Genomic DNA, 101,483 nt, shown 5'->3' with positions numbered 1-101,483 from the left:
GCCGATGGTAGTGTGGGGTTTCCCCATGTGAGAGTAGGTCATCGTCAAGATTAAATTCCGAAACCCCTATCTGCTGACGCAGGTAGGGGTTTTGTTTTTGTGCTGAAAAACCTCATACCAAAAAAAGGATGACCTGAAGAGGCCATCCTTTTTGCCATCCAGACGGTTAAGCCTCTGGAACTGGGCAGCTCAGATCCCCTTCCTTGCACTTGAGGTAGGTCTTGAATGCTTCGATCCGGGCCTTGGTCTGGTCAGTGATGCAGTTGCTGTAGATCAGCGGATAGACGCTACCGCCTTCAACCCCGGAGGCAGAAAAGTTGCATTCGGCGTCACGGAAGCCAATCCAGGCTCGTTGTGCCTTGACCAACATTTGCTTGGCCTCGGGGTTGCCCTTCAGACGTGCGGTGATTTGCTTATACAGGCTGTTCAGTTCGTTGTCGGCGGCCTTGTTCTCTTTGGCCGCGCACTGGTTCATCTCACCCTGAGTGGTGGCATTGGCGCAGTCATCGGCTTGGGCAGCGGTGATGAAAAACAACGGCGCTAGGGCCAGAAGCAAGCGTGGAGGCATGGTCGATCTCTCCTTGAGGGGGGACAAATGCCGCAGGAGTGTACCCAAACGATGGACTGATACAACTTTCCGGTTGGCCTTGTGGTCTTACAAGCCTACTGTTGAACACAGGAGGTGACCCATGCATTCATCCGACCGCATTGAAAGAAAGATCCTGCTCAAAGCCCCGCGCTCTCAAGTCTGGCGCGCCCTGGCCAATGCCGAAGCCTTTGGCCAATGGTTCGGCGTCGCCCTTGAGGGCAAGCGATTTGTGGCGGGTGAGCGTACCCAGGGGCAGATCACCTATCCAGGTTACGAACACCTTATCTGGGACGTAGCGGTGGACCGGGTGGAGCCCGAGCGGGTGTTCTCGTTTCGCTGGCATCCTTACGCCGTTGAACCAGAGGTGGATTATTCTCAAGAGTCCGAAACACGAGTGCTGTTCGAACTTGAAGACATGGACGGCGGTACCCTGCTCAAAGTGGTTGAATCGGGGTTTAACAACATTCCTGAAGCTCGCCGGCTTAAGGCCTTTCGCATGGATAGCCGGGGCTGGGATGAGCAGATGTCCAATATTGAAGCGTTCTTGGGCAAGTCTTGATTTTCTCTTCCGTTGACGCAGATGTCGCCGATACCCGGCGGTCGTCAGGGGTTACGGAAGAGTAGGTATAGCGAATGTCTTACACGCCATGGTAGCTATGTCGTCTATTGCACTTTGGATCCGCAGCGTAATCTGGACCTATCCACTGAAGCACAGGAAGTGCTCAGGATCAGGGAAGATCGACCTTGCAAGGATGCTATCGACAGGGAGTCGTAATGGTCTTGGAAAAACCCGCTTAGGCGGGTTTTTTTTCGTCTGTCATAAAGTCGCGGGGGGCTGTATAGCGAAACGCTTACACGCTGTTGCTGCTTTCTCGCCTTTTGCCAAGGCATCGACGGGCCTAATCTATGTTCATCCACTGAGTACAGGGAGTGCTTAGGGTCATGGATGATGGGACCAGGCATGGAATGCCGGACAGGGAGTCAAATTGGTCCTCAAAAAACCCGCTTCGGCGGGTTTTTTTTCGTCTGCAAAAAAGTGGTCCAACCACAACCATGCCAGACGCTTATCCAAACCGACTTGTAGGATCAGGCACTACTAGCCTGTAGCGCCTGGGCGCGCAAACGAGCGATGTCCTTGCTCGGCGAGGCGCCAAATAGACGGCTGTATTCGCGACTGAACTGCGAAGGGCTTTCATACCCCATCTTGTAGCCGATTGACGAAACGTCGCTGTTCTCCGCCAACAACAGCCGTCGGGCTTCCTGCAGGCGAAGCTGTTTCTGGTATTGCAGCGGGCTCATGGCGGTTACGGCTTTGAAGCGGTGATGCAGTGCCGAAGGGCTGAGATTGATCATTTGTGCCAGGCTGTCGATGCTCAGCGGTTCGGCGTAATGGGTATTGAGCCACTCGATGGCCCGGCTGATGCGGTGGGTCTGGGTGTCGGGAATGGCGATTTCGTGCAAGCGCTGGCCTTGGGCGCCACGCAGCAGTCGGTAGAAAATCTCCTGTTGAGCCAACGGCGCGAGGGTGGCGATATCGTCCGGGCTGTCCAACAGCCGCAGCAGGCGCAACACCGCATCGAGCAATGGTGCATCGATGCGATCCAGGAACAGACCGCGCTCGGTTCGCTGGGCTGGCACACCGATAGGGCTGGCGTTGGCGATCAGGCGGCAGATCTGCGCCGGGTCGATATCAAGACGAATGCACAGGTAAGGGCGCTCAGGGCTGGCTTCAATCACTTGGCCGGCCATCGGCAGCGTCACCGAGACCACCAGGTAATTGAGCGGGTCATACACGTAGCATTCGTCCGCCAGCCGTACTTCCTTGCGCCCCTCGATAATCACGCACAAACCAGGCTTGTGCACGGTGTGCAGGGCTTCGGTCGGCTGGTCGCTACGGATCAGGTGCAAGGCCTTGATAGCCGTAGGGTGGACACCGTATTCCGGCGCAAAGCGCTTCATCAGGCTCGCCAGTTCGGCGCGACGCTGGCTGACGCCGTCGTCTGGCGCGATGTGGATGGACGTGGATACCGACATGCCAATCAATCTCCCTGGCCAAATGAGTGACCGCGCTAGTAAAGCCGATTGCGCGACTGTCGGCCAGAGCCGGTTTTATCGCTACAGGATCGTGCAAGTGCGCAGGAGGATCCGGCTAACCCCGGTTTCAGTCGGTTCCCTAATCTGGACCTGTCAAAACGCTCCCACCGGGGGCCAGCACATCCAGACGAGGGATCCATCATGTCCGATATTCAAAAAAAAGTAGTGGTCATCACCGGCGCCAGCAGCGGGATTGGTGAAGCAGCGGCGCGGTTGCTCGCGGCTCGCGGTGCTCGTGTCGTGCTTGGCGCCCGACGCATCGATCGTTTGCAAGCACTGGTGCAAGAGCTCAAAGCCGTCGGCCAGCAGGCGGTCTGCAAAGCCGTGGACGTAACTCGTCGCGATGATGTCCAGAACCTGATCGATTTTGCTGTCGAGCGGTTCGGCCGGGTCGATGTGATCATCAATAACGCCGGGGTCATGCCGCTCTCCAAGCTCGAGGCACTGAAAGTCGAGGAGTGGGACCGCATGATCGACGTCAACATCCGTGGCGTGCTTCACGGGATTGCCGCCGGCTTGCCGCTGATGCAACGCCAGCGCAGCGGCCAGTTCATCAACATCGCGTCCATCGGTGCCTACACCGTCAGCCCGACCGCCGCCGTGTATTGCGCCACCAAATTTGCCGTGCGGGCGATTTCCGAGGGCTTGCGCCAGGAAGTCGGTGGCGATGTGCGCGTGACGGTGATTTCCCCCGGCGTGACCGAATCTGAACTGGCCGAGAGCATTTCCGATGAAGGTGGACGTGCCGAAATGCGCGAGTTCCGCAGGATTGCCATTCCTGCTGAAGCCATCGCCCGGGCAATTGCCTACGCCATCGAGCAACCAGCGGAGGTGGACGTCAGCGAGCTGATCGTGCGGCCAACCGCCAGCCCCTTCTGAACCGAATCGATCCGATAGGAGATGAACCATGAGAAAGGCCTTTGGAGACCAGGACAAATTCGTCGGCCTATGGGTGACGGCTGATGGCGTGATCCGCCATCGGCTGTTGCCGGGCGGACGCTACGATGAAGCGCGGGGATTGCGTGAGAGTGCGTACCAGGGCGACTACTGGCTGCAGGACGACCATATCGAATACCACGACGACACTGGCTTCACCGCTGATGGGGATTTTCGCGACGGTGTGCTGTACCACGCGGGGATGGTGTTGTATTGCCAGGAGGAGTGTTGAATCCACGGCTGGCTGTGTGGGAGCAAGCTTTGCTCCCACAGAACCGTTCAGCAATGTCCGGCTGAGGACTTAGCGTTACGCCAGTCCCAACCGCGCCGCAGCGCGTTGGGTGATCTGCGAACGCACCCGGAACGACTCCACCGTACGCCGCTGGGCTTCTTCCAGTACTTGCGTGGGGGCGGTGTCCGGGCTGCCGGCGTTGAACGGTGGGGCAGGGGCGTATTCGAGTTGCAGCTGGACCAGTTCGGCGGTGTCCTGGTCGAACAGTTCGGCCGCCAGGGTCAAGGCAAAATCGATCCCGGCGGTGATGCCGCCGCCAGTGAGCAGGTTGCCGTCGCGGACCACGCGGTCCTTGACCGGCGTCGCGCCCAAGGTTTGCAGCAGGCTGTGATAGGCCCAATGGGTGGTGGCTCGCTTGCCCTGCAGCAGGCCCGCCGCACCGAGCACCAGCGAACCGGTGCACACCGAGGTGATGTATTTCGCCTCGGCGGCTTGCCGCTTGATGAAGGCCAGCGTCTGCTCGTCTTCCATCAGGGCGCCGACGCCGGTGCCGCCGGGGACGCAGATCACGTCGAGCTTCGGGCAGTCCTCGAACGTGGTGGTGGGCAGCAACACCAGACCGGTGCTGGCGGTGACCGGGGCCAGGTCCTTCCAGATCAGGTGGACCTTCACGTCTGGCAACGAGGCCAGTACGTCGTAAGGGCCGGTCAGGTCCAACTGTTGGACCTGGGGGAATAACAGCAAACCGATCTGCAGCGTCATGTCACGTTCTCCTGTGGATGATTGCCCGAGGGGTGGACGGATTTACTTTAGATCCGTAGGCTCTGGCGTATACGCCAATAAACCCACGAATCACGCCAATATGCCCACACCACCGAAAACCGTTCATGTGCTGGCCTTCGCCAACGTGCAAGTGCTGGATGTCACCGGGCCTTTGCAGGTGTTTGCCTCGGCCAACGACCTGGCCCGCCAGCAAGGCCTGCCGTTGCCATACACGCCGACGGTGATTGCTGCCGGTGGCGGCGCGGTCATGTCTTCGGCGGGATTGGCGCTGCTGGCCGAGCCGCTGCCGATTGAAGACAGCGACACTTTGCTCATTGCTGGCGGCTGGGGTGTGTATGAGGCGGCGAAGGACCCGGCGCTGGTGGCCTGGGTCAAGGATCACGGCCTGCGTTCGCGGCGGGTGGCGTCGGTGTGTACCGGGGCGTTTTTGCTGGCCGCCAGCGGCTGGCTGGACGGACGGCGTGTGGTCACCCATTGGACCCGCTGCGAACAACTGGCCGAGCAACATCCGCAACTGCGGGTCGAACCCAACCCGATTTTCATCAACGACGGCCCGGTGTGGACCTCGGCGGGGGTCACGGCTGGCATCGACCTGGCCCTGGCGCTGGTCGAGGAGGACTTGGGGCGTGCCGTTGCCCTGGAAGTCGCCCGGCATCTGGTGGTGTTCCTCAAGCGCCCTGGTGGTCAATCGCAGTTCAGCGTGACGTTGTCGCTACAAAAACAGGGCAGTCGGTTCGATGACCTGCATGCCTGGATCGCCGAAAACCTCACCCGTGACCTGGGCCTTTCGAGCCTGGCCGCCGAGGTGGGCATGAGCGAACGCAGCTTTGTGCGGCACTACCGCGCCGACACCGGCCAGACCCCGGCGCGGGCGGTGGAGTTGATTCGCGTGGAAACCGCTCGGCGTCTGTTGTCTGACACCGCCGTGTCGATCAAACGAGTGGCGGTGCAATGCGGCTTCGGCAGCGAAGAAACCCTGCGCCGCAGTTTCCTGCGGGCCATGGGGGTGACGCCCCAGGCCTATCGCGAGCGGTTCGCCGTCAGCCCTCAAGCAGATCCAGCAATGCCTTGAGTGTGGCTTCGGGGGCTTCCTGGGGAATGTTGTGGCCAACACCGGTCAATACCCGGCGCTCATAGAAACCTGTGAAATGCTCGGCGTCTTCGTCGTGTTCCGGTGCGGGCCCCACGCCGTCGTCGGCGCCGCACAGGGAGATGCTCGGCACGCTGATGGCCGGTTGTGCCGCCAGCCGTTCCTCCATCCACTCCAGTGTCGGGTCGCCCGGTGCGTACATGAAACGATGACGGTAGGAGTGGATCACCACGTCGACGAAGTCCGGGTTGTCGAACGACACTGCGCTGAGAGGGTACAGTTCGGCGCCACGTTTCCAGGTCGGTGACCACAGGCGCCAGAGCAACTCACACAGTTCACGTCGGTTCCGGGTCAGGCCCTCGACACCCCGCGCCGTGTGGAAATAGTACTGGTACCACAGGCGATGTTCGGTTTCCGGATCCAGCGGCTGTTTGGAACGTGGGATATTCTGCAGGTTGTAGCCGTCGCCGGTCACCAGGCAGCGCACGCGCTCGGGCCACAGCGCCGCGACGATACACGCCGCCCGACCGCCCCAGTCGTAGCCGCACAGCGCCGCTTGGGGGATGGAGAGTGCGTGCATCAAGTCCAACAGGTCCTGGGCCAGGGCCGCTTGCTGGCCGGAGCGCAGGATGGTCGGGTTGTTGAAGCGGGTCAGGCCGTAGCCGCGCAGGTAGGGCACGATGACCCGGTAGCCACGCTGGGCCAAGGCCGGCGCGACTTCATCGAACGCCCTGGGGTCGTACGGAAAACCGTGCAGCAGGATGATGGGTTCGCCGCTGGCGGGGCCGTGTTCTTCGTAGGCGATGCGCAGCAACGGCGTGACGACGAAGTCGATCCCAGGCTCAAGGTTCATGTCGGCCTCCGGCAGTGTGCGGTTGCGTTCAGGCAGGTTCCTGGTTGACGTATTTGGCCCGATCCGGGGTGAACGTCACGATCATGTTCGTGCTGGAACAGGTCAGGGTGCGCTCCTGGGTCAGGTCGATGTCCAGATCCTCACCGCGCAGGCCCTGCCATTGGGCGAGGTACTTGAGGCAACCGAATTTTTCGTTTTTCTTCAGGCTGCGGCTGACGCCACCTTTCCAGCCCAGCACTGGCAATTCACCGGCCAGGCAGCGTTGCGCCAGTTCGGGAAACTTCACCGCGCGGTCGCGACCGATTTCCCAGCATTTGATCAGGCCCCGGTCCTGGCCTTCCCAGAGGTCTTCGCGGGTCAGGCCTGTTCGGGGTGGGGTGGTGATGGGGCGTTTGATATGGGTCATGTCAGATCCTTGAGTCGGGTTTTTATCGGGCAGCTCCGCTGCACCCGTGAGAGCATCGATCTTAGGAGGGGTTTGGGGGGCTGGCAACCTGTAACGGGCGTGGCGATAAATGGGGAGGGGATACTGCGATGCCCTTGTGTCAGGGAGAATTTGCGGCTGCTGCGCAGCCGAGCGGGAGCAAGCTCCCTCGCCACGGGGTTGTGTTCCTACAAAAAAATAGGTGAACCGGAATTTTCTGACGAGTCGCGGCGGTTGCCGGTTCGGAAAGGGCGGGGATAGGCTTTGCTCGTCGCTGCAAAATCAGCGACCGGGTTTGGTCACCCGTCCAATGTCAGGCGCACACGCGCCAACCTCAGCATGTCGGCGCTTTTTTGTGTGCTTGTCGGTATGCTTTGCGGTGGGCTGTGCGCGGGGCACTTTCGAGTGCGCCGGGTGCCTGACTTCCCGGTTGACCAACCTGCGTATAGCCCACCACCCTCGTTTGGTCACGAGGTGGGTGAGCTCCAACTTCAAGTCAGGAGTTTCACTATGGTCAAGATCACCCCCAACCCCCCAAAAGCTGAAAACCTTTCCGCCTACACCACCCTCGATTCAAAAAAACTCCGCGAAGCCGCCGACCGGGCGCTGAACATCCATTTGTCCCCCACACCAGCCAAACCCGACACCCAGGACGGCCAGGTCTTTTCAGTGGTCCCGGGCCTCAACACCGAATCGGTATTGACCACCCTCAGCGAAACCCTGGCCTCGGCCGATGCGCTGGTCAGTGACCTGGGGTTCGAGTTGGAAGGTTCCCGGCGGCATGTTGCGCTGGGGATCCAGCAGTTGATCGAGTTGGCCAGGTTGCTGGCCAATCGAGCGTTGGATGACATCGAACTGGCCGACTCAGCGCGGTAGTCAGCACACTGCCTCCTCTGTGGTGAAGGGATAAATTCCCTCGCCACAGTGTTCACTCGAAAGTGATGGCGACGTGGCTCACGGCTGCCAATGATTCTTCTCCCCGCTCAACTTTCGATCCAGAAAACTGGCAGCGCTGATCAACGCCAGGTGAGTCAAGGCCTGCGGCGTATTGCCCAGGTGGTAGCCATGGCTGTCGAACTCTTCGGCGTACAACCCCAGCGGGTTGGCATAGCGCAGCAGTTGTTCGAATTCCAGCTGGGCTTTTTCCACGCGGCCGGCGCGGGCGAGGCATTCGACGTACCAGAACGAGCAGGCGGCGAAGGAGCCTTCGGTGCCGCTGAGGCCGTCGATGGGGCTGTCGTCGTTGCGGTAGCGATAGACCATGCCGTCGCGCACCAGGCTTTTTTCAATGGCGTCCAGGGTCGATAGCCAGCGCGGATCGCGGGCGCTGACGAAGCGCACCAAGGGCATCAACAGCATCGAGCCGTCGAGGGCGGTGCTGCCCAGGCGCTGAATGAAATGCTGGTGTTCGTCGTTCCAGAAATTGGTCCAGATGTCCTGGTAGATGGCCTGGCGGGTCTCGTCCCAGCGGGCGAACGGGGCGGGCAGGGAGCGTTTTTCGGCGAGGCGGATGGCGCGGTCGACGGCGACCCAGCACATCAGTCGAGAATGCAGAAAGTGTTGTTTCTCACCGCGCATTTCCCAGATACCCACGTCCTTGTCCTGCCAGACCTCGCACACTTGGTCGACCACGTCGACGGTGTGTTTCCAGCCTTGATGGGAAATGGCTTCGCCGTATTTATTGACCAGGTACACCGCATCCATCAATTCGCCGAAAATGTCCAACTGCACCTGTTGGTAGGCGAGGTTGCCGATGCGCACCGGCTGTGCACCGCCAAAACCGCTCAAGTGCGGCAGCTCGGTTTCCGGCAGTTCCAGCCTGCCGTCCAGGCCGTACAGGATGTTGAGTTTGGTCGGTTGATCACAGCAATCGCTGACCCGCCCGCGCAGCCAACGCATGTAGGCGTTCGCCTCTTCGACGAAACCCAGGCGCATGAACGCGTAGACCGTGAACGAGGCGTCGCGGATCCAGGTATAGCGGTAGTCCCAGTTGCGCTCGCCGCTGCGGGTTTCCGGCAGGCCGAAGGTGGCGGCTGCGAGGATCGCGCCGTGCTTGCGCGAGGTCAGCAGTTTCAGCGCCAGGGCGGAGCGGTTGACGATTTCCCGCCAACGCCCCCGATAGGTGGATTGGCCGATCCAGCCGCGCCAGAACGCCAGGGTCCGCTCCAGGCATATCGTGCTGACGTCATCCTGAAGGCGCGGGTCGTCGATGCCGCCGAGCAGGAACTCGGCACTCTGGCCCTGTTCCAGGGTGAACTCGGCCACCGCCGCGTTGCCGTCCAGCCTCATGGGCTGATCGGCGCACAAGCGCAGGCTCGGTTGCCCCGGCGCCTCGAAACAGATGTGGGCACCGTCCTGGCGCGCGGTGGTGACTGCCCGGGCATAGTCGTGACGCACCGCGCAGCGCATGCGAAACGTTGTGCTGCCTACGGTCATGCGCACCCGGCGCATCAACACCGGCAGATCATCCTCGCTGTCGCCGATGGGCAGCAGGTCGGTGACCTCCACCACGGCACCGTCACTCAGCCAGCGGGTTTGCAGTACGTTGGTGTCGGGCAGGTAGATTTGCTGGCGGCGGGCGTTCGGCAGGTCTGGCGCGAGTTGGAAGATGCCTGCTTCCGGGGTGTCCAACAGCGAGCAAAAAATCGATGGGCTGTCGAATTCCGGCCAGCAGAAAAAATCGACACTGCCGCGGTCATTGACCAGCGCAGCAGTGCGCATGTCGCCGATGATGCCGTGGTTCTCGATGGGGCTTTGTGGTTCGTGATCATTAGCCATTGCCGCGAAACCCCGGGTAAAGGCTCATCCCGCCATCGATGAACAACGTGGCACCCACCACATAATCGGACAAGTCCGACGCCAGCCAGACCACCGCGTTGGCGACGTCTTCCACATCGCCGACGCGTCCATAAGGAATCAGCTCCAGCAATTTCTGCTCCTGTTCGCCCTCGGTGGCTTCGCGGTTGATGGCCGTGCTGATCGCGCCGGGAGCGATGCTGTTGATGCGGATGCGTTGGTGGCTGCTCTCTTGGGCCAGGCTCTGCATCAGTTGATCGACACCGCCCTTGGACGCGGCGTAGTTGATGTGGCCGGCCCAGGGAATGCGCTGGTGCACCGAACTCATGTGAATGATCTTGCCAGCGGCCCGGGACACGCCCTGGCGAATGCCCTGACGGGTGAAAATCCGCAAGGCGGCGCGGGCGCAGAGGAATTGGCCGGTGAGGTTGGTGCCGATCACGGTGTTCCAGTCTTCCAGGCTCATGTCGACGGCGGCGGCGTCTTTTTGCAGGCCGGAATTGGCCACCAGGATGTCCAGCGAACCAAAGGCTTCGAGGGTCTGGGCGAACAGCCGTTCGACGTCCTGCTCCTTTGCTACATCGGCACCGACGGCGATGGCGCGGCCGCCGTTGTCGTTGATTTCACGGGCCAGGTCTTCGGCCGGGCCGGCGCTGGAATGGTAGTTGAGTACCACGGCGGCCCCGGCGTCCGCCAATGCCCTGGCGCAGCCGGCACCAATGCCGGAACTGGCACCGGTAACGAGGGCGACTTGTTGGGCGAGGGATATCTGCATGGTTTAGCACCTTGAACGGAGGGCCTTACCTGCTGACTGGCGTGAGGCGTGCAGAGTTCATTTAGGTGAAACAGTCTTCACCATTACCAACCCCGCCCCGAATTCACCCAGAAATTCACCGACAACGACGTGGACACCGACTCCACCTGATGAAACCAGCCTTCCGGCAGAAACAGCAAATCCCCGGCCCCCAGCGTCACCCGTATGAAAGTCACGTCGCGAGCGTTGGGGAAGCGTTGGTAGTCCGGCGCGTCCGGGTTGAAATCACAGCCGTCCAGCCCGCCCTGGGGCGCCGTGGACCAGGTGCCCAGGGCTTCGCGATGATGGGGCGCGGCGAGGGTGAAGGTTTTCTCGCCCCAGACCTGGGCGAACAGGTTGTCGGTGTCATCGCGGTGCAGCGGCGTGAGGGTGCCCTTGGGGCCGATCCAGATGCGCGGCGGGATGAACAGCGAGCGGTCGAAGTAGGGCGGGTACTCGATCTGCTCCATCAACTGCGCCGGCAGGATGTTGTTGCCCATGTAGGCCGGTGGTTCGCCGTCGGTGCCCTTGACCGCCGGGCTGTCCAGGGAGGCAATGAAATCGGCCATGGACGTGGAGCGGAAATCCCGCTCGGTGGAGAAGGTTTTCTTCACGTAGTCGCCGTGGCGGGTGATGCCTTGCAGCTCGGCAAAGTGCACCAGGGATTCTTCGCGGCTGAGCTTGAACAACGGCCAGTCCTGCAAGGCGTCGCTGATGACCAGCGGAATACCATGGGGCAAATAACGCGCTTGAAACTCCTGCACCGACAGCCCGCTGCGAGGCCGCCGCTCTACGCCGCGTTGGACCGGCAGGCTGGCGGTGAGTGCTTCGCTAAAGCGTGGCGGGGTAGGGTAGCGCTTGTTCATGTCGACCTTTTCCGCCACGCCACCGCCATGCCGGGCATGGTCGATGATCTGCGGCAGCAACGTCGCCAGGCCCATGTTACCGCCGATCTTCAGGCGCCCGCTGGCGAACAGTTCCTCGACATTGGCCATGCCGGCCATGATCCCGAGAAAGTCTTTTTCCGCCACTTCGATGGTCACATCAGGGCTGGTGTGCCGACCGGCTTGGGTGCGGCTGCTGGCCTTGACCTCGGACCAGTACGCCTGGTGCGGGCCGAACACGAATTGGAAAACGCCTTCGATACCAACGGCGCCGGCATTGGCGAACAGCTTGCCCAGGATGGTTTGCAGGTCCACGGCGGTCACTCTTGTGGGTTTTGGTCTTAGCAAGTAACGAGGGCCCGGATCAGAAATTTAGGCCCTCGTCGCTGCGTCATCGACCGTCGCCCTAACGCGTGGCGACCATGAACACCCGGGGAAACGGCAACAGCACCGTCCCATCGTCCAGGGCCGGATAAGCCTGTTCGATCGCCTGGAGATAGCGCGCCAGATACTGCTCGCGTTGGGCCTCATCCAGCGGCTCGAGAAAGGGCCGCAAGGCGCTGCCCTTGAACCATTCCATCACGCCTGCGGCACCGCCGGTCAAGGGGTGATGGTAGGTGGTGCGCCACACATCGACACGGCTGCAGTGGGGCTTGAGGATCGAGTAATACGTGCTGGGATCCTCCACCTCTGTGCGCGATTCAGCCGCCCCGGCCAGTTGGCTGGCCCAGGGACCGCTGGCGGCGATTTCCCGCATCAAGCGGTGGGAGGGCTGGTGCAGGGTGTCGGGCATCTGGATCGCCAGGCTGCCGCCGGGGGCGAGTTTGCCGATCAGCGCGGGCAGCAAGGTGGCGTGGTCGGGCAGCCATTGCAGCACGGCGTTGGCGAAGATCACGTCGAACGGCCCGGGTTCATCCCATTGGCCAATGTCCGCAGTGTCGAACGCCACGGCGGGCAAGCGTTTGCGTGCGGCGTCGATCATGTCGCTGGAGCTGTCCAGGCCGCGCACCGTGGCACCGCTGAAATGTTCCACCAACAGCTCGGTGGAGTTGCCAGGGCCGCAACCCAGGTCGATCACCGAACGGGCCTGGGTGGGGGGGATGGCGGCGAGCAGGTCCCGGGACGGACGGGTGCGTTCCTGTTCGAAGGTGACGTATTGCTTGGCGGACCAGCCCATGGCGTTCTCCTGTGCGGCGCAGTGAGTCGAGGTGCGGCCAGTATAAGGTCGGACGAAGAAGATGGAGCGAACGTAACGGTTTTGACTAATTTTGTGGGTTACGATTTCGTTATCTTTCTTACACGACCGATCGGAGAAAACCGCAGTGACCCAACTGACCCTGCTGTGCCTGCCTTATTCCGGCGCCAGCGCGATGGTGTACAGCCGCTGGCGGCGCAAGTTGCCGCAGTGGCTGCACGTGCAGCCTGTGGAGCTGCCGGGGCGCGGGGCGCGCTTCGGGGAGCCGCTGCACACCGACATGGGCGCGTTGGCGATGCAACTGGCCCGGGAACTGCTCCCGTCGCTCCAGGCCCCTTATGCCTTGTTCGGCCACAGCCTGGGCGCGCTGCTGGCCTGCGAAATCGCCCATGCCCTGCGTGAGCTCGGCTGCCCGGAACCGGTGGCGCTGTTTGCCTCGGGCACGGCGGCGCCGACGATGCGAGCCGACTACGACCGGGGTTTCGCCGAGCCGAAAACCGACGCTGAATTGATCGAACAGCTGCGTACGCTTAACGGCACCAGCGAAGAGATATTGGCCAATGAAGAACTGATGGCCTTGACCCTGCCGATCCTGCGGGCCGATTTTCTGTTGTGCGGACGCTTCCAACCGCGAATTCGACCGCCGCTCAAGTGCCCGGTGCATGTGCTCGGCGGCACCACCGACAAGGCCACCACGGAGCAACTGATCGGCTGGCGCCGCGAAACGTCGGGCAGCTTTTCGGTAGACATGCTGGCGGGCGGGCACTTCTTTATCCATGAACACGAGGCCAAGGTGTTGCGGCTGATCAAGGATCAGTTGAGCGTGCATCAGCGGCGGCATGGGTTGGCCATCAGTGCCTGATTTGATTCCCCCGGCTTATTCAAATGCCGCTCCCACATTGGCTGGGGGGGGATTCGTCCCCTGTGGGAGCGAGCTTGCTCCCACATTTAGGGTCTGCCTCCTTCTGACCCCCCCGTTCTACTTCTCTTCCTGATACAAATTCTCAAACGCTAATTTTTCCGGTCTGCATTCGTTTTAAAGGGACGACTTGCCTTTGTGCCTTGTGCCCACTGATTCCGGATACCCCAGAAATGAATGCTGAAGACGCCTTGAAACTTGCTCGCCGGTTTATCGGGTTGCCCCTGGACAAGCGCCGGATGTTCCTGGCGGCGTTGGCCAAGGAGGGCGTGGAGTTCAGCGGTTTTCCCATTCCCCAGGGCGTCGAGGCCGAGGATCGCCAGGCCTTGTCTTACGCCCAGCAGCGCATGTGGTTCCTCTGGCAACTGGAGCCCGACAGCGGCGCCTACAACCTCCCGGGAGCGGTGCGGCTCAAGGGCGCGCTGAACCTTTCGGCGCTGGAGCAAGCTTTCGCCAGCCTGGTGGCCCGGCATGAAACCCTGCGTACGGTGTTCCAGCGCCAGGCCGACGACAGCCTCTTACAGGTGCCGACCAGCGCGCCCCTGGAGATCGTCAAAACCGACTTCAGCCACTTGCCGGCTGCCGAGCGCGAGCAGGCGGTGCGCCGGGCCGCCGAGGAACAATCGCTGCGGCCCTTCGACCTGTCCAGCGGCCCCTTGCTGCGGGTTGAACTGCTCAAGCTCGATGACCAGGAGCACGTGCTGCTGCTGACCTTGCACCACATCGTCTCCGATGGCTGGTCGATGAACGTGCTGATCGACGAGTTCATCCGTTTCTACGACGCCCATGAAGCGGGCGTTGCCCCGCAGTTGGCCGATTTGCCGATCCAGTACAGCGACTATGCCCTGTGGCAGCGGCGCTGGTTGGAGGCCGGCGAGCTGCAGCGTCAACTCGATTACTGGCAAGCGCAACTGGGTGACGAGCACCCGGTGCTGGAGCTGCCAATCGACTATCCACGGCCGGTGCTGCCGAGTTATCGCGGTCGTCGCTTGGAGCATGTAGTGGAGGCCGAGCTGGTCGAGCAACTGCGCGGCGTTGCCCGGCAGCACGGGGTGACCTTGTTCATGCTGCTGCTGGGGACTTTCAATATCCTGCTGCACCGTTACACCGGACAAGACGACCTGCGGGTCGGCGTGCCGATCGCCAACCGCAACCGCCGGGAAATCGAAGGGCTGATCGGTTTCTTCGTCAACACCCAGGTGTTGCGGGTGCAACTGGACGGCCAGGCCCGCCTCGGCGATCTGCTGCGGGACATCAAGGAAACCGCCCTTGGTGCCCAGGCCCACCAGGATCTGCCCTTCGAACGGCTGGTCGAGGCGCTGAAGCTTGAGCGCAGCCTGAGCTACAACCCGTTGTTCCAGGTGATGTACAACCACCAGCCGGAAGTGGCCGATGTCACCACGCTGAAAGTCGGCAGCGGCCTGGAGTTGGGCGTCATCGAGTGGGAGTCCCGCAGCACTCAGTTCGACTTGAGCCTGGACACCTATGAAAAGGGCGGGCACTTGCACGCGGCGTTCACCTACGCCAGTGACTTGTTCAACCCCGAAACCATCGAGCGCATGGCCCGGCACTGGACGTTGCTGTTGCGCAACATCGCCGACGACCCGCAGCAGCGTGTCGGTGAACTGGCCTTGTTGGCGCCCACCGAATATCGCCAGTTGGTGACCGATTGGGCGCGCCACGACACGACCTGGCCGAGCGAGCGTCCGGTGCATGAACTGTTCGAGGCGCAAGCTGAGCGCAGCCCGGACGCCATCGCCTTGATCTGCGATGGACAACGATTGACCTATGGCCAGCTCAACGCCCGATCCAATCGTCTGGCGCGCACGTTGGTGGCGGCGGGTGTCGGTCCTGACGTGCTGGTGGGCATCGCCGTCGACCGGAGCCTGGAGCTGGTGGTCGCCATTCTTGCCGTGCTCAAGGCCGGCGGTGCGTACGTGCCGCTGGACCCCCAGTACCCGGCTGATCGCCTGCGGTTCATGATCGAGGACAGCGCCAGCCGTTTGCTCCTGAGCCAAAGCCATTGGCTTGAGCGCCTGCCTGTGCCCGCTGGCGTACGTTGCCTGTGCCTGGATCAGGCCGAGTCCTGGGAGAACGCTGAGCCCGGCAATCTGCAACGCAAGGTGTGGGCCGAGAGCCTGGCCTACGTGATGTTCACCTCCGGCTCGACCGGGCGGCCGAAAGGCGTCGGCATCAGCCACGGCGCGCTGAGCAAGCATGCGTTCGCCTCGCAGCACTATTACGGCTTGAGCAGTGCCGATTGCGTGCTGCAATTCGCCACGTTCAACTTCGATGCCTTTGGCGAGCAGTTGTTCGGCCCGCTGACCTGCGGCGCCGCGGTGCTGCTGCGTGGCAACGAGGTGTGGGACAGCGAAACCCTGTACCGTCAGATCGTCGAGCAGAGCATCACGGTCATGGACTTGACCACCGCCTACTGGAACATGATCGCCAAGGAGTTCGCCGCTGCCGGCCCGCGCGACTACGCGGCGCTGCGCCAGGTGCACAGCGGTGGTGAAGCCATGCCACCCGAAGGCGTGCAAGCCTGGCGCCGGGCCGGGCTTGAGCAGGTCAAACTGCTCAACACCTACGGCCCGACCGAAGCCACGGTCACCGCCACTACCCTTGATTGCAGCGATTACGTCTTCAATCGCCGACCACTGCCGCTGACCCTGCCCATTGGTCAACCGCTGCCAGGCCGGCACACCTATCTGCTGGATGCGCACCTTGAGCCCACCCCGGTGGGGGTGATTGGCGAGCTGTTGATTGGCGGCGAGTTGCTGGCGCGCGGTTACTTCCAACGCCCGGGCTTGACTGCCGAACGGTTCATCCCTGATCCGTTTTCCACCACCGGCGCGCGCCTGTATCGCACCGGCGACCTGGCGCGTTTCAACACCTCGGGCCAGATCGAATACGTCGGTCGCGTTGACCATCAAGTGAAGATCCGTGGTTTGCGCATCGAGCTGGGGGAAGTCGAAGCACGCCTGCTGGAGCTGGATGCGGTCAGCGAAACCGTCGTGCTGGCGGTGCAGGGCGGCAGCAGCCTGCAGTTGGTGGGTTATGTGGTGCCCAAGGACGCGTCGCTGGTGTCGGCCTCGATCGAGGAACAGAGCGCGGCGCGGGAAATCCTGAGGGTGCAACTCAAGGACAGCCTGCCGGATTACATGGTGCCAACCCAGTTGCTGTTCCTCGCGCAGTTGCCGCTGAGCCCTAACGGCAAGCTTGACCGCAAGGCCTTGCCTTCAGTCGATGCCAGCCAGTTGCAGCAGGCCTTTATCGCGCCCCGCAGCGAACTGGAGCGCGGCATCGCGGCTATTTGGCAGGACGTGCTCAAGCTGGAGCAGGTCGGCCTGACCGACAACTTTTTCGAGCTGGGCGGCGACTCGATCATCTCGATCCAGGTGGTCAGCCGCTCGCGGCAGGCCGGGATCCATTTCACCCCCCGTGACCTGTTCCAGCATCAAACCGTGCAAGGCCTGGCGAGCGTCGCGCAGCAGGGCGGCAGTGGGCGGGTCATCGATCAGGGACCGGTCATTGGCGAGCTGCCGTTGCTGCCCATCCAGCAGGTGTTTTTCGAGGATGCCATTGCCCAGCGTCACCACTGGAACCAGGCGGTCTTGTTGCGCAGCCATCTGCCGTTGCAGGCACCAGCGTTGCTACAGGCCCTCAACGCACTGCTGGCGCATCACGATGCCTTGCGTTCGCGCTTCATCGAAACCCCGGCGGGCTGGCGTGCCGAGGTGGCGCCGATCGCGGTCGACCCTGAGCTGCTGTGGACGGCGGACAACCTGAGCGCTGCCGAGCTGGAAGAACTCTGTGCCAAGGCCCAGCGCAGCCTCGATCTGCAAAATGGCCCACTGCTGCGGGCGGTGCTGGCGAGCATGGCCGATGGCAGCCAGCGTCTGCTGTTGGCCCTGCATCACCTGGCCGTGGACGGAGTGTCGTGGCGCATCCTGCTGGAAGATCTGCAACGGACTTATCAACAGGCCAGTGCCGGCGGCGCCATCAAGTTGCCGGCCAAGACCAGTGCCTACAAGGCCTGGGGCGAACAGCTGCAGGCCTACGCCAGCAGTGAAAACGTGCAGGCTGAACTGACGTTCTGGCAGCAGCAACTGCAAGGCGCTGTGGTCGATCTGCCGTGGGATAACCCTCAAGGCAGCCGGCAAAGCCGCTACGCTAAAGTGCTGCACAGCCGTCTCGACAAAACCCTCACCCAGCAACTGCTGCAACAGGCTCCCGCGGCGTATCGCACTCAGGTCAACGACTTGCTGCTGACCGCCCTGGCGCGGGTGATCTGCCGCTGGACCGGGCAGGCCGACACCCTGATCCAACTGGAAGGCCATGGCCGCGAAGAGTTGTTCAGCGACGTCGATATGACCCGCACGGTCGGCTGGTTCACCAGTTTGTTCCCCGTGCGCCTGACCCCGGCCGATGGCGTGGGTGCCGCCATCAAGCAGATCAAGGAACAGTTGCGGGCGATCCCGAACAAGGGCATCGGTTTCGGTGTGCTGCGCTACCTCGGCGACGACACCGCGCAGGCCCGTCTCAAGGCCTTGCCGTTGCCGTGCATCACCTTCAATTACCTCGGCCAGTTCGATGGCAGTTTCGATGCCCGGGAGGGGGCGTTGTTCAGCCCGGCGGGCGAAAGCGCTGGGCTCGAGCAGAGCCTTGATGCGCCGCTGGACAACTGGCTGGGCATCGAGGGCCAGGTCTACGACGGCGAGCTCGACTTGCGTTGGACGTTCAGCCATGAGCAATTCAACGAGGCGACCATCACCCGTCTGGCCGATGACTATGCCCGCGAACTGGGAGCGTTGATTGGCCATTGCTGCTCGGCCGATGCCATGGGCGCCACGCCGTCGGACTTCCCGCTGGCACGCATCACCCAGGCGCAGCTGGATGCGATCCCGGTGCCGGCTGCCGCTATCGAAGACATTTATCCCCTGTCGCCGATGCAGCAGGGCATGCTGTTTCACACCCTCTACGAGCAGGGCACCGGCACCTACATCAACCAGTTGTGCGTGGATGTCGATGGCCTGGACCCCGAGCGTTTCCGCGCCGCGTGGCAGGCAACCATGGACGCCCATGAGATCCTGCGCAGCGGTTTCATCTGGCAGGGCGAGTTGCAAGAGCAGTTGCAGATCATCCACCGCCGTCTGGCGCTGCCCTACACCTTGCTCGATTGGCGCGGCCGTCATGACGCCGCCCAGGCGCTCGAGGATTTCATTGCCGCTGACCTGGCCAAGGGCTTCGACCTGACCCAGGCCGGGCTGCTGCGGGTCACGCTGATTCAGTTGAGCGATGAGCGTCATCACCTGATCTTCACCAACCACCATATCCTGATGGACGGCTGGAGCAGCGCGCAGATGCTCGGCGAAGTCCTGCAGCGTTATGCCGGTCAACAGCCGCCGCGCCCGGTCAGCCGCTATGCCGATTACATCCAGTGGCTGCAGCGTCAGGACGCCGCCCTCAGCGAAGCGTTCTGGCTGGAGCAACTGGCCGATTTGCAGGAGCCGACCGTGCTGGCAAACGCCGCCGCGGCGAGTGCAGAAGTGCGCAGCGAAAGCGCTCATGCGCTCAAGCATTACACGCTGGACGCGCCGCGCACGGAACGGCTCAACGCGTTCGCCCGCCAGCAGAAAGTCACCGTCAACACCCTGGTGCAAGCGGCGTGGCTGTTGCTGTTGCAGCGTTACACCGGCAGCGCCTGCGTGGCGTTCGGCACCACCGTGGCCGGGCGGCCGGCGGAGCTGGTGGGCATCGAGCAGCAGGTCGGCCTGTTCATCAACACCTTGCCGGTGATCGCCGGCTCGCGTCCGGACCAGACGGTCGCGGCCTGGCTGGCCGCCGTGCAGGCGCAGAACCTGAGCCTGCGCGAGTTCGAGCACACGCCGCTGGCGAGCATCCAGCGCTGGGCCGGGCAGGGCGGTGGCGCGCTGTTCGACAGCCTGCTGGTGTTCGAGAACTTCCCGATTTCCGCGGCGTTGCAACGCGGCACCGCCCAAGGTGTGGTGTTCGGCGAAGTCGCCAACCAGGATCAGACGCACTACCCGCTGACCCTGGGCGTGACCTTGGGCGAGACGCTGGCGCTGCACATGAGTTTCGATCAGGCGCATTTCAGCGTCGCAACCATCGAGCGCTTGAGCGCGCAACTGCTGCACCTGCTGGAGCGGTTTGCCGACTCCGCCGAGCGTCGCCTCGGCGAGATCGCCCTGGCCGATGACGAGGAGCACAGGGCGCAACAGGCTGCTAACCACCCGCAGCCATACCCGACCGACATCGCCGTACACCAGCGCATCGCCCATTTGGCGGCGCTAAAACCGCACAGCACGGCGGTGATCTTCGACGGTCAGCGCTTCAGCTATGGCGAGATCGACCGCCGGGCCAACCAACTGGCCCACGCGCTGATTGCCCGTGGCGTGGGCCCGGAAACCCGGGTCGGCGTGGCCCTGCCGCGCAGCGAAGGGGTGATTGTCGCGCTACTGGCGGTGCTCAAGGCCGGCGCTGCCTACGTGCCGTTGGACACCAGCTACCCCCGTGAACGCCTGGCCTACCTGATCGAGGATTCGGGGCTGGCGCTGTTGCTCACCGATTCCCGGGTGTCGGCGCAACTTCCCCTGGAAGCCGCTGCCCAGGTGCTGGAGCTCGATCGCCTGGACCTGAGCCTGCAACCGGCGGATGCACCGTCGATCACCGTCGATCCGCAGAACCTCGCCTACGTGATCTACACCTCCGGCTCCACCGGCAACCCCAAAGGCGTGAGCGTGGCCCATGGTCCGCTGGCGATGCACTGCCAGGCCATCGGCGAACGTTATGAAATGCAGAGCAGCGATTGCGAATTCCATTTCATGTCCTTCGCCTTCGACGGTGCCCATGAGCGCTGGCTCACCAGCCTGACCCACGGTGCTTCGCTGCTGATTCGCGATGACAGCCTGTGGACCCCGGAGCAGACCTACAACGCGATGCGCGAGCACGGCGTGACGGTGGTGGCGTTCCCGCCGGTGTACCTGCAACAACTGGCCGAACACGCCGAACGCGAGGGCAACCCGCCGAAAGTGCGCATCTACTGCTTCGGCGGTGATGCGGTGCCCAATGCCAGTTTCGAGCGGGTCAAGCGCGCCCTGGATCCGGACTTCATCATCAACGGCTACGGCCCGACCGAAACCGTGGTCACGCCGCTGATCTGGAAGGCCGGCCGTGACGTGGCGTGTGGCGCCGCGTATGCACCCATCGGCAGCCGAATTGGCGACCGCAGTGCCTACGTGTTGGACGCTGACCTGAACCTGCTGCCCCAAGGCATGGCCGGTGAACTGTACTTGGGCGGCAGTGGGCTGGCCCGGGGTTACCTGAACCGTCCGGGCCTGACCGCCGAGCGCTTTGTCGCGGATCCGTTCAGCGCTGCAGGCGGCTTGCTGTACCGCACCGGCGACCTGGTGCGCCAGCGCGCCGACGGCACGTTCGATTACCTCGATCGCATCGACAACCAAGTGAAGATCCGTGGCTTCCGCATCGAGCTGGGTGAAGTCGAAGCCAGCCTGCAAGCCCTCGAGGGCGTGCGCGAAGCGGTGGTGGTGGCTCAGGAAGGGGCTGCTGGTAGCGGCAAGCGCCTGGTTGCCTATGTGGTGGCCGATGCACCCGCGCCGAAGGATTTTGCCGAGCACCTGCGCGAACAGCTCAAGGCGACCTTGCCGGCGCATATGGTCCCGGCCTATCTGCTGCTGCTCGACCGCCTGCCGCTGACCCCCAACGGCAAGCTCGACCGCAAGAACCTGCCCAAGCCCGACGTCAGCCACTTGCAGCACACCTACGTAGCGCCGCGCAGCCAGCTGGAGCAGCAACTGGCGTCGATCTGGCAGGACGTGCTCAAGCTCAAGCAAGTTGGCCTGCGGGATAACTTCTTCGAACTGGGCGGCGATTCCATCGTCTCGATCCAGGTGGTCAGTCGCGCCCGGCTGGTGGGTATTCACTTCACGCCGAAGGATCTGTTTCAACACCAGACCATTGAGGCCCTGGCTGCCGTGGCGCAGACCGGCGCACCGCTGCAAGCGATCGACCAGCAACCGTTGACTGGCGAAACCGCGCTGCTGCCGATTCATCAGTGGTTCTTCGCCCAGCCGGTCCCTGGCCGTCATCACTGGAACCAATCGGTGATGCTCAAGCCGACCCAGGCGCTGGATGCCCAGGCGCTGGAGCGGGCCCTGGGCGCGCTGGTCGCGCACCACGACAGCTTGCGCCTGGACTTTATCGAGCAGGACGAAGGCTGGACCGCGCGTTATCGCGAGGTCGAGGCGCAGGTCGCCGGCACGCTGCTGTGGCAAGCCGACGTCGCCGATCTCGCCGAGCTGGAAGTGCTGGGCAATCAGGCCCAGCGCAGCCTGCAACTGGACGGCGGGTCGCTGATCCGTGGGCTGCTGGCGAACCTCGCCAACGGCACGCAGCGGTTGCTGCTGATCGTCCATCACCTGGTGGTGGACGGTGTGTCCTGGCGGATTCTGTTCGAAGACCTGCAAAGCGCCTATCGCCAGACCCTGGCGGGCACCGCGGTGCAACTGCCGGCCAAGACCAGCGCGGTCAAAGCCTGGGCTGCAGCGTTGCAGGACTACGCCGCCAGCGCGCCCTTGCAGGCCGAGCTGGGCTTTTGGCAGCAACAGTTGCAAGGCGCCGCGGCGGGGTTGCCGTGGGACAATCCCCAGGGCGGCCAGCAGCATAGCCAAGCCGTGACGATTCGCACGGCACTGAATAAAACCCTCACCCGGCAACTGTTGCAGCAAGCCCCGGCGGCCTATCGCACCCAGGTCAACGACCTGTTGCTGACCGCACTGGCGCGGGTGATGGTGCGCTGGACCGGCGCGGACAGTGTCTGGGTGCAGCTCGAAGGTCACGGTCGTGAAGATCTGTTCGCCCACGTCGACCTCAGCCGTACCGTCGGCTGGTTCACCAGCCTGTTCCCCGCGAAACTGACCCCGGCTGCCGATCTTGGCGCCTCGCTCAAGCAGATCAAGGAACAACTGCGCGCCATCCCCAACAAGGGCATTGGCTTTGGTGCCTTGGCGCACCTGGGCGATGAACATGCGCGTCAAACCCTGCAAGGCTTGGCGAAACCGCAACTGACTTTCAACTACCTCGGTCAGTTCGACGGCAGTTTCGATGGCGCCGATGATGCCTTGTTCGTGCCGACCACTGAGCGTGGCGGCGAAGAAGTGAACATGCAGGGGCCGCTGGGCAGTCCGCTGGCCCTCGACGGCCAAGTGTTCGGCGGCGAGCTGGACTTGAGCTGGACCTTCAGCGAGGACCTGTTCAACGCCGCGACCATCCAGCGCCTGGCCGATGACTACGTGCAAGAACTCACGGCGCTCATCGCCCATTGCTGCGACCACCACAGCGGTGGCGTGACGCCGTCGGATTTTCCCCTGGCGCGGCTGACCCAGGCGCAACTGGACACACTGGTCCCACACCCCCAGGCCATCGATGACCTCTACCCGCTGTCGCCGATGCAGCAGGGCATGCTCTTTCATACCTTGCTCGAACAGGGCGGCGACTACATCAACCAACTGCGCCTCGACGTCGAAGGCGTCGATCCGCAACGCTTCCGGACGGCCTGGCAAGCGGTGGTCGATGCCCATGACATCCTGCGCAGCGGCTTCTTCTGGCAGGGCGATCTGGCGCAGCCGGTGCAGATCGTCCAGCGCCGGGTCGAGGTGCCGTTCCGTGTGCTCGACTGGAGCGGGCATGCCGACCTTGATGGCGCCCTGCAAACCCTGGCTGATGAAGAACGTGCCCAAGGCGTGGACCTGACCCAGGCGCCGCTGATGCGCCTGGTGCTGGTGCGCACCGCCACGGATCGTCATCACCTGATCTACACCAACCATCACATCCTGATGGATGGTTGGAGCAGCGCGCAGCTGCTCGGCGAAGTCTTGCAGCACTACCGGGGTGACGCCGTGGCCCGTCCGTCCGGTCGTTATCGCGATTACATTGCCTGGCTGCAACGCCAGGACGCGGCCACCAGCGAAGCGTTCTGGACGCCTGCGTTGCAACGCCTGGAGACCCCGACGCGCCTGGCCGACGTCATGCCGAAGCCGGCGCAGGCCGATGGCGGTTATGGTGATCACAAGCAGGTGCTGGACGAAACGCTGACCCGCCGCCTGGAGGTCTTCGCCCGTGCCTCGAAAGTCACCGTCAACACCTTGGTGCAGGCGGCATGGCTGCTGCTGTTGCAGCGTTACACCGGCAAAGACACCGTGGCCTTCGGCGCAACGGTGGCCGGGCGCCCGGCGGATCTGCCGGGCATCGAGCAGCAGATCGGTCTGTTCATCAACACCTTGCCGGTGATCGCCAGCCCGCGGGCCGAGCAGTCCCTGGACAGTTGGTTGCAAGCGGTGCAAGGGCAGAACCTGGCGCTGCGGGAGTTCGAGCACACCGCGTTGCTGGACATCCAGCGCTGGGCCGGGCAGGGCGGTGAAGCGCTGTTCGACAGCCTGTTGGTGTTCGAGAACTACCCGATTGCCCAGGCCCTGGAGCGGGGCGCGCCGGACGGCCTGCGCTTCGGCCCGGTGGCCACCCAGGAGCAGACCAACTACCCGTTGACGCTGTTGGTGGGCCTGGATCGGCAGTTGTCAGTGCACATGAGCTACCAGCGGGCCAGTTTTGCGCCCGCCAGCGTGGCGCGCCTGGCGGCGCATCTGACCCAACTGTTGGGGCAGATGACCGCCGATGGCGAGCGCTGCCTGGGTGAGCTGTCGATGCTTGAGTTCGATGAGCATCAGCGCCTGACCCATGACTGGAACCCGGTTGACGCACCGTTCGAGCAAGCGCTGTGCATTCACCAGATGATTGCGCGTCAGGTTCAAGCCACGCCAGAGGCCCAGGCGGTGACCTTCGCCAACACGCGTCTGAGCTACCGCGAACTGGACGCTCACGCCAATCGCCTGGCCCATAAGCTCATCGAACTTGGGGTGGGCCCGGAAGTGCGAGTGGGCGTGGCAATGCCGCGCTCCGAGCAGTTGCTGATCGCCTTGCTGGCGGTGCTCAAGGCCGGTGGCGCCTACGTGCCGCTGGACCCGGACTACCCGGCCGAACGCGTGGCCTACATGCTCGACGACAGCCGTGCGCGAGTGCTGCTGACTGAACACGCGGTGGCGGCGACGCTGAGCGTTCCGGCCGAGACCGTTGTGTTGCTGCTCGATCAGCTCGACTTGACGCACTACCCGCTGAACGCCCCGCACACCCAGGTCACCCCAGACAACCTCGCCTACGTGATCTACACCTCCGGCTCCACCGGCAAGCCCAAGGGCGTGGCGATTGCCCATCGCAACGTGCTGGCGCTGATCGACTGGTCCAAATCGGTCTACAGCCGCGATGACATTCAGGGCGTGTTGGCCTCGACGTCGGTGTGCTTCGATCTGTCGGTGTGGGAGCTGTTCGTGACCCTGGCCAACGGCGGCTCGCTGATCATCGCCCGCAACGCGCTGGAGTTGCCGCAGCTGCCGGCCCGGGATCAGGTGCGCCTGATCAACAGCGTGCCCTCGGCCATCGCCGCGTTGCAGCTCAACGGTGATATTCCGGCCAGCGTGCGCATCATCAACCTGGCCGGTGAGCCCTTGAAACAAAGTTTGGTGGACGCCCTGTACTGTGGGAGCGAGCACGTCTACGACCTCTACGGCCCTTCGGAAGACACCACCTATTCCACTTGGACCCGCCGTACTGCTGGCGGTACGGCAAACATCGGCCGGCCCCTCAAGCACACCGCCAGCTACCTGCTGGACGCCGACCTGCAAGCGGTGCCCCAAGGCGTATCGGCGGAGTTGTACCTGAGCGGCGCGGGCATCACCCGGGGCTACCTTGGCCGCGCTGCGATGACCGCCGAGAAGTACGTGCCCAACCCGTTTTCCACAAATGGCGAACGCCTCTACCGCACGGGTGACCTGTGCCGTTATCGCGCCGATGGCGTGCTCGAATACCAGGGCCGCATCGACCATCAGGTGAAGATCCGCGGCTTCCGTATCGAGCTGGGGGAAATCGAAGCGCGGTTGCTGCAGCAAGCCGAGGTGCGTGAGGTGGCCGTCCTGGCCCAGGACGCAGCAGGCGGCCAGCAACTGGTGGCCTACGTGGTCGCCCCGGCGCTGAACCTGGATGCCACCGAAGCCCAACGTGCACTGCGCGATCAACTCAAGGCCGGGCTCAGGGAGCACTTGCCCGACTACATGATTCCGGCGCACCTGCTGTTCCTCGATCAGTTGCCCCTGACCCCCAACGGCAAGCTCGACCGCAAGGCGCTGCCGGGCGTGGAGACTGGCCTGTTGCAGGCCGGTTATGTCGCGCCGGCCAGTGAACTTGAACAGCAGGTCGCGGCGATCTGGGCCGAGGTGCTCACGGTGGAACGCGTGGGCTTGCACGATCACTTCTTCGAGCTGGGCGGCCATTCGCTGCTGGCGGTCAATGCCGTCTCGCGCCTGGCCCTCGAACTGGGGCTGACGCTGACCCCGCAACTGATATTCCAGCACCCCGTCCTGAAGGATTTTGTCGCGCAACTGGACACCGGGGACGGGCCAATCAATGAACAGAAACTGAACAAGCTGGAAGCCCTGCTTGATGAAATGGAGGAAGTCTGATGGATAAGAGTGTTGCTTTGAGGATTGCCAAGCGCTTTATCACTCTGCCGCTGGACAAACGCAGGCTGTACCTGGAGAAGATGCTCGAAGAGGGCGTCTCGCCGGCCAACTTGCCCATTCCCGAGGTCCGTGGCGGGTTCGAAGACGTCCCGCTTTCCTACGCCCAGGAACGCCAGTGGTTCCTGTGGCAGATGGATCCGCACAGCTCGGCTTATCACATTCCGAGTGCCCTGCGCCTCAAAGGGCAGTTGGACGTGCCGGCCCTGGAGCGCAGCTTCAACGCCCTGGTCGAGCGTCACGAGAGCTTGCGCACCACCTTCATCGAGCGCGGTGAGCAAACCGTGCAGGTCATCCATCCGCAAATGCCTTTGTCTATTGCGCTCGAGGCGTTGCCCGCCGGTTCGCCGGCCAGCCAGGACGAGAGCATCAAGGCTTTCGTCGAGCGCGAAATCGCCCGCCCGTTCGATCTGCGCCAAGGGCCGTTGCTGCGGGTTTCGTTGTTGAAAATCGCCGAGGACGATCACGTGCTGGTGCTGATCCAGCACCACATCATTGCCGATGGCTGGTCGATGCAGGTGCTGGTGGATGAGCTGGTCCGCCACTACGCCGCCGACACGGCCGGCGAGTCGTTGGTATTGCCGGAACTGACCGTGCAATACGCCGACTATGCGATCTGGCAGCGCCACTGGCTCGAGGCCGGTGAGCGTGAGCGCCAGTTGGCCTATTGGCTCCAGACTTTGGGTGGCGAACAGCCGGTGCTGGAGTTGCCGTTCGATCATCCGCGCCCGCCCGTGCAAAGTTTTCGCGGTGCGCGCCTGGACTTGAACCTGCCGCCGCAATTGGGGGCAGCGCTCAAGCAACTGGCCCAGCGCCAAGGGGCCAGCCTGTTCATGGTGCTGCTGGCCTCGTTCCAGGCGTTGTTGCACCGCTACAGCGGCCAGCCGCAGATCCGCGTCGGCGTGCCGGTGGCCAACCGCAACCGGGTCGAGACCGAGGGCCTGATCGGCTTTTTCGTCAACACCCAGGTGCTCAACGCCCATGTCGATGGGCAACTGCCGTTCGAACGCTTGCTCGATCAGGTCAAGCAGTCGGCCATGGCGGCCCAGGCGCATCAGGACTTGCCATTCGAGCAGTTGATCCAGGCCCTGCAACCGGAACGCAGCCTCAGCCACAGTCCGATCTTCCAGGTCATGTTCAACCATCAGACCTCGGGTGCTGCCCAGGTCCGGCAGATGCACTTGCCGCAGCTGGGCATCGAAGACCTGGTGTGGGAAGGGCGCACCGCCCAGTTCGATTTGACCCTGGGCACTTATGAAACCGAGCAGGGCGTCGCCGCGGAACTGACCTACGCCACCGACCTGTTCGAGCCGCAGACCATCGAACGCCTGGCCCATCACTGGCAGAACCTGCTGCAAGGTATCGTCGCTGCGCCGCAGCAACGGATCGGCGAGTTGCCGTTGCTCGACAGCGCCCAGCAGCGTCTGACGCAGCAGGACTGGCGCCGTGAGGTCGATCATGGCCCCGCGACGTGTGTGCATCAGCGCATCGCCGAACGGGCCCGCGTGACCCCGGACGCACTGGCGCTGACCATCGATGGACAAGCCCTGACCTACGGGCAACTGGACGCGCGGGCCAACCAGCTCGCCCACCGCTTGCTTGCCTTGGGTGTGACGCCGGACCAGCGCGTGGGCATCGCTGTGGAGCGCAGCGTCGAGATGATTGTCGGCCTGCTGGCGATCCTCAAGTCCGGCGGCGCCTATGTGCCGCTGGACCCGGCGTACCCCGAGGATCGCCTGGCCTACATGATTGAGGACAGCGGCATCGAACTGCTGCTGACCCAGGCCCGTTTGCAGACGGTATTACCGATTCCGCCAACCCTGCAAACCCTGTTGCTGGACCAGCCCGACGCCGCGTTGCAGGAGGCACCGCACACTTGCCCGGCGGTGCCGCTGAGCGCCGAACACCTGGCCTACGTGATCTACACCTCCGGCTCCACCGGCAGACCCAAGGGCGTGATGGTGCGCCATGGCGCGCTGAGCAATTTCGTCACCAGCATGATTGCCCAACCCGGCCTGGCGGCCAGTGATCGCATGCTGTCGCTGACGACGTTTTCCTTCGATATTTTTGGCCTGGAGATCTACGGGCCCCTGTCGGCGGGGGCCAGCGTGGTGCTGACCGGCCAGAACGTCCACCAGGATCCGCAAGCGGTGCTGGCGCTGATTGAGCGTCACGACGTGACCGTGCTGCAAGCCACGCCTTCGAGCTGGCGTATGCTGTTGGATCATGAGCACGCTGCGCTGCTGACCGGGCGCACTTTCCTGTGTGGCGGCGAGGCATTGCCCCAAGAGTTGGCGCAACGACTCCTGGCGCTGTCGCCGAAGGTCTGGAACCTCTACGGTCCGACCGAAACCACGATCTGGTCGGCGCTGCATCCTTTGAACCGCGAAAGCAGCCGTCCGTACCTCGGCAAGCCCCTGGACAACACCGCGTTGTACGTCGTCGGCAGCGACCTGACACTCAACCCGCCCGGCGCGCCGGGTGAGCTGCTGATCGGTGGCGACGGCCTGGCGCGCGGTTACTTCCAACGCCCGGCCCTGACCGCCGAACGTTTTGTGCCGGACCCGTTCTCCACCACCGGCGAGCGGCTGTACCGCACCGGCGACCTGACTCGCTATCGGGCCGAAGGCGTGGTCGAGTACATCGGCCGCATCGACCATCAGGTCAAGATTCGCGGCTTGCGCATCGAGCTGGGGGAAATCGAAGCGGCGCTGTTGGCCCAGGACAGCGTGCGGGAAACCGTGGTGGTGGCCCATGACGGCCCGACCGGTGCGCAACTGGTGGGTTACGTGGTGCCCGCGACCGGAGAAGTAGCGGACGAGTCTGCGTTACGCGCTTCGCTCAAAGCTGCGCTCAAGGCGCAACTGCCCGAGTACATGGTCCCGGCGCACCTGCTGTTCCTGGCGCAACTGCCGTTGACGCCCAACGGCAAGGTCGATCGCAAGGCGCTGCCAGTCCCTGATGCCGGCGATTTGCAACAGGAATACGTGGCACCGCGCAGTCAGCATGAGCAACAGGTGGCGGCGATTTGGCAGGAGGTGCTCAAGCTTGAGCGGGTCGGGCTGGAGGACAACTTTTTCGAATTGGGCGGGCACTCGCTGTTGGTCACCCAGGTGGTTTCGCGAATCCGCCGGGCACTGGGGATCGAGGTGCCGCTGCGCAGCCTGTTCGAGCACGGCACGTTGCGCGATTTCGTCAGTGCCTTCGACCTCGGCCAAGCTGAACAACCGTTGGCGATGGTGCCGGTGTCCCGTGACCAGCCGCTGCCGCTGTCGTTTGCCCAGGAGCGCCAGTGGTTCCTGTGGAAAATGGACCCCGACAGCGCCGCCTACAACATTCCCACCGCGCTGCGGCTGCGCGGGGCGCTGGACAAAGTCGCCCTGCGTCGCAGTTTTGAAGCGCTGGTGGCGCGTCACGAAAGCCTGCGCACCCTGTTCGTGGAGAACGATGGCGGCACCAGCCAGGTGATCCGCGCGCAAGGGCAGGTCGACTTCGTCGAACGACGCCTGGCCGGCGAGGATGAGGCCAGTGTCCAGGCCTTCATCGAGCAGCAGATGCAAGCCCCGTTCGATCTGTTGAACGATGCACTGCTGCGCGTGGCGTTGCTGGAATTGGGTGAGCAGGAGCACATTCTGGTGCTGGCCCTGCATCACATCGTGTCCGATGCCTGGTCGTTGCAGGTGATGGTCGACGACCTGATGAGCCTGTATTCAGCCTTCACGCAGGGGCAGCCCGCGCTGTTGCCCGCGCTGGCGGTGCAATACGCTGACTATGCGGTCTGGCAGCGCCAATGGATGGCGGCCGGTGAACGGGAGCGCCAACTGGCCTACTGGACCGGGCAACTGGGCGGTGAGCAGCCGCTGCTGGAACTGCCCACGGACCATCCGCGCCCGGCGCAGCAGAGCCTGCGCGGTGCGCGTTTGCCGATTGTGCTGGATCGCGCGCTGAGCGATGCCCTCAAGGCGCTGGCCCGACGGGAAAACGTCACGCTGTTTGTGCTGCTGCTCGGCTCTTTCCAAGCCTTGTTGCACCGCTACAGCGGTCAGGCCGACATCCGCGTCGGCGTGCCGATTGCCAACCGCCAGCGCCTGGAAACCGAGCGGTTGATCGGGTTCTTCGTCAATACCCAGGTGCTGCGGGCTGAGTTCCACGGCGATCTGACCGGCGCCGGTTTGCTGCAACAGCTCAAGCAGACGGCCATGGCGGCGCAGATGCATCAAGACCTGCCGTTCGAGCAATTGGTCGATGCCTTGCAGCCGCAGCGTAATCTGAGCCACAGCCCGCTGTTCCAGGCCATGTTCAACCATCGCAACGAAACCGCCTCGGCCCTGGAAAACGCCTTGCCGGGCCTGACGGTCGAACCCCTAGGCTGGGAGCAGCGCACCGCGCAATTCGACCTGAGCCTGGAGACCACCGACAGCCCACAAGGCCTGCACGCCGCGCTGATCTACGCCACGGACCTGTTCGAGCCAGCCACCATCGAGCGTATGGGGCGGCATTGGCTCAACCTGTTGCAAGGCTTGGTGCAGGATCTGCATCGTCCCGTTGCGCAGTGGACGTTACTGGACGCTGACGAGCGGCGGCACATGCTCGTCGACTGGAATGCGACGGCGGTTTCCTACCCGCTTGATCGCAGTGTCCAGGGGCTGATCGAAGATCAGGTGCGCAGGACCCCGGACGCCCCGGCGCTGGTGTTCGGCGAGCAACGCCTGAGCTACGCCGAGCTCAACGCCCGGGCCAATCGCTTGGCTCACACACTGATCGAGCAGGGCGTGGGCCCGGATGTGCTGGTGGGCATCGCCGTGGAACGTTCGGTGGAAATGGTCCTGGGGCTGTTGGCGATTCTCAAGGCCGGCGGTGCCTATGTGCCGCTGGACCCTGAGTATCCCCAGGATCGCCTGGCCTACATGTTCGACGACAGCGGCATCGGTTTGCTGCTGACCCAGCAGCATTTGCTGGAGCAATTGCCGATCCCTGACGGGCTGCGCAGCCTGGTGCTGGACCTGCCGGACGCCGGGCCGCACCCAGGCCGTGAGAGCAATCCGGACGTCGCGGTCCATGGTGAAAACCTCGCGTATGTGATCTACACCTCCGGTTCCACCGGCAAACCCAAGGGCGCAGGCAATCGCCATTCGGCCCTGGTCAACCGGCTGTGCTGGATGCAGCAGGCCTACCAGCTCGATGCCACGGACAGCGTGCTGCAAAAAACGCCGTTCAGTTTCGACGTGTCGGTGTGGGAGTTCTTCTGGCCGCTGCTGACCGGCTCGACCCTGGTGGTGGCCGCGCCGGGCGTGCATCGCGACCCGACGCAACTGATCGAGTTGATCACCGCGCAGCGCATCACCACGCTGCACTTCGTGCCGTCGATGTTGCAGGCATTTGTGCAAGACCCTCAGGTGGCCGAATGCACCAGCCTGACGCGCATCGTTTGCAGCGGCGAAGCCCTGCCGGTGGATGCCCAGCAGCAGGTGTTCGCCAAACTGCCGAATGCCGGTCTCTACAACCTCTATGGCCCGACCGAGGCGGCCATCGACGTGACCCACTGGACCTGTGTCGAAGAGGGGCGCGACAGCGTGCCGATTGGCCAGCCGATTGCCAACCTGGGCACCTACATTCTCGATGATGAGCTGACGCCGGTGCCGGTGGGGGTGATTGGTGAGTTGTATCTGGCGGGCGAGGGCCTGGCCCGTGGTTACCATCGGCGCGCGGCGCTGACAGCCGAGCGCTTCGTGACCGGTCCCTTCGGCCACGGTCAGCGGCTGTATCGCACCGGTGACCTGGCGCGCTACCGCAGCGATGGCGTGATCGAATACGCCGGGCGCATGGACCATCAGGTGAAAATCCGTGGCCTGCGCATCGAACTGGGTGAAATCGAGGCGCGCCTGGCCGAGCATGACGAGGTGCGCGAAACCGTCGTCATCGCTCAGGACGGTAGCTTGCTGGTGGCCTACGTGGTGCCGGCACGCGCTGAACTGCTGAACGCCGATGACGCCGTTCGCCAGGCGTTGCAAGGCCGCCTCAAGAAACATTTGAGCCAGTCCTTGCCCGACTACATGGTGCCGCAGCACTGGGTGTGGCTGGAAAAGCTGCCGGTCAGCCCCAACGGCAAACTGGAGCGCAAGGCGCTGCCCAAAGCCGATATCAGCGCCAATCCCAAGGCCTACATCGCACCGATCACCGCCCTCGAACAGGCACTGGCCGCTATCTGGCAAAGCGTGCTCGGCCGCGAGCAAGTGGGTGTCAGTGACAACTTTTTCGAGCTGGGGGGCGATTCGATTATCTCCATCCAGGTGGTCAGCCGGGCGCGGCAGGCCGGGATCCATTTCAGCCCCAAGGATCTGTTCGTCCACCAGACCATCCAGGGGCTCGCCAGCGTGGCGACCCTGGGTGACAGCGGCCCCGGCATTGACCAGGGCCCGGTGACGGGGAATGCGCTGTTGCTGCCGTTCCAGCAATTGTTTTTCGAACAGGACATGGCCGAGCCCCATCACTGGAACCAGTCGGTGCTGCTCAAGGGGCTGCGACCGGTCCACGCCGGGCATCTGGAGCAGGCGTTGCAGGCCGTGGTGGCTCACCACGATGCCTTGCGCCTGGCCTTCGTGCGCGAGAACGACACCTGGGCCGCCCGCCATCAAACCCTCGCAGAGCAAGAAGCGGTTTGGCAGCGCTCACCGCTGTTGTGGACCGCCGAGGTGGCCGATGCCCTGGCGCTGGAACGCTTGGCCGAACAAGCCCAGCGCAGCCTGGAACTGGAAAGCGGCGCCTTGGTGCGCGGGGTATTGGCAAGCCTGGCCGATGGCAGCCAACGGTTGTTGCTGGTGATTCATCACCTGGTGGTGGACGGTGTGTCCTGGCGCATTTTGCTGGAAGACCTGCAACAGGCTTATGAACAACTGCAAGCCGGCCAGGCCCCGAAACTGCCGGCCAAGACCAGTGCCACCCAGGCCTGGGCGCAACGCTTGGAAACCCATGCCGGCAGCGCGGCGCTACAGGCGCAGATGGCTTATTGGCAAGGGCAGCTTGAGGGCGCTCGCAACGATTTGCCCTGTGACCGGCCTGAGGGTGAGTTGCGCAGGTGTCACGAGGCGCAGGTGCAGACGCGCCTGGACAAGAACCAGACTAAACGACTCTTGCAGCAAGCGCCGGCGGCCTACCGCACCCAGGTCAACGATCTGCTGTTGACGGCCCTGGCGCGGGTGATCGGTCGCTGGACCAGCGAGGCCTCGACCTTGATTCAGCTGGAGGGTCATGGCCGTGAGGCGCTGTTCGATGGCCTGGACCTGAGCCGCAGCGTTGGCTGGTTCACCAGCCTGTTCCCGCTGCGGCTGACCCCGGCGGCGACCCTTGAGGATTCGCTCAAGGCGATCAAGGAGCAACTGCGCGCGATACCCGACAAAGGGCTCGGCTTCGGTGTGCTGCGCTACCTGGGCGATGCGCAGACACGGCGCACCCTCGCGGCGCTGCCCATGCCACGCATCACCTTCAACTACCTGGGCCAGTTCGACAGCGGATTCAGCGATGACGCCGACGGGCTGTTTATCCCGGCCAGCGAACCGGCGGGCACCCCACAGAGCCCGCTGGCGCCGCTGGACAACTGGCTGACGCTCAACGGCAGCGTCTATGCGGGCGAGTTGAGCATCGACTGGACCTTCAGCACACAAATGTTCGATGAGTCGACGATCCAGCGGCTGGCCCTGGAATACGCTCAAGAGTTGCAGGCCTTGATCGAACACTGCTGCCAGACCCGGCACCAGGGCTTCACACCGTCGGACTTCCCGCTGGCCGGGTTGAACCAGGCCCAGCTGGACGCATTGCCCCTGACGCCGCGAGACGTCGAAGACATCTACCCGTTGTCGCCGATGCAGCAGGGCATGCTGTTCCATTCGCTGTATGAGCAACAGGCCGGTCACTACATCAACCAACTGCGGGTTGACGTCGAAGGTCTGGACGTCGAGCGCTTCCGCCAGGCCTGGCAGGCGGTCGTGGATGCCCATGAAGTGCTGCGCAGCAGTTTCGTCTGGGAGGGCGATTTCAAGCGGGCGCTGCAGGTCGTTCACAAGCAGATGGAGGTTGCGTTCCTGTTCCACGATGGATGCGCCGCCGCGGATCCATCCCTGGACCTGGACGCCCTGGCGTTGGCGCAGCGCCAGCAGGGTTTCGAGCTGGATGCGGCGCCGCTGTTGCGCTTGCTGGTGGTGCGCGTGGCAGAGGAGTGCTATCACCTGATCTACACCAGCCATCACATCCTGATGGACGGCTGGAGCAACTCGCAGTTGCTCGGCGAAGTGTTGCAACGCTACAGCGGTCAGGCACCGGCTCGGACATTCGGACGCTACCGGGACTACATCGACTGGTTGTCGCTCCAGGACCCACAGGCCAGCGAGCAATTCTGGACGGCGCAACTGGCCGAACTGGACGAGCCAACCCACCTTGCCGGAGCCTTCGCCCGGGATCATCGCGGCGAGGCAAGCGCCGGCCACGGCGAACACGAGCTGGTGCTCGATAGCCATGCCACGGCGCGGCTGCATGCCTTTGCCCGTGAGCAGAAAGTGACGGTCAACACACTGGTGCAAGCGGCCTGGCAGTTGTTGCTGCAACGTTGCACCGGGCAATCGGTGGTTGCCTTTGGCGCCACGGTGGCCGGACGTCCGGCGCATATCCCCGGCGTCGAGCAACAGATCGGTCTGTTCATCAACACCTTGCCGCTGGTTGGCAGCCCGCGGGCGGAGCAGCGCATCGGCCAATGGCTGCAAGAGGTCCAGGGGCGCAACCTGAGCCTGCGCGAGCACGAACACACGCCGCTGTTCGACATCCAGCGCTGGGCCGGGCAGGGCGGTGCGGCGCTGTTCGACACGTTGCTGGTGTTCGAGAACTATCCGGTGTCCCAGGCGTTGCAGCAGGGCGCCCCGGACACGTTGCGCTTCGGCGACGTGGCCAATCACGAACAAACCAACTATCCACTGACCCTGGCGGTGAACCTGGGTGACACGCTGTCGTTGCTCTTGAGCTACAGCCACGCCAGCTTCGCCCCAGACGACATTGCCGGTATCGGCCAGTCCCTGCGTTATCTCCTGGAGCAGATGGTGCTCGGCGGCGAGCGCTCGGTGGGGCAACTGTCGTTGCTCGATGCCGGACAGCAACGGGCCCAGCAGGCTTGGAACGCCACCGCGACGCCGTACCCGCTCGATCGCAGCGTGCAGCAGTTGATTGAAGCGCAGGTGGCCAAGACGCCTGATGCGTGTGCCCTGGTATGTGCCGGGCAACGGCTGAGCTATGCGGCCCTCAATGCCCAGGCCAACCAACTGGCCCATGTGCTGATGGAGCAGGGCGTCGGGCCAGATGTACTGGTGGGCATCGCCGTGGAGCGTTCGGTGGAAATGGTCGTCGGCCTGCTGGCGATCCTCAAGGCCGGTGGCGCCTATGTGCCGCTGGACCCTGAGTATCCACAGGATCGCCTGGCTTATATGTTTGAAGACAGCGGCATTGGTTTGTTGCTGACCCAGCGCCATTTGCTTGAACAGTTGCCGCTACCGGCGGGTCTGCGCAGCCTGGTGCTGGACCAGCCGGGCGACTGGCTGGCCGGCCGCAGCGAGGCCAATCCGCTGGTCGAGCTCCATGGTGAAAACCTCGCCTATGTGATCTATACCTCCGGCTCCACCGGCAAACCCAAGGGCGCGGGCAACCGGCATTCGGCCCTGGTCAACCGTTTGTGCTGGATGCAGGACGCCTATCGGCTGGACGCGAGCGACCGTGTACTGCAAAAAACACCGTTCAGTTTCGATGTGTCGGTCTGGGAGTTTTTCTGGCCACTGCTGACCGGTTCGACCCTGGTGATGGCGCCACCGGGGGCCCACCGCGATCCGGAACAACTGATCGAGCTGATCACCATGCAGCAGATCACCACCTTGCACTTCGTGCCTTCGATGTTGCAGGTGTTCATGCGAGACCCCGCGGTCGGCGGTTGCCAGAGCCTGACGCGGATTATTTGCAGCGGTGAAGCCTTGCCGGTGGACGCCCAGTTGCAGGTGTTCGCCAAGTTGCCGGCGGCCGGCCTGTACAACCTGTACGGCCCCACCGAAGCGGCCATCGACGTAACCCATTGGACCTGCGTGGACGAGGGCCGCGACGCGGTGCCGATCGGTCAGCCGATTGCCAACCTGAGTACGTTTATCCTCGACCACAACCTGGCGCCGTTGCCGGTGGGGGTGACGGGCGAGTTATACCTGGGCGGTGAAGGCCTGGCTCGCGGTTACCATGCTCGTCCGTCGTTGACGGCCGAGCGCTTCGTCACCAGCCCGTTCGGTGACGGTGCGCGTCTGTACCGTACCGGCGACTTGGCGCGCTACCGTGCCGACGGCGTCATCGAGTACGCCGGGCGCATGGACCATCAGGTGAAAATCCGTGGCCTGCGCATCGAACTGGGTGAAATCGAGGCGCGTCTGGCCGAACATGCCGAGGTCCGCGAAACCGTGGTGATCGCTCAGGACGGCACGCTGCTGGTGGGCTATGTGGTGCCGCAATCCCCTGCGTTGTTGAGCGCCGATGGCGGTATCGACCACGAATTCGAGCAGGCATTGAAAGCCCACTTGAGCCAGCATCTGCCGGACTACATGGTCCCGCAGCATTGGGTATTGCTCGAACGCATGCCGGTGAGCCCTAACGGCAAACTGGAACGCAAGGCGCTGCCTCGCTTCGATGCCAGCCAGCCGCAGCAAGGCTTCGTGGCGCCTGAAGGGGCGCTGGAGCAACAGATCGCCGGTGTCTGGCAAGAGGTGCTGGAGCTGGAGCAGGTCGGTCGCAACGATCATTTCTTCGAACGCGGCGGCCACTCGTTGCTGGCAACCCAGGCCGTCTCACGTTTGCGCAAGCTGACGGACTATCCGCTGAGTCTGCGTGACCTGTTCAATCATCCGCAGCTCAAGGCACTGGCGACGCTGATGGCCGGGAACGTGGAGGGTCAGGTTCGCGCGGGTGATTCCCGTGGGGTTCGGCTCAAGGCCCATGGGCCGCGGCGCTCGGCACCGCTGTCGCTGGTGCAGCGACGGTTGTGGATCGCCGAACAACTGTCCGGCGGCACGTCGGCCTATGGCATGCCCATGGCGCTGCGCCTGTGCGGTGGGTTGTCGGTGGAACACCTGATGAGCAGCTTTGCCGAAGTGGTGCGCCGCCATGACGTGCTCCGTACTGCGTATGTCCAGGACGAAGAAGGCGATCCGCTGGCGTTGATTGCCGATGAGGTGCAACTGGACTTCCCGCTGATCGACCTGTCCGATCTCTCACCCGCTGCCCAGCAGGAACAGGTGGTCCGGGCGACGCTGGAGAACGCACGTACTCCTATCGACCTGGAGCAGGCACCGCTGTTGCGCGGGCGGATCCTGCGCCTGGGGCCGAGCGAACATGTGTTGTTGTACGCCATGCATCACATCATCTTCGATGGCTGGTCGATGGGGCTGTTGGTCGACGAACTGGTGCAGGTCTATGAGGCGTCCCTCACCGGCAAACCGATGCCTTTGGCGCCCCTGGAGGTTCAGTACCAGGACTTCGCGCTGTGGCAGCAGGCGCTGGAAGAACAGGGCGTCCTGGCGCGTCAGGCCGAGTACTGGAAACACCGCCTCAGCGGCTACGAGGGACGCCTGAACCTGCCGCTGGACAACCCTCGGGGCCAGACCGCGTCCTATGACGGCGATGCGCTGCAGTTCCAGCTTTCCAGTGTCTTGACTGGGGCATTGCGGCGGTTATCCAGCGAGGCCGGGGTCACGCTGTACAGCACGCTGCTGGCGTCTTTCCAGGTGTTGTTGCATCGGGTCAGCGGTGCGCAAGACATGGTGCTCGGCGCCGACGTGGCCGGTCGCGAACAACCGGAGCTGGAGCGGCTGATTGGTTTCTTCGTCAACGTGCTGCCCCTGCGTTCGCACTTGGACGCCGAGGCCACGTTCGCCAGCTTCCTGGCGCACACCCAGGACAATCTGCTCGACGCGCTGGAGCATCAGGATCTGCCATTCGACCAGATTGTCGAAGCCTCGGGCGTAGCGCGACACAAGGGCATGAACCCACTGCTCCAGGTGTTGTTCGTGATGAACAACGTGCCGGTGCGCCCTCGGTCCATGGCGGGATTGAGCATGGAGTTCCTGCCGGCGCTGGAGACCCATTCTAAATTCGACATGGCGTTGTTCGTTGACGAAGAAGAAGGGCAATTGCGCGGTAATTGGCAATTCGCCACAACCTTGTTCGGACATGAGCGCATTCAGCACCTGATTCAGGCCTGGACGGCCCTGTTGGAACAGATCGTCGCTGATCAGGACATTCAATTGGGAGCTATCAGCATGCCAGTCGACCACTTGGCGGCAGCCGTCACGCCTGCCACCGTCCCAGGGCCCAAGGCCGACAAACTGGGCAAGTTTCTCAAGCGCTCCGTGACACCGCTCGCCAAGCCTCGTGCGGCGCGGGTGCGGGAATCATTGGTGGCTGCACCGCAACGTTTTCCCTTGATGCTGGAACCGGGTGAGCCCCATCTGGATGTCATCGAGTGGATTCAGCAGAACCGGCCGTTGATCGAGCAAAAGCTCGCTGAGCATGCGGGGGTTCTGTTCCGCGGTTTCGAACTGGATGGCATCCAGGGCTTTGAAGCGTTCGCCGAAGCCATCCAGCCAGGGCTTTATGGTCAGTACGGCGACCTGCCGAAGAAGGAGGGGGGCAAGAACACCTACCGTTCCACGCCGTACCCCGAGCGCAAGATGATTCTGTTCCACAACGAAAGCTCCCATCAGGACCGCTGGCCGCGCAAGCAGATGTTCTATTGCGAGCAGGCCGCGCCTGTGGGCGGGGCGACCCCGGTGGTGGATTGCCGCTTGATGTATGAAAGGTTGCCGGCGGACCTTCGCGAGAAGTTCGAAGACAAAGGCCTGCTCTATGTGCGCACCTTCACCGACAAACTCGATGTGTCGTGGCAGCACTTCTTCAAGACCGAGGACCGTCGCGAAGTCGAGGCCCGTTGCCGGGCGGGTGGCATTCAATGGCGCTGGCTCGATAACGATGAGTTGCAGACCCGCACGCCGGGGCCGGCGATCATCACCCACCCGATCACCGGGGAGAAGTCGTTCTTCAATCAGGTGCAATTGCACCACATCTATTGGCTGGACCCGGACGTGCGGCAAGACCTGCTGTCGATGTTCGGTCTCGAGCGCATGCCCCGGCATGTGTATTACGGCGACGGCACACCGATTGAAGATGAGGTGATGGCGCGCATCGGTGAGTTGTACGAAGCCTGCGCGGTGCGTTTCGACTGGCAGAAAGGCGATGTGATCCTGCTCGACAACATGTTGGTGGCCCACGCCCGCGATCCGTTCGAGGGGCCACGCAAGATCGTGGTCGCCATGGGCGATATGTATGAACGCAGCAGCCTTGAGCGTCCGTTGGCCGCCGGGCAAACCGCCCAGGGCGCACTCAATACCGAGGAAGCCGGAGCATGAACGAGGTCACGATGGACGCGCACAACCCGGGTTTTGCCCTGACACCCGAGCAACAAAGGACGCTCGAACAACTGCCCGGCACGGCGACCTGTGGCCAGGCCTTGCGCTGGCTGGACGTGGTCATTGACGGCGATCTCGATCCGCAGCGCTTGCAGGTGGCGTTCGATACGCAACTGGCACAGCAGCCGATGTTGCTGGCGCGGCTGGCCAAGGTACCCGGTTTCCACGGTTTGCGTCAGGCCGCCGTCGGTGCCACTCGCTTCCCGCTGACGGTGCAGTCGGGCGAGCAACGGGCCGAGGAGGTCCAGGCGCAGATCCAGGAATCGATGGGCCGCGCTTTTGTGGTTGGCGAATCGGAAAGCGTCCAGGCCGTGCTCTATCGCCTGGCGCCCCGGCAATGGCGACTGGTGCTGGGCATCGCCCGCTCCAGTGCCGATGCGCAGTCGCTGAATCTGCTGCTTGAACACATCCAGCAAACCTACGCGGGGGTTCAGGCAGAGGAAGACGAAGCACCGGGTGAGTTTGCCCAGTACCTGGAATGGCGCAGTGAAGTGGTGCTGGATGAAGACGCCGCCAGCGCACGAGCTTACTGGCGGCAACACTTGCAAGGGATGCAGGCAGACATCGCCACGCCATGGCTGGCGGCGCGCAGCACCAGCGGTGAGACAGGTGCCGCCGACAGCCACGTATCGCTGAGCCTGGAGCCGGCTCAACGCGAGGCTTTGCACAATCTGGCCGAGCAGCTTGGCCAGCCGCTGGCCACTGTGCTGCAAGGCGCCTGGTGGGTGTTGCTGGGGCGTTTGAGCGGGCTTGAGCAGGCCTTGGTCGGTGTGCGCCATGACTGCCGCGACGACTATGAATACTTCGCCAATGCCGTGGGTGTGTTCGAGAAAACCCTGCCGCTGTGCGTTTCGTTGCCTGCCACCGCGTCGTTCAGCGAGTGGTTGGACGAGCTGGCGGCGCGTCTTGAAGCCCATCGCACCTGGCAGGAATACTGGGCGCCGGATCTAGCGCCTGAAGCGGCGGGTCCGGCCTACGGCTTTACGCTGGGGCAGGCGAGCGCTAGCGGGAACAGTGGCGGTCTGAACTGGGCGGCCTCGGAGTCCGTGCATGTGCCGGCAGATCCGTTCGAGTTGCTGATGCAGGTTCAATTGAACGAGCGCCACGCCACGCTCAATCTGCATTACGCCAGTTCGCGTTATTCGTCAGCCTCGGCCAACGCGGTACTGGAACAGTACGGCGTGCTGTTGGCCTCGATCCTGGCCGCGCCCCACCGAGCACTCGCGCAGCTCAGCCTGCTCAGTCGCGCCCAGGAGCAGCGCTTGCTGGCGATCAATCCGCCGATGCAGGCTTTGGCGGATGGCCGTTATCTGCCGCAGCGCATCGCCGATCTGGCAACTCATACACCAGACGCCATCGCCCTGACCGACGCTCATCTGCAATTGAGCTACGGCCAGTTGCAGGCCCGGGTCGACAGTATGGCGCTAGGGCTCAAGCACCAAGGCGTGGGCGCCGGTTCGATTGTCGCGCTGGCGTTGCCGCGCTCGGCGGAGCTGGTGATTGCAATGCTGGCGAGCTGGCGGTTGGGGGCGGCGTATCTGCCACTGGATGTGCAGTGGCCCCAGGCGCGCCAGGCGTTGATGCTGGAACAGGCCGGCGCGGCACTGTTGCTCACCGATGCGGCGCATCTGCCGGCCTGGCAGGATCAACCGTATAAAGCCCTGACGGCGGCGCAGTTGAGTCAGTCGCCGGCGCCATTGCCAGCGCTCGCCACCCAAGGCCACGACATCGCTTATGTATTGTTTACGTCGGGCTCCACCGGTGTGCCCAAAGGCGTGGTGATCGAGCATCGGCAGTTGCGCAACTACACCGCCCAGGCCAGTCAGGCACTGGGACTTGCCCAGTGCGAAAACGTCGGTTTCAGTTCCACCGTAGCGGCGGACCTGGGCAACACCACGCTGTTTGGCGGGTTGTTCAATGGCGCGACCCTGCATGTGGCCAGCGATGAGCAGATGCAGGACGGCGCGTTGTTTGCCCAGTACCTGCAACAGCAGCAGATCGACTGCCTGAAGATCGTGCCGTCGCACCTTGCGGCGCTGCTCGACAGTGAACAGGCGACATTGCCGCGTACCCTGGTGCTGGGCGGCGAGCCGATTGCGGCGCCGTTGATCGAGCGCATCGCCCGCTTGCGCAGCGATTGCCGGGTGTTCAACCACTACGGGCCGACCGAAGCCACGGTCGGGGTGATGATTCATCCGTTGTCACTGCACGGCGCTGCCGACGATTGTTCGGCGCTGACCCAGGTGCTGGGCAACAACCAGGTCTACGTGCTGGACGCCGATCTGCGTGTGGCGCCGGTGGGTGTGCTGGGCGAGGTCTACCTGGGCGGCGCGCAGTTATGTCGGGGTTATCTGAATGCCCAGGCCGATGAGCAGGCGTTCATCCAGAGTCCGTTCGATCCGGCGCAGCGTTTGTATCGCAGCGGCGACCTGGCGCGTTATCGCGTGGACGGGGCGATCCAGTTGCACGGTCGGCGCGATCAGCAGGTCAAGGTGCGCGGGTTCCGCATTGAACTGGCAGAGATCGAGGCCGAGCTTCTGCGCCTGCCCCAGGTGGCCGAAGCACTGGTGCTGCCGGCGGCATCGGCCGAGCAGGGGCTGTTGGCCTTTGTCGTGGCGCAGCAGGGGCTGTCGGCGGGCTTGCTGGACGCTGTGCGTGCTGAGCTGGGCGCACGCCTGCCCAGTGTGATGGTTCCACAGCGCCTGCAATTGATCGAACAGTTCCCGCGCCTGGCCAACGGCAAGATCGATCGCAAGGCGCTGCAACAGTGGGCGGATGTGGCGGCGGATGACCAAGACGCTGCACCGCGCGATGCGCTGGAGCAATTGCTCGCCGCACGCATGGCGCAATTGCTTGGGCTGGAACGACTGGGCATCGACCGCGATTTCTTCGCCGCCGGTGGGCATTCGTTGCTGGTGATCAAGTTGGTGGCCGGTATTCGCAAGTTGTTGCAGTGCGACATTCATCCGGGGCTGGTCTTCGATCATCCGACCGTGGCGTCGTTGGCACTGGCCTTGCGGGCAGTGGAGAGCAGCCCGGGGCAGTTGGAAAAAATCGCCCAGGTGCGCCTGCGCATGGACGCGATGAGCCCCGAGGAAAAGGCACTGCTGACCGAACAGGCTCGCCAGATGCAAGCCGCCAAGGCTGCGCAAGGCAGCTGATATGGCATGAACAAAAGGCCGCCGCCTAAACAGCGGCGGCCTTTTTTTTATTATTTTTCGTAAATGATAAATAAACTCATTCCGGTTTTTTGCAGGTGCTGCGTCTTACTTAGGTATGTGGACAAATCGGGTCGAGCAGGACGCCCAGGCACCGGGTTTGTTCAGTAAAGATTTCGCCGTCGTCCAGCCGAATGACCGCGCCCGGGGAGGGGCCGGTCGGCCACGCACCGACACATTGCCCCGAGGCAATCGACCGTGCGGGGTCTCTTGTGCTGGCGAGCGGCGGGCCCTTCGGCCCCAGGGACTTTTTACCTTTACCAATAATAGAGAGCACGATGTCATCCATTCATGAGTTGAAACCTCTGTTCAAGGCACTCGTCATGTCCCGCGGTCTGCGTTCGCGTCGGGTGTTGACCGGGCTGGGGCTGGTTTGTGTACTGCCACTCAGCGCTCAGGTGATGGCGCAAGACGTCAGTATCAACATTCCTGCGCAACCGCTGCCGCAGGCATTGCAAGCGTTCGGTCAGCAGACCAACCAGCAAGTGATCTACAACGCCGACGAGATGGCTGGCCTGAAAAGCAATCGCGTCAGCGGCAAGATGACCCCGCAGGCGGCCATCGCCGAATTGCTCAAGGGCACCGGCGTGCGCTACAGCGTCGAGGGCAACACCCTGATGCTGGTACGCGGTTCCGCCACTGAAGGCCTCGAGCTGGGCGCGACCACCATCAGTACACAGGAATTGGGCGCGACGACCGAGGGCAGCCACTCATACACCAGCAATGCTGTGACCATTGGCAAGGGCACCCACACCCTCAAGGAAATTCCCCAGTCGGTCACCGTGATGACGCGCAAGCAGATGGATGACCAGAACCTGGTCAGCCTCAAGGACGCCGTCAACCAGACCACCGGCATCGTCGGCCTGCAGGGCGTCGGCCAAGGCATGATCCTGTCGTCACGCGGTTTCCAGATCGACGATTGGCAGTACGACGGCGTGCCGATCCTGCGTAACAACTATTCGCTGGGTAACTGGGCGACCCAGGACCTGATCTTCTTCGACCGCCTGGAAATCATGCGCGGCGCCGCTGGCCTGCTGCAAGGCACTGGCAGCCCCGGTGGTGCCGTCAACCTGGTGCGCAAGCGTGGCCAGAGCGCACCGACCGTGACCCTGACCGGCAAGGCCGGCTCCTGGGATCACTACGGCCTGCAACTGGATGCTGGCGGCCCGCTGAACGACGCCGGCAATATCCGCGGCCGCGTCGTCATCGACGAAGACCAGAGCAACTCGTTTGTCGACCATGCGTGGAACAAGACCCACTCGCTGTACGGTGCGTTGGACGTCGACCTGAGCGAAGACACCACCCTGGGCTTCGCGATCAGTCAATCCAACGGTGAATCGCGCGGCAACATCCGCGGCCTGCCACGTTACGCTGACGGTTCGATGCCGGACGTGTCGCGTTCGACCTACACGGGTGCGCGCTGGAACCGTTCAGAAATCGATGTCACCACCTACTACACCGACCTGGAGCATCGCTTCAACGAGGACTGGGCGCTCAAGGTGGGGGCCGTGTACATGACAGAGGACAACCAGGCGAAAAACCAGCGAGTGCAAAGGAATGGCGGCCTCTTGGCTGATGGCAGTGGCGTGCAATATGCCGATTTCCTGACTGATTTCCAGTCCACGAAGTCTGGTCTCGACATGAACCTGAACGGCAAGTTCGAAGCCTTGTCGATGGAGCAGGAAGTCATGCTGGGCGGCAACTTCTCTCAGTTGGAGACGGATGATCGCTACGCCCGTACATTCAACAGCACCAGCGACTCTATCTTCGATCTGAACAATGACCGTCCAGACATCAGCTACGAGAGTCTGATCGCTGCGGGCGGTCAGGGCACCCTTAGTAAGTACGATATTCGCCAGAAGGGCGTGTACGGCACTTGGCGTGTCAAGCCGGTCGACGACCTGACGCTGGTGCTGGGTTCCCGGGTCAGTTGGTATGACTCCAGCTACAAGTCGAAAATCGAAAAGTCCACCGGTATCACACGCGTCGACCCAAGCATCACAACTGAAACCGGGGTGGTCACGCCCTACGGCGGTATCATCTATGACCTGAGCCGTGAGTGGGCGGTGTACGCCAGCTACACCGACATATTCCAGCCGCAAACCGAACACGATACCAGCGGTACGGTGCTCAAGCCCATCGTCGGCACCAACTACGAAGTTGGCCTCAAGGGTGAGTTGATGGACGGTCGGGTCAATACCTCCCTGGCGATCTTCCGTTACGACCACGAAAACCGTGCCATCGACGACAGCTCTAACCCGGCGTGTGTTAACTCGGACTGCTCGGCAGCCTCGGGGAAAGTGCGCAGCCAGGGTTTCGATGCCGAAATCAGTGGTGAAGTGATAGACAACCTGCAGTTGTTCGCGGGCTACACCTACAACACCACCAAGTACCTGGAGGACCCGGAAAAGGAAGGTCGTATCTACAGTACCTGGACGCCGAAACACATGCTGCGTGTGTGGGGTAACTACCAGTTCACCGGTGACTGGAGCCGTGTCAGCACCGGCTTGGGCTTCACCACCCAAAGCCACACGATGGTTTATGACTATGACCGTGAAATCCCGGGTTACACCGTATGGAATGCCCGCGTCGGCTACCAGCTGACGCCGGAAATCGCCTTGGCGGTCAATGCCAATAACCTGTTCGATAAGACGTACTTAACGTCGGCTTACAACCAGCTCAATGGCAACAACAACTTTGGTGATCCGCGTAACCTGATGTTCTCTGTGAAGTACACTCCGGAGTTCTGATTCTCGCGGGAATGAAATAGACGCTGTCTTGTGCGTACTGTTGTTTGTTTAAGGAAACGGCGCTTTTTCCGGGTAGGGGAAGCGTCGTTTTCTTTTGGGTTGGATTGGAGTGGATTGGGGGCATATCCGTTGCTGCGGTAACGGCCACTTATGGTTCCGCTCTTACAGCGGGTCACTTTCGAAAAGCGCGAAAGTAACCAAAGCGCTTCTGCCCCACCACTCGGTGCCGAGCCTAGGCGAGGCACCGAGTGGTGGGGCAAAGCGTTTTTGGTTACTTTTGGCTGGTCCGGCTCCCGGCTCTTCCAAAAGTGACCCGCTGTAAGAGCGGAACCGCCAGTGGCCGTTACCGAAGAAACGGATATACACACCAACGTTCGGGGAACACAAAACCGGCTGTCGGCGCTATTGCTCCTATGCCGTGCTGCCCAGAAAAGCCTCAACCAGCGAATCAAGCAACCCATCATCAAAGATCATACCGCGGTGACGCAACGGCGAGCGCACCGAGCATTGCAGCTCCCCGGTCAGGCTGTAACCCTTGATCAAGCCCTCGCAGAACGCCAATTCGTCCGGCGTTTTTTCCGCCTGGGTCCACCAGCAACTAGGGCGTACCCGTACCGGTTTGAAGCTGAACCCGTCAAAAGCTTCCAGCAACCGATCATGCACCGAGAACGCCTGGGCGTTCATGACTTCATCCTTGACGCTCTGCACGATTGACAGCAAGTCGCCGCGCCCCGGCTCGATCTGGCGGGTGGCCCATTCATGGAAAGCCTGGACCGTGCTGTCGGGGTGTTCTTGTCGGTAGGCCGCCGTGCGTTCGGTGAGGGTCGGGAACAGCAGGTCGAAATATTCGATGGCCTCAAGCAGATCCTGGGAGGCCGGATCGGCGGGTTCATCGTCTGGCAAATGCCGATGACGCGACAAGGTGGCCGGGTACAGGTGTTCAGGAATCGTGCTGTCCACCAGCCCGAGGAAGCTGACGGTGTGGCCCTGGCTTTCCAGCGTCGCTGCGATGTCCAGCGCAATGGTCCCGCCCAACGACCAGCCCATCAGGTAATACGGGCCTTGAGGTTGGGCCGTGACGATTTCCCGGCTGTAATCGGCAATCATCTCGCGCCAGGCATCGGGGTTCGCCTGGGGTTCGCTGAAACCACGGTGCATGACGCCGCTGACGCGCGCCCGGTGATTGAGTTTGCGTGCCAGGGGCTGGTAACAGAACACGATGCCCCCGCTGGGGTGCAGGCAAAACAACTGCGGCGCATTGGCGGGAGCGTTGTTCAAGGGGACCAGGCATTGGGTCTGCTCCCGATGATTTTGCGCAATGAACAGCGCCAGCTGCGCGACGCTCGGATTGGCCAGCAACGCTTGCAGGCGCACGCTGATGTTCAGGCGTGCCTTGAGGTTGGCAATTAGCTCGATCGCCAGGATCGAATGCCCGCCCAGTTCAAAGAAGCTGTCGTTGATGCCCACGCGCTCAACCCTGAGGGATTGTTGCCAGAGCTGCGCCAGCGCCTGTTCCAATGGCGTACGCGGCGCCACGTAATCGGCATGCCGGAGAGCGGTATCAGGTTCCGGCAAGGCCTTGCGGTCGAGCTTGCCATTGGCATTGAGCGGCCAGTGATCGATGAACAGCAGGTGACTGGGCACCATGTAGTCCGGCAACTGCGCTTTGAGGGCGGCCAACAGACCTTCGCGTAACTCGGCCGTGGACGCTTGCGCGGCAATCACGTAAGCGACCAGTTGCAGGCCGGTCGGGCCTTCATGGGTCAACACGACGCAATCCTGGACCGCAGGCAGTGTTTGCAGACGTGCCTGGATTTCCCCCAGTTCGATGCGGAAACCGCGGATCTTGACCTGATGATCCAGGCGCCCGATGTATTCGATGCTGCCGTCGCTGCGGTAGCGTGCCAGGTCGCCGGTGCGATACAGGCGGCCACCCGGCAGCGGATCGAACGGGTCGGGGATAAAGCGGCTGGCGGTCAGGTCGGCGCGCTGGTGGTAACCACGGGCCAGACCGGCTCGGCCGACATACAACTCACCGATGCAACCCTTGGGCACCGGGTTCAGGTGGGCGTCGAGCAAATACCAGGACAGGTCGACGATGGGCTGGCCGATAGGGCTCGCGGCCTCGCTGTGCAAGTCAGCGATCGACAGCGGCCGCCAGGTGACGTGGACCGTCGTTTCGGTGATGCCATACATATTGATCAAGTGAGGCGACTGGTCGCCGAAGCGTTCGAACCAGGGGCGCAAGCTCTGCACGTCAATCGCTTCGCCGCCAAAAATGACTTGGCGCAACCGGTGGGCCAGAGGTTGGTCAGGCGCGCAGGCGACCTGCAGCAACGCCTTGAACGCCGAGGGCGTCTGGTTGAGCACCGTGACGTTTTCCTGGCAAACCAGGGCGTAGAAATCCTGGGGTGAACGGCTCACGGCGTGGGGCACGATGACCAGTCGGCCGCCGTGCAGCAGCGCGCCAAAAATCTCCCACACGGAAAAGTCGAAGGCATAGGAATGGAACAGGCACCAGACGTCCTGATGATCGAAGCCGAACCAGCGGTCAGTGGCCTGGAACAATCGGCTGACATTGTGGTGAGCCAGCAAGGCGCCTTTGGGTTGGCCGGTCGAGCCTGAGGTGTAGATCACATACGCCAGGTTATCCGGGTGCATCGGCACATCCGGGTTGTGCTCGGGATAGCCGCCATCGGCCTCGGCTGGGTCGAGCAACAGGCAGTTGATGTCGGCGGGCAACGCCAGGGATTCACGCAGATGAGCCTGGGTCAGGATCTGCGTCACGCCGCTGTCCTCGATCATGTAAGCCAGGCGATCGGCGGGGTAGGCCGGGTCCAGCGGCACGTAGGCGCCACCGGCCTTGAGAATCGCCAGCAGACCAATGATCATCTGCGGCGTACGCTCGGCGGCGATGCCGACCAGCACGTCGGGTCCGACACCTTGCTCGATCAGCCGATGGGCCAGTCGATTGGCCTGGCGGTTGAGCTCGGCATAGCTCATGTGCTGCCCTTCAAAGGTCAGGGCTATGGCCTCACCGGTCGCGGCGGCATGGGTTTCGATCAACTGGTGCAAGCAGTGTTCACGGGGCAGTTGGGTCGGCTGGCGGTTCCAGTCGTGCAGGGTGTGCTGGCGTTCATCAGCACTGAGCAATTGCAGTTCGCCGAGGGCGCGTTCAGGCGTCTCGATCAGGCCCCGCATCAGGTTTTGCCAGTGGCCGGCCATGCGCTCGATGGTTTCAGTGCGGTAGAGATCACGGCTGTATTCGAACGTCGCCAGTATCTGCTGCTGTGAATAGTCGACATCCAGCGCCAAGTCGAACTTGGCCTGGCTGTCGCCCGTATCGAGAAACTCCAGGGCCAGTTCGCCTTTGGGCGAGATCGGCTGGGCCGGTGAGCCGGTGCGCCAGTTGAACAAGACCTGGAACAAGCCCTGTGCGCCGGGACGTTGCAGTTGATCGAGGATCAGCTCCAGCGGGTAGTCGGCATGTTCCAGGGCGGCGAGGGACTGGGCGCGCAAACTGCGCAGAAAATCCAACGCGCTATGGGTTGAGTCGATCCGCGTTCGATACACCTGGCTGCTGACGAAGAACCCCACCAGGTCCTGGCTTTCATGGCTGTTGCGGTTGGCGTTGGGCACGCCGACGGTGAAATCGTCCTGGTTACTGTAGCGGCCCAGCAGCAGTTGCCAGGCTCCCAGCGCCACCACGAAAGGCGTAAGCCCCTGGCGTTGGCAGAACGTGTCGAGGGCCTGGGTCTCTGCGGGGGCAAGCGTCACGTGCACGCGTCCGGTCCGGTGTTGCTGGCTTGCGGTGCGGGGGAAGTCCAGGGGCAATTCCAACGTGGGCAGGTCGTGGCCCAGGTAGTGACGCCAGTATTCGCCGCTGCGCCGGCAGGCCGTGCTTTGCAAATACTCGCCTCGCTGGTGGGTGGCGTAGTCGGCGTATTGCATGGGCAACGGCGGCAGCGGTGACGAGTCACCAAGCAAGGCCCGGGCATAGGCCTGGGTCATGTCCTGCATGAGGATCGTGTTGGACCAGGCATCGGAGACGATGTGATGCATGTTGAGCAGCAGCACATGTTCATCGCTGTCCAGCCTGAGCAGCGTTGCCCGCATCAGCGGCGCGCAGCTGAGATCGAACGGTTGCCGGGCGTGCAGCTCAATGCGCTGTGAGAGCGCCATGGCACGCGTCGGGTGGTCGAGGGCGCGGAGGTCCTCCCGGTGCAGGGTGAGGCAGGCGTGACGCTCGACCACCTGGACCGGCGCAGCGTCGATGTCATTGAACGCGGTGCGCAGGATGTCGTGTCGGTCGATGACCCGATTCAGCGCCTGTTCCAGGGCGTCGGCATTGAGCTCGCCCGTCAGGCGCAGGGCGCGTGGCAGGTTGTAGGCCGAGCGGGTTGGGTCACGCTGGTGCTCCAGCCACAGGCGTTGCTGGGCGAAAGACAAGGGCGCGCGGTCCAGCCTGCTGCTGGATCTGGTTTGCCCGTCGCGAGCGATATCCTCCAGCAGCAGCGTCAGCAGATCATCATCTAGCAGTTCGTTCATGGTGTTCTCGCGGTAAGCAGCATGGCGTCGGACGGGCTCAGGCAAACGCCGCCGGAGCTTTTTCACTGATGACCTGACCGGCCTGCATCCGCACCAGTTGATCGGCGATGTCGAAATAGCGGTCGTCGTGGGAAATGACGATGATGGTTTTGCCCAGCGCCTTCAGTTCCGGCAGCAGTTCGGTGTAGAACACGCGGCGGAACAGCGGATCCTGGTCGGCGGCCCATTCGTCGAACACCAGCACTGGGCGCTCCTCAATCCAGGCGTTGAGCAACGCCAGGCGTTTGCGCTGGCCGGTGGAGAGATCGGTGGTGCTGAAGGCGCCGTCCTGAATGCTGACCTTATGGGCGATTTCCAGACGCTCCAGGTAGCGGTTGGTGTCTTTGGGCACCTGCTGGTCGCCCTGGACCAGCTCATCGAACAGGTAGTAGTCGGCAAAAATCGTGGTGAACAATTGGCGATAATCGTCCCGCTGCGCGGCCCTTACCGGCGCGCCGTCCAGGAGGATTTCGCCGCCCTGGGGGAAGTAGAGACCCAGCAGCAATTTGATCAGCGTGGTCTTGCCGCCACCGTTCTCGCCGACGATGAACACAATGTCACCTTGGGCGATGGACAGGTTGACCGGTCCCAGGGCGAAGGGTTGGCTGCCTTCGACCACCGGGAAGGCGTAGTGCACATCACGCAGTTCAAGCTGCCGGAGCGTCGGCTTGGCAACGCTCTTGTCGTCTAGCAGCAGGTGCGGCTCCGGTGAGGAAAACTGCTCGTCAAGCTCGGCAATGCGCTGGAAGGCAATGTGTGCCCGGCTGATCACCGGCAAGGTCATCACCAGGTATTCCAGCGGGCCCTTCATGTACAGCAGCACCAGCACGAAACCGCTGAGCACGGCTTTATCCGTGCCCAGCCACAGCGATTGCAGGGCCAGGACCAGGCCAATGACCACAAAAAACAGCATCGAGCCGAAGGTCTTGGCCACCACGAAGGTGTTGACCGAACGGATGTTGGTTTCGCAGATGTAATCGGCGGTCGCTTCGATGCGCTGTCTGAACATGCGTTGGCGACGTGGGCGATGAATGCGCAGTTCCTTGGCCCCGGCGGCGATGGCGCCGTAGTGTTTTTGCAGCGCGTCTTCGGCCTCGCGGGCGGCTTCGAAACCCCTGATGCCATGGGCCCGCGCCAGGTACTGCACGACCGTGCCGATCACCAGGGCCACCAGCAGCAGCAAGAACATCGGCAGTGACAGGTAGGCCAGGTAACCCAGGCAACCGAGGGTGACCGTGAAGGCAATGGCCAGCGGGGCGAAAGAAAAGGCGAAGTCGCTGACGGTGTTGACGTCGTGGGTCAACACCGGGATGAGCCGATGGCTGCGATAGCGTTCGATCTGCTCGATGGGCGCCAGCAAGACTTTCTTGCCCAGGGATTTACGCAGCTCGGCGATGATGTTCTGCCCGACATGGTTGGTGCCGATGTCGGAAAGAATCGAGGTCAACAGCGCCGCCGCGCAAAGCCCGGCGAACGTCGCCAGCACCTGGGGTGTGGGCGCTGTGGCGGCGTTCAGGGCGTCGTTGATGGTTGCCAGCAGGGCGGTGATGCTCAGGCCGCCCAGCATGCCCAAGAGGATGGAGCCTACGACAATCAGCCGGAAGGGTTTGAGCAGGCTGAACAGTTCATTGATCACCCCGCGTGTTGGTTGGCTCATGGAGGTTTCCCTGCTTGATGAAAAGGTCGAAGGCCATCGCGGGTGGTTGCCGGGAGGGCTTTAGGGCGCAGGCGCGCTGGATTGGGTTGTGCCCATCTTTAGAACGATTGGAGGGGAGGGGAATTTATCCTGTGGGAGCAAGGCTTGCCCGCGATGAAGGCGATGCGGTTCTCTGTGGAATCGAGGTGTCTGCATCGCGAGCAAGCTTTGCTCCCACATGGGGCCGTGCTGTGTTCGGCCTACATATCCCGCGCCACCCGAAAACCGATCCAGTCGCCGCGATCACTTGGCACCAAGGCGTTGCGGTTGCCGGAGCGGGAGAACACCGGTGCCTCGCCCCAGTCGTTGCCGCGGATGCGCTTGAACTCGCACTTGCCGGTCAGCCAGGCGCTGCCGTCGCTGGGGGCGCCCACGTAGTTTTCGTTGTAGCAGTCGGCGGTCCATTCGTAGATGTTGCCGTGCATGTCGTACACGCCAAAGGCATTGGGCGCGAAGCTGCCGGCCGGTGCGGTGAAGTTGTAGCCGTCGGCCGCGCCGTAGGTGTTGGCGTGTTGGGCGATGCTGTATTCCTTGCCCTCGTCGAACGGGAAGGGGAACGGGCCGGTGCTGCCGCCGCGCGCCGCGTACTCGCGCAGGGATTCGCTGACCAACCGGTAGTGCTTGCCGGTTTTTTTCGACAACCACGCCACGTAAGCGTTGGCCTCGGCGAAATCCATGCACACCGCCGGGTGCCGGTCGGTGTATTGCTTGCGCGGGTCGCTGCCCTGATAGTCGGGGATGCCGGCCTTACAGGCGCGGCCGGGGCGCTTGTCGCCATCGGGCATCTGGTAACCGGTATCGTGCAGGTAGGCGAACCATTCGCCCTTCAAGACTTGGAAGCGGCTGATCGCCAGTGGCTTGGCGAACGTCACCGGGTGCATCGGCCCCTCGTCGGGCTCGCGGCCCACTTCGTCTTCCGGGGTGCCCATCTGGAAGGTGCCGGTGGGCAGCACGACCATTTCCGGGCAGTCCTTGCAGTCGCGAAAAACCTGGCCCGGTTGCGAGGCCTGGGCGCCGGAGGGCAGCAGGGCGGCGAGGGCCAGTGCGGGGAGTAGCGTCAAGGAAAAACTGTTCATCCATTTCTCTCGATAAAATCAGGTTCAGAGTGTCTTGCTCAGCAAGCCCATGAAGCGGTCGATCTCGGCTTCGGTGTTGAGCAACCCCGGCGCAGTGCGGATCACCGGCCCAGCGTCGCGATGCACGGCGTCGGCGATCACGCGGTTCTTCATCAGGTAGCTGGCGATCTCATCGCTGTCGCGACCCTTGACCCGGAAGAAGGTGAAACCTGCTGACAGGTCCGGGCTCAGGGGCGTGACCAGCTCGATCTGCGGCTGTGCCACCAGCTGTTTTTTCAGGTGGGTGTTGAGGGCATGAATGCGCGCCTGCACCTCGGCCTTGCCCAGTTGCAGGTGCAGCTTGAACGCTTCGTCCGCCGCCCAGCGATGCTCGAAGGCGTGGTAACCGCCGGGCGTCATGGTGGTGGAAAACGCCGTGGCTTCGGAGAAGGTCGGAATGATCGGTGTGACGTACTTGACCTCTTCGCTGCGGCTGCACACCAGGCCGGTGCCCCGTGGGCCGAACATCCATTTGTGAGTGCCGGCGATGAAGAAGTCGCAATTCATCGCCGGGAAGCTCAGGTCTTCAACGCCGAAACCGTGCACGCCGTCCACCACGTAAATGATCCGTTGCTCCTCGCTGCGGCCCAGGTTGTGCTTGTCCACCAGCGCGCCGATCTTGTCGATCGGCAGCTTCACGCCGCTGCCCGAATGCACCCAGGTCATGCCCAGCACCCGGGTCTCGGGGCGGATGTTGCGCTCGATGGCGGTGAGGATTTGCTCGTGGCTGGCGTCGTGGGCGTTTTCGAACAGCTTGATCTTGCGCACCCGGGTGCCGTCCCGTTGGGTGCGCAGCTCAAGAATGGTGTGGGTGGCGTAATGTTCGTGGGCGGTGGTGAGGATTTCCTGATCGGCCGCCACATGGACGCCGCCGTAGATCATCGCCAGACCCTCGGTGGTGCTGCCGGTGAGAGCGATCTGTTTCGGGTTCGCTTGCAGGTAACGCCCGGCCCAGGTTCGCACGTTTTCCTCGCGTTCCTCGGTGACGCCCAGGTCCCAGTCCATCAACAGCCCGGGGTTTTGATCCAGGGCCGCGCGGTGCTTTTCGATGGCTTCGCGCACCGGGCGCGGGTGGGTGGTGACCAGGAAATTGGAGAAGTGCAGGTAGTCGGGGTCCTGGTCGAACAGCGTGCGCAATTGCGCCCATTTGTTGCGGGGCAATGGCGGCAGCGAGTCGGCGCTGGCAGTGGTGGGAAGGCTTGCGGCCAGAGGCAGGCCGGCGACAAGGATCCCGGCTTGCTTCAGAAAGGTACGGCGTTCATTCATGGCTGGACAGCCTTCTGGTTCGAGGCCAATGCGGGTTTTGCGGCTTGCTGGACCTGATCCCATACCCGCAGGAAATTGCCGCCCCACAGTTTGGCGATGTCGGCTTCGGAGTAGCCACGGGTCAGCAGTTCGGCGGTGACGTTGCGAATGTCGCCGACGTTCTCCCAGCCTTTGACGCCGCCGCCTTCGTTGAAGTCGGAGCTGATGCCGACGTGGTCGATGCCGATCTTGCGCACGGTGTAATCGATGGCATCGCCCAGGTCCTTGAGGCTGGCCTTGGGTTCTTCCTCCAGAATGGCGTAGAGCTGGCTGGCGTACTGGCCGAACTTCTGTTCCGGCCAGGCGGCAATGATCGGGTCGCCGGGCATCAGCGCCATCGCCAGGTTCGGCAACGGCGGCAGGTCGAAACGTTCGCGCAGGGCGTTGAGTTTGTCCTGGGTCTTTTGCGTCAGTGGGCGCAGGTACTGGGAGAAACCAACGATCTGCACCACGCCGCCGCTGGCCTTGATCAGCTGCATTTCCTTGTCGCTGAGGTTGCGCGGGATATCCACCATGGCCCGTGGCGCCGAATGGGAAGCCACCAGCGGTGTGCGGCTCAGTTGCGCGACTTGCTCCAGGGCCGGGGTCGACATTTGCGAGACGTCGATGATCACGCCCAGGTCGTTCAGGCGCGTCACGGCCTGCTTGCCAATTTCCGACAGGCCGCCGAGGGCGTCGGGCGAGTCGTTGAAGAACGGCAGCGGGCGCGAGGAGTCGGCCCAGTCGTTGTTGCCGATGTAGCTGAAGCCGAACATGCGCATGCCGCGCGCCGTCCACAGGTCCAGTAGGCTCAGGTCGTGTCCCAGCGGGTAGGCGTTGAGCATGCTGATGAAAATCGCGAACTTGCCTTCGCCGTGCAGGCGCCGGAAATCATCCGGGGTGTAGGCGATGGCGACCTGGTTGGGAAAGTCCCGGACCAGGCCGGTGATGATCTTGTAGCGCACCTCCTGCTGGTTGCGCGCCTCTTCGACGAAACCGGCGGTGGGCTTGTGCGGGGCGTTGAGGCCGTTCCAGATCTCGGGCCAGCCGAACACCGTCAGCGCCGCGCCGGAGAGCTGCCCGCGATTGGCTTTCACCAGGTCGAACTGGCCGCTGCCGTCCTTGTCGGCTTCATTGCCGGCGGTGCCGAAATCCAGCGGCACGGTGATGTGGCTGTCGAAGGACAGCAGGTGCTCGTGCAGCTCCTTGGCCTCTTTCATCACCTTGACCGGGTAGCCGGGGTTGTCCCGCCACCAATGGTCCCAGGCCGCCAGGCCGCCACCCACGGCCAGCGCCAGGGCCAGGGGCACACCGATGAAAAGAGCCTTTTTCGAACGTGGTGTTGTCATTGCCGATCTCAGTCAGGTTCGCCTTGGAAGGACAGGCGCAGGGGCCTTTGCTATCTGGGGAGAACGAGTGATCGGCGGGGAAATTTAGGCGTTCTCAAGGCCGCCATCGCGAGCAAGCTTTGCTCCCACAGGTGGGCGTGTTGCAAATTCCCTGTGGGAGCAAAGCTTGTTCGCGAGGCGACCTTTCAGCTAACCAGTCTCTACCGAATGTACCCAGTTCCAATGTGGGAGCGGGCTTGCTCGCGAAGGCGACCTTAAAGCCAACCGCCCTCTTGCGGATGTCCCCAGATCAAGCTGTGTATGCCGAGCCTTTAAATTTGTCCCCCCACCCCTCGTTCTAGCTTGGATAAAGCCCGCTCCAGGGCCGAACACAGGTAAGGCAATGACGATTTCTCGACGATGGTTCATGGCAGGCCTGGCGCTGACCGGTGCCGCCGTGCCTGCGGTGTATTACGGGCATCGCGAACTGACCCGGCCGGACCCCACCATCACCCCCGGCGAGGCCTCGTTCGATGTGGCCGACGTGGCGGGCCAGCGCCGGGCCGATACGCTGCGGGGAATCTGGAGCATCCGTTTCACCGGGCGTGATGCCGGCCTCGACGGCTTGCCCCAGGACGATCTGCAAGTGCTCCTCGATATCGGCCACAAGGGCCGTGGCCTAGTGGGTTACCTCGACACCGCCGAACGCCTGCGTGCCGGGGATGAACCCCGTTATCGGGTGTTGGGGGATTTGGCCGGCACCGACCCGAAGCAACTGAGCTGGCGCTTGATCGGCGCCCAGGCCTCGGGTGGCGCGCCGGACTATGAGTTCACCATGACCCTGGACGAAGTCTGGGCCGGTTTCGGCAATGCCGGCAGCGCGACCCTCAGCGGCCGTGTGTCGCGGCTGGACCGTCCGTTGGCCCTGTCGGAACTCGACAACCAATTCATCGCCCGCAAGCAACCGTTTCCCGAAGCCCGGGAACGCACGCCCCTGAGCCCGGCGTTGCTGGCCTGGCTGGTGTCGCCCGAGCATCGGTTGTTCCACCAGCTCTGGCATGCCTCGCGGGACAAATGGCACACCCTGGACGAGGACAAACGCAACGCCCTGCGCGGCATCGGTTGGCAGCCCGGCCCACGGGATCAGGAACGCGACGCCCGCGGCCCGCGCAAGGATCGCAACGGCTCGGGCATCGACTTCTTTTTCATGCACCGGCACATGCTTGGCACCGCGCGTTCGTTCCAGCCGCTGCCATCATGGCCGCGCTTTCCGTTGCCGCAACCGGAGCTGGAGCGTGATCGCCAGGGGTTCGCCCGCTATTTCGACAACCACGACGGCACCGCCTTGCCGCCCACCTGGCTGGCCGATGGCGACGAGCAATACGCTCAGTGGGTCAGCGACATCAAGACCGCCGAGACCTACCACAGCAATTTCCAGGTCTGGGAATCGCGCTACCGCGACCCGCGCTACCTGGCGAAATTGACCCTGGGCCAGTTCGGCTCGGAAGTGGAACTGGGCCTGCACGACTGGCTGCACATGCGCTGGGCCTCGGTGCCGCGCGATCCATCCAACGGTTACCCGGTGCCGTTCGCCCGCGACCCGGACGATTTCGCCGCACGCTGGTATGCCCCGGAAAACGACTTCCTCGGCGATCCGTTTTCCTCCCACGTGAGCCCGGTGTTCTGGGCCTTCCACGGCTGGATCGACGACCGCCTCGAAGACTGGTACCGCGCTCACGAACGCTTCCACCCGGGCGAAGTGAGCCGGCTAAAGGTCAACGGTGTACCCTGGTTCGCCCCGGGCCGCTGGGTGGAAATCGCCGACCCCTGGCTGGGCCCGGACACCCACGGCTGCAGCACCACGCCGGGGCTGCAGGTCGGACGCTCGGTGGAAATGGATCCGGAAACCATGAAACTGGCGTTGCGCATCACCTTCGGCAGCGACGACAAAAAGCTCTCCGAACTGTTCCGCCGCGTGCCGCAACGACCTTGGTATGCGCGCAATCTCAAATCCAAGCCGGTTTAACTCTATCCGGCTGGATGCACACTCTTGTGGCGAGGGATTTATCTGTGGCGAGGGAGCAAGCTCCCTCGCCACAGGTTTCACTTGGCTTGAGATTTGTTGTGAAGGTTTTATCGCGGCGCGGCGATGTCCAGGGCGCGGTTCGCCAGCAACTCACTCAGCTCGACCATCTGTTGGATCCCCAGGGCAAAACTTCGTCGCGTGCCTTCCAAATCAAATGCCAGTTCGTTGGCCATGACATTGACCGAAGCCAGGGTTTCGCTGAGGTTGGCCAGCAGGCATTCCAGGTCCGCACCTTCCGCCACGGTGAACAACTGGCCCGGCGGTGGAATGGGGTTTTCAGATTTGGGGTCGAGGTAAAAGGCGAGGGCACGGTCGGCGGCTTCGTTGAGTTTTTTTGAATCGTCTTCGGGGGGATTTGGAGTGATCTTGAACATGGTGCAGCTCCTGATTATTCAAAGGGCGCTGCCAGACATCACTTGCAGATGATGGGGTGGCAGCTATGCGCGGGTCTGCAAGACCGGGAAACCAGGAACCCGGCAGACCCGAAGGTCTCCCGCACACAGCCGCCATGAAACGAACACGAACGTGTCGATTGGCTTCGGCTATGCGCCTGGTATTCGTCGGGCTTGCAGACCCGATCACTGATGAGCAGTGACGGGGAACAAGTTATCGACGGGGTGCCAGGCGCACAAGCCGGCGGATTCTGGCGCAGTTGTAGGTAACGGCGCAAGGCAACGTAGCCTCGCTCGAGAGTCCTACATGACCGGATAAACAGAATCAAAGCCGAACACCCTTTATGAAGAGGGGAGTTATCTGTGGCGAGGGAGCAAGCTCCCTCGCCATGATGTCACTTGGCTTTAGCCTTACATCACTTCCCAACCCCCACCCAACGCCCTATACAACGCCACACTCGCCTGCACCCGCGCCAGTCTCAATTGCACGTTCATGTCCTGGGCGGCATACAGCGTGCGCTGGGTTTCCAGCACCGTGAGCAAATCTTCAGCCCCGGCCTGGTAGCGGCTCTGGGCGAGGTCGAAGGCGGTCTGGGCCTGGTGCAGTTCTTCGGCTTGCCACTGCCGTTGCTGGTCCAGACCGTGGATGCTGTTCAGGGCTTTTTCGACGTCGGCGAAGCCGTTGATGATGGCGGCGCGGTAGAGTTCCAGCAGTTCTTCCTGGCGCGCGGTGGCTCGGTCGCGTTCGGCGCTCAGGCGGCCGTTGTTGAAGATTGGCGCGGCCAAGCCGGCGGTGAGGTTGTAGAAGTTGTTGCGCAGCAACTGGTCGGCGATGTCGGCGCCAGTGCCCAGGCTCAGGCCCAGGGTGACGGAGGGCAACATGGCGGCGCGGGCCACGGTGATGTCGGCCTGGGCGGCGCTGAGGCGGGCTTCGGCGGCGGCGATGTCCGGGCGGCGGCGCAGCAGCTCGCTGGGGACGCCGGCGTCGATGGACGGCCAGTGCAAGCGGTCGAAGTTTTCAGCGTCGAGCCTGACCGATTGCACCGGTTGCCCCAGCAGCGCCGCCAGGGTGATCAAGGCGTCCCGGGCTTGTTGCTGCACCTGGGGCAATCGGCGTTGCTGGGCTGCCACCAGGCTTTTCTGCTGGGACAGTTCCAGGGCCGTGGCGCTGCCGGCGTCGTAGCGGGTCTGCACCAGGTCAAGCACGCGTTGGGCGTTGGCCAGGTTCAGTTCGGCGATGCGCTGTTGTTCGTTCAGGGACAGTGCCTGGGTGTAGCTATTGGCGACGCTGCTGAGCAAGGTCAACTCCACCGTCGCGCGGTCGAACTGGCTGGCCGAGAGCGTGCTCAGTGCACTGTCCCGGGCCGCCCGTTTGCCGCCCCAGAAATCCAGCTCATAGCTGGCACTGAGGTTGGCGTCGTAGTAATCGATGGTGCGGTTGTTCCGATCCACGTCCAGCTGGCTGTAGCCCTTGCCCCGCAACAACTCCTGGCGATTGCCGTTGAGCCCGGCCCTGATTTCCGGCAGCAGTGGCGCGCCGGCAATGACGGCACTGGCCTGGGCCTGGCGCACCCGGGCCATGGCGGCGGCGAGGTCGTGGCTGTCCAGGCGCGCTTGTTCGATCAGCCGGTTCAATTGCGGGCTGCCGAACTGCGTCCACCATTGCTGGTTATCTGCCCGAGTGCTGGGGGTATCGAGGTTTTGCCAGGCCGCTGGCGGCTGGATGCCGCTGTCCGGGGCCGGCAACGGGCTGGCGCAGGCTGCCAGTAACAGGCCGGTCGCCAGGAGGGTCAAGTGCGCTTTCATAGGATGAGGTTCATTCACTGGTGAGGGCCGCGACCGGGTCGAGGCGGGCGGCCTTGCGGGCCGGCATGAAACCGAAGACGACGCCGGTGACCAGGGCGCAGCCGAAGGCGCCGAACACCGCCAGCCACTCGAACGCCACGGCGATCTTGCCCAGCAGCAAGGCGCCGCCCACCAGCAGGGCCAGGCCGATACCGGCCAGCCCGCCGACCACCGAGAGCATCACCGCCTCGGTGAGAAACTGGCGCAGGATGTCGCGCTGGCGAGCGCCGGTGGCCATGCGGATACCGATCTCACGGGTCCGTTCGCGCACGGTCATGAGCATGATGTTCATCACCCCGATGCCACCCACCAGCAGCGAAATCGCGGCGATGGCGCCGAGCATCAGCGACAGCGTGCCCTGGGTGCGCGCTTCGGCCTGGATCATTGCGGCGTTGTTGGTCAGTTCGAAATCCTGCTTGCCGTCGTGCAGGCGCAACAGCGTTCGGGAGACGGCTTGTTCGGCTTGCTTGACCTTGCCCGCGTCCTTGGCGGCGATCACCACGTACTCGGGATGACGACTGCCGAACAGTCGCACGCTGGCGGCGGAGTAGGGCACGGCGATGCGGTTGTCGGCGTCCGAATCCCCGGAGCTGGCGCCTTTTTCCGCCAGTACGCCGACCACCTGGAACGGCATGTTCTCGATCAGGATGTAGCGGCCGATGGGGTCGGCGACATCCTTGAACAGTTTCTGCCGGACCTTGTGACCGATCACCGCGACTGCGGCCGCGTTGCGCTCATCGGCCTCGCTGAAGTAATGGCCCTGGACCACCGGCCAATTGAAAATGAGCGGGAAGTTCGTATCGTTGCCGCCCACGTAGCTGGTGTGGTCGAGGTTGCCGAAGCGCACGCTGGCTTCGGCGCCGTTGACCGGCATGACCCGCTGCACTTCGGGCAGGGCGGCGAGGGCGGCCAGGTCATCGTCGCGGATGATGCCCTTGGCGGCGCGAGGGCTTGGGGCAGCGCCGTTGAGGTAGATGATGTTGGAGCCAAAGGCGCCCATCTGGGCCATGACCTGGCGCTTGCTGCCTTCGCCCACCGCCAGCATCACCACCACCGAGGCCACGCCGATGATGATGCCGAGCAAGGTCAGGGCGGTGCGGAAACGGTTTATCCACATCACCCGCCACGCCGCCTGCACCGCGTCGAGCAACTCGCCTTTCCAGGCACCGGTGTGTTCGCTGCCGGCGCTCAGGCGCTGGCGCAGGTCCACGGCCTGCAATGCCTTGGGGTTGGCCTGTGGGGTGGCGGGTACAGGGCCGGCGCTGTCGCTGATGATCTGCCCGTCGCGGATTTCGATGATGCGCTTGGCCCGGGCCGCCACCTCGCGGTCGTGGGTGATCAGGATCACGACGTGGCCCTGGCTCGCCAGTTCGTCGAGCAAGGCCATGACCTCGATGCCGCTCTGGCTGTCGAGGGCGCCGGTGGGTTCGTCGGCGAGGATGATGTGGCCGCCGTTCATCAGGGCCCGGGCAATCGACACCCGTTGCTGCTGGCCGCCGGACAATTGATGCGGGCGGTTGCCAGTGCGGCTGGCCAGGCCCAGGCGTGCGAGCAGGGCACTGGCGCGGGCATGGCGTTCGGCGGCGGAGGTGCCGGCGTAGATGGCCGGCATCTCGACGTTTTCCTGGGCCGTGCCCGAAGGGATCAGGTGATAGCCCTGGAACACGAACCCGAAGGCCTCGCGCCGCAGCCAGGCCAATTCATCGCTGCCCAGATGGGCGACGTCTTCACCGGCGAAACGGTACTCGCCGCTGGTGGGGCGGTCGAGGCAACCGAGGATGTTCATCAGGGTCGATTTGCCGGAGCCGGACGCGCCGACAATCGCCAGGAATTCCCCGGCATGAATGGATAAATCGATGCCGCGCAGCACCTCCACCCGAGGGCTGTCGCCACCGCCGTAGGCCTTGCGAATGTCCCGCAGTTCGATCAGGGGCGTGTTCATTCAGCCTCCACTGCCGACAGCCGGGTCGATCAGCACCCGCTCGCCCTCATTCAGGCCGTCGACGATCTGGGTGCGCAGTCGATCGCTGACGCCGGTGCGCACGGTCCGTGGCTGAACCTCGCCGTTCTCGGCCAGCACCTGCACTTGGCCGGTGTTGTCTTGCAACGCGGCGCTGGGCACGGTCAGTACGTCGTGGGCCTGGGCGGCGACGAAAAACACCTGGGCGGTCATGTCGGTCATCAGGGCGCGGTCGGCGTTGTCGACGTCGAGCAACACGGTGTAGAGCACCACCCGTTCGCTGCCACTGCGCCCGCCCGTGGGGCTGCCGCCCTGGCTGGCCTCCAGCGGCCGTGGCGGCACCGGCAGGATCTGCCGAACGGTGCTGCTCCAGCGCCGGGCGCCGCCGGCCAGGGTGGTGAAGTAGGCGGTCATGCCCGGTTTGACGTGGCCGATGTCGGCTTCCGAGACTTCGGCCCAGACGGTCATGGGGGATAGACGGGCGATGCGCAGGATCAACGGGGTTTGCTGCTGGGCGTTGAGGGTCTGGCCTTCCCGGGCACCGACGGCGACCACGGTGCCGCTCATCGGCGCGTAGATGCGCGTGTAACCCAACTCGGCCTCGTCGCTGCGCAAGCTGGCCTGGGCTTGGCGGATCTGCGCCTGGAACATGTCGATGCGTGCCTGGGTCGCCCGTACCTCGGCCTGGGCGGTCTGTACATCTTCCTCGCGGGTGGCGCCGCCGGCCTTGAGTTGCTGCTGGCGGCGGAATTTCTGCTGGGCCAGGTCGTGTTGGGCGCGCTGTTCCTGAAGCTGGGCCTTGAGGTTTTCAATGGAGAAGCGGCCGGCGTCGAGCCTGGCCTTTTGCGTGGACGGGTCGATTTCCACCAGGAGCTGGCCCTCGCGAACCTCGTCACCGGCTTCCACATGAATCTTCTGGATCTGCCCGGAGGCCTGGGCGCCCACGTCCACATAACGCCGTGGTTGCAGGGTGCCCAGGGCGGTGACGCTGTTTTCGATATCGCCACGGGTGACGGGTGCGGTGACCAGGGATTCACGGCTCGGTGCCACCGCTTGCCAGGTGGCGAAGGCCACGGCTGGAAGCAGGGCGAAGGTTAAAAGCCAGGCGCGTCGGGTAGGGCGGGGACGTTTCATGCAGGGTTCCGGCCGGAGGTGTCGGGCCCGTTCCATGAAGGGCAGGGACGGGAGGCTGTCTTGGTAAACGAGCGCTCCGGACGGGAATTTACTGGTGTGAAACACTTGGTAGCAGGTTGGGAAAATCAGTTGAAACGCCACAGACCCCTGTGGCGAGGGAGCAAGCTCCCTCGCCACAAAAGCGGTGCCTGGCGCCTACTTATCTGAATGAATCAGGCCGGATACAAACGAAAGCTTTAAATCTATATGAGAATTACTATAAATTACGCGATTGAATCTGCCACCATCGTGCCATTGCCTGTTTCCAGGCATGTCGAGTGGGCACAGGGATAGCTGTCGCAGCCATTGCGCACGGGAGTCATGTTGGAAAACTACTATCGCGAGCTGGTGTGTTTCCTGAACGCCAGGCTAGGCAACCGCCAGGCGGCCGAGGATGTGGTGCATGACGCCTATGTACGGGTGCTGGAGCGTGCCAGTGACACCCCCATCGAACAGCCCCGGGCGTTCCTGTACCGCACCGCGTTGAATCTGGTGATCGATGGGCATCGGCGCAATACCCTGCGCCAGGTCGAATCCCTGGATGTGCTGGACAGCGAAGAGCGCTTTTTCACACCGTCGCCCCACACCAGCCTCGACCATGGCCAGCGCCTGGACATGCTGCAACGTGCCCTGGCCGAGTTGCCACCGCTGTGCCGCGAGAGTTTCCTGTTGCGCAAGCTCGAAGGCCTGTCCCACCCGCAAATCGCCGAGCGCCTGGGCATTTCCCGGGCGTTGGTGGAAAAACACATCGTCAACGCCATGAAGCACTGCCGCGTTCGGGTGCGACAGTGGGACGCGCAATAATCGACCCACGCTGATCGCATCGCGGTAAATTTTTTTTCATTGTCCTCGTTCCTCTCAACAGACGACTTGCCGGCCCCACAAACGCTGGGCAGGTTCCCCAGGTTTTTCGCGCCCTGTTGCGGGGCTTCTCCAGAGGACACTGGACATGACACAGGCAATTGCATCGCCCGTCGTTCACGACTTGATCGGCATCGGCTTCGGCCCCTCGAACCTGGCGCTGGCCATCGCGCTGCAGGAGCGGGGCCCGGTCCAGGGCGAACTGGATGCGCTGTTTCTCGACAAACAGGCCGACTATCGCTGGCACGGCAACACCCTGGTGACCCAGAGTGAGTTGCAGATCTCCTTCCTCAAGGACCTGGTGACCCTGCGCAACCCCACCAGCCCTTATTCGTTCGTCAATTACCTCAAGCACCATGGTCGCCTGGTGGACTTCATCAACCTCGGCACCTTCTACCCGTGCCGCATGGAGTACAACGACTACCTGCGCTGGGTCGCCGCACAGTTCGCCGGGCAGAGCCGCTACGGTGAAGAAGTGCTGCGCATCGAACCGGTGCTGCACAACCAGCAGGTCGAAGCCCTGCGGGTGATTTCCCGCAATGCCCAGGGCGAAGAGTTCGTGCGCACCACCCGTTCGGTGGTGGTCAGTGCCGGCGGTACACCACGTATTCCCGAGGCGTTCAAGGCCTTCAAGGATGACGGCCGGGTGTTCCACCATTCCCAGTACCTGGAGCGCATGACGACCCAGCCGTGCGTGAGCGGCCAGCCGATGAACATCGCCATCATCGGTGGCGGCCAGAGCGCGGCGGAAGCCTTCATCGACCTCAATGACAGCTTCCCTTCGGTGCAGGTCGACATGATCCTGCGCGGCTCGGCCCTCAAGCCGGCGGACGACAGCCCGTTCGTCAACGAAGTGTTTTCGCCGGAATTCACCGACCTGGTGTTCCAGCAACCCCACAGCGAGCGCGAGCGCCTGGTCAACGAATACCACAACACCAACTATTCGGTGGTGGACATCGACTTGATCGAACGCATCTACGGGATTTTCTATCGCCAGAAAGTCTCCGGCGTGGCGCGGCATGCGTTCCGCACCCTGACCACGGTGGAGAAAGCCACGGCCACCGACGCCGGGGTGGAACTGACGGTGCGCAACAACGCCACCGGCGAACTGACCGTGCGCCGCTATGACGCGGTGGTGCTGGCCACCGGTTACGAACGGCAGATGCACCGCACACTGTTGAGCCCGCTTGCGCAATACCTGGGGGATTTCGAGGTGGACCGCAACTACAAGTTGATCACCGACGAGCGCTGCAAGGCGGCGATCTACATGCAGGGCTTCTGCCAGGCCAGCCATGGCCTGAGCGACACCTTGCTGTCGATCCTGCCGGTGCGTGCCGATGAGATCGCCGGCTCGTTGTATGAGCACGGGAAAAACCGTGGGCAGGCTCGTGCGGTGCGAGATGTGCTGTTGGCCGCTGTATAGGCCAGAGCCGCGCTGCAAAAACCATGTGGGAGCGGGCTTGCTCGCGAAGGCGGTGTATCAGCTAGAAATATATTGACTGACCCACCGCTTTCGCGAGCAAGCCCGCTCCCACAGTTCCGGACCCTGAATGGGGGCCTGGGCAACTCGCAGGAAATTCCTCAGAAACTTCCTACACTCACTGCACGCCTCCCGCTGTTTGAAAGGCTCGGTTCGCTGTTCCCTCGTATTGGCAGTCTGAACCCATCAGCCGGTCACCCTGACTTATGGTGAAGTCGGTGGTGCGCCGGGCCGATTACGCCAAGCGAAACAACTTGATCGAGATGATGCTTTTACGCACAGGCCTGGCGGCGCTGTTGCTGGGCTCATTGAGTGTGGCGCCACAGGCTGGTGCGGCACCCGAGACGCTGCAGGTGCTCGGGCGTTCCCATGCGAGCGACTATTCGGTGTCTCTGGACGAAGCCGATTGGACCTGGCTGCGTCAAAAGGGCACGTTGTTGCTGGGCGCCTCGGCGCCGGATGATCCACCTTTCGGCATCACCGGCAATGGCCGCGACTATGAAGGCCTGACCGCCGACTATGCCCAGTTGCTCGGGCAGTTGCTGCACGTCAACGTGCAGGTGCAGCGCTACCCGTCCCGTGCCGAATCGCTCCAGGCCCTGCGCAGCGGTGAGGTTGACCTGCTCGGCACCGCCAACGGCTTTGAAGCCAGCGACCCGGCCTTGGCGATGTCCCAGGCCTACGCCGATGACCTGCCGACCCTCGTGGCCCGCATCGACGACAGCCAGGACTTGCCCGCGGACTTGGCGGACAAACGGGTGGCGATGCTTTATCACTATTTGCCGCCGGAGACGGTCGAGGCGTTCTATCCCGATGCCTCCCTGCAGTTGTACCCCTCGACCCTGAGCGCCATCGGCGCCGTGGCGTTCGGTCAGGCCGACGTCTATCTGGGAGACTCGATCAGTGCCAATTACCTGATCAGCAAGAATTACCTGAACAATATCCAACTGGCGGATTTCTCCCGCATGGAAGTGCAGCCGTTCGCCTTTGCGCTCAGGCGCGACAATGGGCGCCTGTTAACCGTGGTCAACGCGGCGCTGCAAGCCATTCCCGCGGGCGAACGCATGAGCATCCTGCGCCGCTGGAGCGCTGGCGGCGCGAGCATGCCGGGTCAGCAGGCGCTGCATTTCAGCGTCAAGGAACAACGTTGGCTGGATACCCATCCGCGGATCAAGGTCGCGATCAACGAAAACTTCCTGCCGCTGACGTTCATCGATGAACAGGGCCATTTGCGCGGCATCAGCGCCGATGTGCTGGCCCGGATCAGCTTGCGCACCGGGTTGAAGTTCGATGTGCAGCGCGGCGACTCGATTGACGAGCTGATCGGGCAGATCGAGAGTGGCGAGGCTGACGTTTTGGCGACTGCCATACCCAGCACCGAACTTGAAGACGAGTTGCGCTTTACCCGACCGTACCTGACGAACCCGTTCGTGCTGGTGGTGCCCGCTCGGGCCAAGGTCCCGCTGACCCTGGACCAGATGGCCGGCAAGCGCCTGGCGCTGGTGCGTGGCAACGTACTACGCGAGTTCCTGCTCGAGCAGTTTCCTCGCGTGCAGTTGGTGGTCGCGCAGAATACCGCCGACGCCATGGCCATGGTCGCCGCAGGCACGGCGGACGGTGCGATCAATCCACTGATCAGCGCCCGCTACCTGATCTCCCGCCAGTACCGCGACACGTTGCAAGTCACCAGTACCGTGGGCACCTTGCCGGCGCGGGTTGCCCTGGCGACGAATCGAGGAGCCTTGGAGCTTTACTCGATTCTGGACAAGGCGCTGCTGAGCATTTCCCCCGAAGAAATGGACGAGCTGACCAACCGCTGGCGCAGTGAAGTGGTGATCGATGACAGCTACTGGCTGCGCAACCGCACGACCATCATCCAAGGGTTCGCCGTCGCCGCGTTGCTGTTGCTGGTGACGTTGGCGTGGGTGTTTTATCTGCGGCGGCTGCTGGAGCAGTTGCGGGTGGCCAAGGAGCGCGCCGACGACGCCAATCGGGCCAAGACCACCTTCGTGGCGACCATGAGCCATGAAATCCGCACGCCCATGAATGCGGTGATCGGCATGCTGGAGCTGGCGATGAAAAAGGCCGACCAGGGTGTCGTGGATCGGTTTGCCATCGAAGTCGCTTCGGGCGCCGCCCACGGCATGCTGGACTTGATCGGCGACATCCTCGACATCGCCCGCATCGAATCGGGCAAGCTGTCCCTGGCGCCGGAGCGAGCCAATCTGCGGGCTCTGATCGAGTCGCTGGCGCGGATTTTCGAAGGCCTGGCCCGACAGAAGTACCTGCGTCTGCAATTGGATCTGGATGCTGCGAGCGATCGCGATGTGTTGATCGACCCGTTGCGTTTCAAGCAGGTCGTGTCGAACCTGTTGAGCAATGCCATCAAGTTCACTGACCAGGGGGAAGTGCGCCTGATTGTACGGGCCCAAGCCCGTGACAATGAGCGTCTGGGAGTCTGTCTGCGGGTCGAGGACACCGGCTGCGGTATTTCCCTGGAGGATCAGCGGCGGCTGTTCAGCCCTTTTACCCAGGCCAGCCATAACACTCAGTCGGCGCGCAGTGGTTCCGGGCTGGGGCTGGTGATCAGCCGCACCTTGTGCGAAATGATGGGCGGCACCCTGGCGCTGAGCAGCGTGCCGGGGGAGGGCACGCAGATTGAAGTCCTGCTGAGCCTGCCTGTGTTCGACGCCTTGGCAGAAGCGCCGCCGGCAGAGATCGAAGCGCTGCTGCCGGGCCGGGTGCTGAACATCCTGGTGGTCGATGACTACCCGGCCAACCGCCTGCTGCTGTCCCAACAACTGGGCTACCTGGGGCATCGCGTCGAGGATGCCGAGGACGGTGTTCAAGGCTTGCATGCCTGGCGCGGGGATCACTTTGATGTGGTCATCACCGACTGCAACATGCCGTTGATGAGCGGCTACGAACTGGCCCGGAACATTCGCGCCGAGGAGCGCGCCCAAGGTTTGTCGCCGGGTGTGATCCTGGGATTCACCGCCAACGCCCAGCCCGAGGAAAAGCAACACTGCGCCGAAGCTGGAATGGACGATTGCCTGTTCAAACCCATCAGCCTCAGGCAGCTCAGCACGCGTCTGGCGTCGATCATGCCGAATGCCTCGCCGTCCACCGACGGCATCGACTTGACCAGCCTCGAACAACTGACTGGCGGCGATACCGCCTCGATCAAAAGCCTCTTGGAAGAGCTGGTCAGTAGCAATGCCGAAGATGAAACACGACTGCTGCGCTTGTTCGCCCAGCACGATGTGCCTGGATTGGCGGACCTGGCGCATCGAATCAAGGGCGGGGCGCGGATTATCCAGGCGCAACGCCTGATCGTTGCCTGCGAAACCCTGGAAGACGCCTGCCGCGGGGGCGATGAATCGCTGCTCGCCGACGCCGTGGAGAAGCTGCGCCAGGCCATGGAACACTTGGCTCAATACCTGAAGAACCATGTGGCAAGGGGATAACCCGCGTTTGGTGGGAGCAAGGCTTGCCCGCGATGAAGACGATTCGGTGTTGCAGGGATCGAGATGCATGTTTCGCGAGCAAGCTTTGCTCCCACATAAATCCCCTCGCCACAGGGACAGCATTCGGCTCTGGTTTTCCTCGGTTGATCGGGATGACGCTTTTCCTTCTTCTTTTTCGGATTAGTCCTACAGCGTCTCACAAAAGCTTCCTCTAGCCTGACGCCCCAGCTTCATACCTGTCGCGTTGCTCCTGGAAGCCTGCCATGCCGAATAAAACACTACGTATCCTGATTGCCGACACACAGCATTATCATCGGATGAAACTTGAACGCCTGTTCAATCAACTGGGCTATTTCCGAATCGCCCCCGTGAGTGATGTGCAGGAGTTGCTGGCGCTGGTGGAGTACGGCAGCGAACCCTTCGACCTGGTTGTCGTCCATGCCGGGCTGGCGAACGGGGCGTTGGACCTGCACGATTTCATGCTCGATAACCCCCAGGTTCGCTACGCAATGATCTACGACGCTCAGCAGGTCGGCCTGTCTGCTGTGCGTCGATCAAACCTGTATCTGAACGATGCTCAACTGCCTGACCTCACTTCATTGGGACGCCTGATGGAGCGGGTTGATCCCCCGGTCAGCGAGTCACTGCAACCTTGGACGCGTCCCCTCAGGCAGGGGCGCGGAGGTTGATTCACCGTTGGTCTACACTGTCGAACCTGACAGGTGGCACCGCTTGGCGCTTGTGCAAAAGTCCGGTGCAGGCATGGCATCGACGCCGTTTGTATTGACCTGGGGAACTGCCTTGAAAGACGTATTGATCGTGGATGACCACCCTGTCATACGAGGAGCATTGCGGCTCATTTGCCAGAATGAAGGGTTCACCCGCGTCAGGGATGCCAGCGGCACCGCCGATGCCAGGGCCCTCATCAAGGAAGGTACGCCAGACCTGGTGATCCTCGACCTGGTGATGAACGGTTTCGATGGCCTGGACCTGTTGGTCTGGATCATCGCCCAGTTTCCTGAGTGTGGCGTGCTGGTGTTCACTTCCCAGGATGCGCAGCACTTCTGCAATCGTTGCATCTCGGCCGGCGCCAGGGGCTTTGTGACCAAGAAAAGCGACTTGAAGGAGCTGATCAAGGCCATTCATGCGTTGAAGTCCGGTTACGCCTATTTTCCGCAAATGTCCGTCAGGCTGGATTTTCAACAGCGCTCCGAACAGCAGGCGCTGGAGAGCCTCTCCACCCGCGAGCTATCCATTCTGCGCATGCTGTCCATGGGCATGCGCGGCAAGGACATCGCCGAAAACCTGTTCCTGAGTCCAAAAACCGTCAGCACCTACAAGACCCGCCTGTTGGAAAAGCTTGGATTGAAATCGTTGGTGGGGCTGTCGGAGTTCTCCAAGCGCAATCATCTGTGACGCCACTTGTGGGAGCGAGCAAGCCCGCTCCCACCGGTTTCGTTTTATCGTTCCCTGGATAGAACGCTAAGGCCGGTTTTTGCAGTCTAGTGCTCTAAAGGTGTCGGTTTTATTCTGTGTCCATTAATCGCAATACCCGATTTGGAGACACAGCATGAAAAACATCATCGGCCTCTACACCAGCCCACGGCCCCATTGGGTCGGCGACGGTTTTCCGGTCCGCACGCTGTTTTCCTACGACAACCTGGGCAAGCACATCAGCCCGTTCCTGCTGCTGGATCACGCGGCCCCCAGCGAATTCACACCCACTACCGAGCGCCGGGGCGTCGGCCAACACCCGCATCGCGGCTTCGAAACCGTGACCATCGTCTATCAGGGCGAACTGGAACACCGGGATTCCACCGGCAGCGGCGGCAAGATCGGCCCTGGCGATGTGCAATGGATGACCGCCGCGTCGGGGATCATCCACGAAGAGTTCCACTCCGAAGCCTTTGCCCGCCAGGGTGGGTTCATGGAGATGGTCCAACTGTGGGTCAACCTGCCGGCCAAGGACAAAATGACCCCGGCCGGCTACCAGACGATCCTCAAGGGCGACATTCCGAACATCGCCCTGAAGGACAACGCCGGCAGCCTGCGCCTGATTGCCGGGACCTTCGAAGGGCAGCACGGCCCCGCGAAGACCTTCACGCCCATCGACGTCTGGGACATCCGCCTGAATGCCGGGAAAAACCTCACCCTCGACCTGCATGAAGGTCACAACACCGCCTTGGTGGTGCTGCGCGGCTCGGTCCAGGCCAATGGCCGCGAGCGGGTCGAGGCCGGGCAGCTGGCGCTGTTCGACCGCGCCGGCGACCAATTGAGCCTGCAAGCCAATAACGATGCAGTGGTGCTACTGCTCAGCGGCGAGCCCATCGACGAACCCATCGTCGGCCATGGTCCGTTCGTGATGAACAGCGAGCAGGAAATCCACCAGGCCTTCAACGATTTTCACGCCGGGCGCTTTGGGCGGATGGATGACTGAGGCGACACAATCCCTGTGGGAGCGAGCTTGCTCGCGATAGCGGTCTGGCAGTCGATGCATCATTGATTGATACACCGCCATCGCGAGCAAGCTCGCTCCCACAAGGTTTTTGTGGTGAGCTCCACGCCGTGTTCAATCTGTGCCAATCTTCGCCAATGGCCTTTCTGGAGCTGTGCCGATGCTGTCTCTGATCTCCGAGCACCCGCTGCTCTGTGCCCTGGTGTTGCTTGTGCTCGACCTACTGATGTGGCGCCTGGTCAGTGCGGATCGGACCTATTGGAAAATCGGCGCACGGCTGCTGATTTTTTCGTTGTTCAGCGTGCTGCTGTTCAACGAAGGACTCAACCCCATGCAGCCGGCGCAGTGGGTCGACGATGTGCCACGCCACCTCGCGGCCACCGGCTTGCAGATCGCCTGGTGGTTGTTCGCCGCGCGGACCCTGACGGTGATGATCGGCGCGGCGATGATGCAGCGGGTCGGCCATACCGGGCGACTGTTGCAGGATTTGCTGGGCGCGGTGATTTTTCTGATCGCGGTCATCGCGGCACTGGCTTATGTGCTGGACCTGCCGGTCAAGGGGGTGCTGGCGACCTCCGGCGCGATGGCGATCATCGTCGGCCTGGCTTTGCAGAGCACCCTCAGCGACGTGTTCTCCGGGATCGTGCTCAACACCACCAAGCCTTATCAGCTCGATGACTGGATTTCCATCGATGGCACCGAAGGCCGGGTCACCGACATCGACTGGCGGGCCACGCGACTGCAGACTGCCCAGGGCAGCATGGCGGTGATTCCCAACTCACTGGCGGCCAAGGCCAAGGTCATCAATTTCAGCCGGCCCAGCGATGTCCATGGCTTGTCCATCAGCGTCCAGGTCAGCCCTCATGCGCGACCCCAAACAGTGATCGATGCCCTGGAGCGGGCCATGATCGGCTGTCGTACCTTGCTCACCAACCCGGCACCCTGTGTGACGCTCAAAAGCAGCGGTAGCGGCGGGGCCGAATACGAGATCAGCGGGTTCGTCGCCTCCAGGGCCCAGAAACGCGAGGTGCGCAACCAGCTGTTCGACCTGGCTTTCCGGCATTTGCAGGCATCGGGTGTGAGCCTGCTGTCCACCAGCGAAAGTGCCACGGCCAATGGAGCGTCGCGGCCCCGGGCGTTGCTGGAAAGCTCGAACATTTTCTCCACCTTGCGCCAGGATGAAAAGGAAACCTTCAGCCAGAACATGACCCTGCAAACCTTCCGCGCCGGTGATGTGATCCTGGCAGCCGGGGAGGTCAGCGATCATCTGTTCATCATCGAGTCCGGCGTGGTCAGCGTGAGCCTTGTGCGCAATGGCCAGCCGTTCGAAGGCGGGCGCATGGGGCCGGGAGAGGTGATCGGCGAAGCCGGTATCGTCGCCGGGCAGGCTGCGCTGGCGAGCTTTTCGGCCAAGACGTTCTGCACCCTTTATCGCATCGAAAACAGCTACCTCAAACCTTGTCTCGACGCCCGTCGCGACATCAACGACGCCATGAAAAACCTGCTGGACGTGCGCATGCACCTGGCCCAGAACCTGACCCGCGAGCTCCCCAAGCCGGTTGCCAAGAAGCGCTTTTTGCAATGGCTGCGTAGCCGGGCCTGACGCACCTCTTGAAGTGTCCACCCTGTGGCGAGGTGTTCATTCCCAGGAGGTAGGCATCGGCCCCCATTGGCCACCCGAACTTCCCAACAATTGGCTATTTGTCCCACGCCAGCGCAAGGCTAACGTAGCCCCACACCTCATTGTTTGGAGCTCACCATGCAACCGCGTATCGATTTCTACACCGCTTCCCCCGACGCCTTCAAAGCTATGCTGGCCCTGGAAACCGCCGTCTCGAAACTGGGCCTGGAAAAATCCCTGCTGGAACTGGTCAAGCTGCGTTCCTCGCAGATCAACGGCTGCGCCTTCTGCATCGACATGCACACCGCCGACGCCCGCAAGGACGGCGAGACCGAACGCCGTCTCTACGCCGTGACCGCCTGGCGCGAAGCGCCGTTCTTCACTGGCCGTGAACGCGCCGCCCTGGCCTGGACCGAAGCCCTGACCCGCCTGAGCGACACCCATGCGCCAGACGCCGACTATGCCCTGTTGAGCGAGTATTTCAGCCCCAAGGAAATGGTCGACCTGACGGTGGCGATCAATGCCATCAACGGCTGGAACCGTCTGGCGGTGGGTTTTCGCAAGATGCCCGAGGCGTAGTTGGACGAAGAAAATCCTTGTGGGAGCAAGCCTGTGGGAGCAAAGCTTGCTCGCGATAGCGGTGGGGCAGTCACACATAGACCTGCCGATAGCACGCTATCGCGAACAAGCCCCCACAAAGATTCAATCCTCAGCTTTAAAGCTTCGGACGACAGGCACCGCAATCCGTTTGTCTCTCCTTAATGGGAAGCATTACTATTATCGCCCCGTTCCCACAGCGCGCCGCGATGATTCCCAAGCTGCCCCGCAGACCTGGCTTTTTCGAGCATTACGAAGAGTTGATCGGCACCTGGACCCGTCGCCTGCGCAATCGCCAGCAGGCCGAGGACCTGGCCCATGACACCTTCGTTCGGGTGCTTGAGTCCGATTCGAGCGGGGTCGAGCAGCCACGGGCCTATTTGCATCAGACGGCGCGTAACATTGCAGTGGATGGCTATCGGCGCGAAGATCGACGGGGGGCCATGGAAGAGGCTGTCATTGACCCTGGTCAGTCGTTTTCGGGCGACCCGGAGCATTTCATGCACGCGATCCAACTGGCGGACTCTATCGAGCGGGCGCTTGCCGAGCTGCCGGCCAACTGCCGTACGGTGTTTGTCTGGCAGAAGATCGAAGGCCTGACCCAGGCGGAAATCGCCGAGCGCCTGGGCCTGTCAAAAAACATGGTGGAAAAGTATATGATCCGCACCCTGCGGCATCTGCGCGATCGTTTGGATGGGCCTGGCCAATGATCGGTCGTCATCTTCCTCCTGAGCCACAGGACCTTCCATGATGGATAACCATGAATGCCCGTGCGGGCAGGACAAGGTCCGCGACGAGGCGGCGCAATGGTTCGTGCGCTTGCAAGCGCCCGCCATGAGTGTCGATGAGCGCCAGCGTTTCGATGCCTGGCTGGATGAACATCCCAACCACCGCGACGAGATCCAACTGCTGCAAGGCATCTGGAGCGCCACCGACCTGCTGCCCAGGGAACGCCTGCAAGCGCTGTGCGAGCGCCCCGCCGAACGGCCCAGGCGTCGGCCACTGTTGCGCTACGCGGTGGCCGCCGGGTTGCTGGCGGTGGCGGTCGGCCTGGGTCTGTTCAGTGGCTTGAGTTCTTCCACCGATTACAGCGGCGAATTTGCCACGACCCTCGGCGAGCGTCGGCACATCGCATTGCCGGACGGTTCGATGATCGATCTCAACAGTCGCAGCCGAGTGCGTGTTCAATTCGCCCATCATCAACGCCGGGTGGAACTGGCCGAAGGCGAGGCGTTGTTCACTGTCGAGCATGACGCCGGCCGGCCATTCACCGTTGATGCGGGCAACGGTCAGGTGACGGTGACCGGGACGCGCTTCGACGTGCGCCGCGACGCCGACAAAACCCGGGTGGCGGTGGAGCAGGGCAGTGTCAAGGTCCAGGGACGCGATGCACCGCGAACCCAGTACGTCAGCCTTACGCCGGGCCTCGGTACCCAGATCGATGCCCAGGGCAAAGTCGCCGCCCCTTACGCGATCAACGCCGATGCACTCACGGCCTGGCGCAACGGCAAATTGGTATTCAACAACGCGCCCTTGAGCGAAGTGGCGCAAGAAGTCTCCCGCTATCGCGCCAAGCCCCTGCGGGTCGGCAGCGCGGCGGTGGGTAACCTGCGCCTGACCAGCGTGTTCCGCGTAGACAATCCCGAAGCACTGCTCAAGGCCTTGCCAAACATTCTGCCGGTGGCCGTGCGCACCCTGGAGGACGGCAGCCAGGAAATAATTGCGCGATAGATTCAGGTTTTTTTCGAGTTCTTCGTCTTCTTGTCCAACTGCAACTGGTTTGCATTAACAGACGCGTATTCTTGCGATTCAACAGGACAAGGTTCGACGTGAAAACCACTACCCAAAACACCCCGGCCCGCTGGTTGCCACTGGCCCTGACCCTGGCCGTCAGCGCCGCGCTGCCCCAGGCGTTCGCCGAGCAGGCGCCCAGCAACATTCACATCCAGGCGCAGCCGCTGGGCCAGGCCCTGAGCCAACTCGGCCAGCAGACCTCGTTACAGGTGTTCTTCAGCCCCGAGCTGGTCGCTGGCAAACAAGCCCCGGCGGTGGACGGCACCTTGTCGCCGGAAGCGGCGTTGCGCCAATTACTGCAGGGCAGCGGCCTGCAATACCAGATCGATGAAGGTTCGGTTACCGTGCTGCCGGCGCCAGCGGCGTCCAGCGCTGGCCCCATGGAACTGGGGGCTACGGAAATTCAGGTGGTCGGCGACTGGCTCGGCGATGCCAATGCCGAAGTGGTGCAGAACCATCCGGGCGCGCGTACGGTGATCCGCCGCGAAGCGATGGTGGAGCAGGGCGCCATGAACGTTGGCGATGTGCTACGGCGTGTGCCCGGTGTGCAGGTGCAGGAGGCCAATGGCACCGGTGGCAGCGACATCTCCCTGAACGTCGGCGTGCGTGGCCTCACCTCGCGCTTGTCGCCACGCTCCACGGTGTTGATCGACGGCGTACCGGCCGCGTTCGCCCCTTATGGCCAGCCGCAACTGTCCATGGCGCCGATCTCCTCGGGCAACCTGGACAGCATCGACGTGGTGCGCGGCGCCGGGTCCGTTCGCTACGGGCCGCAGAACGTCGGCGGGGTGATCAACTTCGTGACCCGGGCGATTCCGGAAAAAGCCACCGGCGAAATCGGCACCACCCTGGAAACCTCCCAGCGCGGCGGCTGGAAACATATCGACACGGCGTTCCTCGGCGGTACGGCGGACAATGGCCTGGGCGTTGCGCTGTTGTATTCGGGCGTCAATGGCAATGGTTATCGCCGAAGCAACAATGACAACGACATCGACGACGTCATCCTCAAGACCCACTGGGCGCCCACCGATGTGGACGATTTCTCGCTGAACTTCCATTACTACGACGCCAAGGCCGACATGCCCGGTGGCCTGACCCAGAAGCAATACGACGCCGACCCGTACCAGTCCGACCGCGACTGGGACAACTTCAGCGGGCGACGCAAGGATGTGTCGTTCAAGTGGCTGCGCCAGATCGACGACCGCACCCAGGCCGAAGTGCTGACGTATTACTCCGACAGCTACCGTGGCAGCACCATCGCCTCCCGGGACCAGCGCAACCTGGCGTCCTCCCCGCGCACTTATTACACCTTCGGCATCGAGCCTCGGGTGTCCCACGTGTTCGACCTGGGACCAACCACCCAGGAGGTCAGCGTTGGTTATCGCTACCTCAAGGAAGGCATGCACGAAGAAGCCAGCCGCTTGGCGTTGCGTAACAACGAGCCGGTGGTACGTCCGGGCTCCGACGGTCACGTTTACCAGGACCGCACTGGCGGCACTGAAGCCCATGCGGTTTACATCGACGACAAGATCGATATCGGCAAATGGACCATCACCCCGGGGATCCGCTTCGAAAGCATCAGCACCCAGTGGCATGACCGCCCCGTGCTCGACACCGCCGGCCGCCCGGTGCAGGAAAAACGCCGCAGCATCGATAGCAACGAACCGCTGCCGGCCCTGAGCGTGATGTATCACTTGTCCGATGCGTGGAAGCTGTTCGCCAACTACGAGACGTCATTTGGCAGCCTGCAATACTTCCAGCTCGGCCAGGGCGGCGACGGCAACAACACCGCCAATGGCCTGAGCCCGGAAAAGGCCAAGACCTACGAGATCGGTACGCGCTACAACGATGACGTGTGGGGCGGGGAAGTGACGCTGTTCTACATCGACTTCGACGACGAGTTGCAGTACATCAGCAACGACGTGGGCTGGACCAACCTGGGTGCGACCAAGCACCAGGGCCTGGAAGCTTCGGTGCATTACGACATGGCTGCCCTGGACCCACGCCTCGAAGGCCTCACCGCCAATGCCGGTTTCACCTACACTCGCGCGACCTATGAAGGCCAGATCCCGAGCTTCAAGGGCCGCGACCTGCCGTTCTATTCCCGTCAGGTGGTGAACCTGGGCTTGCGCTATGACGTCAACCGCTGGACCTACAACCTCGATGCCTTCGCCCAGTCGAAACAGCGCTCGCCGGGTACCGGCGTGAACGCCGATGGCAGTTTCAGCGGTGACTACATCACCGACGGCACTGCTGACGGGCAGTACGGCGACATGCCGGGCTATGTGCTCTGGAACGTGCGCGCCGGCTATGACTTCGGTGAGCAACTGTCGAACCTGAAACTCGGCGCCGGGGTGAAGAACCTGTTCGACCATCAGTACTACACCCGCTCCAGCGACAACAACTCAGGCATGTACGTGGGCGCACCGCGCACGTTCTTCGTGCAGGCCAGTGTGGGGTTCTGATAGCCGCCCTGTGTAGGAGCTGCCGAAGGCTGCGATCTTTTGATCTTTCGCTTGAGATTCAATTGTCTGGGGAAAGATCGCAGCCTCGTTGCACTCGACAGCTCCTACGGTCCAGTGGGGGAAGATTCAGACCTTCAGCACTTTGCCGCTGAATGCCACTGCCACCAGCGACAGCGCAATCAGCCCAAAGGCAAAGCTCAAACTGCTGCCATGGGCGACAAACCCGATCAGCGCCGGGCCGGCGAGGATGCCGGCATAACCGATGGTGGTGATGGCCGGTACGGCGATGGCTTCCGGCATCAGGGTCTGTTTGCCGACGGCGGTGTACAGCACCGGCACGATGTTCGAACACCCGGCCCCCACCAACGCATAACCCAACAGCGCCGCTTGCCACATCGGCGCGAGGGTCGCCAGCAGGAACCCGGCCGCCGCAATCGCGCCACCGTAAATGATCACGCGTTTGGCGCCCAGGCGACGCACCACCGAATCCCCCGTCAGCCGGCCGACGGTCATGGTCAGCGCGAACGCGGCATAGCCCAGGCCGGCATAGGCGGTCTCCACACCACGCTCGGCGGTCAGGAACACTGCGCTCCAATCCAGCACCGCCCCTTCGGCGAGGAATACGATGAAGCACAGGATGCCAATGAACAGCACCACGCCGTGGGGAATGGCAAACGCCGGTCCTGAGCTTTCACTGCCGTAGGGCAGCAGATGCGGCGCCGCTTTGAACAGCGCCACCAGCAGCACCGCGTTGACCACCAGCGTTGCCCCCAGCGGCGAAAGCCCGAGGCCGAGCAGGGCGCTCACGCCCGCCGCGCCAATGATCCCACCGAGGCTGAACATGCCGTGGAAACCCGACATCATGGTCTTGCCACTGGCGCGCTCGACAATCACCGCCTGCAGATTCACGGTCGAGTCCACGGTGCCGAGGCCGGCGCCAAACAAAAACAAGGCAGCCACCAGCCAGGGCAGGGAGGTCATCGTCGCCAGCAACGGCAACGCCAGGCAGATCAGGATGGTGCCGCCGCTGAGCACCCGACGGCAACCGAACCGTGCCGCCAACGCACCGGAAATCGGCATCGCCAGAATCGACCCCACTCCCAGGCACAGCAACAGCAAGCCGAGGGTGCCCTCATCCAGGTTTGCCCGCACTTTGGCGTAAGGCACCAGCGGCGCCCAGGCGGCGATGCCGATACCCGCGATGAGGTAGGCGATGCGGGTGGACATCTGTTCCAGGCGTCCGGGGATGAAGGTGGGTGGCGGCGTAATGGCAGTCATGAAACGTCCTTGGCTTGCGTGCGGTGCGTTGGTGCGGGCAGGGGGCCTATGCTTGCATATCCACTGACCGTGCCGCGACCCCAAGGTGCCGATCAAAGCGCAGGCTTTGCTCCCACAGCCTGTGCCAGCATAAAGTACCGGCCCTTGCTGGCTGATTCCGAGTCTGGTCCATGACGCAGTTTTATGATGCACGCGGCAATACTTATGGCGTCGTTTCACCGCAACAGGTGCGTGACCAGGGCATTGACCTGCCGTCGTCAGCCGCCCTGGCTGCACGGCGGCGCGAGGCCTGGGCCATGGCTGCGGTGCAGGCGTTCTGCAGTTGGTCGCCGGGCGAAGCACCGCCGGATGCCAAGGCCCATCGCAGCGACGGTCTGTTGATCGGCCCGTTCCAGAACGAACCGCCCTTTGACGTTTTGATCGTCAACACCGACGGCACCCTGGCCGAGCGCAGCGGCAACGGCCTGACCATTTTCTCCCAGGCGCTGAAAGAACAAGGCTTGATGCTGGGCGAGGGGGATTGCTTGTTGCAGGTGCACCACGACAAACACCAGGGCTTGTCGCCGCTGCACACGTCGGTGCGGTCAGCTGAGTTCGAGGGTGTGCAGGGCTTCTGGCTGGACTTGGGAAGGCCCCTGTTTGGACCTCAGGCCGTCGCTGCCCAAAGCGTGGAGTGCGTGGTATTCAATCAGCGTGAGGTCAGTCGGGTGGCGGTGCTCCATGGGTTGAACCCGGCATGGAGCAACAGTCAATTCGTGAACATTGGCAATCCGCATTGCGTGACTCTGGTGGATGGGGCCGACGCGCTGCCGAGCAACGCACAAATGCGTGCCTCGCCGTTGTCGCAAAGCCTGACCCGCATCGCTTATGCGGCGCCCGCTGGCGCAGGGGTTCCGTGCCCGGCGGGGGTGAATCTGCAATGGGCCTGGCGTGACGCCGAAGGGCGGATCGTTGCCCGGGTGTTTGAACGGGGCGAAGGCCCCACTGCGTCCTCGGGCACCAGCGCCAGTGCGGTGGCCAGTGCTGCGTGGCGGGTGGGTTGGGTGCAGGCGGGGCCGGTGAGTGTGGTGATGCCGGGGGGGATTGCGCCGATTTTGTTGGAGGAGCAGGCCGGCGAGCTGATGCGGGTCAGGTTGTTTGGTACGGCTAAGTCCGTGCCTTAGCTTTCTATATTCCAGATGGTCCTGTGGTGCGACTGATGATGCCTTCGCGAGCAAGCCCGCTCCCACAATGGATCTGTGTCGTGCGCTGAGTCTGTGTCCACTAAAGATCAACTGTGGGAGCGGGCTTGCTCGCGAAGACGGCGATAGATTCAACGTCAATGCAACTGACCGCTATCGCAAGCAAGCTGCTCCCTCAGGGAACATCAGCCCAACTGCTGCGCAAACTCCACCACCGGCATCTGCCGTTTCATCAGTACTTCACCGTTACGAATCGAGTACAGCGGCAAGCCCTGGCTGCGGATCACTTCGTAATCACTGTCCGCCGAGAGGATCAGCAGGTTCGCCGGGCGTCCCGGTTCCAACCCGTAGCGTTCGCCCAGGGCCATGGCCTTGGCGCTGTTGTCGGTGACCAGGTCGAGGGCGCTCTGCAGGTTGCGGTAACCGAGCATGTGACAGATGTGCAGGCCGGCTTCGAGTACCCGCAGGATGTTGCCGTTACCCAAGGGGTACCACGGGTCGACGATGGAGTCCTGGCCGAAGCACACGTTCATCCCGGCCTCGAGCAGTTCATTGACTCGGGTGACGCCGCGGCGTTTGGGGAAGGTATCGAAGCGCCCTTGCAGGTGAATGCTCTCGGTGGGGCAAGAGACGAAGCTGATGCCCGAATGCCCGAGCAGGCGGAACAGTTTGGCGCAGTAGGCGTTGTCGTAGGAGCCCATCGCCGTGGTGTGGCTGGCCGTGACCCGCGCGCCCATGTCTCGGCTGCGGGCTTCTTCGGCGAGCACCTCAAGGAAACGCGAGTGCGGGTCGTCGGTTTCGTCGCAGTGCACATCTACCAGGCAGCCGGTGCGTTCGGCCAGGTCCATCAGGAACTTCACCGAGCTGACGCCCTGGTCGCGGGTGTACTCGAAATGTGGAATGCCGCCCACCACGTCGGCGCCCATGCGGATCGCTTCTTCCATCAGCTCGCGGCCATTGCGGTAGGACTCGATGCCTTCCTGGGGAAACGCGACGATCTGCATGTCGATCAGGTGACGGCTTTCCTCGCGCACTTGCAGCATCGCCTTGAGGGCCGTGAGTTCGGGGTCGGTCACGTCGACGTGAGTGCGCACATGCTGGATGCCGTGGGCGGCGAGGGTCTGGATGGTTTTCTTGGCGCGAGTCTTGGTGTCTTCCTCGGTGATCGTCGCCTTGCGCTCGCCCCAGCACTCGATACCTTCGAACAGCGTGCCGCTCATGTTCCAGCGCGGCTCGCCGGCGGTGAGGGTCGCGTCCAGGTGGATATGCGGTTCGACGAAGGGCGGCACCACCAGGTTGCCGCCAGCGTCGAGGTCTTCCGGGCCGAGGCTTGGGGCTTCGGTCTGGCGGGCGATGTTGGCGATCAGGCCGTTTTCCAGGTGCAGTTCATGCAAGCCTTCGCGGTTGCGCAGGCGGGCGTTGATGATGTGCATCAAGCGAGTCCTTCTTAAAGATCTTGTAGGGGGGCGTTGGTGGCGCGAATTCCCAGTACGCCGATCAATAGCACATACGTTAGCGCGCCGGCAGCGATTCCTACCAGTGGCGCGACCCATGGCGAATTGAACGCGGCGAGAGTGCCGACCCCATAAGCCAACAGCCCGGGCCAGTTGAACGCCGGCAGTCGCGCGTCGGCCAGGCGTGGATAGCGCCCGCGCCAGCGGAAGAAGAAATCGGCCATGATCACGCCGCCAATGGGTGGGATCACCGTGCCCAGCAGAATCAGGTACGGCACCAGCAGGTCGTACATGCCCAGCAGCGCCAGCAGTGTGCCGATCACCGCGCCGCCCAGGGTCACGGTCTTGCGTCGACGGGTGCGCAGCAGGTTGCAACCGGCCACGGCGAAGTTGTAGATGGTGTTGTCCTGGGTGCTCCAGATGTTGAGCAGCAGCATCGCCATCGCCGCCATGGCGAAACCCTGCAACAGCAGCACTTCGACCACGTCCGGCTGTTGATAGACGATCGCCCCGTAGGCGCCGATCAGCACCATCAGGCCGTTGCCGAGGAAGAAGCCAATCAGGCTCGCCAGCACCGCGACCTTCGCCGAGCGGGAAAACCGCGTCCAGTTGGTCGCCTGGGTCGCGCCGCTGACGAAGGTGCCGAACACCAGTGTGATGGCGGTGGACCAATCGAGGCTGCCCGTCGGCACAATCGCCAGCAAGCCATCGAGGCCGCCGACCTTCACCGTCGCCACCCACATCGACAGCATCAGCAGCAACATCATGGCCGGCACGGCAAGGTAGGAGAGGATTTCCAAGCCGCGATAACCGATGTAGGCCGTGGCGCAGAACCCCAGGCCGAAGAGCACCATCAAGCCGAGCACGGAGCTCTCGCTCAACTCGAAATACTTGCCCAGCACCACGGCGGCCGTCGCCGTGCCCCAGGCGTACCAGCCGATCTGGGTAAAGCCCAGGATCAAGTCGCTCAGCTTGCTGCCCACCTCGCCGAAACAGAAGCGACCCATCAGCACTGAGTTGAGCCCGCTCTTGAAGGCGATGTAACCCAGGCCCGCCGCATACAGGCCCAGCAACAGATTGCCAATCACAATCACGGTGAGCATTTCGGCAAAACCGAACGCCACCCCCAGCTTGCCACCGGCAAACATTGTGGCGGTGAAAAAGGTGAAGCCCAGCAGCACCATGGCCGTGGAGGCCAAGCCCTTGCGGGCATGCATCGGGACTTCGCTCAAAGGGTAATCGTTGCCCGGATCGTTCTGAGTCATGTGGCGGTCCTTGCGGATGAGGGGGTATCGCAAGCGTGCAGTGGCCGTGCCAAACGAGTGATCGCGAGGTTATTTATAGACAATCTTTGGACTTGGGTGGGGGAAGAGGGCGAAAGCGGTGCGGCGGTGATTCAAGTTGGAACACAGATCTCATCAGCGATGAATCTCTCTGTGGGAGCGAGCTTGCTCGCGATGGCGTCGGGTCAGCCATATCGATGTCAACTGACAGACTGCTATCGCGAGCAAGCTCGCTCCCACAGGTTCAGGTCAAAAAGCGCAACACCGCTGCGACGATGGCCTCCGGCGCATTCTCCTGGACCAGATGCCCGGCATTCGGAACCGGGTGGAACTGCGCGCCGGGAATCAGCTTGTGCAAGGCCCGGCCACGCTCGATGGGGATCCACTGGTCATCCTCGCCCCGAGAATCTGCGTCGGGCAGCGCACGCCGGGATACAGGCCCTTCGGTGCCATACGTAGGAAGAGAAGGGCGTGCCGTGGACAAACACCAGCGGCGGGCCTTCGCCGTGGATGGCGTAGCGGATGGGGTGCCCGTTGAAGTCGTATGCGTGATCCAGTGGCCAGTTGGTCATGATCGATGCTCCACTGAGAATGGCTCAGGGGATAGAGCACAGGCCAAGGCGATTCAGCAGGGGAGACACCCTCGCCACAGGAAGCTCCCTTGTCACAAGGGGAATGGTTATTCCCCGTGATAGATGCATCCGCTGGTGCACGTCTCATGGATGCGAATGGCGCTGAGTTCCGGCAGCAGCGGTTTCAACTCATTCCAGATCCACTTGGCCAGGACTTCGCTGGTAGGGTTTTCCAGGCCAGGGATGTCGTTGAGGTAGTTGTGGTCGAGGCGCTCGTAGAGCGGCTTGAAGATCGCCTTGATCTCCGAGAAGTCACGGATCCAGCCGGTGTGTGGGTCGATGTCGCCGCTCAGGTGGATCGCCACCTTGAAGGAGTGACCGTGCAGGCGCCCGCACTTGTGGCCTTCCGGCACGTGGGGCAGGCGGTGGGCGGATTCGAAGGTGAATTCTTTGAAAATTTCCACAGGTTCGGGCTCTTTAAGGTAGCGGTCGCGAGGCAGGCGGCGGAGTTTATCAGTTTGATAACGGCGTTGCGCGACCGTGCTGACTAAAGGGTCAGCAAACGCTCGCCCAACCCGCCGTTGGCACTCAGCTCGAGGAACTCATCACCGAGCCGCCGGCTCTCGTCCATCGCCGTGCGCCAGTACTTGCGACGGCTCGGGTCATCGCCCATGAAGCGCTTGAAGTCATTGCGGTCCGGCAGTTTGCCGTAGGGCAGGCGCGCCAGGTATTCACGGGACGGCGCCAGCAACAGTACGTCCTGCAAGCGTTCGACGTTGCCCCGGCGCCAGGGCAAACCCTTGTCGAACCAGCCGGGAATGACCCGGTCGGTGAAGTGCGGATAGAGCACGATGTCCTCGCCGCTGTAAGGCAGGTCAAGGTGATAGTCCAACAGGCCGCCGTCACGGTAGGTGCCGGCACCGGCGCCCGGCAGGTCGCGCACGCCTTCCATCACCATCGGGATCGAGCCTGACGCCAGTAACGCCTGGCGCAAGTTGTCGGCCTGCAACGGAACGAAACGTGACGGAAAATCCTTCAACGGATGCAGTGGTGGGGCCAGGCGTGGGTCATGGATGATCAGCCGTTCGAAATGCCGCGACAACCGCGCACGGCCTCGCAGGTTGTCGGCGATCACCGACGATAAGCCCAGGCCGAGCTGCCCGCGATGATCCAGGGCCAGACGGCCGTGGCTTTTGACCACCATGATGTTGAGCCGGTAATGCGGGTTATCGAGGATCGAGCTGTCGCGGCCTTCGAGCAAGTCATCGAGCATGCGTTGCGAGCTCTGGCTGACCCCGGCCATGGTCACGCCTTTGGCAAAGCTCTGTTCGTTGTACAAGCTGCCCAGGCGCCGGATTCCCTCGGCGGCATTCGGCAGGCAAGCGCTGGCGAAGCGCCAGGAACCTACCGAAGCCCCGATCAGCGAGCGCTCCCGGGGCGCGGCAGGCAGCCATTGGCCAAACAAAGCCAAGTCCAGCCCCTGAATACCCAAGGCCTTGGGCCCACCCGCGGCGCCTGGCAGAATGCCGACGTCGGCAGCGTTCAGGCCGGCCTCGCGGATTCGCGCAAAGGCTCGGGGGCCAGCCTTGAGGGTAAGGGCGGGGAACTTGATGTGGATGGCGGTCATACCGGTCTCGGATGCAAATAAGCGGACAATTATAGCGACACAACACCCAGTGGGAGCGAGCTTGCTCGCGATGGCGGTCTGTCAGTTGATATTGATGTGACTGAACGGGCGCTATCGCGAGCAGGCTCGCTCCCACATTGATCTGGGTTGGATGATGGCAATTCAGTTTCAGTTAAGTTCATCCCGCTACAGTCCCCCCCGGTTAAAAGATTATAAAAAGGAGACAACCCATGAACCGCCTGACTGCCTTTTTCATCGCGACCCTCATGGCCCTCAGCGCTGGCCTGGCTCACGCACGAGACCTCAAAGACGACGAAGCCCGCAAACTGCAAGACGCTGGTACCATTCTGTCCATTGAAAAACTCAACGCCATTGTCTTGTCCAAACACCCTGGCGCCACCTTGGCCGATACCGAGCTGGAAGAAGAGTACGGCAGGTACATTTATCAAGTAGACCTGCGCGATGCGAAAGGCATTGAATGGGACCTGGAATTGGACGCCGCCAACGGCGATGTGCTCAAGAATCATCAGGATACGTAATGAAGCTTAATCTATGCGCCCGCAGCCGATGGACGCTGGCGCTGCTGGCGTTTTGTTCGGTGGCCATGGCCCGGGACCTGGACCAGGACGAGGCCCTGCAACTGCGCCAGCAAGGCGTGATCCTGCCGCTGGAGCATTTGCTCCAGCAAGCACTGGATCTTCACCCCGGCGCCAAGTTGCTGGAGGCCGAGCTGGAAGAGAAACACGGCGTCTACATTTACGAGGTCGAGTTGCTGGATACCGATGGCGTCGTGCGTGAACTGGACCTGGAAGCCGCGACCGGCCGCTTACTCAAAGATAAGGAAGACTGATGCGCCTGCTTCTGGTGGAAGATCACGTTCCCCTGGCCGACGAACTGATGGCCGGGCTGACACGACAGGGCTATGCCGTCGATTGGCTCGCCGACGGTCGCGATGCGGTGTATCAAGGCAGCAGCGAGCCTTACGACCTGATCATCCTCGATCTCGGCCTGCCGGGTGTGCCGGGGCTTGAGGTGCTGGCCCAATGGCGCGCCGGCGGCCTGGGCACGCCCGTGCTGATCCTCACCGCACGTGGCTCCTGGGCCGAGCGCATCGAAGGCCTCAAGGCCGGGGCCGACGATTACCTGACCAAACCTTTTCATCCCGAAGAGCTGCACCTGCGGGTCCAGGCGTTGTTGCGCCGCTCCCATGGCCAAGCCAACCAGCCGACGCTGCAGGCCGCCGGGCTGCATCTGGACGAAGGCCGGCAATGTGTGATTCGTGACGGTGCAGAGATCCAACTGACCGCCGCCGAATTTCGTCTGTTGCGCTATTTCATGCTGCACCCCGAGCAAATCCTCTCCAAGAGCCATCTCGCCGAGCACCTGTATGACGGTGAAACCGAGCGCGATTCCAATGTGCTGGAAGTGCACGTCAATCACCTGCGGCGCAAGTTGGGACGCAGCGTGATCGAAACCCGTCGCGGCCAGGGTTACCTGTTCGGCGGGCAGGCGCAGTGAGATCCATCCAGCGGCGCCTGAGCCTGGGCCTGATCGGTGTGATGGTGGTGGTTGGCCTGGTCCTGGCGCAGACCAGTTTGTGGCTGTTCGAGCTGGGCTTGCAGCGTTATCTGGAAGCGGGTTTGCGCAACGACAGCGAGAACCTGCTGGTGGCCCTGGTACGTGGCCCCCAGGGTTTGCAGTTGGATGAGCGACGCTTGTCGCCGGCCTATCAACGGCCGTTTTCCGGGCACTATTTCCGCATCGATTTTGCCGATGTGCACTGGCGCTCCCGTTCCCTGTGGGACCAGGAGTTGCCTCGGCTCGATCACCCAGGCCTGCACAGCAACCTGCAGTTGGGCCCCGAGGGGCAGAAGCTGCTGGTGCTGCGCACCGACTATCGGCGCCTGGGCCAGGCGATTTCCATCAGCGTGGCCCAGGACTACACGCCGGTGCGTGACAGTTTCCGGCGCATGCAGCAGATCGGCCTCGGCCTCGGGTTGGCCGGGCTGCTGTTGATTCTGCTATTGCAACGCATCACCGTGCACCGCGCCCTGCGTCCCCTGGATCGGGCCCGTGAGCAAATTGCACAGTTGCAGCGCGGGCAGCGTTCGCAACTCGACGAGCAGGTGCCTCGGGAGCTGGAACCGCTGGTGGCGCAAATCAACCATTTGCTGGCCCACACGGAAGACAGCCTCAAGCGTTCGCGCAATGCATTGGGCAACCTGGGTCATGCCCTGAAAACCCCGCTGGCGGTGCTGCAAAGCCTGGCTTCGAACGAGAAGCTCGACCCGTATCCCGAGCTGCGCAAGCTGTTGCTCGAGCAACTGGAACAGGTCCGGCAGCGCCTGAACCGTGAACTCAACCGTGCCCGGTTGTCCGGCGATGCGTTGCCCGGCGCGCACCTGGACTGCGACGCCGAACTACCGGGTTTGCTGGCCACACTGAACATGATCCATGGCGAACACCTGCAACTGAGTTACGTCGCGCCGCCCGGCTTGCATCTGCCTTGGGATCGAGAAGACCTGCTGGAACTGCTGGGCAACCTGCTGGACAACGCCTGTAAGTGGGCGGACGCCGAGGTGCGCCTGACGGTGATCGAGACGGTCGACGGTTTCAGCCTGGCAGTGGAAGACGACGGCCCAGGCATTCCCGAGGATCGCCGCGACCAGGTGTTCAGCCGCGGCACGCGGCTGGATGAACAGACCGATGGCCACGGCCTGGGGCTGGGCATTGTGCGGGACATCGTCGACACCTGGGGCGGCACGTTGGCGCTGCAAGACAGCGAGTGGGGCGGGCTGAAGGTGCTGATCGAGTTGCCTAAGCGCTGAAATCCGCATTAACCCTGTGGGAGCGAGCTTGCTCGCGATGGCGTCGGGTCGCGATATCGATATCAACTGACAGACCGCTATCGCGAGCAAGCTCGCTCCCACATTGGTTTGTGGTGGCTGGAGTCCTTGTGAAAACCCGTCGCCTGGCCCTTGCAGCTTGTCGCCGCTTCCTGCAAAGTCGCGACCTTTTTGTCCGGTGGCTTTCCATCGCTGTGCTTTGAGGTAACGATGATAAATGCAGTAATTGCCGCGGTTGGCGTCATGCTGGTGCTCAGCCTGTCCCGCGTGCATGTGGTGATCGCGCTGATTATCGGCGCGCTGGTGGGCGGCTTGACCGGTGGCCTGGGGATCGAGGCGACGCTCAAAGCGTTCAACGCCGGCCTTGGCGGCGGTGCGACGGTGGCATTGTCCTACGCCTTGCTCGGCGCTTTCGCCGTGGCGATTGCCAAGTCCGGCATGGCCCACGCCCTGGCTGACAAAGCCCTGGCCATGGTGGATCGCCAGGACAGCGCCGGTGGCTCCGGGGTCAAATGGGTCTTGATCGGTCTGCTGGGAACGGTCGCGGTCGCCTCCCAGAACATTCTCCCGATCCATATCGCCTTCATCCCGCTACTGGTGCCGCCGCTTCTCTATGTGCTGACCAAGTTGCAACTGGACCGCCGGTTGATCGCCTGCGTCATGACCTTCGGCCTGATCACGCCCTACATGTTTCTGCCAGTGGGCTTTGGCAACATCTTCCTCAATGAAATCCTGCTGGCCAACGTTGCCCGCAGTGGCGTGGACATCAGCGGGATCAATATCACCCACGCGATGGGCATCCCGGCCCTGGGCATGGTGTTTGGCTTGCTGCTGTCGTTTTTTACCTACCGCAAAAAACGCGTCTACGACCTGAAAAAAATCGCCCGGGCCGAGCAAGTGGCGGTGCGCTACAACCCCATGAGCCTGCTGGTGGCGGGGCTGGCGATTGTGGCGGCGTTCGCTATTCAGCTGTTGGTGGATTCGATGATCATTGGCGCCCTGGTCGGGTTCCTGATCTTCTCGGTATCGGGCGTGGTGCGCTGGCGCGAGACTGATGACCTGTTCACCGAAGGCATGAAAATGATGGCGATGATCGGCTTCATCATGATCGCCGCCTCGGGGTTTGCTGAAGTGATGAAGGCCACCGGTGAAGTCCAGAGCCTGGTGGAAACCTCGGCGGCCTGGATCGGCCACAACAAGGGTGTCGGTGCGCTGCTGATGCTGCTGGTGGGGCTGCTGGTGACCATGGGCATTGGCTCGTCGTTTTCCACGGTGCCGATCCTGGCGACGATTTTCGTGCCGCTGTGCCTGCAACTGGGCTTCAGCCCGTTGGCGATCGTCTGCATCGTCGGCACTGCCGGCGCCCTGGGCGACGCCGGCTCGCCAGCCTCGGACTCGACCCTGGGCCCGACCTCTGGCCTGAACATCGACGGCCAGCATCACCACATCTGGGACACCGTGGTCCCGACATTCATCCACTACAACCTGCCGCTGCTGGCGTTTGGTTGGGTGGCGGCGATGGTGTTGTAAGGCCGATCCAACAAGGCTCAAGGACCGAGTCGCATCCTTCGCGAGCAAGCCCGCTCCCACACTGTATCGGCGGTGAACACAGAATATGTGAACACCGGCGAGCCAGTGTGGGAGCGGGCTTGCTCGCGAAGGGGCCTTTAAAGCCAGTCATGAGTTTACTGACCACTCGGGCAAGCCTTTTCACCTTGTCCTACAGTTTTGCCGTGCTTTGCCGTTAATACAGCTAACCACGCCATAAAACTTACAAGAGTGAACAGCATGCGCCTGAGCCTGAAGGCTAAAGTCCTGTCCCTGGCAATACTGCCCGTATTGCTCTCCGCCGTGATCATCAGCCTGACCACGGCTTTCATCCTGAAGGAACAGGCCACCAAAGAGGTCCAGCAGACCCGCGAGCGCTTGCTCAGCGAGGCCAAGGCCACGCTGCAGAATTACGTGGCCGTGGGGCTCACCGCCATCAAGCCGTTGTACGATGCCGCCGCCGCGGGCGATAACGCGGCGCGGGCCCAGGCGATCAAGCTGCTGTCGAACGTCAGCTATGGCAAGGATGGCTATTTCTTCGGCTACGACTCCGAGACCATTCGTCTGTTCAAGGCCAACAGCCCCGATGGCGTGGGCAAGAGTTTCAAGGACAACCGCGACCCGAACGGTGTCTACGTCAACCGTGACCTGGTAAAAGTCGCCAAGGACGGAACCCACTATCTCGAATACAGCTCGCCACTGCCCAACAGCAAGGACCTGGTGCCTAAGCTCGGTTACACCGAATACCTGCCCAAGTGGGACATGGCGGTCGGCAGCTCGGTCAACCTGGACGGTATCGAAGCCCAGGTGGCTCTGGTGGAGGCCAAGGTCCATGAGCGTTTGCAAGGCGTGGTGCTGAGCATTGTCGGTATCGCCGCCGTGGTGTTGCTGGTGATAGCGGTGGTGGGGATGTTGTTGGCCAATACCATCCTGCGGCCACTGAATCTGATGAAAGACAACCTCGATGACATCGCGGCCGGCGAGGGCGACCTGACGCGCCGCCTGGCGATCACCAGCCAGGACGAACTGGGCCAACTGGCCGGTTCCTTCAACCGCTTCGTCGACAAGATCCACGGCCTGGTGCGGCAGATCACCGAAATGACTTCGCAACTGACCGGGCTGGTGACGCAAGTCTCCGAGCAGGCCCAGCGTTCCGAGCAGGCCATGGAGCGGCAGCGTCACGAAACCGATCAGGTCGCCACGGCGATCAACGAGATGTCCTCGGCGGCCCAGGAAGTGGCCCGCAGCGCCCAGGGCGCCGCCGTCGCGGCCCAGCAGACCGACGAAGAAGGCCAGTCTGCCAAGCGCGTGGTGGCCGGCAGCATCCAGCAGATTCATGCGTTGGTGAACGATATTCGCAGCAGCGGCGTGTCCCTGGACAGCCTGCAGCAGGACGTGGCTTCGATTGTCAGTGTGCTTGGGGTGATTCGTTCGATCGCCGAGCAGACCAACCTGCTGGCCCTCAACGCGGCCATCGAGGCTGCGCGTGCCGGTGAAGCAGGGCGTGGGTTCGCGGTGGTGGCTGATGAAGTGCGGGCCCTGGCCAGCCGGACCCAGCAGAGCACCCAGGAAATCCAGGGCATGATCGACCGCCTGCAATCGGGTACCCATGCGGCGGTGGAAGCGATGCGCCGTTCCAGTGAGGCCGGTGACGGCACGTCGGCGCGGGCCAACGAGGCGGGGGCGTCCCTGGACACCATGGCGCAGTTGATCGGCACCATCAACTCGATGAACGCCCAGATCGCCAGTGCTGCCGAAGAACAGACCGCCGTGGCCGAGGAAATCAACCGCAGCGTGCATCAGATCGCCGTGGCGGTGGACAGCGTCGCCGACGAAACCCAACTCGGCGCCCAGACCTCCCGCAGCCTGGCCGACCTTGGCCAGCGCCTGGGCAAACTGGTGGGGCAGTTCCGGATCTGACCCAAAGCCGGTGGCAGGAGCTGCCGAAGGCTGCGATCTTTCGCTCGCGATCCAGATGTTTCGCCTGGGCAACCGGGCCCTATCGGGAGCGGAGGATCGCAGCCTTCGGCAGTTCCTGCCGAGGGCTGAAAATACCTGTGGGAGCGAGCACTGTCCCGGCCTTACGCTTCCCGCACATCCCGCATCAACAACCCGAACCGCAAATCCACCGCATCCGGAATCGGCACGTACACCACATGCCCATCCCCCGGCGCCACGTCGATGCTCTGGCCTTTGACGTTCTGCAACTGATGCAGGTCGAAGTGAAAGTTGCCCTTGGGTGTCATCAGTTCCATGTGATCGCCCAATTCGAAGCGGTTTTTCACGCGCACTTCGGCCAGCCGTTCGCGCCGTTCGCCGGTCAGTTCGCCAACGAACTGCTGGCGCTCCGACACCGAACTGCCGTTCTGGTAGTTCTGATACTCATCATGCACATGGCGCCGTAGAAATCCTTCGGTGTAGCCGCGTTGGGCCAGGGACTCCAGGTCAGTCATCAGGCTGCGGTCAAATTCCCGGCCGGCCACCGCGTCATCGATGGCCCGGCGATACACCTGAGTGGTGCGTGCGCAATAGAAGTGCGACTTGGTCCGGCCTTCGATCTTCAACGAGTGCACGCCCATGTGGGCCAGCCGTTCCACGTGCTGCACCGCTCGCAGATCCTTGGCGTTCATGATGTAGGTGCCGTGCTCGTCCTCGAAGGCCGGCATGGAGTCTTCCGGGCGATTCGCTTCCTGGAGCAGGAACACCTGGTCGGTGGGCGCGCCGAGGCCCAGGGTCGGCTCGGGTTGACAGGTTTGCACGATGTCGCCCACGGCGTTTTCCACCGCCGGTTGCGCCGAGTATTTCCAGCGGCAGGCGTTGGTACAACTGCCTTGGTTGGCGTCGCGCTTGTTCAGGTAGCCCGACAGCAGGCAACGCCCTGAGTAGGCCATACACAGGGCGCCGTGGACGAACACTTCCAGCTCCATGGCCGGCACCTGCTGGCGAATCTCGGCGATTTCCTCCAGGGACAGTTCCCGGGACAGGATGATCCGGCTCAAACCCTGCTGCTGCCAGAACTCGACGCTCGCCCAATTCACGGTGTTGGCCTGCACCGACAGGTGAATCGGCATCTGGGGGAAGTGCTGGCGCACCAGCATGATCAGCCCAGGGTCGGACATGATCAGTGCGTCCGGCGCCATGGCGATCACCGGCTCCAGGTCCTTGAGGAAGGTGCGCAGTTTGGCGTTGTGCGGGGCAATGTTCACCACCACGTAGAACCGCTTGCCCATGGCCTGGGCCTCACGAATGCCCAGGGCCAGGTTGGCGTGGTCGAATTCGTTGTTGCGCACCCGCAGGCTGTAGCGCGGCTGGCCGGCGTACACCGCGTCGGCACCGTAGGCAAAGGCGTAACGCATGTTTTTCAAGGTGCCGGCGGGAGCGAGCAGTTCGGGGGCGGCGAGGGTCATGGTGGCGTCAGATCGCAAAAAGCGGCGAGGGTACGCCACGGTCGGCCCGGCGGTATTGATTTGGATCAACGCCGGAGGCAAACGCGAAGGCACTCCGGCGAGTCCTGGAGGACTAATGTTTATCCCGCCTTTGGACATGGAACGCTGATGAATCGAAAGATGCTGCAAAACAAATCCCAGATGCTGCTGTTGATCCTGGTCACCCTCGCTTTCATCTGGATTTTGCTGCCGTTTTACGGCGCGGTGTTCTGGGCGGTGATCCTGGGTATCGTCTTTGCGCCGATGCAGCGCCGCCTGCAGTTGAAGTTCGGCTGGCACCGCAACGTCATCTCGCTCCTCACCTTGAGCATTTGCGTGGTCAGTGCGATTTTGCCGGTGATCATCATCAGCACCTTGCTGGTCCAGGAAGGCGCGGCGTTGTACAAGAGCCTGGAAAGCGGAGAACTGGACATTGCCGATTACCTGGCCCGTTTCAAGGATGCCTTGCCGCCGTACTTCCAGCACCTGCTGGACCGCTTCGGCCTGGGTAACCTGAACGGGTTGCGGGACAAGATCGTCAAGAGCGCAATGCAGGGCAGTGAATTCTTCGCCACCCAAGCCTTCAGTTTCGGTCAGGGGACGTTCCAGTTCCTGGTCAGTTTCTTTGTCATGATTTATTTACTGTTTTTCTTCCTGCGCGATGGCCCGGAATTGGTGCGCAAAGTGCGCATGGCCATTCCCCTGGCTGAACATCAGAAGCGTCGCCTGCAGTTGAAATTCAACCGGGTGGTGCGGGCCACGGTAAAAGGCAACCTGCTGGTCGCCATCAGCCAGGGCGCGCTGGGCGGGCTGATCTTCTGGATCCTGGGAATCCCGACGGTATTGCCGTGGGCGGTACTGATGGCGTTCCTGTCGCTGTTGCCGGCTGTGGGGGCGGGCATTGTCTGGGCGCCGGTGGCGGTGTATTTCCTGCTCTCCGGGGCGATCTGGCAGGGCGTGGTGCTGACGCTGTTCGGGGTGTTCGTGATTGGCCTGGTGGACAACTTCCTGCGACCGATCCTGGTGGGCAAGGACACCAAGATGCCCGACTACATGGTGTTGGTCTCGACGCTGGGCGGGCTGGCGGTGTTCGGGCTGAACGGTTTCGTGATCGGGCCGCTGATCGCCGCGCTGTTCATGTCGTGTTGGGCTTTGTTCGTTGAAAGCACGCCGCGCATACAACTGCCCTAGGCACTCAGTACATACGGGCCGATGCGTTGCGACAGGGCTTGGGCGGCGGGCAGTGAAGTCAACGGACCGCTGATGGTCACGCCGTCCTGCACCAGATACCAGCAGGCCAGCAGACCGCGTTCCCGGAGTGGGGCGGGGACGGCACTGCCAATGACAGACATGATTTGAACCTTGGGCATGGGGAACCTCCATCAATCGATGGGGTTACCTTACGACTCAGCCTGGGTAACGAAAAATCAACTGCCTCAATAGTAGGAATCGATGCCGGTCAATCGACGACAAGATCGAGCATGTGCACCACTTCCTGCTCGTTGAGCAGGCCCTTGCGAACCAGGTTTTCCGCCAGCAGGGAAAGGAACTTGGCGCTACGATGGCCTTCCAGGTGCTTGAGCTCAGTCAGTGCGTTGTACACCTTGCTGGAGGTGCACAGGCCGACAATGTGGTGTGGATTTTGTGTGGGCATACCTTCGTCCTTGTTGTTATGAAGCTGTTGTTGACGGACCACACCAGTTTGCGGCGCGGTCATGACGCTCACGTGACAGCTTGGGTTGTAGGAAAAGAAAGCAGGATTCAGACCATAATGCCTTTTTGGCGCCGGAATATTGTTCCGGCAGCGACATCGGCAAGCTTTTTCAATCAGCAGCGCTTTTTATTCGCCCACGAAAAAGCCCCTGAACCTTTCGATTCAGGGGCTTTACTTGTCGCTATTTGGCTCCACGACCTGGACTCGAACCAGGGACCCAGTGATTAACAGTCACTTGCTCTACCAACTGAGCTATCGCGGAATGGCGCGTATGTTACTGATTGGAAAAGAGAAGTCAAGCTTCTATTGCTGATCGGCACATTCCCGGTGCCCGTTTACGCTCAATCTACGATTGGCAGTTACCGCCGCGACGGGAGAGGGCTACCATGGTCGCCCGGAAGTGGCAGGACGCGCTGCCGGCCATTCGCCGACATAAGGTACGCGCCATGAATCTCCTGTTACCGCTTCACACCGCCAGCCGCAGCGGGGTGTCGCTATGAGCACCGCACAGATCAGCTTGCCCAAGGGTGTGGGGCCTCACGCCGAAAAACTCTACGACGCTATCACCCAGGCCAGCACCACCGATGAACTGAATCGTGCCGGGGGCAAGGCCGAAGGTTTTGTCCTGGGGTTGGAAAGCGCCAAGGCGATCAAGAGCCAGATTGCCGAGTCGTTGTATGTGATCTATGACGATGCGGCGAGTCAGCGGGCGACGGAGCTGTAGCCTTGCCGAAAGTGTTGTGCCGGGTGCTTTTGTGGCGAGGGGTACACCTGACCTGGTGGTGACGCTCAAAAAAACGGGAAGCCCAATGGCTTCCCGTTTTTCATCCGGCGCGAAAGTTTCAGATCACCTGAACAATCGCCTTGGTCACCGCCTCGATGTTGTTCTGGTTCAGCGCGGCCACGCAGATACGGCCGGTGTCCAGGGCATAGATGCCGAACTCGTTGCGCAGGCGTGTCACTTGTTCAACGCTCAGGCCGGAGTAGGAGAACATCCCGCTCTGACGTGCGACGAAGCTGAAGTCGTGGTGCGGCGCGGCCTTGGCCAGCATATCCACCATCTGGTTGCGCATGCCGCGAATCCGCAGGCGCATTTCGGCCAGTTCGGCTTCCCACTGGGCCCGCAGCTCAGGGCTGTTGAGCACGGCAGCGACAATGCTGGCGCCGTGGGTCGGTGGGTTGGAGTAGTTGGTGCGGATCACGCGCTTGACCTGGGACAGCACGCGGGCACTTTCTTCTTTCGATTCGCTGACGATCGACAGGGCGCCAACGCGCTCGCCGTACAGCGAGAACGACTTGGAGAACGAGCTGGACGCGAAGAACGTCAGGCCCGACTCGGCGAACAGGCGCACGGCCGCTGCGTCTTCGTCGATGCCATCACCAAAGCCTTGGTAGGCCATGTCCAGGAATGGAACATGGTTCTTGGCCTTGACCACCGCCAGCACGTTTTTCCAATCTTGCGGGCTCAGGTCCACGCCGGTCGGGTTGTGGCAGCAGGCGTGCAGCACGACGATCGAGCGGTCGGGCAGGGCGTTGAGGTCTTCCAGCAGGCCGCTGCGGTTCACGTCATGGGTGGCGGCGTCGTAGTAGCGGTAGTTCTGCACCGGGAAGCCGGCGGTTTCGAACAGGGCGCGGTGGTTTTCCCAGCTTGGGTCGCTGATGGCCACGACGGCGTCAGGCAGCAGTTGCTTGAGGAAGTCGGCACCGATTTTCAGTGCGCCGGTGCCGCCCACGGCCTGGGTGGTGATGACACGACCGGATGCGATCAGCGGGGAGTCCTTGCCGAACAGCAAGGTCTGCACCGCCTGGTCGTAGGCGGCAATGCCGTCGATTGGCAGGTAACCACGGGAAACGTGCTGAGCCACGCGAGCCGTCTCGGCTTCGACAACCGCGCGCAGGAGTGGAATGCGCCCCTCCTCGTTGCAGTAAACACCCACGCCCAGGTTGACCTTATTGGTACGGGTGTCGGCGTTGAATGCTTCGTTGAGGCCCAGGATGGGGTCGCGGGGTGCCAATTCGACAGCGGAAAACAGGCTCATTATTGCGCGGCTCTGAATGGAGTGGGGGGGACGTGTCGCGCTCCAGCCGGATGCACTAGAGCGGTGCACAAACGGGGAGCTAGTATAGAGGCCATCACCGGGCGCGGCGACAGGCGATTGGGCTTTTGCGGTAAGTATTTTCGTTTTTTTTCGACCGTTAGTCCCTTTGCCGCGTCAAAGTCTGCAAGGCGTGTAGGACGTTCGTCTTGAAAGCGAAGGCATTCACCTCCACATTGTATGTATCCCAGCTTTTTCCTCGGGCGACATCAGTCGTTTCGGTCTTTCTCGTCCCTGTCGGCTGACCGACAGGGATGAACCCAGAGGTTTTGTTATGTCTGAATTCCAGCTAGTCACCCGATTCCAGCCCGCCGGCGACCAGCCGGAAGCCATCCGCCTGATGGTTGAGGGCATCGAGGCCGGTCTGGCGCACCAGACCTTGCTTGGTGTGACCGGCTCGGGCAAGACCTTCAGCATCGCCAACGTGATCGCCCAAGTGCAGCGCCCGACCCTGGTACTGGCGCCGAACAAGACCCTGGCGGCGCAGTTGTACGGCGAGTTCAAGGCGTTTTTCCCGAATAACGCGGTGGAGTATTTCGTCTCTTATTACGACTACTACCAGCCCGAGGCCTACGTGCCATCGTCAGACACCTTCATCGAGAAAGACGCCTCGATCAACGACCACATCGAGCAAATGCGGCTCTCGGCGACCAAGGCGTTGTTGGAGCGCAAGGACGCGATCATCGTCACCACCGTGTCGTGCATCTACGGTCTGGGCAGCCCGGAAACCTATCTGAAGATGGTGCTGCATGTGGATCGTGGCGACAAACTCGACCAGCGCGCCTTACTCAGGCGCCTGGCGGATTTGCAGTACACCCGCAACGACATGGATTTCGCCCGGGCCACCTTTCGGGTGCGTGGCGATGTGATCGACATCTACCCGGCGGAGTCGGACCTGGAGGCGATCCGCATCGAACTGTTTGATGACGAGGTAGAGAGCCTTTCGGCGTTCGATCCGCTGACCGGTGAGGTGATCCGCAAGTTGCCACGCTTCACCTTCTACCCCAAGAGCCACTACGTGACACCGCGCGAAACCCTGCTGGATGCCATCGAGGGGATCAAGGTCGAGTTGCAGGAGCGCCTGGAATACCTGCGATCGAACAATAAGTTGGTGGAAGCCCAGCGTCTGGAACAGCGGACTCGGTTCGACCTGGAAATGATCCTGGAGCTGGGCTATTGCAACGGCATCGAAAACTACTCGCGCTACCTGTCGGGCCGCCCATCCGGCGCCGCGCCGCCGACGTTGTATGACTATCTGCCGGCCGATGCCTTGCTGGTGATCGATGAGTCTCACGTCAGCGTGCCCCAGGTTGGCGCCATGTACAAAGGCGACCGTTCGCGCAAGGAGACTCTGGTGGAGTACGGTTTCCGCCTGCCATCGGCCCTGGATAACCGGCCGATGCGCTTTGACGAATGGGAGAGCGTGAGCCCGCAGACGATTTTTGTCTCGGCCACCCCTGGCAACTATGAGGCCGAACATGCCGGCCGGGTGATCGAGCAATTGGTGCGGCCAACCGGGCTGGTCGACCCGCAGATCGAAGTGCGCCCGGCGCTGACCCAGGTCGATGACCTGCTCTCGGAGATCACCAAGCGCGTAGCCTTGGAAGAGCGGGTGCTGGTGACCACGCTGACCAAGCGCATGTCCGAAGACCTTACCGACTACCTGGCGGACCATGGCGTGCGGGTGCGCTACCTGCACTCGGACATTGACACGGTGGAGCGGGTTGAGATCATTCGTGATCTGCGTCTGGGCACCTTTGATGTGCTGGTGGGCATCAACCTGCTGCGCGAAGGCCTGGATATGCCGGAAGTGTCGCTGGTGGCGATTCTCGACGCCGACAAGGAAGGTTTTCTGCGCTCCGAGCGCTCGTTGATCCAGACCATCGGTCGTGCGGCGCGTAACCTCAACGGTCGGGCGATTCTGTATGCCGACCGCATCACCGGTTCCATGGAGCGGGCCATCGGCGAGACCGAGCGCCGTCGCGATAAGCAGATCGCCTTCAACCTGGCCAACGGCATCACCCCCAAAGGCGTGTTCAAGGACGTCGCCGACATCATGGAAGGCGCCACTGTGCCCGGCTCGCGCAGCAAAAAGCGCAAAGGCATGGCCAAGGCCGCCGAAGAGAGTGCCCGCTACGAAGCCGAACTGCGCTCACCGAGCGAAATCACCAAGCGGATCCGGCAGTTGGAAGAAAAAATGTACCAACTGGCCCGGGACCTGGAGTTCGAGGCGGCGGCGCAGTTGCGCGATGAGATTGGCAAGTTGCGCGAGCGCTTGTTGGCTGTCTGAGGTTTTGTGGCGGTTTTAAGGGCCTCATCGCGAGCAAGCTCGCTCCCACACTGGATCTAGGGCGTTCATAAAACCCCTGTGGGAGCGAGCTTGCTCGCGATGGGCGCGACTCGGTCCAACGGCTGGCCACACAAATCCCGCTCTCACTGGAGCCCGCCCGCCATCGCCTGTTACCATTCGCCCCCTGTTTGATCTTTGCTTTTATCTTCTTTCCGAGACATGCCATGACCACCGTCCGCACCCGCATCGCGCCTTCGCCCACTGGCGATCCCCATGTCGGCACCGCTTACATCGCTTTGTTCAACTATTGCTTTGCCAAGCAGCATGGCGGTGAGTTCATCCTGCGGATCGAGGACACCGACCAGTTGCGCTCGACGCGCGAGTCCGAACAGCAGATTTTCGACGCTCTGCGCTGGCTGGGCATCGACTGGAGCGAAGGCCCGGACGTTGGCGGCCCGCACGGTCCGTACCGCCAGAGTGAGCGCGGCGATATCTATCAGCAGTATTGCCAGCAGTTGGTGGACATGGGGCATGCGTTCCCATGCTTCTGCACCGCCGAAGAACTCGACCAGATGCGCGCCGAGCAGATGGCTCGCGGTGAAACCCCGCGCTACGACGGTCGAGCGCTGCTGCTGTCCAAGGAAGAAGTCGCCCGCCGCCTGGCCGCTGGCGAGCCCCATGTGATCCGCATGAAGGTGCCGAGCGAAGGCGTCTGCGTGGTACCGGACATGCTGCGGGGCGATGTCGAGATCCCGTGGGATCGCATGGACATGCAAGTGCTGATGAAGACCGACGGCCTGCCGACGTACTTCCTGGCCAACGTGGTCGACGATCACCTGATGGGCATCACCCACGTATTGCGCGGCGAAGAATGGCTGCCGTCGGCGCCGAAACTGATCCTGCTCTACGAATACTTCGGCTGGGAACAACCGCAGCTGTGCTACATGCCACTGCTGCGCAACCCGGACAAGAGCAAGCTGTCCAAGCGCAAGAACCCGACCTCGGTGACGTTCTACGAGCGCATGGGCTTCATGCCCGAGGCGATGCTCAACTACCTGGGCCGCATGGGCTGGTCGATGCCGGACGAGCGCGAGAAGTTCTCGCTGCAGGAAATGGTCGAGCACTTTGATTTGTCGCGGGTTTCCCTGGGTGGGCCGATCTTCGACGTCGAGAAGCTGTCGTGGCTAAACGGCCAGTGGCTGCGGGACTTGCCGGTAGAGGAGTTCGCCGCACGGGTACAGAAGTGGGCATTGAACCCTGAATACATGATGAAGATCGCGCCCCATGTGCAGGGCAGGGTAGAGACCTTCAGCCAGATCGCACCGTTGGCCGGCTTCTTCTTTGCCGGTGGCGTAACGCCGGATGTGAAGCTGTTCGAATCCAAGAAGCTTTCGGGCGACCAGGTGCGCCAGTTGATGCAGCTGATCCTGTGGAAGCTCGAAAGCCTGCGTCAGTGGGAAAAAGACAGCATCACCGCGACCATTCAGGCCGTGGTCGAGTCTCTGGAGTTGAAGCTGCGTGATGCCATGCCGCTGATGTTCGCCGCCATTACCGGCCAGGCCAGCTCGGTGTCGGTGCTCGACGCGATGGAAATCCTCGGGCCAGACCTGACCCGTTTCCGCCTGCGCCAGGCCATCGACTTGCTGGGTGGTGTGTCGAAGAAGGAAAACAAAGAGTGGGAAAAACTGCTGGGCGCGATCGCCTAAGCGGTCGATGAGGCAGGGCATACCCCGGTTTTCCGGGGTTTGTCGGTAAGTGATTGTTATCCCGGCAAAAAACTTTCAAATTTGTTGAAAATAAATTTGACAGCCCTCCGATACGCCCTTAAGATTCGCCCCGTCCTCAGCGATGAGGGGCTATAGCTCAGCTGGGAGAGCGCTTGCATGGCATGCAAGAGGTCGACGGTTCGATCCCGTCTAGCTCCACCAATTTACACTTCAAGGCCTGGCCACACCGGTCTTGAAGCGATCAACACTCAGCGTTGATCAGTTGTATAGAAGGGTTTGCGTCCCCTTCGTCTAGTGGCCTAGGACACCGCCCTTTCACGGCGGTAACAGGGGTTCGAGTCCCCTAGGGGACGCCAGTTTTACAGAAGCGATGTTGCAAGATGTCGCTCCGCCGCGAGGCGAAAAATCTGGGGCTATAGCTCAGCTGGGAGAGCGCTTGCATGGCATGCAAGAGGTCGACGGTTCGATCCCGTCTAGCTCCACCAA

At 62.6% G+C, this 101,483-nt stretch carries 60 protein-coding genes, 4 tRNA genes and 2 pseudogenes; 37 read left to right on the top strand and 29 right to left on the bottom strand.

The features are described 5' to 3' along the window. Nucleotides 1-166 precede the first annotated feature (166 nt). The gene (locus ACWNZ1_RS25920; RefSeq protein WP_135846369.1) at nt 167-568 is read right to left on the bottom strand and encodes a lysozyme inhibitor LprI family protein; all 402 of its coding nucleotides are present in this window, start codon (nt 566-568) and stop codon (nt 167-169) included. A 121-nt stretch (nt 569-689) separates the two neighbouring features. On the opposite strand from ACWNZ1_RS25920, the gene ACWNZ1_RS25915 reads away from it, so the two are divergent. Then, nucleotides 690-1,148 (top strand): SRPBCC family protein, encoded by a 459-nt coding sequence (locus tag ACWNZ1_RS25915; protein WP_135846368.1) that lies wholly within the window; start codon nt 690-692, stop codon nt 1,146-1,148. 527 nt (nt 1,149-1,675) lie between these two features. On the opposite strand, the gene ACWNZ1_RS25910 is transcribed toward ACWNZ1_RS25915, so the two are convergent. Continuing rightward, the gene (locus tag ACWNZ1_RS25910; RefSeq protein WP_456027967.1) at nt 1,676-2,623 is read right to left on the bottom strand and encodes an AraC family transcriptional regulator N-terminal domain-containing protein; all 948 of its coding nucleotides are present in this window, start codon (nt 2,621-2,623) and stop codon (nt 1,676-1,678) included. A 201-nt stretch (nt 2,624-2,824) separates the two neighbouring features. Here ACWNZ1_RS25910 and ACWNZ1_RS25905 point away from each other — a divergent pair, with 201 nt between their 5' ends. Both ACWNZ1_RS25905 and ACWNZ1_RS25900 read left to right on the top strand, forming a co-directional pair. Beyond that, nucleotides 2,825-3,562 carry an SDR family oxidoreductase gene (locus ACWNZ1_RS25905; RefSeq protein ID WP_456027966.1) on the top strand — a complete coding sequence of 246 codons (738 nt, stop codon included), beginning with the start codon at nt 2,825-2,827 and terminating at the stop codon, nt 3,560-3,562. 28 nt (nt 3,563-3,590) lie between these two features. Continuing rightward, nucleotides 3,591-3,851, top strand: coding sequence for an Atu4866 domain-containing protein (locus tag ACWNZ1_RS25900; protein WP_265072267.1), 261 nt, complete (start codon nt 3,591-3,593; stop codon nt 3,849-3,851). 75 nt (nt 3,852-3,926) lie between these two features. Here the strand turns inward: ACWNZ1_RS25900 and inhA are convergent, their stop codons facing one another. Then, nucleotides 3,927-4,613: an isonitrile hydratase gene (inhA, locus tag ACWNZ1_RS25895; protein WP_256453498.1), complete on the bottom strand. Its 687-nt coding sequence runs from the start codon at nt 4,611-4,613 to the stop codon at nt 3,927-3,929. A gap of 100 nt (nt 4,614-4,713) precedes the next feature. Between inhA and ACWNZ1_RS25890 the strand changes: the two genes are divergently transcribed. Then, a complete protein-coding gene (locus ACWNZ1_RS25890) occupies nt 4,714-5,706 on the top strand; it encodes a GlxA family transcriptional regulator (protein WP_456027965.1) in 993 nt (330 codons plus the stop codon). Here ACWNZ1_RS25890 and ACWNZ1_RS25885 read toward each other — a convergent pair. Both ACWNZ1_RS25885 and ACWNZ1_RS25880 read right to left on the bottom strand, forming a co-directional pair. Continuing rightward, nucleotides 5,675-6,577 carry an alpha/beta fold hydrolase gene (locus ACWNZ1_RS25885; RefSeq protein WP_456027964.1) on the bottom strand — a complete coding sequence of 301 codons (903 nt, stop codon included), beginning with the start codon at nt 6,575-6,577 and terminating at the stop codon, nt 5,675-5,677. The genes ACWNZ1_RS25890 and ACWNZ1_RS25885 overlap by 32 nt on opposite strands. A gap of 28 nt (nt 6,578-6,605) precedes the next feature. Next, nucleotides 6,606-6,983 (bottom strand): hypothetical protein, encoded by a 378-nt coding sequence (locus ACWNZ1_RS25880; protein ID WP_046065895.1) that lies wholly within the window; start codon nt 6,981-6,983, stop codon nt 6,606-6,608. Between the two features lie 528 nt (nt 6,984-7,511). On the opposite strand from ACWNZ1_RS25880, the gene ACWNZ1_RS25875 reads away from it, so the two are divergent. Further along, nucleotides 7,512-7,877, top strand: a complete 366-nt coding sequence (locus ACWNZ1_RS25875; protein WP_135846361.1) for a DUF6124 family protein — start codon at nt 7,512-7,514, stop codon at nt 7,875-7,877. Nucleotides 7,878-7,955: 78 nt separating this feature from the next. Here ACWNZ1_RS25875 and ACWNZ1_RS25870 read toward each other — a convergent pair whose 3' ends face one another. The 4 genes from ACWNZ1_RS25870 to tam form a co-directional block, all read right to left on the bottom strand. After that, nucleotides 7,956-9,779 (bottom strand): glycoside hydrolase family 15 protein, encoded by a 1,824-nt coding sequence (locus ACWNZ1_RS25870; RefSeq protein ID WP_256453495.1) that lies wholly within the window; start codon nt 9,777-9,779, stop codon nt 7,956-7,958. After that, nucleotides 9,772-10,572 carry an SDR family oxidoreductase gene (locus ACWNZ1_RS25865; RefSeq protein ID WP_210639703.1) on the bottom strand — a complete coding sequence of 267 codons (801 nt, stop codon included), beginning with the start codon at nt 10,570-10,572 and terminating at the stop codon, nt 9,772-9,774. Before ACWNZ1_RS25865 ends, ACWNZ1_RS25870 begins: the two co-directional genes overlap by 8 nt. 83 nt (nt 10,573-10,655) lie before the next feature. Further along, nucleotides 10,656-11,789 carry a cupin-like domain-containing protein gene (locus ACWNZ1_RS25860; protein WP_280944244.1) on the bottom strand — a complete coding sequence of 378 codons (1,134 nt, stop codon included), beginning with the start codon at nt 11,787-11,789 and terminating at the stop codon, nt 10,656-10,658. A gap of 91 nt (nt 11,790-11,880) precedes the next feature. Then, nucleotides 11,881-12,651 carry a trans-aconitate 2-methyltransferase gene (tam, locus tag ACWNZ1_RS25855; RefSeq protein WP_280944243.1) on the bottom strand — a complete coding sequence of 257 codons (771 nt, stop codon included), beginning with the start codon at nt 12,649-12,651 and terminating at the stop codon, nt 11,881-11,883. A 145-nt stretch (nt 12,652-12,796) separates the two neighbouring features. Here tam and ACWNZ1_RS25850 point away from each other — a divergent pair, with 145 nt between their 5' ends. From ACWNZ1_RS25850 to ACWNZ1_RS25830, 5 genes are all read left to right on the top strand, one after another. After that, on the top strand, nt 12,797-13,531 hold the full coding sequence (locus tag ACWNZ1_RS25850; protein WP_265072263.1) for a thioesterase II family protein: 735 nt from the start codon (nt 12,797-12,799) through the stop codon (nt 13,529-13,531). A gap of 230 nt (nt 13,532-13,761) precedes the next feature. Further along, a complete protein-coding gene (locus tag ACWNZ1_RS25845; RefSeq protein ID WP_456027963.1) occupies nt 13,762-26,196 on the top strand; it encodes a non-ribosomal peptide synthase/polyketide synthase in 12,435 nt (4,144 codons plus the stop codon). Continuing rightward, nucleotides 26,196-39,722, top strand: coding sequence for a non-ribosomal peptide synthase/polyketide synthase (locus tag ACWNZ1_RS25840; protein ID WP_456027962.1), 13,527 nt, complete (start codon nt 26,196-26,198; stop codon nt 39,720-39,722). Before ACWNZ1_RS25845 ends, ACWNZ1_RS25840 begins: the two co-directional genes overlap by 1 nt. Next, complete coding sequence (locus tag ACWNZ1_RS25835) at nt 39,719-42,943, top strand: non-ribosomal peptide synthetase (protein WP_456027961.1); 3,225 nt, start codon at nt 39,719-39,721, stop codon at nt 42,941-42,943. Before ACWNZ1_RS25840 ends, ACWNZ1_RS25835 begins: the two co-directional genes overlap by 4 nt. A gap of 335 nt (nt 42,944-43,278) precedes the next feature. Next, complete coding sequence (locus ACWNZ1_RS25830) at nt 43,279-45,750, top strand: TonB-dependent siderophore receptor (RefSeq protein WP_456027960.1); 2,472 nt, start codon at nt 43,279-43,281, stop codon at nt 45,748-45,750. A 411-nt stretch (nt 45,751-46,161) separates the two neighbouring features. Here ACWNZ1_RS25830 and ACWNZ1_RS25825 read toward each other — a convergent pair whose 3' ends face one another. The 5 genes from ACWNZ1_RS25825 to pvdM all read right to left on the bottom strand — a co-directional run bounded on the left by ACWNZ1_RS25825 (nt 46,162) and on the right by pvdM (nt 55,781). Further along, nucleotides 46,162-50,298, bottom strand: coding sequence for an amino acid adenylation domain-containing protein (locus tag ACWNZ1_RS25825; RefSeq protein WP_456027959.1), 4,137 nt, complete (start codon nt 50,296-50,298; stop codon nt 46,162-46,164). Between the two features lie 37 nt (nt 50,299-50,335). After that, complete coding sequence (locus tag ACWNZ1_RS25820) at nt 50,336-51,994, bottom strand: cyclic peptide export ABC transporter (RefSeq protein ID WP_456027958.1); 1,659 nt, start codon at nt 51,992-51,994, stop codon at nt 50,336-50,338. Between the two features lie 239 nt (nt 51,995-52,233). Next, nucleotides 52,234-53,109, bottom strand: a complete 876-nt coding sequence (gene pvdO / locus ACWNZ1_RS25815) for a dihydropyoverdine dehydrogenase (RefSeq protein ID WP_135846349.1) — start codon at nt 53,107-53,109, stop codon at nt 52,234-52,236. Between the two features lie 24 nt (nt 53,110-53,133). Next, nucleotides 53,134-54,414: a pyoverdine-tailoring periplasmic protein PvdN gene (gene pvdN, locus ACWNZ1_RS25810; RefSeq protein WP_256453486.1), complete on the bottom strand. Its 1,281-nt coding sequence runs from the start codon at nt 54,412-54,414 to the stop codon at nt 53,134-53,136. Continuing rightward, nucleotides 54,411-55,781, bottom strand: coding sequence for a pyoverdine-tailoring dipeptidase-like protein PvdM (gene pvdM / locus ACWNZ1_RS25805; protein ID WP_256453485.1), 1,371 nt, complete (start codon nt 55,779-55,781; stop codon nt 54,411-54,413). Before pvdM ends, pvdN begins: the two co-directional genes overlap by 4 nt. Nucleotides 55,782-56,163: 382 nt before the next feature. Here pvdM and pvdP point away from each other — a divergent pair, with 382 nt between their 5' ends. After that, entirely contained in the window at nt 56,164-57,786 is a 1,623-nt protein-coding gene (pvdP, locus tag ACWNZ1_RS25800; protein WP_456027957.1) for a pyoverdine maturation tyrosinase PvdP, read from the top strand. A 107-nt stretch (nt 57,787-57,893) separates the two neighbouring features. Here pvdP and ACWNZ1_RS25795 read toward each other — a convergent pair whose 3' ends face one another. The 4 genes from ACWNZ1_RS25795 to ACWNZ1_RS25780 form a co-directional block, all read right to left on the bottom strand. Continuing rightward, nucleotides 57,894-58,220 (bottom strand): DUF6124 family protein, encoded by a 327-nt coding sequence (locus ACWNZ1_RS25795; RefSeq protein ID WP_280944233.1) that lies wholly within the window; start codon nt 58,218-58,220, stop codon nt 57,894-57,896. A gap of 429 nt (nt 58,221-58,649) precedes the next feature. Next, complete coding sequence (locus tag ACWNZ1_RS25790; protein ID WP_265072252.1) at nt 58,650-60,044, bottom strand: efflux transporter outer membrane subunit; 1,395 nt, start codon at nt 60,042-60,044, stop codon at nt 58,650-58,652. 10 nt (nt 60,045-60,054) lie between these two features. Then, nucleotides 60,055-62,025 carry a MacB family efflux pump subunit gene (locus ACWNZ1_RS25785; protein ID WP_280944231.1) on the bottom strand — a complete coding sequence of 657 codons (1,971 nt, stop codon included), beginning with the start codon at nt 62,023-62,025 and terminating at the stop codon, nt 60,055-60,057. Next, nucleotides 62,026-63,177, bottom strand: a complete 1,152-nt coding sequence (locus ACWNZ1_RS25780; protein ID WP_456027956.1) for an efflux RND transporter periplasmic adaptor subunit — start codon at nt 63,175-63,177, stop codon at nt 62,026-62,028. A gap of 360 nt (nt 63,178-63,537) precedes the next feature. Here ACWNZ1_RS25780 and ACWNZ1_RS25775 point away from each other — a divergent pair, with 360 nt between their 5' ends. The 11 genes from ACWNZ1_RS25775 to ACWNZ1_RS25725 all read left to right on the top strand — a co-directional run bounded on the left by ACWNZ1_RS25775 (nt 63,538) and on the right by ACWNZ1_RS25725 (nt 77,956). Continuing rightward, a complete protein-coding gene (locus tag ACWNZ1_RS25775) occupies nt 63,538-64,020 on the top strand; it encodes a sigma-70 family RNA polymerase sigma factor (protein ID WP_135846338.1) in 483 nt (160 codons plus the stop codon). A 145-nt stretch (nt 64,021-64,165) separates the two neighbouring features. Further along, nucleotides 64,166-65,500: a lysine N(6)-hydroxylase/L-ornithine N(5)-oxygenase family protein gene (locus tag ACWNZ1_RS25770; RefSeq protein WP_456027955.1), complete on the top strand. Its 1,335-nt coding sequence runs from the start codon at nt 64,166-64,168 to the stop codon at nt 65,498-65,500. A gap of 320 nt (nt 65,501-65,820) precedes the next feature. Next, the gene (locus ACWNZ1_RS25765; protein WP_456027968.1) at nt 65,821-69,024 is read left to right on the top strand and encodes a transporter substrate-binding domain-containing protein; all 3,204 of its coding nucleotides are present in this window, start codon (nt 65,821-65,823) and stop codon (nt 69,022-69,024) included. Between the two features lie 263 nt (nt 69,025-69,287). Next, nucleotides 69,288-69,713 carry an ANTAR domain-containing protein gene (locus ACWNZ1_RS25760; protein ID WP_135846335.1) on the top strand — a complete coding sequence of 142 codons (426 nt, stop codon included), beginning with the start codon at nt 69,288-69,290 and terminating at the stop codon, nt 69,711-69,713. Nucleotides 69,714-69,825: 112 nt separating this feature from the next. Next, nucleotides 69,826-70,440, top strand: a complete 615-nt coding sequence (locus tag ACWNZ1_RS25755) for a response regulator transcription factor (protein ID WP_135848042.1) — start codon at nt 69,826-69,828, stop codon at nt 70,438-70,440. Between the two features lie 154 nt (nt 70,441-70,594). Then, nucleotides 70,595-71,461: a pirin family protein gene (locus ACWNZ1_RS25750; protein WP_265072246.1), complete on the top strand. Its 867-nt coding sequence runs from the start codon at nt 70,595-70,597 to the stop codon at nt 71,459-71,461. A 178-nt stretch (nt 71,462-71,639) separates the two neighbouring features. Continuing rightward, nucleotides 71,640-73,082, top strand: a complete 1,443-nt coding sequence (locus ACWNZ1_RS25745; protein ID WP_135846333.1) for a mechanosensitive ion channel family protein — start codon at nt 71,640-71,642, stop codon at nt 73,080-73,082. Between the two features lie 156 nt (nt 73,083-73,238). Continuing rightward, nucleotides 73,239-73,679, top strand: a complete 441-nt coding sequence (locus tag ACWNZ1_RS25740) for a carboxymuconolactone decarboxylase family protein (protein ID WP_135846332.1) — start codon at nt 73,239-73,241, stop codon at nt 73,677-73,679. A gap of 227 nt (nt 73,680-73,906) precedes the next feature. Further along, the gene (locus ACWNZ1_RS25735; RefSeq protein WP_135846329.1) at nt 73,907-74,407 is read left to right on the top strand and encodes a sigma-70 family RNA polymerase sigma factor; all 501 of its coding nucleotides are present in this window, start codon (nt 73,907-73,909) and stop codon (nt 74,405-74,407) included. 37 nt (nt 74,408-74,444) lie between these two features. Continuing rightward, complete coding sequence (locus ACWNZ1_RS25730) at nt 74,445-75,428, top strand: FecR family protein (RefSeq protein ID WP_456027954.1); 984 nt, start codon at nt 74,445-74,447, stop codon at nt 75,426-75,428. A gap of 98 nt (nt 75,429-75,526) precedes the next feature. After that, nucleotides 75,527-77,956 carry a TonB-dependent siderophore receptor gene (locus tag ACWNZ1_RS25725; RefSeq protein ID WP_456027953.1) on the top strand — a complete coding sequence of 810 codons (2,430 nt, stop codon included), beginning with the start codon at nt 75,527-75,529 and terminating at the stop codon, nt 77,954-77,956. Nucleotides 77,957-78,082: 126 nt separating this feature from the next. On the opposite strand, the gene ACWNZ1_RS25720 is transcribed toward ACWNZ1_RS25725, so the two are convergent. Beyond that, complete coding sequence (locus ACWNZ1_RS25720; RefSeq protein ID WP_135846326.1) at nt 78,083-79,234, bottom strand: MFS transporter; 1,152 nt, start codon at nt 79,232-79,234, stop codon at nt 78,083-78,085. A 170-nt stretch (nt 79,235-79,404) separates the two neighbouring features. On the opposite strand from ACWNZ1_RS25720, the gene ACWNZ1_RS25715 reads away from it, so the two are divergent. After that, nucleotides 79,405-80,397, top strand: a complete 993-nt coding sequence (locus ACWNZ1_RS25715; RefSeq protein ID WP_256453474.1) for a diaminopimelate epimerase — start codon at nt 79,405-79,407, stop codon at nt 80,395-80,397. A gap of 203 nt (nt 80,398-80,600) precedes the next feature. Here the strand turns inward: ACWNZ1_RS25715 and codA are convergent, their stop codons facing one another. The 5 genes and pseudogenes from codA to ACWNZ1_RS25690 all read right to left on the bottom strand — a co-directional run bounded on the left by codA (nt 80,601) and on the right by ACWNZ1_RS25690 (nt 85,351). Continuing rightward, entirely contained in the window at nt 80,601-81,848 is a 1,248-nt protein-coding gene (gene codA, locus ACWNZ1_RS25710) for a cytosine deaminase (protein WP_135846324.1), read from the bottom strand. A gap of 14 nt (nt 81,849-81,862) precedes the next feature. Continuing rightward, nucleotides 81,863-83,134: a cytosine permease gene (codB, locus tag ACWNZ1_RS25705; protein WP_256453473.1), complete on the bottom strand. Its 1,272-nt coding sequence runs from the start codon at nt 83,132-83,134 to the stop codon at nt 81,863-81,865. A gap of 262 nt (nt 83,135-83,396) precedes the next feature. Beyond that, a pseudogene (locus ACWNZ1_RS25700) lies at nt 83,397-83,724 on the bottom strand (hypothetical protein). 107 nt (nt 83,725-83,831) lie between these two features. Continuing rightward, the gene (gene queD / locus ACWNZ1_RS25695) at nt 83,832-84,188 is read right to left on the bottom strand and encodes a 6-carboxytetrahydropterin synthase QueD (RefSeq protein WP_025212792.1); all 357 of its coding nucleotides are present in this window, start codon (nt 84,186-84,188) and stop codon (nt 83,832-83,834) included. Nucleotides 84,189-84,271: 83 nt separating this feature from the next. Then, entirely contained in the window at nt 84,272-85,351 is a 1,080-nt protein-coding gene (locus ACWNZ1_RS25690) for a patatin-like phospholipase family protein (RefSeq protein WP_135846322.1), read from the bottom strand. A gap of 230 nt (nt 85,352-85,581) precedes the next feature. Between ACWNZ1_RS25690 and ACWNZ1_RS25685 the strand changes: the two genes are divergently transcribed. The 7 genes and pseudogenes from ACWNZ1_RS25685 (at nt 85,582) to ACWNZ1_RS25655 (ending at nt 91,665) form a co-directional block, all read left to right on the top strand. Further along, on the top strand, nt 85,582-85,890 hold the full coding sequence (locus ACWNZ1_RS25685) for a PepSY domain-containing protein (RefSeq protein ID WP_135846321.1): 309 nt from the start codon (nt 85,582-85,584) through the stop codon (nt 85,888-85,890). Beyond that, nucleotides 85,890-86,201: a PepSY domain-containing protein gene (locus ACWNZ1_RS25680; protein WP_256453472.1), complete on the top strand. Its 312-nt coding sequence runs from the start codon at nt 85,890-85,892 to the stop codon at nt 86,199-86,201. Before ACWNZ1_RS25685 ends, ACWNZ1_RS25680 begins: the two co-directional genes overlap by 1 nt. Further along, entirely contained in the window at nt 86,201-86,869 is a 669-nt protein-coding gene (locus tag ACWNZ1_RS25675; protein ID WP_256453471.1) for a response regulator transcription factor, read from the top strand. The genes ACWNZ1_RS25680 and ACWNZ1_RS25675 overlap by 1 nt, the downstream gene beginning before the upstream one ends. Then, nucleotides 86,866-88,179 (top strand): sensor histidine kinase, encoded by a 1,314-nt coding sequence (locus ACWNZ1_RS25670; RefSeq protein ID WP_256453470.1) that lies wholly within the window; start codon nt 86,866-86,868, stop codon nt 88,177-88,179. The genes ACWNZ1_RS25675 and ACWNZ1_RS25670 overlap by 4 nt, the downstream gene beginning before the upstream one ends. Before the next feature lie 231 nt (nt 88,180-88,410). Next, a complete protein-coding gene (locus ACWNZ1_RS25665) occupies nt 88,411-89,727 on the top strand; it encodes a Na+/H+ antiporter family protein (protein WP_178084320.1) in 1,317 nt (438 codons plus the stop codon). A 258-nt stretch (nt 89,728-89,985) separates the two neighbouring features. After that, nucleotides 89,986-90,807 (top strand): annotated as a pseudogene (locus tag ACWNZ1_RS25660) (cache domain-containing protein); the annotation flags it as partial. A gap of 36 nt (nt 90,808-90,843) precedes the next feature. Beyond that, nucleotides 90,844-91,665 carry a methyl-accepting chemotaxis protein gene (locus ACWNZ1_RS25655; RefSeq protein WP_406550186.1) on the top strand — a complete coding sequence of 274 codons (822 nt, stop codon included), beginning with the start codon at nt 90,844-90,846 and terminating at the stop codon, nt 91,663-91,665. A gap of 161 nt (nt 91,666-91,826) precedes the next feature. Here the strand turns inward: ACWNZ1_RS25655 and trhP are convergent, their stop codons facing one another. Continuing rightward, entirely contained in the window at nt 91,827-93,152 is a 1,326-nt protein-coding gene (trhP, locus tag ACWNZ1_RS25650) for a prephenate-dependent tRNA uridine(34) hydroxylase TrhP (protein WP_135848041.1), read from the bottom strand. Nucleotides 93,153-93,299: 147 nt separating this feature from the next. Here trhP and ACWNZ1_RS25645 point away from each other — a divergent pair, with 147 nt between their 5' ends. Next, on the top strand, nt 93,300-94,361 hold the full coding sequence (locus tag ACWNZ1_RS25645) for an AI-2E family transporter (RefSeq protein WP_135846314.1): 1,062 nt from the start codon (nt 93,300-93,302) through the stop codon (nt 94,359-94,361). Here the strand turns inward: ACWNZ1_RS25645 and ACWNZ1_RS25640 are convergent. From ACWNZ1_RS25640 to ACWNZ1_RS25630, 3 genes are all read right to left on the bottom strand, one after another. Continuing rightward, the gene (locus ACWNZ1_RS25640) at nt 94,358-94,540 is read right to left on the bottom strand and encodes a hypothetical protein (RefSeq protein WP_135846313.1); all 183 of its coding nucleotides are present in this window, start codon (nt 94,538-94,540) and stop codon (nt 94,358-94,360) included. The genes ACWNZ1_RS25645 and ACWNZ1_RS25640 overlap by 4 nt on opposite strands. Nucleotides 94,541-94,629: 89 nt before the next feature. Next, entirely contained in the window at nt 94,630-94,824 is a 195-nt protein-coding gene (locus tag ACWNZ1_RS25635) for a hypothetical protein (protein ID WP_135846312.1), read from the bottom strand. A gap of 246 nt (nt 94,825-95,070) precedes the next feature. Continuing rightward, nucleotides 95,071-95,146: transfer RNA gene (locus ACWNZ1_RS25630), tRNA-Asn, on the bottom strand. A gap of 234 nt (nt 95,147-95,380) precedes the next feature. Here ACWNZ1_RS25630 and ACWNZ1_RS25625 point away from each other — a divergent pair. After that, nucleotides 95,381-95,608: a hypothetical protein gene (locus ACWNZ1_RS25625; RefSeq protein WP_135846311.1), complete on the top strand. Its 228-nt coding sequence runs from the start codon at nt 95,381-95,383 to the stop codon at nt 95,606-95,608. Nucleotides 95,609-95,726: 118 nt separating this feature from the next. On the opposite strand, the gene ACWNZ1_RS25620 is transcribed toward ACWNZ1_RS25625, so the two are convergent. Further along, nucleotides 95,727-96,923, bottom strand: coding sequence for an amino acid aminotransferase (locus ACWNZ1_RS25620; RefSeq protein ID WP_135846310.1), 1,197 nt, complete (start codon nt 96,921-96,923; stop codon nt 95,727-95,729). Between the two features lie 331 nt (nt 96,924-97,254). Between ACWNZ1_RS25620 and uvrB the strand changes: the two genes are divergently transcribed. The 5 genes from uvrB (at nt 97,255) to ACWNZ1_RS25595 (ending at nt 101,482) form a co-directional block, all read left to right on the top strand. After that, nucleotides 97,255-99,270, top strand: a complete 2,016-nt coding sequence (gene uvrB, locus ACWNZ1_RS25615; protein WP_135846309.1) for an excinuclease ABC subunit UvrB — start codon at nt 97,255-97,257, stop codon at nt 99,268-99,270. Between the two features lie 224 nt (nt 99,271-99,494). Further along, nucleotides 99,495-100,976, top strand: a complete 1,482-nt coding sequence (gltX, locus tag ACWNZ1_RS25610) for a glutamate--tRNA ligase (RefSeq protein ID WP_135846308.1) — start codon at nt 99,495-99,497, stop codon at nt 100,974-100,976. Nucleotides 100,977-101,122: 146 nt separating this feature from the next. Further along, nucleotides 101,123-101,198: transfer RNA gene (locus tag ACWNZ1_RS25605), tRNA-Ala, on the top strand. 79 nt (nt 101,199-101,277) lie between these two features. After that, a tRNA-Glu gene (locus tag ACWNZ1_RS25600) sits at nt 101,278-101,353 on the top strand. Between the two features lie 53 nt (nt 101,354-101,406). Further along, a tRNA-Ala gene (locus tag ACWNZ1_RS25595) sits at nt 101,407-101,482 on the top strand. Nucleotide 101,483: the final 1 nt, after the last annotated feature.

This window comes from Pseudomonas sp. CFBP 5748, assembly GCF_053850495.1.
The sequence above is the reverse complement of the archived record's forward strand: the minus strand, read 5'-3'. Positions and strand labels throughout refer to the sequence as shown.

Bases quoted from the DNA above. Each gene is read 5' to 3' on its own strand.
- ACWNZ1_RS25645 (WP_135846314.1), top strand. From the start codon at position 93,300: ATGAATCGAAAGATGCTGCAAAACAAATCCCAGATGCTGCTGTTGATC.
- ACWNZ1_RS25655 (WP_406550186.1), top strand. From the start codon at position 90,844: ATGACTTCGCAACTGACCGGGCTGGTGACGCAAGTCTCCGAGCAGGCC.
- ACWNZ1_RS25685 (WP_135846321.1), top strand. From the start codon at position 85,582: ATGAACCGCCTGACTGCCTTTTTCATCGCGACCCTCATGGCCCTCAGC.
- ACWNZ1_RS25825 (WP_456027959.1), bottom strand. From the start codon at position 50,298: ATGAACGAACTGCTAGATGATGATCTGCTGACGCTGCTGCTGGAGGAT.
- ACWNZ1_RS25680 (WP_256453472.1), top strand. From the start codon at position 85,890: ATGAAGCTTAATCTATGCGCCCGCAGCCGATGGACGCTGGCGCTGCTG.
- ACWNZ1_RS25840 (WP_456027962.1), top strand. From the start codon at position 26,196: ATGGATAAGAGTGTTGCTTTGAGGATTGCCAAGCGCTTTATCACTCTG.
- ACWNZ1_RS25900 (WP_265072267.1), top strand. From the start codon at position 3,591: ATGAGAAAGGCCTTTGGAGACCAGGACAAATTCGTCGGCCTATGGGTG.
- inhA (WP_256453498.1), bottom strand. From the start codon at position 4,613: ATGACGCTGCAGATCGGTTTGCTGTTATTCCCCCAGGTCCAACAGTTG.
- pvdO (WP_135846349.1), bottom strand. From the start codon at position 53,109: ATGAACAGTTTTTCCTTGACGCTACTCCCCGCACTGGCCCTCGCCGCC.
- gltX (WP_135846308.1), top strand. From the start codon at position 99,495: ATGACCACCGTCCGCACCCGCATCGCGCCTTCGCCCACTGGCGATCCC.
- codB (WP_256453473.1), bottom strand. From the start codon at position 83,134: ATGACTCAGAACGATCCGGGCAACGATTACCCTTTGAGCGAAGTCCCG.
- ACWNZ1_RS25875 (WP_135846361.1), top strand. From the start codon at position 7,512: ATGGTCAAGATCACCCCCAACCCCCCAAAAGCTGAAAACCTTTCCGCC.
- ACWNZ1_RS25720 (WP_135846326.1), bottom strand. From the start codon at position 79,234: ATGACTGCCATTACGCCGCCACCCACCTTCATCCCCGGACGCCTGGAA.
- ACWNZ1_RS25830 (WP_456027960.1), top strand. From the start codon at position 43,279: ATGTCATCCATTCATGAGTTGAAACCTCTGTTCAAGGCACTCGTCATG.
- ACWNZ1_RS25620 (WP_135846310.1), bottom strand. From the start codon at position 96,923: ATGAGCCTGTTTTCCGCTGTCGAATTGGCACCCCGCGACCCCATCCTG.
- ACWNZ1_RS25675 (WP_256453471.1), top strand. From the start codon at position 86,201: ATGCGCCTGCTTCTGGTGGAAGATCACGTTCCCCTGGCCGACGAACTG.
- trhP (WP_135848041.1), bottom strand. From the start codon at position 93,152: ATGACCCTCGCCGCCCCCGAACTGCTCGCTCCCGCCGGCACCTTGAAA.
- ACWNZ1_RS25795 (WP_280944233.1), bottom strand. From the start codon at position 58,220: ATGTTCAAGATCACTCCAAATCCCCCCGAAGACGATTCAAAAAAACTC.
- ACWNZ1_RS25770 (WP_456027955.1), top strand. From the start codon at position 64,166: ATGACACAGGCAATTGCATCGCCCGTCGTTCACGACTTGATCGGCATC.
- ACWNZ1_RS25745 (WP_135846333.1), top strand. From the start codon at position 71,640: ATGCTGTCTCTGATCTCCGAGCACCCGCTGCTCTGTGCCCTGGTGTTG.
- pvdN (WP_256453486.1), bottom strand. From the start codon at position 54,414: ATGAATGAACGCCGTACCTTTCTGAAGCAAGCCGGGATCCTTGTCGCC.
- ACWNZ1_RS25750 (WP_265072246.1), top strand. From the start codon at position 70,595: ATGAAAAACATCATCGGCCTCTACACCAGCCCACGGCCCCATTGGGTC.
- pvdM (WP_256453485.1), bottom strand. From the start codon at position 55,781: ATGACAACACCACGTTCGAAAAAGGCTCTTTTCATCGGTGTGCCCCTG.
- ACWNZ1_RS25870 (WP_256453495.1), bottom strand. From the start codon at position 9,779: ATGGCTAATGATCACGAACCACAAAGCCCCATCGAGAACCACGGCATC.
- ACWNZ1_RS25790 (WP_265072252.1), bottom strand. From the start codon at position 60,044: ATGAAAGCGCACTTGACCCTCCTGGCGACCGGCCTGTTACTGGCAGCC.
- ACWNZ1_RS25780 (WP_456027956.1), bottom strand. From the start codon at position 63,177: ATGAAACGTCCCCGCCCTACCCGACGCGCCTGGCTTTTAACCTTCGCC.
- ACWNZ1_RS25735 (WP_135846329.1), top strand. From the start codon at position 73,907: ATGATTCCCAAGCTGCCCCGCAGACCTGGCTTTTTCGAGCATTACGAA.
- ACWNZ1_RS25835 (WP_456027961.1), top strand. From the start codon at position 39,719: ATGAACGAGGTCACGATGGACGCGCACAACCCGGGTTTTGCCCTGACA.
- codA (WP_135846324.1), bottom strand. From the start codon at position 81,848: ATGCACATCATCAACGCCCGCCTGCGCAACCGCGAAGGCTTGCATGAA.
- ACWNZ1_RS25690 (WP_135846322.1), bottom strand. From the start codon at position 85,351: ATGACCGCCATCCACATCAAGTTCCCCGCCCTTACCCTCAAGGCTGGC.
- ACWNZ1_RS25760 (WP_135846335.1), top strand. From the start codon at position 69,288: ATGCCGAATAAAACACTACGTATCCTGATTGCCGACACACAGCATTAT.
- ACWNZ1_RS25920 (WP_135846369.1), bottom strand. From the start codon at position 568: ATGCCTCCACGCTTGCTTCTGGCCCTAGCGCCGTTGTTTTTCATCACC.
- ACWNZ1_RS25625 (WP_135846311.1), top strand. From the start codon at position 95,381: ATGAGCACCGCACAGATCAGCTTGCCCAAGGGTGTGGGGCCTCACGCC.
- ACWNZ1_RS25845 (WP_456027963.1), top strand. From the start codon at position 13,762: ATGAATGCTGAAGACGCCTTGAAACTTGCTCGCCGGTTTATCGGGTTG.
- ACWNZ1_RS25730 (WP_456027954.1), top strand. From the start codon at position 74,445: ATGATGGATAACCATGAATGCCCGTGCGGGCAGGACAAGGTCCGCGAC.
- ACWNZ1_RS25915 (WP_135846368.1), top strand. From the start codon at position 690: ATGCATTCATCCGACCGCATTGAAAGAAAGATCCTGCTCAAAGCCCCG.
- ACWNZ1_RS25640 (WP_135846313.1), bottom strand. From the start codon at position 94,540: ATGCCCAAGGTTCAAATCATGTCTGTCATTGGCAGTGCCGTCCCCGCC.
- ACWNZ1_RS25635 (WP_135846312.1), bottom strand. From the start codon at position 94,824: ATGCCCACACAAAATCCACACCACATTGTCGGCCTGTGCACCTCCAGC.
- ACWNZ1_RS25865 (WP_210639703.1), bottom strand. From the start codon at position 10,572: ATGCAGATATCCCTCGCCCAACAAGTCGCCCTCGTTACCGGTGCCAGT.
- ACWNZ1_RS25890 (WP_456027965.1), top strand. From the start codon at position 4,714: ATGCCCACACCACCGAAAACCGTTCATGTGCTGGCCTTCGCCAACGTG.
- uvrB (WP_135846309.1), top strand. From the start codon at position 97,255: ATGTCTGAATTCCAGCTAGTCACCCGATTCCAGCCCGCCGGCGACCAG.
- ACWNZ1_RS25880 (WP_046065895.1), bottom strand. From the start codon at position 6,983: ATGACCCATATCAAACGCCCCATCACCACCCCACCCCGAACAGGCCTG.
- ACWNZ1_RS25715 (WP_256453474.1), top strand. From the start codon at position 79,405: ATGACGCAGTTTTATGATGCACGCGGCAATACTTATGGCGTCGTTTCA.
- ACWNZ1_RS25785 (WP_280944231.1), bottom strand. From the start codon at position 62,025: ATGAACACGCCCCTGATCGAACTGCGGGACATTCGCAAGGCCTACGGC.
- ACWNZ1_RS25765 (WP_456027968.1), top strand. From the start codon at position 65,821: ATGATGCTTTTACGCACAGGCCTGGCGGCGCTGTTGCTGGGCTCATTG.
- pvdP (WP_456027957.1), top strand. From the start codon at position 56,164: ATGACGATTTCTCGACGATGGTTCATGGCAGGCCTGGCGCTGACCGGT.
- ACWNZ1_RS25775 (WP_135846338.1), top strand. From the start codon at position 63,538: ATGTTGGAAAACTACTATCGCGAGCTGGTGTGTTTCCTGAACGCCAGG.
- ACWNZ1_RS25910 (WP_456027967.1), bottom strand. From the start codon at position 2,623: ATGTCGGTATCCACGTCCATCCACATCGCGCCAGACGACGGCGTCAGC.
- tam (WP_280944243.1), bottom strand. From the start codon at position 12,651: ATGGGCTGGTCCGCCAAGCAATACGTCACCTTCGAACAGGAACGCACC.
- ACWNZ1_RS25905 (WP_456027966.1), top strand. From the start codon at position 2,825: ATGTCCGATATTCAAAAAAAAGTAGTGGTCATCACCGGCGCCAGCAGC.
- ACWNZ1_RS25740 (WP_135846332.1), top strand. From the start codon at position 73,239: ATGCAACCGCGTATCGATTTCTACACCGCTTCCCCCGACGCCTTCAAA.
- ACWNZ1_RS25820 (WP_456027958.1), bottom strand. From the start codon at position 51,994: ATGAGCCAACCAACACGCGGGGTGATCAATGAACTGTTCAGCCTGCTC.
- ACWNZ1_RS25885 (WP_456027964.1), bottom strand. From the start codon at position 6,577: ATGAACCTTGAGCCTGGGATCGACTTCGTCGTCACGCCGTTGCTGCGC.